112 protein-coding genes, 4 tRNA genes and 1 riboswitch (1 of these 117 running past the window's edge) are annotated in these 111,653 nt (G+C 66.6%); of the genes, 62 read left to right on the forward strand and 54 right to left on the reverse strand.

Features of this window, described 5'->3' with window-relative positions; all coding sequences use genetic code 11:
- Positions 1-90: 90 nt before the first annotated feature.
- From ruvC to WKF39_RS05750, 15 genes are all read right to left on the reverse strand, one after another.
- Complete coding sequence (ruvC, locus tag WKF39_RS05680) at positions 91-633, reverse strand: crossover junction endodeoxyribonuclease RuvC (RefSeq protein WP_340386267.1); 543 nt, start codon at positions 631-633, stop codon at positions 91-93.
- A gap of 100 nt (positions 634-733) precedes the next feature.
- Entirely contained in the window at positions 734-1,495 is a 762-nt protein-coding gene (locus WKF39_RS05685; RefSeq protein ID WP_340386268.1) for a YebC/PmpR family DNA-binding transcriptional regulator, read from the reverse strand.
- 30 nt (positions 1,496-1,525) lie between these two features.
- Positions 1,526-2,125, reverse strand: a complete 600-nt coding sequence (gene pdxT / locus WKF39_RS05690) for a pyridoxal 5'-phosphate synthase glutaminase subunit PdxT (protein WP_340386269.1) — start codon at positions 2,123-2,125, stop codon at positions 1,526-1,528.
- A 264-nt stretch (positions 2,126-2,389) separates the two neighbouring features.
- A complete protein-coding gene (locus tag WKF39_RS05695; protein ID WP_340386270.1) occupies positions 2,390-2,914 on the reverse strand; it encodes a signal peptidase I in 525 nt (174 codons plus the stop codon).
- Positions 2,915-2,955: 41 nt separating this feature from the next.
- Positions 2,956-3,936 (reverse strand): signal peptidase I, encoded by a 981-nt coding sequence (locus WKF39_RS05700; RefSeq protein ID WP_340386271.1) that lies wholly within the window; start codon positions 3,934-3,936, stop codon positions 2,956-2,958.
- The gene (locus WKF39_RS05705) at positions 3,933-4,547 is read right to left on the reverse strand and encodes a TasA family protein (protein WP_340386272.1); all 615 of its coding nucleotides are present in this window, start codon (positions 4,545-4,547) and stop codon (positions 3,933-3,935) included. The genes WKF39_RS05700 and WKF39_RS05705 overlap by 4 nt, the downstream gene beginning before the upstream one ends.
- A complete protein-coding gene (locus WKF39_RS05710) occupies positions 4,534-5,106 on the reverse strand; it encodes a signal peptidase I (protein ID WP_340386273.1) in 573 nt (190 codons plus the stop codon). The genes WKF39_RS05705 and WKF39_RS05710 overlap by 14 nt, the downstream gene beginning before the upstream one ends.
- A gap of 91 nt (positions 5,107-5,197) precedes the next feature.
- Entirely contained in the window at positions 5,198-5,731 is a 534-nt protein-coding gene (locus WKF39_RS05715; RefSeq protein WP_340386274.1) for an alternate-type signal peptide domain-containing protein, read from the reverse strand.
- A 234-nt stretch (positions 5,732-5,965) separates the two neighbouring features.
- Positions 5,966-6,862: a pyridoxal 5'-phosphate synthase lyase subunit PdxS gene (pdxS, locus tag WKF39_RS05720; RefSeq protein ID WP_340386275.1), complete on the reverse strand. Its 897-nt coding sequence runs from the start codon at positions 6,860-6,862 to the stop codon at positions 5,966-5,968.
- A 95-nt stretch (positions 6,863-6,957) separates the two neighbouring features.
- Entirely contained in the window at positions 6,958-8,628 is a 1,671-nt protein-coding gene (locus WKF39_RS05725; RefSeq protein WP_340386276.1) for an FAD-dependent oxidoreductase, read from the reverse strand.
- Between the two features lie 164 nt (positions 8,629-8,792).
- Positions 8,793-9,815, reverse strand: a complete 1,023-nt coding sequence (locus WKF39_RS05730; RefSeq protein ID WP_340386277.1) for a diiron oxygenase — start codon at positions 9,813-9,815, stop codon at positions 8,793-8,795.
- 159 nt (positions 9,816-9,974) lie between these two features.
- Positions 9,975-10,613, reverse strand: a complete 639-nt coding sequence (locus WKF39_RS05735; protein WP_340386278.1) for a CDP-alcohol phosphatidyltransferase family protein — start codon at positions 10,611-10,613, stop codon at positions 9,975-9,977.
- A gap of 6 nt (positions 10,614-10,619) precedes the next feature.
- The gene (locus tag WKF39_RS05740; RefSeq protein ID WP_340386279.1) at positions 10,620-11,174 is read right to left on the reverse strand and encodes an HIT domain-containing protein; all 555 of its coding nucleotides are present in this window, start codon (positions 11,172-11,174) and stop codon (positions 10,620-10,622) included.
- A complete protein-coding gene (thrS, locus tag WKF39_RS05745; RefSeq protein ID WP_340386280.1) occupies positions 11,171-13,156 on the reverse strand; it encodes a threonine--tRNA ligase in 1,986 nt (661 codons plus the stop codon). Before thrS ends, WKF39_RS05740 begins: the two co-directional genes overlap by 4 nt.
- A 28-nt stretch (positions 13,157-13,184) precedes the next feature.
- A complete protein-coding gene (locus WKF39_RS05750) occupies positions 13,185-14,975 on the reverse strand; it encodes a GMC family oxidoreductase (protein WP_340386281.1) in 1,791 nt (596 codons plus the stop codon).
- A gap of 57 nt (positions 14,976-15,032) precedes the next feature.
- On the opposite strand from WKF39_RS05750, the gene WKF39_RS05755 reads away from it, so the two are divergent.
- Genes WKF39_RS05755 through WKF39_RS05765 form a run of 3 tightly spaced genes read left to right on the forward strand, consistent with a single transcriptional unit; the run spans position 15,033 to position 17,670 of the window.
- Positions 15,033-15,635 (forward strand): helix-turn-helix domain-containing protein, encoded by a 603-nt coding sequence (locus WKF39_RS05755; RefSeq protein ID WP_340386282.1) that lies wholly within the window; start codon positions 15,033-15,035, stop codon positions 15,633-15,635.
- Positions 15,632-17,074, forward strand: coding sequence for an NAD(P)/FAD-dependent oxidoreductase (locus WKF39_RS05760; protein ID WP_340386283.1), 1,443 nt, complete (start codon positions 15,632-15,634; stop codon positions 17,072-17,074). Before WKF39_RS05755 ends, WKF39_RS05760 begins: the two co-directional genes overlap by 4 nt.
- Positions 17,071-17,670: an acetoacetate decarboxylase family protein gene (locus WKF39_RS05765; protein ID WP_340386284.1), complete on the forward strand. Its 600-nt coding sequence runs from the start codon at positions 17,071-17,073 to the stop codon at positions 17,668-17,670. The genes WKF39_RS05760 and WKF39_RS05765 overlap by 4 nt, the downstream gene beginning before the upstream one ends.
- A gap of 36 nt (positions 17,671-17,706) precedes the next feature.
- Here the strand turns inward: WKF39_RS05765 and WKF39_RS05770 are convergent, their stop codons facing one another.
- Positions 17,707-18,987, reverse strand: a complete 1,281-nt coding sequence (locus WKF39_RS05770) for a sigma-70 family RNA polymerase sigma factor (RefSeq protein WP_340386285.1) — start codon at positions 18,985-18,987, stop codon at positions 17,707-17,709.
- Positions 18,988-19,252: 265 nt separating this feature from the next.
- Here WKF39_RS05770 and WKF39_RS05775 point away from each other — a divergent pair, with 265 nt between their 5' ends.
- The gene (locus tag WKF39_RS05775) at positions 19,253-19,384 is read left to right on the forward strand and encodes a hypothetical protein (RefSeq protein WP_340386286.1); all 132 of its coding nucleotides are present in this window, start codon (positions 19,253-19,255) and stop codon (positions 19,382-19,384) included.
- 39 nt (positions 19,385-19,423) lie between these two features.
- Here WKF39_RS05775 and WKF39_RS05780 read toward each other — a convergent pair whose 3' ends face one another.
- Positions 19,424-20,845 carry an FAD-dependent oxidoreductase gene (locus WKF39_RS05780; RefSeq protein ID WP_340386287.1) on the reverse strand — a complete coding sequence of 474 codons (1,422 nt, stop codon included), beginning with the start codon at positions 20,843-20,845 and terminating at the stop codon, positions 19,424-19,426.
- 107 nt (positions 20,846-20,952) lie between these two features.
- A complete protein-coding gene (locus WKF39_RS05785; RefSeq protein WP_340386288.1) occupies positions 20,953-21,648 on the reverse strand; it encodes an XRE family transcriptional regulator in 696 nt (231 codons plus the stop codon).
- Positions 21,649-22,431: 783 nt separating this feature from the next.
- Between WKF39_RS05785 and WKF39_RS05790 the strand changes: the two genes are divergently transcribed.
- A complete protein-coding gene (locus WKF39_RS05790; protein WP_340386289.1) occupies positions 22,432-23,517 on the forward strand; it encodes a hypothetical protein in 1,086 nt (361 codons plus the stop codon).
- Between the two features lie 112 nt (positions 23,518-23,629).
- Here the strand turns inward: WKF39_RS05790 and WKF39_RS05795 are convergent.
- Positions 23,630-23,701, reverse strand: a tRNA-Val gene (locus tag WKF39_RS05795).
- Positions 23,702-23,755: 54 nt separating this feature from the next.
- A complete protein-coding gene (locus tag WKF39_RS05800; protein ID WP_340386290.1) occupies positions 23,756-24,589 on the reverse strand; it encodes an aminotransferase class IV in 834 nt (277 codons plus the stop codon).
- 79 nt (positions 24,590-24,668) lie between these two features.
- On the opposite strand from WKF39_RS05800, the gene WKF39_RS05805 reads away from it, so the two are divergent.
- The 3 genes from WKF39_RS05805 to WKF39_RS05815 all read left to right on the forward strand — a co-directional run bounded on the left by WKF39_RS05805 (position 24,669) and on the right by WKF39_RS05815 (position 24,936).
- Positions 24,669-24,740: transfer RNA gene (locus WKF39_RS05805), tRNA-Gly, on the forward strand.
- A gap of 27 nt (positions 24,741-24,767) precedes the next feature.
- A tRNA-Cys gene (locus WKF39_RS05810) sits at positions 24,768-24,838 on the forward strand.
- Positions 24,839-24,862: 24 nt separating this feature from the next.
- Positions 24,863-24,936, forward strand: a tRNA-Val gene (locus tag WKF39_RS05815).
- Between the two features lie 100 nt (positions 24,937-25,036).
- On the opposite strand, the gene WKF39_RS05820 is transcribed toward WKF39_RS05815, so the two are convergent.
- A complete protein-coding gene (locus WKF39_RS05820) occupies positions 25,037-26,164 on the reverse strand; it encodes a site-specific integrase (RefSeq protein ID WP_340386291.1) in 1,128 nt (375 codons plus the stop codon).
- Positions 26,165-26,286: 122 nt separating this feature from the next.
- On the opposite strand from WKF39_RS05820, the gene WKF39_RS05825 reads away from it, so the two are divergent.
- The 10 genes from WKF39_RS05825 (at position 26,287) to WKF39_RS05870 (ending at position 33,313) form a co-directional block, all read left to right on the forward strand.
- Positions 26,287-27,012: a hypothetical protein gene (locus WKF39_RS05825; RefSeq protein WP_340386292.1), complete on the forward strand. Its 726-nt coding sequence runs from the start codon at positions 26,287-26,289 to the stop codon at positions 27,010-27,012.
- A gap of 18 nt (positions 27,013-27,030) precedes the next feature.
- A complete protein-coding gene (locus WKF39_RS05830) occupies positions 27,031-27,369 on the forward strand; it encodes a hypothetical protein (RefSeq protein ID WP_340386293.1) in 339 nt (112 codons plus the stop codon).
- A 1-nt stretch (position 27,370) separates the two neighbouring features.
- Positions 27,371-27,781: a hypothetical protein gene (locus WKF39_RS05835; RefSeq protein WP_340386294.1), complete on the forward strand. Its 411-nt coding sequence runs from the start codon at positions 27,371-27,373 to the stop codon at positions 27,779-27,781.
- On the forward strand, positions 27,778-28,041 hold the full coding sequence (locus tag WKF39_RS05840; RefSeq protein ID WP_340386295.1) for a hypothetical protein: 264 nt from the start codon (positions 27,778-27,780) through the stop codon (positions 28,039-28,041). Before WKF39_RS05835 ends, WKF39_RS05840 begins: the two co-directional genes overlap by 4 nt.
- Positions 28,042-28,438: 397 nt before the next feature.
- Positions 28,439-28,801: a hypothetical protein gene (locus WKF39_RS05845; RefSeq protein WP_340386296.1), complete on the forward strand. Its 363-nt coding sequence runs from the start codon at positions 28,439-28,441 to the stop codon at positions 28,799-28,801.
- A gap of 129 nt (positions 28,802-28,930) precedes the next feature.
- Positions 28,931-30,397, forward strand: a complete 1,467-nt coding sequence (locus tag WKF39_RS05850) for a terminase large subunit (RefSeq protein WP_340386297.1) — start codon at positions 28,931-28,933, stop codon at positions 30,395-30,397.
- On the forward strand, positions 30,398-31,690 hold the full coding sequence (locus tag WKF39_RS05855) for a phage portal protein (protein WP_340386298.1): 1,293 nt from the start codon (positions 30,398-30,400) through the stop codon (positions 31,688-31,690).
- The gene (locus WKF39_RS05860) at positions 31,687-32,427 is read left to right on the forward strand and encodes a hypothetical protein (protein WP_340386299.1); all 741 of its coding nucleotides are present in this window, start codon (positions 31,687-31,689) and stop codon (positions 32,425-32,427) included. The genes WKF39_RS05855 and WKF39_RS05860 overlap by 4 nt, the downstream gene beginning before the upstream one ends.
- Positions 32,351-32,830: a hypothetical protein gene (locus WKF39_RS05865; protein ID WP_340386300.1), complete on the forward strand. Its 480-nt coding sequence runs from the start codon at positions 32,351-32,353 to the stop codon at positions 32,828-32,830. The genes WKF39_RS05860 and WKF39_RS05865 overlap by 77 nt, the downstream gene beginning before the upstream one ends.
- An 18-nt stretch (positions 32,831-32,848) precedes the next feature.
- Positions 32,849-33,313 carry a hypothetical protein gene (locus WKF39_RS05870; protein ID WP_340386301.1) on the forward strand — a complete coding sequence of 155 codons (465 nt, stop codon included), beginning with the start codon at positions 32,849-32,851 and terminating at the stop codon, positions 33,311-33,313.
- Positions 33,314-33,793: 480 nt separating this feature from the next.
- Here the strand turns inward: WKF39_RS05870 and WKF39_RS05875 are convergent, their stop codons facing one another.
- A complete protein-coding gene (locus WKF39_RS05875; protein ID WP_340386302.1) occupies positions 33,794-34,510 on the reverse strand; it encodes a DUF2510 domain-containing protein in 717 nt (238 codons plus the stop codon).
- 219 nt (positions 34,511-34,729) lie between these two features.
- Here WKF39_RS05875 and WKF39_RS05880 point away from each other — a divergent pair, with 219 nt between their 5' ends.
- Positions 34,730-35,608, forward strand: a complete 879-nt coding sequence (locus tag WKF39_RS05880; protein ID WP_340386303.1) for a phage major capsid protein — start codon at positions 34,730-34,732, stop codon at positions 35,606-35,608.
- Between the two features lie 978 nt (positions 35,609-36,586).
- On the opposite strand, the gene WKF39_RS05885 is transcribed toward WKF39_RS05880, so the two are convergent.
- The gene (locus tag WKF39_RS05885; protein WP_340386304.1) at positions 36,587-37,498 is read right to left on the reverse strand and encodes a YihY/virulence factor BrkB family protein; all 912 of its coding nucleotides are present in this window, start codon (positions 37,496-37,498) and stop codon (positions 36,587-36,589) included.
- 103 nt (positions 37,499-37,601) lie between these two features.
- Here WKF39_RS05885 and WKF39_RS05890 point away from each other — a divergent pair, with 103 nt between their 5' ends.
- From WKF39_RS05890 to WKF39_RS05900, 3 genes are all read left to right on the forward strand, one after another.
- Positions 37,602-38,225, forward strand: coding sequence for a hypothetical protein (locus WKF39_RS05890; RefSeq protein WP_340386305.1), 624 nt, complete (start codon positions 37,602-37,604; stop codon positions 38,223-38,225).
- Between the two features lie 325 nt (positions 38,226-38,550).
- Positions 38,551-40,236 carry a nitrite/sulfite reductase gene (locus WKF39_RS05895; RefSeq protein ID WP_340386306.1) on the forward strand — a complete coding sequence of 562 codons (1,686 nt, stop codon included), beginning with the start codon at positions 38,551-38,553 and terminating at the stop codon, positions 40,234-40,236.
- A 297-nt stretch (positions 40,237-40,533) separates the two neighbouring features.
- Positions 40,534-41,292, forward strand: a complete 759-nt coding sequence (locus tag WKF39_RS05900) for a sirohydrochlorin chelatase (RefSeq protein WP_340386307.1) — start codon at positions 40,534-40,536, stop codon at positions 41,290-41,292.
- 71 nt (positions 41,293-41,363) lie between these two features.
- On the opposite strand, the gene WKF39_RS05905 is transcribed toward WKF39_RS05900, so the two are convergent.
- Complete coding sequence (locus WKF39_RS05905) at positions 41,364-41,816, reverse strand: 6,7-dimethyl-8-ribityllumazine synthase (protein WP_340386308.1); 453 nt, start codon at positions 41,814-41,816, stop codon at positions 41,364-41,366.
- 71 nt (positions 41,817-41,887) lie between these two features.
- Positions 41,888-42,044, reverse strand: a riboswitch (FMN riboswitch).
- Between the two features lie 189 nt (positions 42,045-42,233).
- On the opposite strand from WKF39_RS05905, the gene WKF39_RS05910 reads away from it, so the two are divergent.
- Genes WKF39_RS05910 through WKF39_RS05935 form a run of 6 tightly spaced genes read left to right on the forward strand, consistent with a single transcriptional unit; the run spans position 42,234 to position 47,522 of the window.
- Positions 42,234-42,860: a CDP-alcohol phosphatidyltransferase family protein gene (locus WKF39_RS05910; protein ID WP_340386309.1), complete on the forward strand. Its 627-nt coding sequence runs from the start codon at positions 42,234-42,236 to the stop codon at positions 42,858-42,860.
- 54 nt (positions 42,861-42,914) lie between these two features.
- Positions 42,915-44,126, forward strand: coding sequence for an ABC transporter substrate-binding protein (locus WKF39_RS05915; protein WP_340386310.1), 1,212 nt, complete (start codon positions 42,915-42,917; stop codon positions 44,124-44,126).
- Between the two features lie 9 nt (positions 44,127-44,135).
- Positions 44,136-45,023, forward strand: a complete 888-nt coding sequence (locus tag WKF39_RS05920) for a sugar ABC transporter permease (RefSeq protein ID WP_340386311.1) — start codon at positions 44,136-44,138, stop codon at positions 45,021-45,023.
- Positions 45,020-45,805: an ABC transporter permease subunit gene (locus WKF39_RS05925; RefSeq protein ID WP_340386313.1), complete on the forward strand. Its 786-nt coding sequence runs from the start codon at positions 45,020-45,022 to the stop codon at positions 45,803-45,805. Before WKF39_RS05920 ends, WKF39_RS05925 begins: the two co-directional genes overlap by 4 nt.
- Positions 45,802-46,842, forward strand: coding sequence for an ABC transporter ATP-binding protein (locus WKF39_RS05930; RefSeq protein ID WP_340386314.1), 1,041 nt, complete (start codon positions 45,802-45,804; stop codon positions 46,840-46,842). The genes WKF39_RS05925 and WKF39_RS05930 overlap by 4 nt, the downstream gene beginning before the upstream one ends.
- Entirely contained in the window at positions 46,839-47,522 is a 684-nt protein-coding gene (locus WKF39_RS05935; protein ID WP_340386315.1) for a TVP38/TMEM64 family protein, read from the forward strand. Before WKF39_RS05930 ends, WKF39_RS05935 begins: the two co-directional genes overlap by 4 nt.
- Here WKF39_RS05935 and WKF39_RS05940 read toward each other — a convergent pair.
- Genes WKF39_RS05940 through WKF39_RS05950 form a run of 3 tightly spaced genes read right to left on the reverse strand, consistent with a single transcriptional unit; the run spans position 47,479 to position 50,442 of the window.
- The gene (locus WKF39_RS05940; RefSeq protein WP_340386316.1) at positions 47,479-48,897 is read right to left on the reverse strand and encodes an FAD-dependent oxidoreductase; all 1,419 of its coding nucleotides are present in this window, start codon (positions 48,895-48,897) and stop codon (positions 47,479-47,481) included. The genes WKF39_RS05935 and WKF39_RS05940 overlap by 44 nt on opposite strands.
- A complete protein-coding gene (locus WKF39_RS05945) occupies positions 48,897-49,547 on the reverse strand; it encodes a methyltransferase domain-containing protein (protein WP_340386317.1) in 651 nt (216 codons plus the stop codon). Before WKF39_RS05945 ends, WKF39_RS05940 begins: the two co-directional genes overlap by 1 nt.
- A gap of 55 nt (positions 49,548-49,602) precedes the next feature.
- The gene (locus tag WKF39_RS05950; protein ID WP_340386318.1) at positions 49,603-50,442 is read right to left on the reverse strand and encodes a PPK2 family polyphosphate kinase; all 840 of its coding nucleotides are present in this window, start codon (positions 50,440-50,442) and stop codon (positions 49,603-49,605) included.
- 59 nt (positions 50,443-50,501) lie between these two features.
- Here WKF39_RS05950 and WKF39_RS05955 point away from each other — a divergent pair, with 59 nt between their 5' ends.
- Positions 50,502-50,993 carry a hypothetical protein gene (locus tag WKF39_RS05955; RefSeq protein WP_340386319.1) on the forward strand — a complete coding sequence of 164 codons (492 nt, stop codon included), beginning with the start codon at positions 50,502-50,504 and terminating at the stop codon, positions 50,991-50,993.
- A 25-nt stretch (positions 50,994-51,018) separates the two neighbouring features.
- Complete coding sequence (msrB, locus tag WKF39_RS05960) at positions 51,019-51,429, forward strand: peptide-methionine (R)-S-oxide reductase MsrB (protein ID WP_340386320.1); 411 nt, start codon at positions 51,019-51,021, stop codon at positions 51,427-51,429.
- A 10-nt stretch (positions 51,430-51,439) separates the two neighbouring features.
- Here msrB and hemQ read toward each other — a convergent pair whose 3' ends face one another.
- Genes hemQ through hemE form a run of 3 tightly spaced genes read right to left on the reverse strand, consistent with a single transcriptional unit; the run spans position 51,440 to position 54,523 of the window.
- Positions 51,440-52,147, reverse strand: coding sequence for a hydrogen peroxide-dependent heme synthase (gene hemQ / locus WKF39_RS05965; protein ID WP_340386321.1), 708 nt, complete (start codon positions 52,145-52,147; stop codon positions 51,440-51,442).
- The gene (gene hemG, locus WKF39_RS05970; protein ID WP_340386322.1) at positions 52,144-53,490 is read right to left on the reverse strand and encodes a protoporphyrinogen oxidase; all 1,347 of its coding nucleotides are present in this window, start codon (positions 53,488-53,490) and stop codon (positions 52,144-52,146) included. The genes hemQ and hemG overlap by 4 nt, the downstream gene beginning before the upstream one ends.
- 4 nt (positions 53,491-53,494) lie before the next feature.
- The gene (gene hemE / locus WKF39_RS05975) at positions 53,495-54,523 is read right to left on the reverse strand and encodes a uroporphyrinogen decarboxylase (protein WP_340386543.1); all 1,029 of its coding nucleotides are present in this window, start codon (positions 54,521-54,523) and stop codon (positions 53,495-53,497) included.
- Positions 54,524-54,616: 93 nt separating this feature from the next.
- Here hemE and WKF39_RS05980 point away from each other — a divergent pair, with 93 nt between their 5' ends.
- The 5 genes from WKF39_RS05980 to WKF39_RS06000 all read left to right on the forward strand — a co-directional run bounded on the left by WKF39_RS05980 (position 54,617) and on the right by WKF39_RS06000 (position 59,279).
- Positions 54,617-55,210 (forward strand): DUF3000 domain-containing protein, encoded by a 594-nt coding sequence (locus tag WKF39_RS05980; protein WP_340386323.1) that lies wholly within the window; start codon positions 54,617-54,619, stop codon positions 55,208-55,210.
- Positions 55,207-56,478: an HRDC domain-containing protein gene (locus tag WKF39_RS05985; protein WP_340386324.1), complete on the forward strand. Its 1,272-nt coding sequence runs from the start codon at positions 55,207-55,209 to the stop codon at positions 56,476-56,478. The genes WKF39_RS05980 and WKF39_RS05985 overlap by 4 nt, the downstream gene beginning before the upstream one ends.
- 37 nt (positions 56,479-56,515) lie before the next feature.
- A complete protein-coding gene (efeU, locus tag WKF39_RS05990; RefSeq protein ID WP_340386325.1) occupies positions 56,516-57,388 on the forward strand; it encodes an iron uptake transporter permease EfeU in 873 nt (290 codons plus the stop codon).
- A 57-nt stretch (positions 57,389-57,445) separates the two neighbouring features.
- Positions 57,446-58,612, forward strand: coding sequence for a serine hydrolase domain-containing protein (locus WKF39_RS05995; protein WP_340386326.1), 1,167 nt, complete (start codon positions 57,446-57,448; stop codon positions 58,610-58,612).
- A gap of 76 nt (positions 58,613-58,688) precedes the next feature.
- Positions 58,689-59,279, forward strand: a complete 591-nt coding sequence (locus WKF39_RS06000) for a hypothetical protein (protein WP_340386327.1) — start codon at positions 58,689-58,691, stop codon at positions 59,277-59,279.
- A 197-nt stretch (positions 59,280-59,476) separates the two neighbouring features.
- Here WKF39_RS06000 and WKF39_RS06005 read toward each other — a convergent pair whose 3' ends face one another.
- Positions 59,477-60,454, reverse strand: a complete 978-nt coding sequence (locus WKF39_RS06005) for an aldo/keto reductase (RefSeq protein WP_340386328.1) — start codon at positions 60,452-60,454, stop codon at positions 59,477-59,479.
- Between the two features lie 87 nt (positions 60,455-60,541).
- On the opposite strand from WKF39_RS06005, the gene WKF39_RS06010 reads away from it, so the two are divergent.
- From WKF39_RS06010 to WKF39_RS06040, 7 genes are all read left to right on the forward strand, one after another.
- A complete protein-coding gene (locus WKF39_RS06010; RefSeq protein ID WP_340386329.1) occupies positions 60,542-60,886 on the forward strand; it encodes a hypothetical protein in 345 nt (114 codons plus the stop codon).
- 63 nt (positions 60,887-60,949) lie between these two features.
- Complete coding sequence (gene secD / locus WKF39_RS06015; RefSeq protein WP_340386330.1) at positions 60,950-63,244, forward strand: protein translocase subunit SecD; 2,295 nt, start codon at positions 60,950-60,952, stop codon at positions 63,242-63,244.
- A 130-nt stretch (positions 63,245-63,374) separates the two neighbouring features.
- Complete coding sequence (locus WKF39_RS06020; RefSeq protein ID WP_340386331.1) at positions 63,375-63,902, forward strand: TM2 domain-containing protein; 528 nt, start codon at positions 63,375-63,377, stop codon at positions 63,900-63,902.
- 883 nt (positions 63,903-64,785) lie between these two features.
- Positions 64,786-65,181 (forward strand): hypothetical protein, encoded by a 396-nt coding sequence (locus WKF39_RS06025; RefSeq protein ID WP_340386332.1) that lies wholly within the window; start codon positions 64,786-64,788, stop codon positions 65,179-65,181.
- A 44-nt stretch (positions 65,182-65,225) separates the two neighbouring features.
- Positions 65,226-66,599, forward strand: a complete 1,374-nt coding sequence (locus WKF39_RS06030) for a cystathionine beta-synthase (RefSeq protein ID WP_340386333.1) — start codon at positions 65,226-65,228, stop codon at positions 66,597-66,599.
- A complete protein-coding gene (locus WKF39_RS06035) occupies positions 66,596-67,768 on the forward strand; it encodes a cystathionine gamma-synthase (protein ID WP_340386334.1) in 1,173 nt (390 codons plus the stop codon). Before WKF39_RS06030 ends, WKF39_RS06035 begins: the two co-directional genes overlap by 4 nt.
- Positions 67,769-67,809: 41 nt before the next feature.
- Positions 67,810-68,409, forward strand: coding sequence for a DUF998 domain-containing protein (locus tag WKF39_RS06040; RefSeq protein WP_340386335.1), 600 nt, complete (start codon positions 67,810-67,812; stop codon positions 68,407-68,409).
- A 1-nt stretch (position 68,410) separates the two neighbouring features.
- Here the strand turns inward: WKF39_RS06040 and WKF39_RS06045 are convergent, their stop codons facing one another.
- The 3 genes from WKF39_RS06045 to rmuC all read right to left on the reverse strand — a co-directional run bounded on the left by WKF39_RS06045 (position 68,411) and on the right by rmuC (position 71,768).
- A complete protein-coding gene (locus WKF39_RS06045) occupies positions 68,411-68,827 on the reverse strand; it encodes a universal stress protein (RefSeq protein ID WP_340386336.1) in 417 nt (138 codons plus the stop codon).
- A 1-nt stretch (position 68,828) separates the two neighbouring features.
- Entirely contained in the window at positions 68,829-70,316 is a 1,488-nt protein-coding gene (locus WKF39_RS06050) for an APC family permease (RefSeq protein ID WP_340386338.1), read from the reverse strand.
- Positions 70,317-70,427: 111 nt separating this feature from the next.
- Positions 70,428-71,768 (reverse strand): DNA recombination protein RmuC, encoded by a 1,341-nt coding sequence (gene rmuC / locus WKF39_RS06055; RefSeq protein WP_340386340.1) that lies wholly within the window; start codon positions 71,766-71,768, stop codon positions 70,428-70,430.
- A 99-nt stretch (positions 71,769-71,867) separates the two neighbouring features.
- Between rmuC and WKF39_RS06060 the strand changes: the two genes are divergently transcribed.
- The 4 genes from WKF39_RS06060 to tgt are packed head-to-tail and all read left to right on the forward strand — an operon-like array spanning position 71,868 to position 75,022.
- Positions 71,868-72,488, forward strand: a complete 621-nt coding sequence (locus WKF39_RS06060; RefSeq protein ID WP_340386341.1) for an NAD(P)H-dependent oxidoreductase — start codon at positions 71,868-71,870, stop codon at positions 72,486-72,488.
- 10 nt (positions 72,489-72,498) lie between these two features.
- Positions 72,499-73,143 carry a hypothetical protein gene (locus WKF39_RS06065; protein WP_340386344.1) on the forward strand — a complete coding sequence of 215 codons (645 nt, stop codon included), beginning with the start codon at positions 72,499-72,501 and terminating at the stop codon, positions 73,141-73,143.
- A 5-nt stretch (positions 73,144-73,148) separates the two neighbouring features.
- Positions 73,149-73,802, forward strand: coding sequence for a M50 family metallopeptidase (locus tag WKF39_RS06070; protein WP_340386545.1), 654 nt, complete (start codon positions 73,149-73,151; stop codon positions 73,800-73,802).
- A 20-nt stretch (positions 73,803-73,822) separates the two neighbouring features.
- On the forward strand, positions 73,823-75,022 hold the full coding sequence (gene tgt / locus WKF39_RS06075; RefSeq protein ID WP_340386346.1) for a tRNA guanosine(34) transglycosylase Tgt: 1,200 nt from the start codon (positions 73,823-73,825) through the stop codon (positions 75,020-75,022).
- A gap of 122 nt (positions 75,023-75,144) precedes the next feature.
- On the opposite strand, the gene WKF39_RS06080 is transcribed toward tgt, so the two are convergent.
- The gene (locus WKF39_RS06080; RefSeq protein WP_340386347.1) at positions 75,145-76,119 is read right to left on the reverse strand and encodes an IS481 family transposase; all 975 of its coding nucleotides are present in this window, start codon (positions 76,117-76,119) and stop codon (positions 75,145-75,147) included.
- A 210-nt stretch (positions 76,120-76,329) separates the two neighbouring features.
- A complete protein-coding gene (locus WKF39_RS06085) occupies positions 76,330-77,055 on the reverse strand; it encodes a queuosine precursor transporter (protein ID WP_340386349.1) in 726 nt (241 codons plus the stop codon).
- A 44-nt stretch (positions 77,056-77,099) separates the two neighbouring features.
- Between WKF39_RS06085 and WKF39_RS06090 the strand changes: the two genes are divergently transcribed.
- Together WKF39_RS06090 and WKF39_RS06095 are read left to right on the forward strand one after the other, a co-directional pair.
- Positions 77,100-78,353 carry a geranylgeranyl reductase family protein gene (locus tag WKF39_RS06090; protein WP_340386350.1) on the forward strand — a complete coding sequence of 418 codons (1,254 nt, stop codon included), beginning with the start codon at positions 77,100-77,102 and terminating at the stop codon, positions 78,351-78,353.
- A gap of 84 nt (positions 78,354-78,437) precedes the next feature.
- Positions 78,438-79,154 carry a hypothetical protein gene (locus WKF39_RS06095; RefSeq protein WP_340386351.1) on the forward strand — a complete coding sequence of 239 codons (717 nt, stop codon included), beginning with the start codon at positions 78,438-78,440 and terminating at the stop codon, positions 79,152-79,154.
- Positions 79,155-79,215: 61 nt separating this feature from the next.
- On the opposite strand, the gene WKF39_RS06100 is transcribed toward WKF39_RS06095, so the two are convergent.
- Positions 79,216-79,719, reverse strand: coding sequence for a hypothetical protein (locus WKF39_RS06100; RefSeq protein ID WP_340386352.1), 504 nt, complete (start codon positions 79,717-79,719; stop codon positions 79,216-79,218).
- A gap of 130 nt (positions 79,720-79,849) precedes the next feature.
- Between WKF39_RS06100 and WKF39_RS06105 the strand changes: the two genes are divergently transcribed.
- The 4 genes from WKF39_RS06105 to WKF39_RS06120 are packed head-to-tail and all read left to right on the forward strand — an operon-like array spanning position 79,850 to position 84,100.
- Positions 79,850-81,502 (forward strand): FAD-binding dehydrogenase, encoded by a 1,653-nt coding sequence (locus tag WKF39_RS06105; protein ID WP_340386354.1) that lies wholly within the window; start codon positions 79,850-79,852, stop codon positions 81,500-81,502.
- A gap of 50 nt (positions 81,503-81,552) precedes the next feature.
- Positions 81,553-81,948 (forward strand): DUF1304 domain-containing protein, encoded by a 396-nt coding sequence (locus tag WKF39_RS06110; RefSeq protein WP_340386356.1) that lies wholly within the window; start codon positions 81,553-81,555, stop codon positions 81,946-81,948.
- A gap of 54 nt (positions 81,949-82,002) precedes the next feature.
- Complete coding sequence (locus WKF39_RS06115; RefSeq protein ID WP_340386358.1) at positions 82,003-82,818, forward strand: exodeoxyribonuclease III; 816 nt, start codon at positions 82,003-82,005, stop codon at positions 82,816-82,818.
- A gap of 1 nt (position 82,819) precedes the next feature.
- Positions 82,820-84,100 carry an APC family permease gene (locus WKF39_RS06120; RefSeq protein WP_340386360.1) on the forward strand — a complete coding sequence of 427 codons (1,281 nt, stop codon included), beginning with the start codon at positions 82,820-82,822 and terminating at the stop codon, positions 84,098-84,100.
- Here WKF39_RS06120 and WKF39_RS06125 read toward each other — a convergent pair.
- Positions 84,093-86,489, reverse strand: a complete 2,397-nt coding sequence (locus WKF39_RS06125; RefSeq protein ID WP_340386363.1) for an immune inhibitor A domain-containing protein — start codon at positions 86,487-86,489, stop codon at positions 84,093-84,095. The two genes, WKF39_RS06120 and WKF39_RS06125, sit on opposite strands and share 8 nt — an antisense overlap.
- A 244-nt stretch (positions 86,490-86,733) precedes the next feature.
- Between WKF39_RS06125 and WKF39_RS06130 the strand changes: the two genes are divergently transcribed.
- Positions 86,734-87,186, forward strand: coding sequence for a CAP domain-containing protein (locus WKF39_RS06130; RefSeq protein ID WP_340386365.1), 453 nt, complete (start codon positions 86,734-86,736; stop codon positions 87,184-87,186).
- A 210-nt stretch (positions 87,187-87,396) separates the two neighbouring features.
- Positions 87,397-87,600 (forward strand): cold-shock protein, encoded by a 204-nt coding sequence (locus WKF39_RS06135; RefSeq protein ID WP_340386368.1) that lies wholly within the window; start codon positions 87,397-87,399, stop codon positions 87,598-87,600.
- A gap of 218 nt (positions 87,601-87,818) precedes the next feature.
- On the opposite strand, the gene WKF39_RS06140 is transcribed toward WKF39_RS06135, so the two are convergent.
- Both WKF39_RS06140 and WKF39_RS06145 read right to left on the reverse strand, forming a co-directional pair.
- Positions 87,819-87,995, reverse strand: a complete 177-nt coding sequence (locus WKF39_RS06140; protein WP_340386370.1) for a hypothetical protein — start codon at positions 87,993-87,995, stop codon at positions 87,819-87,821.
- Between the two features lie 83 nt (positions 87,996-88,078).
- On the reverse strand, positions 88,079-89,179 hold the full coding sequence (locus WKF39_RS06145; RefSeq protein WP_340386373.1) for a PQQ-dependent sugar dehydrogenase: 1,101 nt from the start codon (positions 89,177-89,179) through the stop codon (positions 88,079-88,081).
- A 90-nt stretch (positions 89,180-89,269) separates the two neighbouring features.
- Between WKF39_RS06145 and WKF39_RS06150 the strand changes: the two genes are divergently transcribed.
- Positions 89,270-90,979, forward strand: a complete 1,710-nt coding sequence (locus WKF39_RS06150) for a protein kinase (protein ID WP_340386375.1) — start codon at positions 89,270-89,272, stop codon at positions 90,977-90,979.
- A gap of 43 nt (positions 90,980-91,022) precedes the next feature.
- Here WKF39_RS06150 and WKF39_RS06155 read toward each other — a convergent pair whose 3' ends face one another.
- On the reverse strand, positions 91,023-92,507 hold the full coding sequence (locus tag WKF39_RS06155) for a DUF6884 domain-containing protein (protein WP_340386377.1): 1,485 nt from the start codon (positions 92,505-92,507) through the stop codon (positions 91,023-91,025).
- 211 nt (positions 92,508-92,718) lie between these two features.
- On the opposite strand from WKF39_RS06155, the gene WKF39_RS06160 reads away from it, so the two are divergent.
- On the forward strand, positions 92,719-93,105 hold the full coding sequence (locus WKF39_RS06160) for a thioredoxin domain-containing protein (RefSeq protein WP_340386379.1): 387 nt from the start codon (positions 92,719-92,721) through the stop codon (positions 93,103-93,105).
- 22 nt (positions 93,106-93,127) lie between these two features.
- On the opposite strand, the gene WKF39_RS06165 is transcribed toward WKF39_RS06160, so the two are convergent.
- Both WKF39_RS06165 and WKF39_RS06170 read right to left on the reverse strand, forming a co-directional pair.
- Positions 93,128-93,601, reverse strand: coding sequence for a DUF4234 domain-containing protein (locus WKF39_RS06165; RefSeq protein ID WP_340386381.1), 474 nt, complete (start codon positions 93,599-93,601; stop codon positions 93,128-93,130).
- A 110-nt stretch (positions 93,602-93,711) separates the two neighbouring features.
- Positions 93,712-94,224 carry a hypothetical protein gene (locus WKF39_RS06170; RefSeq protein ID WP_340386383.1) on the reverse strand — a complete coding sequence of 171 codons (513 nt, stop codon included), beginning with the start codon at positions 94,222-94,224 and terminating at the stop codon, positions 93,712-93,714.
- Positions 94,225-94,327: 103 nt separating this feature from the next.
- Between WKF39_RS06170 and WKF39_RS06175 the strand changes: the two genes are divergently transcribed.
- A complete protein-coding gene (locus tag WKF39_RS06175; protein ID WP_340386385.1) occupies positions 94,328-95,605 on the forward strand; it encodes a phytase in 1,278 nt (425 codons plus the stop codon).
- 4 nt (positions 95,606-95,609) lie between these two features.
- Here WKF39_RS06175 and bluB read toward each other — a convergent pair whose 3' ends face one another.
- Both bluB and WKF39_RS06185 read right to left on the reverse strand, forming a co-directional pair.
- The gene (gene bluB, locus WKF39_RS06180) at positions 95,610-96,254 is read right to left on the reverse strand and encodes a 5,6-dimethylbenzimidazole synthase (protein ID WP_340386387.1); all 645 of its coding nucleotides are present in this window, start codon (positions 96,252-96,254) and stop codon (positions 95,610-95,612) included.
- Positions 96,255-96,317: 63 nt separating this feature from the next.
- On the reverse strand, positions 96,318-96,692 hold the full coding sequence (locus WKF39_RS06185) for a DUF2256 and DUF3253 domain-containing protein (RefSeq protein WP_340386389.1): 375 nt from the start codon (positions 96,690-96,692) through the stop codon (positions 96,318-96,320).
- A 110-nt stretch (positions 96,693-96,802) separates the two neighbouring features.
- Here WKF39_RS06185 and WKF39_RS06190 point away from each other — a divergent pair, with 110 nt between their 5' ends.
- The gene (locus WKF39_RS06190) at positions 96,803-99,391 is read left to right on the forward strand and encodes a DEAD/DEAH box helicase (protein ID WP_340386391.1); all 2,589 of its coding nucleotides are present in this window, start codon (positions 96,803-96,805) and stop codon (positions 99,389-99,391) included.
- Positions 99,392-99,400: 9 nt separating this feature from the next.
- Here the strand turns inward: WKF39_RS06190 and WKF39_RS06195 are convergent, their stop codons facing one another.
- The 5 genes from WKF39_RS06195 to WKF39_RS06215 form a co-directional block, all read right to left on the reverse strand.
- Positions 99,401-100,672, reverse strand: coding sequence for a histidine-type phosphatase (locus WKF39_RS06195; protein ID WP_340386393.1), 1,272 nt, complete (start codon positions 100,670-100,672; stop codon positions 99,401-99,403).
- Positions 100,673-100,694: 22 nt separating this feature from the next.
- Positions 100,695-101,948, reverse strand: coding sequence for a histidine-type phosphatase (locus WKF39_RS06200; protein WP_340386395.1), 1,254 nt, complete (start codon positions 101,946-101,948; stop codon positions 100,695-100,697).
- A gap of 33 nt (positions 101,949-101,981) precedes the next feature.
- A complete protein-coding gene (locus WKF39_RS06205; protein WP_340386397.1) occupies positions 101,982-102,893 on the reverse strand; it encodes an alpha/beta hydrolase in 912 nt (303 codons plus the stop codon).
- 105 nt (positions 102,894-102,998) lie between these two features.
- Positions 102,999-103,274 carry a GlsB/YeaQ/YmgE family stress response membrane protein gene (locus WKF39_RS06210; RefSeq protein WP_340386399.1) on the reverse strand — a complete coding sequence of 92 codons (276 nt, stop codon included), beginning with the start codon at positions 103,272-103,274 and terminating at the stop codon, positions 102,999-103,001.
- Positions 103,275-103,369: 95 nt separating this feature from the next.
- Positions 103,370-103,732, reverse strand: coding sequence for a hypothetical protein (locus WKF39_RS06215; protein ID WP_340386401.1), 363 nt, complete (start codon positions 103,730-103,732; stop codon positions 103,370-103,372).
- A gap of 100 nt (positions 103,733-103,832) precedes the next feature.
- Between WKF39_RS06215 and WKF39_RS06220 the strand changes: the two genes are divergently transcribed.
- The 3 genes from WKF39_RS06220 to WKF39_RS06230 all read left to right on the forward strand — a co-directional run bounded on the left by WKF39_RS06220 (position 103,833) and on the right by WKF39_RS06230 (position 106,273).
- Complete coding sequence (locus tag WKF39_RS06220; protein WP_340386402.1) at positions 103,833-105,101, forward strand: DUF222 domain-containing protein; 1,269 nt, start codon at positions 103,833-103,835, stop codon at positions 105,099-105,101.
- Between the two features lie 69 nt (positions 105,102-105,170).
- On the forward strand, positions 105,171-105,752 hold the full coding sequence (locus tag WKF39_RS06225; RefSeq protein WP_340386404.1) for a hypothetical protein: 582 nt from the start codon (positions 105,171-105,173) through the stop codon (positions 105,750-105,752).
- Positions 105,749-106,273 carry a hypothetical protein gene (locus tag WKF39_RS06230; RefSeq protein WP_340386406.1) on the forward strand — a complete coding sequence of 175 codons (525 nt, stop codon included), beginning with the start codon at positions 105,749-105,751 and terminating at the stop codon, positions 106,271-106,273. The genes WKF39_RS06225 and WKF39_RS06230 overlap by 4 nt, the downstream gene beginning before the upstream one ends.
- Positions 106,274-106,291: 18 nt before the next feature.
- Here WKF39_RS06230 and WKF39_RS06235 read toward each other — a convergent pair whose 3' ends face one another.
- The 3 genes from WKF39_RS06235 to WKF39_RS06245 all read right to left on the reverse strand — a co-directional run bounded on the left by WKF39_RS06235 (position 106,292) and on the right by WKF39_RS06245 (position 109,298).
- Entirely contained in the window at positions 106,292-106,732 is a 441-nt protein-coding gene (locus WKF39_RS06235; protein WP_340386408.1) for a hypothetical protein, read from the reverse strand.
- Positions 106,733-106,775: 43 nt separating this feature from the next.
- Positions 106,776-108,260, reverse strand: coding sequence for a serine/threonine-protein kinase (locus tag WKF39_RS06240; RefSeq protein WP_340386410.1), 1,485 nt, complete (start codon positions 108,258-108,260; stop codon positions 106,776-106,778).
- 66 nt (positions 108,261-108,326) lie between these two features.
- On the reverse strand, positions 108,327-109,298 hold the full coding sequence (locus tag WKF39_RS06245) for an FhaA domain-containing protein (protein ID WP_340386412.1): 972 nt from the start codon (positions 109,296-109,298) through the stop codon (positions 108,327-108,329).
- 70 nt (positions 109,299-109,368) lie between these two features.
- Here WKF39_RS06245 and WKF39_RS06250 point away from each other — a divergent pair, with 70 nt between their 5' ends.
- Positions 109,369-110,106, forward strand: coding sequence for a hypothetical protein (locus WKF39_RS06250; protein ID WP_340386414.1), 738 nt, complete (start codon positions 109,369-109,371; stop codon positions 110,104-110,106).
- Between the two features lie 149 nt (positions 110,107-110,255).
- Here WKF39_RS06250 and WKF39_RS06255 read toward each other — a convergent pair whose 3' ends face one another.
- A protein-coding gene (locus WKF39_RS06255; protein WP_340386416.1) for a fibronectin type III domain-containing protein crosses the window boundary here: on the reverse strand, positions 110,256-111,653 show its 3' portion. The gene runs 183 nt beyond the window's last position; the window shows 1,398 of its 1,581 coding nt (coding positions 184-1,581); the start codon falls outside the window, past its right edge — the gene reads right to left on this strand; its stop codon occupies positions 110,256-110,258.

Genomic DNA, 111,653 nt, shown 5'->3' on the forward strand with positions numbered 1-111,653 from the left:
GCGTGCACATGACCTGCATGCCCACTCCTCCGACGTCGATGACAGCCGATGTCAGGGTGACGGCAGCCACGGGGCCGCGGACGTGAGCGATCATCGAGCGGCCCCCGTGCCCGAGGCGCGCGAAAGCTGAGCGTCGATCGCGTCCTGGAGGCGGGTCTGTGCTCCCCCGCGCCAGATGTGGCAGATCGCCAACGCGAGCGCGTCGGCCGCATCGGCCGGACGAGGCGCCTCGCTGAGCCGCAGCAGCCGAGTGACCATCTGGGTGACCTGGGCCTTGTCGGCACGGCCGCTGCCGGTCACCGCCGCCTTGACCTCGCTGGGCGTGTGGAGCTGGACGGGTATGCCGTGCCGGGCCGCGACGACCATGGCGATGCCGCTGGCCTGCGCGGTGCCCATCACGGTGCGGACGTTGTGCTGGCTGAAGACTCGCTCGACTGCGACGACATCGGGGCGGTGCTCGAGGACGCTCGCCTCGATGGCCTGCTCGAGCTGGTGGAGGCGCCGCGACACATGCAGGTCCGGAGGCGTTCGGAGCACACCGACGTGCACCATCGTGAGGGGACGGCCGACGCTGCCATCCACGACGCCAACCCCGCACCTGGTCAGGCCGGGGTCGATCCCGAGGACCCTCATGCCGGGACCGCCGTGCATACCGAACGCATGTTCGACAGCCTAGATGGCGCCCGAGTCAAGAAGCCGACGACGCGCCGAGCGATCAGGGTCACCCGTCGGACTACTGCACCTGGGCCATGACCTCGTCGGAGGCGTCGAAGTTGGCGAACACGTTCTGCACGTCGTCGCTGTCCTCGAGCGCGTCGATGAGCCTCATGATCTTGGTCGCTGCGTCGACGTCTACCTCGACCGTCACGGTCGGCACGAACGATGCATCCGCCGAGTCGTAGTCGAGTCCGGCGTCCTGCAGGGCCGTGCGGACCGCCACCAGGTCAGTCGGCTCGCAGATGACCTCGAACGACCCGTCGAGGTCGTTGACGTCCTCGGCTCCCGCGTCGAGGACGGCGAGCAGGACGTCGTCCTCGTTGGTCTGACCGCCCTCCTGCTCGGCCGGGACGATGATGACGCCCTTGCGGTGGAACATGTAGGACACCGAGCCGGGGTCGGCCATCGTGCCGCCATTGCGCGTCATCGCCGTGCGCACCTCCATCGCGGCGCGGTTGCGGTTGTCGCTCAGGCACTCCACGAGCAGTGCGACACCACCGGGGGCATATCCCTCGTACATGATCGTGATGTAGTCGACCGCGTCATCGCCCAGGCCTCCGCCGCGCTTGACCGCGCGGTTGATGTTGTCGAGCGGGACCGAGGACTTCTTGGCCTTCTGGACTGCGTCATACAGCGTCGGGTTGCCGTCGAGGTCCGGGCCGCCGGCGCGTGCGGCGACCTCGATGTTCTTGACGAGCTTGGCAAACATCTTGCCGCGTCTGGCGTCGACGATGGCCTTCTTGTGCTTGGTCGTCGCCCACTTGGAGTGGCCTGACATCGGCGGTCCCCTCTTCTACGTTGAACGTTCCTACGCCTGCTTGACGAGGTCGACGAAGTAACGGTGAATGCGATCGTCGCTCCCGACTTCGGGATGGAACGAGGTCGCCATCAGGTTGCCTTGCCGAACGGCGACGATTCTACCGGCGGCCTGGCCGGTTGGGATCGTCGCGAGGCCATCCACCCCGGATCCGAGCGACTCGACCCATGGGGCGCGGATGAAGACGGCGTGGACGGGATCGGTGAATCCATCGAACTCGATGTCCCCTTCGAAGGAGTCGACCTGACGTCCGAAGGCGTTGCGCCTGACCGTGATGTCGAGGCCGCCGAGCGTCTCCTGCCCCACGATGCCATCCTCGATCCGATCGGCCAGCATGATCATGCCTGCGCACGTCCCGAAGGTTGGCATGCCGCCGCGGATGCGCTCGGCCAGTGGGTCGAACAGCTCGAACGACCGGGCCAGCTTGTACATCGTGGTCGACTCGCCGCCAGGCAGGACGAGTGCGTCACAGCGGGCCAGCTCCTCGGGGCGCCGGACCGTGAAGGCCGCGACGCCGAGGTCGCCGAGGGCCCGCAGGTGCTCGCGGACGTCACCCTGCAGGGCGAAGACGCCGATCGACGGGGAAGACACCGCGAAAGTCTACTGGTGTGAGCCGTCGTGCCGGCGGCGGCGGCGTGAGAGACGAATCTCCAGGGGATACGCCGCCGCCGCCGCTCCCTCTCGGACATCCCTCCCGATTGGGTTCGACGGAGGCGAGCAGTCCGCAGACGACGAACGTCGTGCAGGTCGTGCTCCCTCTGTCACCGCCTCGTTGTGTGAGGCACTCCCATACCTCGACGCGACGACAGGTAAATCATACGCTTCGGGCCCCGAATTCACTACGCAGAGCAGATTTCACCCCGTCCGACGCGTCCCGCCCATGTGTCGCCGCGGGAGCTTGGCTGCCAGACATGCGATGAAGACCGCGCCGGCGACCGCGCCGATCGGCGACCCGACCAGGAAGCCGACCCATGGGATCACCGCGACGACCTTGTCGACGGACGTCACCTCATAGGACTCGACATCCGGAACCCCCGAGGCGTCGGCCTTCAACGTCAGGCGGATGCTGGCGCCGTAGGGCTCGACGGTCGTGACTCGATGCGTCACCCGCGTGCCCCGCCTGTCATCCACGCTGACGATGTCCCCCACGCCGACGTCCCCTGCCGACACCTTTCTCGCCAGCACGAGATCGCCCGATGAGATCGCCGGCTCCATCGAGCCGGAGTCGAAGGCGATCGGCGTCAGTCCGGCGGCGAGCACGACGATCGTCGAGCTGATGAAGAGCAGGCCCAGAAGGGCCGCGACGACGAGCAGGGCTGAGCGCCAGAACCACGCGGTGCGTGCGCTGCTCCTGGCCCTGCGCCGTCCAGCCTCGGCCATCGCTGTTCCCCCGGGTCTCCGTGTCGGCGATGATCGTATCGTCAGGAGCAGGTGCTCACGACAGACAGGAAGACCGCATAGTTCTTGGCGTTCGACTGGACCGATGCCCAGGTGGCCGAGCCGTAGGCGATGCGCGCCTCGACGGTGAAGCGACCCGAGGTGCCAGCCGTTGTGTAGGCCTTGGACAGCGTGGTCGCGCTCACGGTCTCGGTGAGCGAGCCGCCGGTCCCGTAGTGGATGACGTAGCTGGTGGCGCCCGACACCGCGGTCCAGTTGAGTCGAACCGATCCACGGGCAACGGTTCCACAGGTCACTACCGGCGCAGGCACCTTCCGAGCTGTGAACGTGGTGCCGCTGACAGTGGCCGGATTGAGCCAGGCGGCTGTCGCGGGCGACGCCACGACGAGGGAGGCACCTGCCGCCATGACAACCGCGGCGCGTACGACTGACCGCGACGTCCTCGACTTCTCGGCACGACGTGCGCCCCTGCGCCGTTCACCCGGCCCGGACCGGCCACCACCCGGATCGCCCGGACCGGTCGAAGACCTCCGGAAGACCAGGCCGAGCATCCCGGCGACATACAGACCGAGCACGAACAGGCCGGCCGGGCTCGCCGCCGCGCTGACCACGTGTCCGGCCTTGGGCACGTGGAACAGCACCCGCTCTGCGCGCTGCACGGAGTAGGTCTCTGTGTCCGCTGCCGTGTTGGCGTCACCCTTCAACGTCAGCTGCCCGGCCGCCCCCCGGTCAGTCATGCTCACCAGCCGGTGCGTCACGCGATTGCCATTCGCATCGACCACGGACACGACGTCTCCGCGTTCCAGCGAGCCGACGTCGACCGTACGCGCAACCGCGAGATCGCCGGTATGGATGGCCGGAGACATCGACCCGGATCTGAAGACCAGCGGTTTGAACCCGAAGGCGAACGAAGCGACCGTGGCGATGATGCAGAGCACACCGAGCAGCGCCCCGACGGTCAAGAAGACCTCCCGGGCGCCGTGCGCGATGGCGTGTCGTGTCATGACAGGTCTGAAGTCCCTGTAGCTGTGAAGGTCACCGTGGCCGTCTTGCCCTGCAAGGCATTCGACGCTGCTGCGTCGAACGTGACCTGGAAGCACAAGGCCTCGGTGCCGGCGGCGGCAAGCGGTCCGCGCTTGGGGACAATCACCGTTGTCGTTGTGTTCGTGAGCACCGCCGCACTCACGATGACGGTGCCGCCCGTGCACGTGCTGGTGTTTCCAGTGCCGCTCCTGGTGCCACCGGCCACGACAGCGAGCTTGAGTGCGGCGGCGGTGGCAAAGGTGGACGCATCCGTTCCGGCGAGCCCACCCGCGACCGAGTACTTGAAGGTGGTCGAACCGTTGTTCTTGATCGTGAGCAACTCCGCCGAGCTGCTGCCCGGCGTCATGTTGGACATGCTCAATGTCGTGGTCGCGACGTCGTCGACGTTGTTGACCTTCAGGTCAAGCGTGCCCGAGGTGAACGACGTGCCACTGATGATCGAGTCATCGGTCCAGAACGCAAACGTCCCGATCGAGCCGATGCCGAGAGCGACGCCGAGGCTCAGCAGAGCGCGGACCCGGACTGACGTCACACCGCTGGCGAGACGTCTGGTGTTCCTATGAAGTGACATCGATTTCTTCCTCAATTGTTTTCTTCTGACGTCCGCGGATCGCACCCAGGAACATGGTGGCGGCACAGGTGAGCAGTCCGATCACCACGACCGTCAGTGCGAGCTGACGTTGAGTGCTCGTGACGACGTTCGTGACCCGGCCCAGGTACGGCACTGAGTACCACCGCTCCCCCTTGATCTGTTCGACTCGCACCGGCATGGCGTCGGGCGCGCTGTTGGCGTCGCCCTGCGTCCGGAACACCGGGCGTCCCTCACGGTCCGCGCCTTGGCCCACCACTCGGTGGGTGACGACCGTCGGTTCTCCGGATTCGAGCTGAAAGGTGATCACGGTGCCCACGCCTATCTCTTTGGCGTCGACCGGTCTGACCACGACCAGAGTTCCAGCGGACATGCCGGGCTCCATCGAACCGGTCAGGACGGTGTAGGGCGTGGCTCCGGCAAGCCGTGGGACAAGCACCGAGACCGCCAGCACGAGGAGCAAGGCAGACAGGACGAACCAGGCGAATACCTGGCTCAGCCACCCGGTGATGCTGAGATGTTCGGCGCGGCGCTTGGACATGTGCTCCCTGACCTGGTGGCGAATGCGCCGGGCGGCGAATGCGTCCCCTGGGACCCACCGACGCCCGGCGACCAGCGCCGAACAGATCAGATCAGTTGTGAACCTGCTCGGCGGAGACAGTGATGTCGTCCAGCACCGTCGTCAGATCCTGGGACTCATCGCCCGATGTCGGGTCGAACGTCACGGAGATCGTGGCCGTGACGGTGCTTCCGTTGCTCGTCTCGGTGATCTCACTCGGGATGGCCGTGCCCCCGATCGTGTAGGTGGCGTCTGCGGTGATGTCAGCGGACAGATCGTTGGCCGGCGTGAAGCTGGCGTCGGTCACCTCCAGCGAGGCGCGCAGGTGATTTCCGACGGCAGTGATGTCAAACGTGCACACCTTGCTGATGACATCGCCGGGAACGAGGGAGTCGCCGGCTCCGTAAGCCTCACCAGCCTCGTCCTCGAGCGCGTCGAACGTCCACCCATCACCGCAGTCCGGAGTGCTGAGGCTGATCTTGCCGCTGGCGATGTCGCCGCCATCGACATCGGTGTCCGCCGTCCAGTATGCGAGTGTGCCGGCGCCCCCGAGCAGCAGAATTCCAGCAATGGCTGCCGCGGCAGCACCCTTGGTTGACTTCTTCATTTGTTTTTCTCCCCGTGCAAATGGGCACAGCGACCTGGGTCAGCTGTGCTACTGATGTGTGCTCCCGCAGACATCCTGACGCACAAAGATCCGAGCAACATAATTTTCGCCCGAAGATGGTCATAACGAACCATGTGGTCGGGACCTAGGTCCCGACCACAGAGCGAAGCGAGACAAGAGCCCCGGGCGAAGCCCGGGGCTCTTGTAAGTCGCAGGGCGGCGAGGCCGCCGATCTCACCAGCCGCGTTCAGCGAGGCGGTGGGGCTCGGGGATGTCATCGACGTTGATGCCGACCATGGCCTCACCGAGGCCGCGGGAGACCTTGGCGATGCCGTCAGGATCGTCGAAGAACGTCGTGGCCTTGACGATCGCCTCGGCCCGCTCGGCCGGGTTGCCGGACTTGAAGATGCCCGAACCCACGAACACGCCCTCGGCGCCGAGCTGCATCATCATCGCCGCATCGGCCGGAGTCGCGATGCCACCAGCGGTGAACAGCACGACAGGCAGCTTGCCGTTCTCGGCAACTTCCTTGACCAGCTCAAAGGGAGCCTGCAGCTCCTTGGCCGCGACGAACAACTCGTCCTCGGCCAAGGTGCCCAGGCGGCGGATCTGTGCACGGATCTGCCGCATGTGCGTCGTCGCGTTGGAGACATCGCCCGTGCCGGCCTCACCCTTGGACCGGATCATCGCCGCACCCTCAGTCAGCCGGCGCAACGCCTCACCCAGATTGGTCGCACCACACACGAACGGCACGGTGTAGTTCCACTTGTCGATGTGGTTGGCGTAGTCAGCCGGAGTCAGGACCTCGGACTCATCGATGTAGTCCACACCCAGCGACTGCAGCACCTGAGCCTCGACGAAGTGGCCGATGCGGGCCTTGGCCATCACCGGGATGCTGACTGCCTCGATGATGCCGTCGATCAGGTCGGGATCGGACATCCGGGCCACACCACCCTGCGAACGGATGTCGGCCGGCACTCGCTCCAGCGCCATCACCGCGACGGCTCCCGCGTCCTCGGCGATCTTGGCCTGCTCAGCATTGACGACATCCATGATGACGCCGCCCTTGAGCATCTCTGCCATGCCGCGCTTGACCCGCGACGTACCGACCGTGGTTGCTTCGTTGCTCACTGCTGTGTCCTTCGTAGGTGGCCCAAATGATCAACTCGAGTCTACTCCGCGCGGAGTTTCTCAGAGACGGCCGGACGCACCACGGACTGCGGGAGTCAGCGCCGGGTCACATTGCGCAGCCTGCGCCGCGGAAGGGGCGCGGTGTCGGCCGCGACGAGCATGTCATCGAGCCGGGTGAGCTTGCGGCGCACGCGACCTTGGCGCGCTCCGTCCCGCCGTTCGACCCGATCGATCGCACGCCAGCCATGGACGTCGATCGCGGCCGGGGTGCGGGAGGCGACCAGCTCGCCGAGCGCGCGCTGCGATCCGACCGGATCGGTCAGCAGCCCGGCATTGAAGTCCGCGATGAGGTGCTCCACGGTCTCCTGGGAGCATGACTTGTTGGTGCCGATGAATCCGGTGGGGCCGCGCTTGATCCATCCCACCGCGTATGTGCCCGGGGTGCCCTCGACTCGCCCCCCGGCGTTGGGGATGACGCCGGCCAGCGCATCGAACGGCAGGTCCGGGACAGGAGCGCCGCGATAGCCGATCGATCGGAGGACGAGGCCCGTCGTGATGGTCTCGACCTCGTCGGTCGGGACCGGCCGCACGACCCCGTCGTCGATCACGAGCTCGTTGCGTCGCACCTGCAGCCCGGTGACGCGGTCGGCGCCGAGCAGCTCGGTCGGAGAGGTCGTGAACCGGAACACGATCCGGCGGTTCCCTTGACGGGCCGGCCGCGCCGCAGCGACGTGCAGAGCGGCGAGCTTCTGCGCGACGGTCGCATCATCGACCGGCTCGTCGGTCGGGTCAGCACCCTCGACGACGATGTCGATGTCGTCACGGCTGAGCAGACCGATCAGCTCGGGAAGAGTGAAGGCGGCCTGCGCTGCACCGCGCCGTCCGAGCAGCACGATCTCCCTGACCGAGCTCTCCCGGAGTGCCTCGAGTGCATGGTCGGCGATGTCGGTGGAAGCCAGGCGGTTGGGATCGGTCGCCAGTATTCGGGCGACATCGAGGGCGACGTTGCCGTTGCCGACAATCACGACGCGCTCGCCGCTCAGGTCGAAGACCCGATCCGCGTGATCGGGGCGCCCGTTGTACCAGGCGACGAAGGCTGTGGCGGTCCCGCTGCCGGGCAGCTCCTCCCCTGGTATGCCCAGCGATCGCTCATGTGAGGCGCCCGTCGCGTAGACGACGGCGTGGTGGTGCTCGTCCAGGTCCCGGTGGGAGAGGTCCGAGCCGATCTCGACGTTGAGGAAGTAGCCGAAGCCCTTCTGGTCCTCGATCTGTCCGAAGAGCTTTTCGATGGTCTTGGTGCTCGCGTGATCTGGCGCGACCCCGGCTCGTACCAGGCCATGAGGCGTCGGGAGCCGGTCGAACACATTGACCTCGACGCCCGGACGCTTGAGCAGCTCATCGGCCGCGTAGAGCGCAGCCGGTCCGGATCCGACAATCGCCACTCGCAGGATGCCCCTGGCCGGGTCCTTGGCCAGCACCGGCGATACCGGCGCCTGGATCGGATAGGTCCGTTCGCCGACGTGGAACAGGGCGTTGATGTCGACGAAAGGGAGCTGGGACTCCTGCAGCTTCTTGTCCGGCACGATCGCACCGACCGGACATGCCCCGACGCACGCGCCGCAATCGACGCATGAGACTGGATCGATGTAGAGCATCTCGGCCAGACCGAAGTCTGCCTCGTCAGGGGTGGGGTGGATCGCGTTGACGGGGCAGGCGAAGACGCACGAGGCGTCGCCGCAGCAGGCCTGGGTGACGACATGGGTCATGACGCCACCTCCGTCAAAGAGGCACGGTACGGAGGCGGCGTCGTGAACGCCCCACTGTTCCTTCGCTGGCGCTCAGTCACAACGCCACCTCCGTCAAAGAGGCACGGTACGGAGGCGGCGTCGTGAACGCCCTACTGTTCCTTCGCTGGCGCTCAGTCACGACGTCAGCCCTGCGAGAACGCGACCGGCGGCTCGCTGCGGTAGCGCGACGGGCGACCGTCGATCCGGCACAGCTTCCACATCCACCGGGCGATGCGGTTCCGGCGCAGCCCGGACTGCTCGGCCAGCATCCGGACGTCAGCGAAGAGCTCCTGCAGGCGCTCGCGCGACTCGGGAGCCTTCCAGTAGAGATCCTTCATGACCTTGCGCGGGATGCCGAACTCTTGGCGGAACGCCTTGGACGGCACCATGATGACGTCGCACAGGACTCGCATGATGACCGGGAACAGCAAGGCGACGACGAACTTCTCGACACGGCCGAGGCGCGGGGCGTTGCGGCGGATGTAGTGGTGGGCGAACGAGATGTGCCTGGCCTCCTCGGCCACATGGATCTCCATGATCCGCGACAGCACAGGGGGCAGGTCCTTGCCGCTGCGCAGGATGCCCTTCTGCGTGTGATCGATCGGCTCCTCACCCGCGAGCACCCCGATGAAGAATGCGAACGGAACGGCCGAGCCGGCCCACGGCAGAAGGCCCGCGATCTTGCGCATCAGCCAGGGCATGCCGACGACATCGACCCCGATGCGGTTGACCGTCTCCTGGAACATCTGGGTGTGGTGGCATTCCTCGGTGGCCTCGTGCGTCAGGTAGCGATATTCAGGCGAGCCGTTGGGGAGCGTGAAGACGTACTGCATGATGCCGCGGATCAAGATGTTCTCGAACTGCAGACCGACCTTGAGGATGTTGGCCTGGCGCCACTGGCCGATCTCGATCTGGCGAGCCAGAGACTGGGACTGGTACCACGGGTGCGCGCCGAGCGGATCGACGTCGGACGGCAGGACCCAGCGCGGATCGTCGGGAAGCACCTCGAAGTCGGGATGGTCCCACGGGACATCGATGAAGGCGTCGAAGTGCCGGTCGACCGAGGCCTGGGACAAGCCCTCCAGGATGTCGGCATACTGCTCGGCGGTCACGTCGACCGGGATCTCGGGCAGCTCGACAGCGGGGTGATCGATCGTCTGCGACATAGCGGGGCTCCTCGTGAATGGTAGTACTGCCAGCATGCGTCATACCGAGGGTATGTGTCAACGATGATGTCACATAGGGCGTGTCACATACATCTCATCTGGTGTTCATCTCACCGGTGGGAGTCGCGGGAGGGCTCAGATCTTACAAGTTTGTGCCGGTCAAGATCCGAGCCCGGGTTCAGCCACGGCCTGCCTGCGCACGATCAACATGCGCTGCGCGACCGTGATGGCGCTGGCCACGGCGAGCGCCCACAGCGTGATCTCACGCAGGAATGGTGCGTCGAGCAGGCCCGAAAAGCCCGTCATCACCAAGATCGCGACCAGCCGGTCGGATCGCTCCGCGATGCCGCCCTTGGCCGTCATGCCGAGACTCTCGGCGCGGGCACGGGCATATGACGTCAACGAACCGAGCACGAGGCACGCCAGGCTCAGATAGAGGTAGAGCCTGGGGTCGCCGAGATCTGACTCAGGGTTCTCGGTCGCGTAGTAGAGCACCAGACCACCGAAGATCGCAGCATCACCGACGCGGTCGAGCGTCGAGTCGAGGAACGCTCCCCACCTGGACGACTGGCCGGACTTGCGGGCCATGTAGCCGTCCATGAGGTCGCTGAAGACGAAGGCCGTGACCACCAGCACGCCGATCAGGAACTCACCACGCGGGAAGAAGATCAGCGCTCCGGCGGTGACTCCGATCGTGCCGACCCAGGTCACCCAGTCCGGCTTGACGCCGAGCCGCAGCAGCAGGTCTGCGGGCGGCGCGACCACGTTGGTCCAGAACTGGCGAAAACGTTCGAGCATGGCGGTCTACTCCTTGGGCCAGGCGTCCGCGAGCAGCTCGCGGGTCTCGCCCAGCAGTTGAGGCATGGTCTTGGTCCGGCCGATCACCGGCAGGAAGTTGGAGTCGCCACTCCAGCGGGGCACGATGTGCTGGTGCAGGTGTGCGGCGATGCCCGCCCCGGCGACGTTGCCCTGGTTGATTCCGAGGTTGAAGCCCTGCGGGCTGGACACCTCGCGCATCGTGATCATGGCCCGCTTGGTCAGCTCGGCGATCTCGACCGTCTCATCGGTGCTCAGCTCGGTGTAGTCCGCGACATGTCGATAGGGACACACCATGAGGTGCCCGGCGTTGTAGGGATAGAGGTTGAGCACGGCGTATGCCGACTCGCCTCGATGCACGATGAGTCCCTCCACGTCGCCCATCCGCGGGATGCGACAGAACGGGCAGTCCGACTCAGCCGATGAGGTGGGCTTGTCATCGCCCTTGATGTAGCCGATGCGGTGAGGGGTCCACAGACGCTCGAACGCATCCGGCTCCCCCACCCCGCCTTGACCCCCGGTCACATGGGGTGAGTCGGTCATACCTGGACCCGGGTCTCGACCGCCTCGACGATCCGCGCGATCGCATCGTCGATCGCGATGCCATTTTCCTGCTCTCCGCTGCGATAGCGGAACGACACCGCACCGGCATCGATGTCGTTGTCCCCGGCTATGACCATGAACGGCACCTTCTGGGTCTGCGCGTTACGAATCTTTTTCTGCATGCGCTCATCGGAGTCATCGACCTCGACGCGTATGCCCAGGGCCTTGAGCCTGGCCGCCACCGCATAGAGATGTTCGGCATGGCGCTCCGCGACGGGGATGCCGACGACCTGGACTGGCGCGAGCCACGGGGGGAACGCACCCGCGTAGTGCTCGACCAGCACCCCCATGAACCGCTCGATCGAGCCGAACTTGGCCGAGTGGATCATGACCGGCTGCTGGCGAGTCCCGTCCGCGGCGACATATTCGAGGTTGAATCGCTCGGTCGAGGGCTGGTTGAAGTCGTACTGGATCGTCGACATCTGCCAGGTGCGACCAATTGCGTCACGCGCCTGCACCGAGACCTTCGGGCCGTAGTAGGCGGCACCGCCCGGATCGGGCACGAGCTCGAGGCCACTCTCGATGCAGACGTCCTCCAGGACCTTGGTCGCGATCGCCCAGTCCTCGTCCGAGCCGATGAACTTGTCCTTGGATGCATCGCGGGTCGAGAGCTCCAGGTAGAAGTCGTCGAGGCCGAAGTCCCGGAGCAGGCTCAGCACGAAGTCGAGCAGGTGCCGAATCTCATCGGGGGCCTGCTCAGGAGTCACGTAGGAGTGCGAGTCGTCCTGGGCGAAACCCCGGACCCGGGTCAGGCCATGGACGACACCGGACTTCTCGTGGCGGTAGACGTGCCCGAACTCGAAGAGCCGCAGAGGCAGCTCGCGATAGGAGCGTCCACGTGAACGGAAGATCAGGTTGTGCATGGGGCAGTTCATGGCCTTGAGGCGATAGTCGCTGCCATCCACGTCGAGCGCCGGGAACATGCCATCCCCGTAGTAGGGCAGGTGGCCCGAGGTGTGGAACAGCCCCTCCTTGGCGATGTGCGGAGTCCCGACGTAGTCGAAGCCCTCCTCGATGTGGCGCCGGCGGACGTAGTCCTCCATCTCGCGCTTGATGACACCCCCCTTGGGGTGGAAGACCGGCAGGCCCGAGCCGATCTCGTCGGGAAAGCTGTAGAGATCGAGTTCGGTCCCGAGCCGCCGGTGATCCCGGCGCTGCGCCTCCTCGATCCGGTGGAGGTGCTCGTCGAGCGCCTCCTTGGTCTCCCACGCCGTGCCATAGATTCTCTGCAGCTGCTTGTTCTTCTCGTCGCCGCGCCAGTATGCCGCGGCGCTTCGCATGAGCTTGAACGCCGGGATCCGCTTGGTCGTGGGCAGGTGCGGCCCGCGACACAGATCGCTCCAGACCACCGAGCCATCACGTTTGAGGTTGTCGTAGATCGTCAGGCCACCGTCGCCGACCTCGACGCTCGCACCCTCGGCCGCGTCGGTGGCGTTGGACTTGAGGCCGATCAGCTCGAGCTTGTAGGGCTCGCCGGCGAGCTCGCTGCGCGCATCGTCGTCGGAGATCTCGCGGCGGTCGAACTTCTGGCCCTCCTTGATGATCTTGCGCATCCGTGACTCGATCTTGTCGAGGTCTTCGGGGACGAATGGCTCAGCGACGTCGAAGTCGTAGTAGAAGCCGTCCGTGATCGGCGGGCCGATACCGAGCTTGGCGTCGGGGAACAGCTCCTGCACCGCTTGGGCCATGACGTGCGCGGCGGAGTGCCGGAGGATGTCGCGGCCATCGGTCGAATCGATCGCGACCGGTTCGACCTCGTCACCCTCGGCGAGCGCGTGGGCGAGATCCTTGAGATCGCCCCCGACTCGGGCCGCGATGACATCCGGCGACTCGGCAAACAGCTGCCACGCCTTGGTGCCCTCTTCGACGGCTCGGGCCTCTGCCCCCGAGGGGTGGATCAGGGCGATCTGGATGTCGGACATGCGGAGCCTCTGTTCGTGATGACGCGCCCTACGGATGGCGCGTGCTGCTTGTCTTCACCTTAGAGGGCGGTGCCGGCCGGCGCGGTGGCACCTCGGGCACGGGGAGGACGAGGGCTGCGGGCGCGTGCGCCGGGACCGCCGGCGAGCGCGGAGCGACAACTGGCACCCGCACGTACGGCTCCCCCAACGTGGGTCGCGGGTCGGGCTCGCCCTTGTTGGGCCACAGAGCCATGGCTCGTTCGGACTGGGCGGTGATCGTCAGCGACGGGTTGACGCCGAGGTTGGCCGTGATGGCCGATCCATCCGACACATGCAGGCCGGCATGGCCGAACATCCGTTGATAGGGGTCGATCACCCCTGTTTCAGTGGTCTCGCCGATGACGCAGCCCCCGATGAAGTGCGCCGTCATCGGGATGCCGGCCAGATCGGCCACCGAGCTGCCTGCGTTGCCGCCGACCTCGATGGACAGGTCCCGCGCGACCCGGTTGGCAATGGGGATCCAGCTCGGGTTGGGATCACCGACGCCCTGCTTGCTCGTCATCCGCCGGCCGAAGAGGCCCCGTTTGAGATACGTCGTGATCGAGTTGTCGAGGGTCTGCATCACCAGCACCACGATCGACTGCTCGGCCCAGCGCCGCGGATTGTGGATCGCGATCGCACGCCTCAGTCCCAATGATCGATATGCCCGCCAGACCGCCTTGAGCTGGGATCCACCGTGCCCACCGTCGACGAGCGGGGCCCCGATCAGCCCGAGCGCGCTCGACCCGCGGCCATAGCGGCACACCTCGACATGCGTGTCGTCGTCAGGGTGGAACGACGAGGTGATCGCGATGCCGGGGGTGTAGTCGGCATCCTTACGCATCGAGCGTGCCGCCAGGACCGCCTCGGAGTTGGTGCGGCTCAGCTCGCCGATGCGCGCCGACAGGCTGGGCAGCGACGACTCCCGGAGTCTGTGCAACAGGCGCTGTGTGCTCAGCGCGTTTCCGGCGAACACCACCTGCTCGGCAGTGAACGTCCGACGGCGCAGCGGGTTGCCGGTGCGCCGGGTCTCCACGGCATACCCACCGCGGGAGAGTGGTCGTACGTCAACGACCGTCGTCATGGGCTGCACGACAGCGCCGGCGCCCTCGGCAAGGTGGAGGTAGTTCTTGACCAGCGTGTTCTTGGCGTTGTGCCGGCAGCCCGTCATGCAGGCTCCACAGTCGATGCAGGCGCGACGATCGGGCCCCGCGCCGCCGAAGAACGGGTCCGCGATCGCCTCGCCCGGCCCCACTCCCCGATCCGCGCCGAACAACACCCCGACGTCCGTCGGATGGAACGTGTCGGCGACGCCGTAGTCCGCGGCGAGCGCTCGGAGGTGGTCGTCCGCAGGACTGTGACCGGGATAGGTCGTGACGCCGAGCATCTTCTTGGCCTGGGCATAGTGCGGCGCGAGCTCATCCTTCCAGTCCGTGATGTGGGCCCATTGGCGATCGCGGAAGAACGCGTCGAGCGGCTCGTAGAGCGTGTTGGCATACACCAGGGATCCACCGCCGACCCCGGTTCCACTGGCGATCAGGACATCGCGGAGCAGGGTGATGCGCATGATGCCGAAGCAGCGCGCCCATGGCGCCCAGAGATAGCCGCGAGCCCGCCAGGATGTCTTGGGCAGCTGGTCGTCGCTGAACCGGCGGCCGGCCTCCATGACCCCGACGCGATAGCCCTTCTCGGTCAGCCGGAGAGCGGCGACGCTGCCTCCGAAGCCCGATCCCACGACGACGACGTCGTAGTCGTGCTGGTCGATGCCGGACTCGTGATTCGCTCGCTGTTTCCCGCTCATGCCCGGCAGCATACGATGCTTGTTGACAGTGTGCCAATAGGCCGCAAAACTGTCGGTATGACCGCGACCCGCCAACGCCTGGCACCGGCCGAGCGCCGCCAACAGATCATCGACGCGGCTCGCGAGCTCTATTCGGACCGACCCTACGACGCGGTCTCCACCAGCGAGCTGGCCGACGCCGCCGGCGTGGCGCGCGGGCTGATCAACCACTACTTCGGCGACAAGCGCGAGCTTTTCCTCGCGGTCATGCGCGAGTCCGTGCTCATGCCTGAGCGCCCGCTCACCGGCCTCGACGGCAAGTCGGTCGAGGAGCGGGCCCGGCTCACGATGGACTGGATCCTCGATGCTGCGACGACATACGGCCAGGCGTGGGTCGCAGCCAGCGGCGCGGCCAACCTGCACGGCAGCTCCGACATCCAGGCGATCGTCGACGAGGCGGACGACCGTGCCGCTCGGCTCGTCCTCGACGCGCTGGGGTTGCCCGATGACGCCAGGCTCCGCGCCCGGCTCCGCCCCACCGCTGCGCTCACCAAATCTGTGTGTCGGGAGTGGCTTCAGCGCGGTACGTTCACGCGTGTCGAGGCGCTCGACCTGCTGACCGCGTCCATCCTGCTGTTCGTCCAGAAGGACCTTTCACCTGTGAAGGAAGACCGCCCATGACATCCATCGGCATCATCGGCTCCGGCTTCGGCGCGCTCGCGGTCGCGGTCGAGCTCAAGCGCGCCGGCCACACGGATCTACGGCTCTGGGAGCGGTCGCGCGATCTCGGCGGGGTGTGGCGTGACAACACCTACCCCGGGGCCGGGTGCGACGTCCCCTCCCCGCTCTACTCGTTCTCCTACGAGCCCAATCCCCGCTGGAGCCGCCGCTACGCGCTGCAGGAGGAGATCCACGCCTACATCCGCTCCGTGGCCGACAAGCACGGCATCACCCCGCTCGTGCGGTTCGGCACCGAGGCCGTCGCGGCGACGTGGAACGAGGACTCTGCGAGCTGGACTGTCACGTTCGCAGACGGGTCCGTCGAGACGGTTGACATCTTGATCAGTGCGGTCGGGCAGCTGTCCCGCCCGGTCATCCCGCACATCGACGGCATCGACACATTTGCAGGCATGTCGTTCCACTCCGCGGAGTGGGACCACTCGTTCGACGCGACGGGCAAGACCGTCGCGGTCGTCGGCGCCGGCGCGAGCGCAGTGCAGTTCATCCCGCATCTCGCCCGCGACGCGGGCAAGCTCCTCGTGTTCCAGCGCTCCCCCAACTTCTTGATGCCCAAGCCGGACAAGCCTTACAAGCCGATCCACAAGGCGCTGTTCCGGTTTGCCCCGGTCACCCAGCGGATCGAGCGCGGTGGCATCTGGACGATCATGGAGCAGTTCGCCCGCGGGCTCGACGACGAGTCCAAGGTCGGTCGGATCAACCGGGCGATCGCGCTGAGACACCTCGATCAGCAAGTCGCCGATCCAGCTCTGCAGGCGAAGCTCACGCCGGACTATCCGATCGGCTGCAAGCGCATCCTGTTCTCCAACGAGTTCTATCCCGCACTCGCGCAGGACCATGTCGAGGTCGTCACCCACGCCGTCACCAGGGTCACTCCCGGCGGCGTGGTGGACGCTGACGGCGTCGAGCACGCGGTCGACGCCATCGTGTTCGCAACCGGCTTCGACACGCAGGACTTCCTCGAGTCGATCGACATCACCGGTACCGGGGGCCAGAAGCTCGCAACCCAGTGGGCCGACGGCGCGCACGCCTACCTTGGGATGTACGTCCCCAACTTCCCCAACCTGTTCGTCACCTACGGTCCCAACACCAACCTCGGCGGCGGTTCGATCATCTACATGCTGGAGGCGCAGGCCCGGCACATGCGACAGGCGATCGACCGCCTCGAGGCAGGCAGATACTCCTCCATCGAGGTGACCCAGGAGGCCGAGGAGGCATACGACCTCGAGATCTCCGAGAAGCTCGAGCACTCCGCTTGGGCGCACTGCGAAAACTGGTATCGCCACCGATCGGGTCGCATCACCTCCAACTGGCCAGGCGCGACGCTGCCTTTCGCCAAGGCCACCAAGGTCCTCGAGCCGGCCGCGTTCCACTGGGCATGACGACCTATCCGAAAGAGCCCTGGGACCTGCACGGGCATGCATACGTCGGTCTGTGGCTGCTGCCGCGCGTCAACACCCCTGCGCCACACTCGCCCGCGACCAGGACCGTCACGATCTTCGGCCGGGCGGTCGTCTGTGCGGCCTTCTTCGTCTATGAGCAGCCCAGCCCACTGACGTACGACGAGATCATGACAACCGTTCTCGTACGCCAGGGGTGGCGGCCTCGCGTGTCGATCACCCACATCTGGGTCAACAGCCCGGCGTCACGTGACGGCGGGCGTGAGCTCTGGGCCATCCCCAAGGATCTTGCCGAGTTCGATGTCGCCGCGCACTCCTCCTATGCCGCCCAGGACATCGGCTCGCTCGCGGTCCGAAGCACGCGCCGGCTGCCATTCGCGCTGCCGATCGGGTTCCGCACGGCCCAGGACCGCGCCGGCACCCTTCTCGTCTCCCCTGTCTCCGGACGCATGCGAACGGGGCTCACCAGGGGTCGGTGGTCGTTTGCTGCCGACGGTCCCATCGGTTTCCTCGCCGGACGCAAGCCGCTACTGACCCTGGCCGCCAGACCCTTCCACCTGATCTTCGGTCGGCGCTGACTCACGGCTCCTCGCGAGGCAGGCTTCTCGTGGAAGCTACTTTGTCAACGAAGAACCGAGACGGTCCAGTCCGTCCTTGACCGACTGGGGAGTAATCGCGAGGGGACCGGCCGTGACCCCCTCGGCGTCGATCGAGACATCGCCTTCTCCGAGATCGACCGAAGGAATCGAGGGCAGAGGCGTCTGACCGCTGGCGGAGGTCGTGGGCTTCGCCCGCGTGGGCACGTCCTTCGTTGGCAAGCTGCTTGCCGGATCGGGCGCTGGACGCTCGCTGCGTCGTTCGTCCTGCACGACCGGCCGCGAAGCCGACGTCAGGGCGCGGTCGGTGGCGACCGATGAACTGTTTTCATAGTTCGCCGATCTCGGCGTGTCCACATGTGTCGAGGCCCAGCCGGCGGTGCCAACTGTCAGTGCGACTGCGGCGGCCGGAACCGACGCAGCCACAAGGGCGCCCTTCGCGGCGACGACGAGGTGCGCGAGGACGGCGCTGCCTGCGTGCGCGGCGACCAGCATGCCGCCGCCCGCGACAGCAGCCGCGAGGGCAACCGGTGAAACGATCGAGCCGACGTCCCGGTTGACCTCGTGGAGGTCGAGGTAGACCGCCATGCAGTCCTCGCAGGACTGCAGGTGGCTGTGCACCTTCTCCTGCTCACGGTTGCCCGCGGTACGCCTGACGACCGCGGCAAGACCACGCCGCACTTCGCGGCAGGTGCGCGCACGCGGCTCGTCCCCATGGTTGACGTGCTGCTGGAGGTAGGCGTCTCGCAGCGCCGAGCGCGCCCGATAGACCAGCGCCGAGACGCTGTTGGGCTTCATGTCGAGCAGTGGCGCGATCTCGTTGGGCTTGAGACCCTCAACGTCGAGATGCCACAGCACGGTGCGCCAGCGCTCGGGCAGCGACTCGTAGGCCGCACGGATGGCCGAGCTCTCGAATTCATCGAGCTGACCGCCGCCGAACGAGACGGTCGCATCGATCTGCGATTCGTCGTCGGTCGGCATGACCCGCTTGTTCGCCTTGGCCCGGCGTCCGCTCTCATGGCGGATCGTGGTGAAGAGATAGGCACGGAAGGCGCGATCGGGACCCTTCCCGCGCTGCAGGAGGTCCAGCACCTGGGCGAAGGACTCCGAGACGACGTCATCGGCTTCCTCACGCTGACCGAGATGCCGGGCGAGTCGCCTGGCGGAGTAGACGTAGCGGTCATACAAGACCGCGTAGGCCCCTGCATTCTCCTGCCGGGTGAGGTCGAGGAGCTCGTTGTCGTCGAGCTCTTCGAGGGCCACTTCGCCCGATGGCGTGACTTCTTTCTCTGTGAACACGTTTGCCGAACTCCCCTGGATTTGTTCCCGGAACTCCACTGAGGTGACAGTTTTTATCCCGTACTGCTGGCGCAGGCCTTCAATCTAGCCACCAATTTGTTGTCCCACACCATCAATAGGAGTGAAGTAACTCACAGTTACTGGGTTTGCTCGTTGACAGACGGGGTAATTGTCGAATTCGACCGGTGGTCGAGATCCGCGCGGGCCGATCTTCTTACGCAGATTATCGGCCCGCCGATCTCGGCCCCTTCATGAGGAGAACGCCATGAGCGAGACACCCTTCGAGCCCGAGGCCAACCCGTCGGATGAACCCGAGATCCTGCCTGCGGGGGACCCTGACGGTGGTTCCACCGTCATGCCGACGGACCCGCACGCGCCTGAGCCCGACGGGCCCTGACCGCCGACCCGCCTCTCGCCTGTCGGACCAGGTGCTCGGCTAGCGGCCGGTGATCTTGTCTGCCACCCGAGCGATCGACGATGTGCGCGCCGAGCCAGAGGCTCGCTCGTGCCGGTCGGCAGCATGGTAGGTGTGATAGAGGCTGCGCACCGCGATCCAGCGAATGGGTTCCGGCTCCCACTTGCGGACCCGTCTCCCAACCCACGAGAGTGTCACCAGATCTGTCTGCCGCTTGAGCACCAGGTCTGCCAGGGTCTGACCAGCCACGTTGGTGGAGGTGACGCCGTGGCCGACGTAACCGCCGGCCCATCCCAGCCCGGTCCCCTCGTCGAGCCCGACCGTGGCGCACCAGTCTCGCGGCACACCGAGGACGCCCGCCCACGCATGATCTATGCCCGCAGAGTTCGCAGCCGGGAACAGCCTGCCCATCACCGCCTGTAGCTGCTCGATCGTGTTGCCCAACGTCTCGCCTCGCCGATCAGTCCTCGACCCATACCGGTAGGGCACAGCGCGTCCACCCAGTGCAATCCGCCCGTCTTCAGTCCGTTGCGCGTAGGCGAACCCGTGCGCCTCATCACCAACCAGCTCTGCCCCGCTCCACCCGATGCGCTCCCACGTCTGGCTCGAGAGTGGTTCGGTCACGATCATGCTGCTGCTCATCGGCAGCCATGTCCGCCGCATCCGGGTCAGATTTGCGGTGAAACCCTCCAAAGCCCGGATGACATACGGTGCCGTCACCGTGCCGAGATCGGTGAGGGCAGCACCAGGCCGGATGTCACGCACGGCAGTGCCCTCATAGATGCGCACTCCCATACGTTCCACGGCGTCGGCAAGGCCCCGAACCAGCAGTGCTGGTTGAATCCGTGCACAGTGCGGACTCCACGAAGCCCCGATTCCGCCAAGGATGCTGACTCGCGCGCGCAGCTCGTCTGCATCCAGCATCTTGAGATCGTCGGAACCCCAGCCGAAGTGGCGCAGCTCGGGCAGCTTGTGAAGCAACCTGGCGTGCTGGGCTCGGTTCGTCGCCACGTGGAGGAGGCCGGACTTTTGGATATGAGCCTCGATCCCCTCCTTGGTGGCAACGCGGATCACCTCGTCGACGGCATCGAACATCGTCCGCTGCATGCGGACTGCGGCGTCGTGGCCGTGGGTAGCGGCATAACGCGTCAGCTGACCCGGGGATTCGGCGCTGAGCCAACCTCCGTTTCGGCCCGACGCGCCAAACCCGGCGAACTCCTTCTCGATCACTGCGATGCGGAGGTCTGGCTGAGCTGACTTCAGGTAGTAAGCAGTCCAGAGGCCGGTCAGTCCCCCGCCCACGATGGCAACATCGACATCGATATTGCCCGGTAACGCGGGCCGACGTTGTGGGACGCCGATGTCTCGATACCAGAACGACACATCGCCGTCGACAAAGCCGGGTGTCCGTCCGAGGTTCTCACCGGTTGCCTGCGACGTCATCTAGACGCCCGCCGAGATCAAGTTGTCGGCTTCGACGGAGGCGCCGCCCAGCGCGGAGAGCAGAGCTCTGTGCGCGACATCGCGATGCGCCATGGCTCGTGTTGTCCTCACTGCGATCTTCCATTCGTGTGGTTGTCGATTCCGCCGCCGGACAGTTGGCGTTCGTGATCCGGCGGGCTGATGATCCACAGGACTGCGGCGTCGTCATCTCCTGTGTTGACCACCCGGTGGGGTGTCGACGACTCGTACTCGATGCTGTCGCCTTCGTGGAGGGCGAATCGTTTGTCGCCGAGCTCGAGCTCTACGTCGCCGTGCATCACGACCAGAAACTCTTGGCTGGATCCGTGACGGAGGGCGCGGGCGCCGGTCGAGGCACCCGGCACGAAGTCAGCCTGGTAGACCTCGATGTGGTGCAGCGGTGGACGGGAGAGCAAGTACTTCGTCATCCCGTCTGCTGCTTTGAGCTTCGGCCGATCGCCCTTTCGATGCACCTGCGCGTGATTTCGCTCGGTTCCCTCAAAGAGGTCAGCCACAGCGAGTCCCAAAGCACCCGCGATCCTTCGCAGGGTCGAGACGCTGGCGTTCGCCTCGCCCCGCTCCAACTGGCTGAGGAAGCCAGCGCTGACTTGGACCGTGCCACCGAGCTCGCGGAGTGACAATCGACGCATCTTCCGAAACTTCCGGATTCGTGCGCCCAGCTCAAGAGCGCCTGAGTCGACAGCCGTCTCTACGCCTTGCTCCACCGTCATCCTCCACACTTCGGTAAACATTTGTATAGCCATACAGAACAGACACTTACCCATGCTGCGCATCGTGTCAACCGATTCCGCTACATACCTCCGGGCACGACCTCGATGTGGAAAACCGGGAGCTGGCGAGGGGAACTGGTCTGAAGAGGACGCTCGCGCTAACGGCGTTGGAGCAGCCGTGCTCGCCTTCATTCTGAAGGCGCGACGCTGAGTGAAAGTCGTAGTCGCGATCGTGGCGGGGGGCGGTTCAGTCGCGACTGAAGGCGGGCGATTTCACTGGCCGAGTGCCACGCATGCTCCGTGGGAGGAACTGGACGCGAAGTACGCACTCTGGAAGAACAAGCACGCGCCAAACTCGGCCATGGTGCTCACGGGTGAGTTGTTGAAGTCGTTCACAGGCGACGGCAAGTACGCCATCGACGAACGGACTCAGGACACGTTCCGATTCGGCTCACGAGATCCCGTCGCCCGCCTGCACCAGTACGGAAGTCGCAAAGGGCAGAACCCAAAGCGCCCCTGATGCGCCTGCCGATGAAGGTTCGTCAAGAGATCATCGACGCGATCCGAGACCACACGATTGGTCGGGACTGACGTCTCTATGCCATGGATGAGCAAAGGCGGGATCTCAATCTGGGAAGGCCAGTTCGAGGAACCGTCATACGTCGAAACTCGGACGGCAGAGCACCTTGTTTCGGAGCGCAAGGAAGCTGTGAAGATGCGATCGACTGGCCTGACCTATGCGCAGATTGGTCGCGCGATGCTCCTTCCGGAAGCACAGTCGCAAACATGTTCAACCGGGCTCGCAAGTAGACCGATGAACTCGGGCAGAATCAACGCATGCCCGCGCAGATCGTCGCCAAACTTCCGGACTTCTTGACTGCAACCGACGCCCCTTGGTGGTCAGCACTCTTGGGAGTGTTGGCGGGTGGCCTCTTGACCTTCCTGACTTCCTTCGTCATCGAGAAGCGGAAGGTCGATACAGAGCAAGCGAAGTTCGACCGCGAACAAGCGGTTCGTGATCGAGACCGAATTCTCAGCCTTGTTGCGGAGTTGGACGCGAACGCGATCGCCTACGTGGACAAGATGGTCGAGGCTTGGGACTTGTGGGGAGCAGAGTATCCAGACCATCGACTTGAAGATGGGAGGGCGGAGGACTGGGAGCCGGACGCTATTCAGCGATATCGATCCATCGTCAATGAATTCAGGAAGGGCATAATTCCTCTACTCAGCGCGGCCTCACAGTTGAGTGTTCTCGGGCTGGACGAGATCGGGCCAGCGGTCAATAACGTCACCCGGAACGCGCAGAGGTTACGGCCATCCATGCCTGAGGGAGGCCATCACGCGACGATTCAAGCCGTGCAGGACGCCCTCAACATCCTGAGACGGATAACGACCGACACGATGCTCGACCGCAAGGACGAGTCGTCGGAGATGTTTGACCGATTGCTTCTTGAATCGCAGAACCTTCGAACTGTCATCGACGAGAGGCCCGGTCTTCGACGGGTTTTCATTGCCGATACGACGGACGCAACTATCCTCAACGTGCCAAGTCAGGACACGATGATGATGACTCGGGCAGCGTCTTTCATGGCCTCCCAGTACGCCGATAAGGGGATGTCGTCGGTGGCGTGGATCATGGAACTTTTCGACGGGACTTTCGACGTGTACGCGGTCGGGTTGCCGACTGAGGGGACCCCTGTGACCAACGTTCGGTACACCCATCCCTTAGAAGAGGAAGAGATCTACGGAGCCTCCCCAATGACTCAGATGACCTTCACCGAAGATGGCTCTTTCAACATCCTGAGAGTGAAGCGAACTGCCGACGGATATGAAGTGTTGGACGAGCAGAGAGTGGAAAGCGACGACTTCCAGACGATCGCAGACGCGTTCAACGAAAAGTTGCGCGACCCCGACGAGGACTAACCGAGCACCGTCGACAGAAGAAAGTCGTCTCACATGGCGGGAAGGTTCCTCATATGTTCCTCGCGCCAGAGCGGATAACAGAAAAACCCTCCAATTGGAGGGCAAATCTGGGTGGGCGATACTGGGTTCGAACCAGTGACCTCTTCGGTGTGAACGAAGCGCGCTACCACTGCGCCAATCGCCCGCGTGCGTCAGAAACCCTAACCTACCGGCCTTCCGACCAGCGAATGTGCCCCGCCTAGGGATCGACGTTCTTCGCGGCTTCACGAGCCCAGATCTCCTGGGCGCGCTGCGTCACCGGGCCCGGCGCTGCGACCTCGCGGCCATCCACGCGAGAGATCCCCTGCACGTCACGAGTCGTGCCCACCAGGATCACCTCGTCGGCCGTGTCGAGCACCTCGATCGGTGCGTCACGCTCGACGACGTCGAGCTCACCTGCACACCACTCCAGCACGAGGGCCCGCGTGACGCCGGCCAACGGCCCGGCCGACAGGGTCGGCGTGATCAGCTGCTCGCCGATCACATAGAAGATGTTGGATCCGGTGCCCTCACACAGATCGCCGGCGGTGTTCGGCATGACCGCTTCGGACCCGCCCCGGGCGATGGCGTGCTCGACCATCAGCGCATTCTCGGCATAGGACGTCGTCTTGAGCCCAGCCAAGGCGCCCCGCTCGTTGCGGGGCCACGGGACGGTCGCGATCGCGCTGACCGACGGCGGTCGGTCACACGGCTCGGTGATGACGACCTGGGTCAGGCCATCACTCCCCCGTGGTGAACCCAGCGGGCCGGGTCCAGACGTCACGGTCACCCGGATCCGACCGAAGGGCAGCTCCTGGCCCTCGATCGTCGCGGCGACTCCTTCGCGGATCGCGGCGATGTCCGGCTTGCCGATCCCGAGGCCCTCTGCGGAGCGTACGAGCCGGGCGAGGTGACGGGTCAGAGCGAATGGCTCCCCCGCCTCGATCTTGATGGTCTCGAACACCCCGTCGCCCACGATCATGCCGTGATCCAGGGCGCTGATGGACGGTTCGCCCGGCGATTGCAACAGGTGCCCGTTCAACCATGTCTTCATGTCGTCACGCTACCCACCCCGGTTTGGGTTCGCCGCTCCGAATCGGCTAAAGTCTCGTGTCGCCTCAATTTGAGGCACTGCGGACATAGCTCAGTGGTAGAGCATCACCTTGCCAAGGTGAGGGTCGCGAGTTCGAATCTCGTTGTCCGCTCGGAGCGGGTCTCCATACCCATCCAGCGGTGGGTTGGCCGAGAGGCGAGGCAACGGACTGCAAATCCGTTTACACGGGTTCAAATCCCGTACCCACCTCGAGCATCACAACTGAATATGCACGGGCGATTGGCGCAGTCTGGTAGCGCGCTTCCCTGACACGGAAGAGGTCACTGGTTCAAACCCAGTATCGCCCACCCTGATAATCCCTCCAATCGGAGGGATTTTCTGCTTCTACAGTTAGTTCAGATTCTCTGAAACTGCCGATTGACAGCCACCCTGACAGCCATCTGCAGGCTAGACGTCAAAGGCAGCAGCGAGACCGTCCATCGCAGTGCGGGCGACCTCGTCGGAGAGATGCCCGTAAACCTCCGCCGTGGTGCGGATGTCAGAGTGCCCCAGCAGGTCCGAGACGCCTCGCAGGTGAATGCCTGATTCGAGCATCGAGGTAGCAGCAGAGTGACGCAGCGCGTGCACTGTGACGTCGAGCAGACCAGCAGCCTCAGCGGCCCGCTTGATCTCCCGCAGGACGTTGCTCGGATCGACGGGCAGGCCTGTCTCTGTGGTGAAGACGTGGCCGAGATCGCGCCACTGGTCCCCCGCTCGCAGCCTGTCCTCAGCCTGCGCCTTGCGCTGGGCCTTGAGCAGAGCGACGACCGACGCGGGCAGCGGCAGCGTCCGTCGTGACTTGGCAGTCTTGGGCTGAGAAATGACCAGCGCCCCGTTAACCCGAGCAAGGGTGCCGCGCACTTTCAGCGCAGGGTGATCACCCGTCAGGGTCAGGTCATCCCAGCGGAGCGCGAGCGCCTCACCCTTGCGGAGCCCTAGCGTCGCGATCAGGGTCAGCAGCCGATGGGCTCGCCGATCCTTGGCAGCCAGCAGCAGCGCCTTGACCTCAGTCGAGGACAGGTGCCGAGCCTCGCCCTTGATCACGGTGGGTTGCTTGACCAGTCGCGAGGGATTACGGGCTAGGAGTCCATCGCGCACCGCATCGTCGAGCGCCATCCGGAGTACGTGGAAGATTCGGGCGATGGTAGAAGTCGCCTTTTTCTGGCCTTGCAGATGCACGATGAACGCGTCGACGTCGGAGGCTCGGAGCCGCTCCAGCGGGATAATGCTCAGCGGGCCGCGTTCGAGGTGTGTGCGGCTCAGCGAGCGATACAGGGCCTTGGTCGTGTCCTTGCGGTTGGAGGCCGTTAGCGTGGATTCGCGCCACTGAGCACACCAGTCCCCCAGCGTCCGACTCGCATCCTTGACGGGAGCCCCGGCCTCGATCCGTTCGCGGGCGTCTTTGACCTTGGCCCGTACCTCAGCCTGAGTCTTGCCCGTAAAGTACTTCCGATCCTTCTCGCCCGTGATCGGGTCGGTGAAGCGGATCGCGTACTGATAACGCCCATCCGCTCGCTTGGTCATTCGTGCTGCCATGGTTCTCTCTCTTCTCTCTCGGTTCGCTCAGTCTGCCGGACTTAAGAGGTCACGGCGGACTTTCGAGAGATCAGCGCGTCGAGGTCAGCCCGAGGTATGCGGGCTGCACGTCCGAGGTGGACTTGACCGAGTTCACCCGTCTTGACGAGGCGGTGCAGCGTCGTGCGGGAGATGCCGAGCAGTCGAGCGGCTTCGGCTTGCGTGAGGAGGCGCGTTTCCTCTTGTTTCTGTGGGTCCATGTTCATAGTACGGCGAAGTCGGCGAAGTGGACCGGCTCGCAGCCGGACGATACTGACGATGTGCTGCTGACTCCCGCCGACCACCGGCTGACTGAGGACGAGATCCGCGTGCAGTTTGGCGGGCTGGTGCGTGCGGGGGTCGAGGCGTTCCGCACGGACCTCGAATACACGATCGCGCTGGCTGAGGCGTGGGCAGCAAGGCACCGGGCACCGACGCCTCTAACGCGCGAGCAGCGCGAGATTCGGGCGATGGAGCGGCACCGGCAGGCCGAACTCACGCGAGAACTGAATGCGGCTCGGGACAAGATTCTGCGAGAGGCGTTCGCGGCTGGCCGGGTCAGCACCGACGTTTCGCAGGAGGTCGGGATCTCCGCTAGCAGTGTGTTGCTGAAATGGCGCGAAATGGGTCTGCAAGCAGCGCACCGGCCAAGGACGCACCACGGCAACTCGGGCCGACCGAGAAGCGCGCTGACCGATCACCGCGAGCAGGTTGTGCGGCAACACTTCGACGAAGGCCTGACTCAGGAGCAGAGCGCGTCGATCTTAGGGATCTCGCAGTCCGGCGTCAGTCTCATTAGGATTCGGCTGGGTCTGAAAACGCAGCACTGACCGGCCGATACTTTCGATGTGGCGATCTACTCGGTACTCAAGCACCGCGCGACGGTCAAGCGGTCAGCGCGGACTTTTGAGGACGGCCGAGCCGCTTACGAGTGGTTCACGGTGGCTATTGACGTGCCGTGTCTGCTCGATGCAGTCGAGCGCAGCGAAGACAGCGAGACGGAGTTTCAGAAGGCCGATCGTAGAGGCGCACTTCTGAGCGGACCGGGCTCACCGATGCAGCCCGGTGACCGGGTCGTGATGACGCGAGGGGCAGCGGGCACGTTCCTCATCAGAGACGACCCCGAGCAGCGCGCCAACTTCCACGGCATCAGCCATCGTGAGCACGGCGTAGAGCAGGTGGCCTGATATGGATCTCGTACATGCGACAGTCATCCGGCTGCAGGAGTCCGATCGTGTCAGCGTCCCGGTCTACAACCGCAAGGAGCCCGGCAAGATTGACGGGACCGGCAGCCTCTACCTCGTCATCAAGGATGGTGGCACGTGGGGCACCAGCCAGCACCACACGCGAGTCAAGCGCATCGTGCGGGTGGATCTGTACGCAGATTGCCAGAGAGATAATGACGGGCTGCCGGTCGAGGACGACGCAGCCGCACGCGCGTGGAGTGTCTGGGCTGGAGTAGATGCCGAGTTGCACGACCTCGCGCACGGATGGATGGCCGTCTGCAGCAGCCTACGCAGCGATGAGCCGTCCGAGATCGAGATCCCCGGAGCAGAGCACTCAATCCTCTTGAGCGGACGCTACGAGGTGTCAGCGTGAGCGGCAAGCAGCAGGGACTTACAGCCGCTGAGGTCGACGGAAGCCTGCTCGCGATGGCACTCATCGAGGCTGGCCTACGAGCAGACCATGAAGCCCTCACCGTGCTCTTCGCCGAAGCCGAGCGGACACCTGACGGTGTCCTTGCTGGGCTCGTGTCGAGCATGTGCCAACTCCTCCACGCCACGATGGGCGACGAGGCAATCCAGCAGGTCCAGCACTGGCGCGCCCGGATCTTGGATGAGAAGCCGGTGAACGGCTGATGTTGGGGTTCACAAAGGCGTGTCTCGACTGTGGGGCAGACACGACCAATGAGTCACGGTGTGACACCCATCAGGCTGAGAAGGACGCAGCACGCAAGGCAGCACACGAGCGCACCCGCACCCGTCCCACTGCTCATGAGCGCGGGCTAGATGGGGCGTGGAAGAGGCTCAGCCTCAAGGCCCGGCGTATGCAGCCATGGTGCAGTGACTGCGGCAGCACAGACCCCGCCACCCTGACCACTGACCACCTGCCCTCAGCGTGGGCAGCGAAGGCAGCGCGTCGCTTTATCACCATCGAGATGGTCGATGTCGTGTGCGGACCATGCAATACCCGAAGAGGAAGCAGCAGACCGGGGACACCGAGGTATGAGGCATGGCTCAATGAGCAGGTGCCTGCATGAGCAAGGCACACATGAGGTCGAGCCTCAACGTCGGACCACTCAAGAGGCAGTTGGAGCAGTTCGAGCACCTGCCCGACGAGCGCACCGTGGCAGCACTCGATGCCACGCTCGCGGCCGCGTTCGATGTGACGCAGGAGTTCGTGCACAAGGACACCGGCCAACTGGCAGCGAGTGGTCGAGTGTCCTCGTGGCACTACGGCAGCGAGTGGGGCGGAAGGATCACCTACGGCGGAGCAGCGGCGTATTACGCTCAATGGGAGTTCAGCCGCGAAGGACATCACCCGTTCGACGACGACCCGGCGCTGCATGCGTTCGAGCAGCACTTCGAAGAGGTGGTGCGCGATGCACTCGACCACTGAGCACGCTCAATGGTGGGGGGTCCAGACCACGTCTCAAGGGGTCTGCCCGTTTGGTTTTGGAGAAGTTTCTAACTCTTACTTGCGAGCGGCCTCGTGAGCGCCGTGCTGGAGGCCGCTAAGGGCCCTCTGATGAGCCATAAGCCGGGTCCTAAGGCGCAGGCGAGCATGGAGCCGCTGGATCTGACGGACCTCGGACCACGGGATCACCGACGGGTCGACAAGTTCGCGAAGAGGTACCTCGTCGTCCCCAAGGGCAAGGACGCTCTGAGCCCGTTCGTGGCTCGTCCGTGGCAGCGGGAGATCGACCGGGGCATCTTCCCGGCGAAGGGACCGCGTCCGAGGCAAGGGCTCATCAGCCTGCCAAGAGGCAACGGCAAAAGCGCCAATGGTGCACGGCTCGCGCTCTATGCGCTGCTGGCCGACGAGGTCGAGTCGCCGCAGGTGCTCGTCGTCGCGTCTGACTATCGGCAGGCCGGGATCATCTTCGGGATGGCCCGCAGGATGGTCGAGTTGAGTCCCGAACTGTCGGCACGCTGCAAGATCCTCAAGGACCGCATCGAGGTGCCGGGGACGAACGGCATCCTGATGCCGCTTCCGGCTGAGGAAGCAGCCTTGCAGGGCTGGGACCCGTCGCTGTGTCTCGTGGATGAGTTGCACGTCGTCACGCGTCCGGTTTTCGAGTCGATGGTGCTCGCGTCCGGCAAGCGGGAGCAGAGCCTTGTGCTCGCGCTCTCGACGCCTGCGGACTCCGAGGAATCGGTGATGTGGGATCTCGTGAATCTGGCGCGGACGAGCCCGGACCCAAGTTTCTACTTTCGTGAATGGACCAGCGACCCTAAGCACCCTGTCGACTGCCTGCATTGCTGGAAGTCGAGCAACCCGGCACTAGGCGACTTCCTGAGCCGGGACGCGATGCGGAGCAGTCTGCGGATCACCCGGGAGAGCGCGTTCCGTCGTCTCCGGCTGGGGCAATGGCTGGACGTCGTCGAGGACTCGTGGCTGACTCCCGATCTCCTCAAGGCGACCGCGCAGCCCGGGCCCGTAGCCGATGGGGCGAACGTCGTCTTGAGCGTTGACGGGTCGTTCTCTGGTGACGCGACGGCGATCACAGCCACAACGATCTCGACCGAGCCCCACTTCGACAAGGTGGGTCTGTGGGAGCCGACCGCTCATGCCGAGGGATGGCGGGTGCCCGTGCTGGAGGTCGAGCAGGCCGTGCGGGACGCCTGCAAGCGGTGGCGAGTCGCTGAGGTCAACTTCGACCCCGCGCGGTGGACGCGCAGCATGCAGCAGTTGCAGACCGAGGGCTATCCGGTTCGGGAGTTCCCGCAGAGCGCGCAGCGAATGACCCCCGCGACGGTCGGACTGTATGAGGCGTTCTGCAACGGGACCGTGACGCACTCAGGGGACGCGGACTTGAACCGGCACCTACTCAACGCGCGAGTGATCGAGGACTCGCGAGGCACCCGCGTGCAGAAGGAGAACAAGGACAGCGAGAAAAAAATCGACCTCGCAGTTTGCTCAATCATGGGGCACGCTCGCGCGCTGTTCCTTGCCAATCAAAAGCCGCAGCGTCGGCGTGTAGCGGGGTTCTAAATGACCGAGATCGTGGCGCGACTTTCGCGCAAACTCGACGAGCAGGCGAACGTCGTCCGGGGCTGGGAGCAGCGATACAACGGCGAAGTGCCGCTCACGTTCCTCAGCGTCAAAGATCGGCAAGCCCTAGGTGACCGGCTCAAGTACCTCAACGTGAACTTAAGCCGCCTCGCGGTCGATGCTCTAGCCGAGCGCATCCGGGTCGTGGGGTTCAAGGTCAACGGGCAACACGACGCGGATCTCTGGGAACGCTGGCAGTCGCTGGGCATGGAGGAAGGCTCCGGGCAGGCCGTGACCGATGCGCTGATGTGCGGGCGAGGGTTCGTGTCGGTGTGGGCGAACGAGGACGGGCCGATGGCAACACCTGAGGCAGCAGCGCAGTGCATCATCGAGCGCGATCCCGTGACCCGTGAAGGCATCGCAGGATTGAAGCGGTGGACCGAGGACGGCAAGGGCTGGAGCGTCCTGTACGAGCCGTGGCAGGTCACGACGTACAAGAGCCTCGCAGGCGTTCCCGAAGGCGGAATGATCCCCGCTGACGGGTGGACGCAGGTGGACTCTCGACCGTCCCCGCTGGGAGTGCTGACGCTGCATCAGGTCACGAACCGAGGTCGCGTCTCCGAGGCTTACGGGGTCTCTGACATGGCACAGATTGCAGATCTCAACGACGCGCTGGTGAAGACCCTCGTGGACGCACTCGTGACCTCCGAGGCATACGCGAGGCCCAAGCGGTGGGCGACCGGGCTCGCGATCGTCGAGGACGCCGACGGCAACCCTCAGGACCCATTCACCGAGAGCATGAAACTGTGGCAGGCCGAGCAGCCCGACACGAAGTTTGGCGATTTCGCGCAGGCCGATCTAGGCGGATACGGGACGCTCGTCGGCATCCTTCTCAACCAAATCAGCGCACTGTCTGGCCTGCCGAGCCACTACCTCTCGATGAGCAGCCAGCCCATCAGCGGTGAAGAGACGAAGGCCCGCGAGACCTCCCTTGTGTCGAGGGCTGAGGCGAAGATCCGCAGCGTCCGGCAGCCGTTCGCAGACATCGCGCGGCAGATGGTCGCGATCCGCGACGGCGTGCCCGTCCGCTCAGTGCGGGTCGAGCCGTTGTTCGCAGACCCGGCAACCCGGACGCAGGCGCAGGACGCTGACGCGGCTACGAAGTTGCACGCCGAGGGCTTGCTCTCTGTCGAGGCAACACTGCAGCGCATAGGCATGAGCCCGGACGAGATCTCCGACGACAAGACAGCAAGGCTCGCTGAGGCCGCGCTCAGGATGGCGGCGAATCTGTGACGACCGAGCAGCAGGCGAACGCGGAGAGCGCAGCGGCCAAGGTCGCGGCTCTGTCAGCCCTATACGCAGCCGGGACCATCACCCGCGAAGCGTTCACGCAAGTGTTCGCGGCGATCGTCTACGGAGCCAAGATCCGAGCCGCACGCCTCGCAGAGATCGACCTCTTCCGCTGGTCCCTGACGAACTGGCCCGAGCCGATCGAGCCGCTAGGAATCGCTCCGGGTCCCGAGGTGCTCCAGACCCTGCAGAAGGCCGCTGAGACGATCACAGCGGACGCACCCGAGCCCGTGCCCGAAGACGTGCTAGAAGGCGCTGAGGAGCCCGTGGAAGACATAGAGGACCCCGAGGCGGGAACTGCCCGTCTGTCGTTCTGGACAGGCGTAGAGACGAGCAGCAGCAGGGTCGCCCGGGATGCAGCCGAGGAGACCGGCCGGGACACCAAGCAAGCCCGCATGCGACGAGCAGAGATCCCTGCGTGGCGCTGGGTCGCGCAGCCCGACGCCTGCGAAGAGTGCCGAAGGCGAGACGGGAACGTCTACCGGATCTCGATCAAGTTCCGAGACCACCCGCAGTGCCTCTGTGACTTGGAGCCTGCAACAGACGAGGAAGTCAGGATCAGCGAACGCAAGCGCGCCGCTGCAAAACGAAAGCGAGAAGCCCATGCCGAAGAACTCTCAGATCCTGCCGGAGCCGAGCACGGAGCCGGACGAGCACGAGAAGGAGCCGGAGCAGCCTGAGGCTGACGAGGAGCACGAGGAGCAGCCTGAGACGGCCGAGGATGGCCGTACGGAGCCCGAGACGTTCACCCGGGAGTACGTCGAGCAACTGCGCGCCGAGGCCGCTGAGGGACGGATCAAGTCCAAGCGCGCTACGGACCTTGAGACCGCACTACGCGAAGCAGTCATCTCAAAGGTGGCCGGGAGCATCCTGCAGGACCCGAGTTCGCTGGAGTGGTCCGACAATCTCGCAGACGAGGATGGGATGCCGAGCCCGGATCTCATCCGCGAAGCAGCCGAAGCCCTCGCGGCCGCGAAGCCTCACCTCAGCAGAGTTAGCGGTCCGGTACTTCAAGGGCATCGAGGTGAAGATTCTGACGCTGGAACCGTCGATCTTGCTGGACTGCTGCGGGCTGGTGCCTGACGCCAATACGATCGGCGAATGACTGAAGCGAATGAGCCCGAGGTGGTGACTCCGTCTGGTGGCGGGGGTTGCCTGAAGTTGATCGGCGTCTTCGTATTGCTGTTCGCGCTGATGACAGGATGCTTTGCGCTGAAGGACTACTTCGATGAGCAAGGGGCGACGAAGGACGATGGAGCGCGGACCATCCCCGTGAGGATGGGCGTCACGGACGACACGTTCACGATCAGGCCGGAGGGGCGCATCTTCACCGACCACGGAGAGACGTACCTGACGATCTCGGCCCTGCGGAGCGAGACCGACCCGGACAACAGGACGCCACAACTCAAGGCCGAAGTGATGTACGAAGGTATCGACGTTCCGTTCACGTGCGAGATGAATCGTCCTTACATCTGGGGCAGTTTCACCGAGTACGACGAACTCCAGTTAGCGTGCGGGAAGATGGGACACGACACCGCCGAGTCAGCCGTCATCACTGGGTCCTGACCGTTGAGGATCCTGCGTTTAGTGGTGATCGGCTCGCGCGCGACAACGACTTTTCGCTGCAATCGCGGGAAGTCGACCCATTTTCGTGCACGCACTTGCCGATACTCTCTCCGCAGGGCCGAGTTTCTGCTGACAGCAACCCAGCAACATCGGGAGATGCGGGCTTGGAAACGACGCAGGAGGCTCGTCGTGTCAGTCAAGGCGTAGGAACCCTGACCGCTGGCGGCGAGTAGATGACACTGTGGCGAAACGGGGAGGGTTAAGCCCTTTCTCTGGAGCATCTTCGGATGGTCTGGCCTGACGACTTGGACTGTCAGGACAGTCACGACCTACCTCGTTCTGAGGTGAATGTGGCTGTGGGGAGGGTGACCTAGCCTGCCCTGAATCACTTCACTTCACGCTCACTCTGAAAACGTGAGAGGAGAGGCGAGAACAACAGCGGCCCCACCCGGGCGGATAGGGCCACTGCTGACTCGGCTTTTAGAGGTCGTTTTGGAAGTCGTACTTGTACGGACCTTTCACAAACTCGTCAGTCGAAATGAACTGGACTGTCACCGCTGTTCCGGGCTTAACCGTGTTCGCGCTGCCCTGTAGTGACCCGACCGCATCTTTGCCCTTGAAGAGCGTCACAGTGAAGATGTTCGTTCCACCGTCTTCGTTGTCGCCCGTGTAAGTGATGCGAGCGGTGCCGCCGAGGCTTCCGAGACCATCGTCTTTGATCTTGATCGAGTCGAGGCGCCAATCACCGTTCTGCAACGGAAACTTGCTAGATCCGAAGGCACTGGGTTCGTCCTTGGACTCTTCGCCTGAGTTGCTTCCTTCGTCAGTCTTCTTCTCAGTTGAGGCGGATGGGGCGTCCGATGTGTTGCTCGCGGAATCGTCATCGGAACTGCCGCCGCCGCTTGTGGCCGCAACTATGACGATGATCAGAAGTAAGGCGATCGCGAGTATCCAACGCTTCTTCTTGAACCACGGACGGCTGGCCTTCGCGTAGGCTTTCGCGGCTTTGGCGTCAGCCCTTGGGTTGCCCGTCATGGTGGTCCCGGCGTGTGGTGCGGCTGATTGCTGCGATGCGGTGGGAGCCTGCATCTGGTCGGTCCATCCGTTGCCGTCCCAGTAGCGAGAGTTGCCGGACTGGTCCGGGTAGTACCCCGGAGGCGGCTTGCCGCCTTCTGGCGGCTGAGGTGTTTGGGTCATTGCGATGTTTCCTCCCCTAGAGAAATGTCGTTGGCGACAGGGTATGAGCCGGAGCGACAAGTTGTGGTGATTTCTCAGGTTTGCCTCAGAAAGGTTCGAGGCCGCCTGCCGATACTTGTGGCAACACGACGTGATGGCCGGGTGCCGGATCGTCGGTAGGCGGATGGCTAGAGGCCAGAAGCAGAGAAGTTCACTCTCTACTTTCATCGGAGCACCCTCATGACCGTCACCCGCGTAACCGCACCCGAACTCTCCACGGAACAAGTGGCGAAGATCCTCACGCTGCCGCTAGAGGCACAGAGCCTCTTTCTCGCAGCAGGTCCCCGGATCTACGACACGACCGGACCGCTGAGGATTCCCGGGCTAGGTGCGCCGGTCGCTGATGTGGGGTGGACAGGCGAAGCCGAGTTGATCCCGGAGCGGGATGTCGACTTCGGCGAGGTCTCGCTTCTCCCGAGCACGATGAAGAGCGTCAAGGTCATCACGCGCTTTTCCAACGAACTCGCCCGCTCTTCTGTCATCGCTCTGGATGCAGCCCTCAAGCAGCGCCTCGTGACCGACGTCGCTGCGAAACTGGACAAGCAGTTCTTCTCAGCATCAGGTGACGGAGTCACGACCCCGCAAGGCTTGTTCGCTTGGTCCGGGATTCAGACGCTGCCCGTAGGCGGACCGCTGACCTATGACGTGCTGCTCGCAGCATGGTCAAAGGCTCTGTCGGCCAACGTCAACATGACGTCGCTCAAGTGGGTGCTGACCCCGAGGGAGTTCGTCACGCTCAAGGGCTTGAAGGACAACGATCAGCGGTACCTTGCCCAGCCGGACCCGACGCAGGATTCGGTCTACCGCGCTTTCGGGATTCCGATCGTCGTCGTCGGCCGCATCCCGGACACGACCGGCGCCACACCGACGGGCAGGGCTGCTCTGGTGGACTTCTCGCAGGTTGCCGTGGCCCGGGACCTTGCACCCTCCGTCACTGTCCTGCGCGAGCGTTACGCGGACTATGACGAGCAGGCGCTGCGAGTTGTCGCACGGTACGACGTCAAGCCGGTGAATCCGCAGGCCGTCGTGGCTCTGACCGGCATCACGATCCCGGCCTGACCATGATCCCGCTGCCCACGGGCCAAACCGTCTTGAACTATCTGGGATGGCCCTCCGATGATGCGCTAGTGGTTCAGGCCACGAAGCACGCGCAGCAGGCTGCAGTCCTCGCGAAGTCCTACGTTCGCGGCCGAGGGTTCGGGACCGGAGTTGACGCCGGGAAGTGCGAGGAAGACCTCGCAGCCGTCATCATCAGCAGCGCAGCCCGGAGCCTTAGCAATCCGAGCAGTGCACGCGAGATAGAGGCTGGCACGTTCAAAGAGGCGCCGGGATCGTTCTATGGCTGGTCGCTCGTCGAGTTGCTCGTGCTGCAAGGTCATCGGCGCATGTGTGGCTGATTCCTACTATTGATAGAGACTTCTGGCCGCGAATCGGGCGCAGCGGTCAGAGAGGCGGAGCCCCGGGCGCAGGACGCCCGGGGCATTCGCTTTTGACAGCCACTTTGACAGCCATTGAGTCGGATTTCTGCTGGTTTCACGTTGTTTCGGTTTGTGCATATTTGCTGGAATCGCAGCGATTGTGCTACCTGTGGAAACACCCTGAAACGTGCCCCAGAACTCTGACACGGAAGAGGTCACAGGTTCAAGTCCTGTATCGCCCACCACATCGAAACCGCAGTTCAGAGAACATTCTGACCTGCGGTTTCTGCGTCCCCTAGTCATTCAGGGCATCAGCCCTAGTCAACTCGAATGAGATTCGCACGGATCTCCGTATTCACGAGGCGCCCCGGGGTCTAAGTCCATCTAATGGGAACTGCGTGTCTCTGGATCCAGGGGCCAGAGACACGCCAGCACGGCTGGTCTCGATGTCGTCGCCGGACGTTCACGTCGCGTTGGTTGCCGACCGCCGCGCGCGATCGTAGGTTGGATCACGAGCCGGCCGGTGAACACCTCCCCGCCGGTGCACACAGTACGGAGCTGGGGCGCGTCACCGCCGGCGCGCCCTGCTCCGTGCGACACCCTCAACCCCCCGACACGCTCAGGGGGCAGGGCTGTCCAGCAGCGGCGGTTCCCGGTGTCCCCAGCGCGAGTCGTCGAGCCCCTGCTCCACGGCCGCGTTGATCGCTGCGCCGATCAGCACGGCGATCGACAGGACGTACAGCCACAGCAGCACCGCGATGGGTGCCGCCAACGGCCCATAGATCGATGTGCCGCCGGTGGAGAACCCGAGCGCCCCTCGGACGAAATAGCTGCCGAAGATCCACAGCAGCAGGGTGAACACGGCGCCCGGCAAGCCCACCCGCCACCGCTTCCGCACCGGCACGGCCAGGTGATAGAGCGTCGTGAGGAACCCGACCGAGAGCACCAGCACCGCGGGCCAGTAGAAGAACCGGAGGAAGGCGAACCGGTCCGACAGGAGCTCGGCCGCCACCTGGGGGCCGGCCAGGATCATCGGCACGAGGATGATGCCGACCAGCAACGCGACGATGTAGAGCCCGAACGAAAGGGCTCGGGTCTTGACGATCCCCCGGTGCCCGCCGAGGCCGTAGATGATCGAGATCGTGTCGATGAAGACGTTGAGGGCCCGCGAGCCTGACCACAACGCCAGGACGAACCCGATCGAGATCACGTCGATGCGCCCGCCACCCAGGACGTCGTTGAGTGTCGGCGCGATGACCTCGTCGACCGTGTCAGGGGTCAGCGCCTGCGAAGCGAGCTGGATGACGCGGTCCTTCAGCACGTCGACCTGGGCCACGTCATAGCGATCAGCGATGAATCCGATCGTCCCCGCGAGGCCGAAGACCAGCGGTGGCAGGGACAAGATGGCGAAGAATGCGGCCTCGGCAGCCAGACCAGTGACGCGATATCGAAAGCAGCTGCTGACCGTGCGGGCGACGACCCGCTTGCCTGCCTCGGGGACCCCCGGTCGGTCTACCGGTTCCACCACCATGGCTCTACCGTAGCGACATGGATCCCCTGCATCGCGCACCAACCAGTCGGGTGGTTCCATCGATCGAAACCTTTCCCGCGCCACCCCCTCATCTGGAGAGCGAATGCGCCGTCTGACCATGGGGGCGCTGCTGTCAGCGTTGCTCACTCTCGTCTCGGCGATGGCACTCAGGGCCGCCGACGCCACCCTCGCCGTGGCAGCCGTCGCCGCCGTGGTGGTGCTTTTCGCCTGGTATGCCCTGCTGCACTCCACCGACGAGCGCTCGACCCTGGACCTCGCCAACCCGGCTTCGGCAGTGACCCTCGCGGTCGTCGGGCGCCAGCCGTGGGGCAATCTCCTGCCTGCCATCGCAGCGCACACGGTCGGCGCCGTGATCGGCGGACTTGCCGCCCTCGCCCTGGAGGATCGGCTCGGCGACACCCTGGTCTTCGCCCAACCGGGCCTCGTGGTCACCGCCGCGGGCGCCGCGCTGGTCGGCCTGATCGGCGCCTGGGCGACCCTCAGCGTCGATGGTGATGGGCACGAATCGCTTGCTGCCATCCCGGCCGTGGTCAGTGGTGCGATCCTGCCGCTCGGCCTGCTCACGGCGTTTCATCCCGCCGCGGTGATCGGCCTGGCGACCGCCGGGCTGGTGCCGTGGGACGTCGCCCTGGTTGCCTCCGGATCGACGCTCGCCGCATCGATCGTGGGTGCCTACGCCGTGACCGTCCTCGTACCGCACGAGTGACGCGGGCCACACAGGAGCCGACTTCCCCTCTGCGCCTTGGCGACAAATCCCACCATATGGACAGGTGTCCCACATCGTGGGACCGGTGCTTGTTCTTGTGAAGACATGTCCGCAGACTGTTTCACATGCTTGCTGCACAGGCCCTCTGGCTCGTGGGACGACTCCATGTCGACCTCGGTCGTGCTCGCAACATGATGTGTCGCTGATCAACGCGCGACCTCTGCACTGATCTCGATCAACTCAGTCTCGATCAAACCAGGCGCGCGGCGACCTCATCCGTGACGAATCTGTCCTGATCGCCGTGTGCCCTTTCCAAGGGAAGTTCATGGCTTCAGCACCCGGCACCGACACACCAGCCCGTCGCCCGCGCCCCAAGCGCGGCGAGGGTCAGTGGGCCCTGGGCTACCGCGAGCCGCTGAACGCCAACGAGCAATCCAAGAAGGACGACAATCCGCTCAACGTCCGCGCCCGGATCGAGAACATCTACGCCCACCGAGGCTTCGACTCGATCGACCCCGGCGACATGCGTGGCCGCTTCCGCTGGTGGGGCCTCTACACCCAGCGCAAGCCCGGCATCGATGGCGGCAAGACCGCGACGCTCGAGCCCGAAGAGCTCGACGACGAATACTTCATGCTCCGTGTACGCATCGACGGTGGCCAGCTCAACCTCGCCCAGCTGCGTACCGTCGCGGACCTGTCGGTCGACTACGCCCGCGACTCCGCCGACCTCACCGACCGTCAGAACGTGCAGTACCACTGGATCGACATCCGCGACGTCCCGACCATCTGGGAGCGTCTCGAGGCCGTCGGCCTGTCGACGCAGGAGGCCTGCGGCGACTGCCCGCGCGTCATCCTCGGAAGTCCGGTTGCCGGTGTGTCCGAGGACGAGATCATCGACGGAACTCCCGCGATCGAGCAGATCGAGAACCAGTTCATCGGTGACAAGGAGTTCTCGAACCTCCCACGCAAGTACAAGACCGCGATCAGCGGACACCCCGGTCACGATGTCGTGCCGCAGATCAATGACATCGCCTTCGCCGGCGCAGTGCACCCTGAGCATGGGCCCGGCTTCGACCTCTGGGTCGGCGGCGGGCTGTCCACCAACCCGATGCTCGCCCAACGGGTTGGCGTGTGGGTGCCGCTCGATGAGGTCCCACAGGTATGGAAGGCCGTCACCAGCGTCTTCCGCGACTATGGCTACCGCCGCCTCCGCACCCGCGCGAGGCTCAAGTTCCTGATTGCCGACTGGGGCGTCGAAAAGTTCCGCGACGTGCTCGAGACCGAATATCTCGGACGTTCGCTGATCGATCTCGACGCACCCGAGGCGCCCGAGACCCCTGCTGACCACGTCGGAATCTTCCGCCAGAAGGACGGCAAATTCTTCGTCGGCGCCGCGCCCACGGTGGGTCGCATCTCCGGAACGCTGCTCAACCAGGTCGCCGACATCGTCGAGGCGCATGGAAGCGATCGCGTCCGCACGACCCCGATGCAAAAGCTCCTCGTGCTCGACGTCGACGAGGACAAGGTCGAGTCGCTCGTCAGCGCGCTGGCCGAGATCGGCCTTGACGCACGTCCGTCGCAGTGGCGCCGCAACACGATGGCCTGCACCGGCATCGAGTACTGCAAGCTCGCGATCGTCAACACCAAGGACCGGGCCAAGGACCTGATCGCCGAGCTCGAGCAGCGCGTCCCCGAGCTCGACACACCGATCACCGTGAACGTCAACGGCTGCCCCAACTCCTGCGCCCGCATCCAGACCGCAGACATCGGCCTCAAGGGCATGCTCGTGATGGACGAGCACGGCAACCAGGTCGAGGGTTTCCAGGTCCACCTCGGTGGGGCACTCGGGCTCGAGGCCGGCTTCGGCCGCAAGCTCCGCCAGCACAAGGTCACCGGCGACCACCTGCCCGACTATGTCGAGAAGCTCTCGCGGACCTACATCGAGCAGCGTGAGGACGCCGAGTCCTTCGCCCGCTGGGTTGCCCGCGCAGACGAGGAGGTCCTGCGATGAAGGACCCCCAGTCCAAGACCTTTCGTGCCGGCGCGCACGGCCATGTGGCGCGTTCGCCTCGGTCACGACGAGGGAGCGTTACGTCATGAGTGCACGAGCCGTCCCTTTCCACTGCCCCTACTGTGCCGACGAGGACCTGCGTCCCCACGGCGAGAAGCACGGCGAGTGGGAATGTCGATCGTGCCTGAGGGCGTTTCGCCTCGGCTTCATCGGCCAGCTCGCACCGAGCGATGTCACCACCTACTCACCCCCGTCACCATCAACCCCTGCAGCACCACCTGGAAGGAGGACAGCATCATGACCGCACCAGCACTCATTGCTCTTGCGCATGGCAGCCGCGATCCGCGCTCTGCCACGACCATCACCGCCCTTACGGAGTTGGTCGCGTGCATGCGCCCAGACCTCCGGCTGGAGCCGGCGTTCCTCGACCTCGCCGAGCCCGACTTCGACCAGGTCGTTGACCGGCTCGTCACCGAGGGGCACCAAGAGATTGTCGTCGTCCCGTTGCTGCTCACCGAGGCTTTCCACGCCAACGTCGACGTTCCACACGCGATCAAGTCAGCTCTGGCCCGTCACGAGGGCATCAAGATCCAGGCCACCAAGGTGCTCGGCATCGAGAACGCGTTCTTCCACGTGCTCGACAAACGACTCCGAGAGGCCCTGTCCAAGAACCGGGTCCGCGAGCTCGACGCGCTCGTGCTGGCTGGAGCCGGCTCGTCCGACCCGATCGCCAACGCGGCCATCTCCCGGGCGGCTCGGGCATGGGGAGCGCACCACAAGCTGCCGACGATCGCGGCGTTCGCGTCCAGCGTCCCGCCGGCGGCCGGAGAGGCCGTACGCGCTCACCGCGCAGACGGTCGCCGTCACATCGCCGTCGGTCAGCTCTTCCTCGCGCCGGGCGTCCTGCCCGACCGGGTGACCGAGCTGGCATACGAGGCAGGCGCGGTCGCCGTGGCCGAGCCACTCGGTGTCGACGTCGAGGTGGCCCGTGTCATCCTGGCCCGCTATGCCGTCGGCGCGGTCGACCTCGTTCCGCTCGAGGCGCTGTTCGCCTAGCCCGCCTGACCTGTGACGTCATCACCGCCGCGTGTGAATCAGCACGGCGGTGATGACGTCCCGCCGGGAGATCAGGCGGGAATGCGTTCCAGCCCTGACAAGGTGGAGACGACCGCATCGGCGAGTTCCTGACCCTTCACCGCGAAGTGACGCGTGAAGTAGTCATGATGCTCAGCATGCTCGTGGAACTGGTGCGGGGTGAGCACAGCGGAGAAGACCGGCACGTCAGTCTCCAGCTGCACCCGCATCAGGGCGTCGACAACCGATCCGGCGACGAAGTCATGGCGATAGATGCCGCCGTCGACGACGAGCGCACACGCGGCGATCGCGGCATACCGGCCTGACAGCGCGAGCCGCTTCACGTGCAGCGGCATCTCGAAGGCTCCCGGCACCTCATGCACCTCGACCTCGTACGAACCGGCCTCGGCGAGACCCTTGCGGATCCCCTCAACTGCCTGGTCGACGATGTCAGCGTGCCAACGCGCTGCAACGACCGCGATCCGGGGTGTGCCTGACTGCGTCATATGTCCTCCTGTTTGCGTGGTCACCCAGGGCGACGACGCATCCGAGGGCGGCTTGGGCCGTCACCAACGTGTCGCGTTCTCTCTCATCCGGACTATGACCGTCGGCCCCGGAGTCACACCGGGTCTGCTGACCCTCCCGCGAAGGAGGCGCTCGCGGGCTCATGCTGGCCCCGGGTGGGACCCGCCATCACCGCCGGTGGGGAGTTTCGCCCCGCCCTGAGAACGTACGAGATCGACGCTAGCACCAGAACCGCGTGATCGTCTGCGACAGAGGGCCGTCACATTGCGACGGCCCAGCCTTGGTGCCACGCGTGACCGCTAGGCGACCCGGTGGCGTTCGAGCGCTGTTTGACCCGGCATCGGGCTCGGGCATGCGCGAGAGTTGAGCCAGCACACAACCGACCAGGGGAAGGCACGATGCTCGACAGGGCCGCCCGAAGGATCACCGCACCGCTACTGGACCGGATCGCCCCCACCCTCGCACGCAGCGGCATTCACCCCTCGGCCATCACCGCAGTCGGCTGGGCCGCGGGCGTCGCCGCGTGCCTTGCGATCACGCAAGGGGCGTGGCAGGTCGCCCTGATCCTGTGGTTGGTCAATCGGCTGCTCGACGGCCTCGACGGAGCCGTGGCTCGCCAAGTCGGGCCAACTGATCTTGGCGGTTTCCTCGACATCACCGCTGACTTCAGCATCTACGCGGGATTCGTCTTGGCGGTCGCGATCGAGGTGCCGGAGGCGCGGGTGGCCTGCGTCGCGCTGTTGGTCGCCTACTACGTCTCCGGGACCGCATTCCTCGCGCTGTCGTCGATACTGGAACGTCGCCGCGCCAACCAGCTCCTCGATGAGCGATCTTTGCGCTTCGTCGGTGGGCTGGCCGAAGGCACCGAGACTGTCATCGTCTACGCCCTCATCACGCTCGTGCCCCAGCAAGCCGAGATCATCGCGTGGATCTTCACCGCGGCGGTCGCCTTCACCGCGCTCCAACGCATCGTCCAGGGCATCACAACCCTCAGACGAGACCCTTCACTCCGCTCGACCACCTGACCCTTCCCACCTAAGGAACCCGACATCCGTCTCCCTCTCCGCCTTCGCGCCCTCGTGCTGATCCTGGCGACTTCGACCGCCCTCGTCCTGAGCGCCTGCGGCGCCAGCGATGACCCCGGCACCAAGGTCGACAGCCAAGACTGGTCGGGCGTTCTCGCCGATGCCAAGGGCGAGACCGTCAACTGGTACATGTTCGGCGGCGACGACGCCCTCAACACCTTCGTCGAGGATGAAGTAGCACCGCGACTGGCCAGCCGAGGTGTCAAGCTCAAGCAGGTCAGGATCACCGACACCGCTGAGGCGGTCAACAAGGTTCTCGGTGAGGTTCAGGCTGGTCGTACCAGCGGCGGGAGCGTCGATGCCATCTGGATCAACGGCGAAAACTTCGCCACCGGCGTCCAGGCCGACATCTGGGCTTGCGGCTGGGCTGACGACCTTCCCAACGATTCCTACGTCGACCACACCGACCCTGCCGTCGCGAATGACTTCGGTGTGCCGGTCAAGGGGTGCGAATCGGTCTGGCAGAAGGCCAACTCCGCGCTCGTCTACGACAGCGCCAAGCTCGACCCCGCCGACGTCGCCTCAGGTGACTCGCTGTTGGCCTGGGTGAAGGCCAACCCGGGCCGATTCGCCTATCCCGCGCCACCAGACTTCACCGGATCGTTGGCCGTGCGATCGCTGCTGTATTCACGGATCGATGGACCCTCCTCGCTCTCGGGCGCCTTCGACGAGCAGGCATACACCAAGGCGACCTCGACCTTCTTCGACGACTTGAACGCTCTCGAACCGAGCCTGTGGCGCAAAGGAGAGACCTATCCCTCCAGCCAGGACGATGTCGAGAGGCTGTTCGCCGACGGTGAGATCAGTGCCTACTTCACGTACGGTCCCGGCGCGGTTGCCACCAAGGTTGACGACGGCGTCTTCCCGACATCGACCCGCGAGGCCGTCCTGTCCAGCGGCAACATCAGCAACTTCAGCTTCATCAGCATCCCGAAGAATGCCGCGCACCGCTCCGCTGCATTCGTCCTGGCCGACACGTTGCAGGCTCCCGAGGTCCAGCTGGCGATGTTCAAGGCAACCGGTGCCTACCCCGGCATCGGCGTGTCGCGCACCAGCAAGACGGCCCAGAAGGAGTTCGCCCGCGTGCCCCGCAGCGCATCGGTCCTGTCGATCGACGAGCTCTCGGCCCGCGCCCAGCCCGAGCTCTCCAGTGAATACCTGACCCGGATCGAGAAGGACTGGAAGTCTCAAGTCCTTCAGAAGTAGACATCTCCCATGACATTCGTCCACGCGGTCACCAGCTCGCCGGTCATGCGCCGCGCTGTGCTGCTCGCCCCCGCGATGCTCGTGATCGGCGTGTTCTTCATCGGTGGGCTCGCGCAGGCCCTCGCCCAGAGCCTCGGGCAGCAACCGTTGCTGGGCGACAGCCGCTGGTCCTTCGATGCCTACCGATCGGCCGCCACCGACCCCGCTGTTCGCTCGTCGATCGGTCTGACCCTGCGGATCGGGATTCTCTCGACTCTTCTGGCGACGGTGCTCGGGGTTGGCTGCGCACTCGTGGTGCGTCGACTCGGATCCGGGCGCGTCTGGATGACCCGCCTCTTCCAAGGCACACTTGCCGTGCCGCACCTCGTCGGCGCCCTGTGCATCTCCCTCCTGCTGTCCCCAACGGGCCAGGTTTCGCGGGTGGCGCACGCGATCGGTCTTGTCGACGGGAGCCAGCAGTTCCCCGCCCTGGTCCAAGATGGGTTCGGCTGGGGCATCATCGCTGAGTATGTCTGGAAGGAGACGCCGTTCATGGCAGTCATCGCGCTGGCGGCCATGACCGCGGATCTGAACCGGCTCGAGGACGTCTCCCGCACCCTCGGCGCGGCGCGGTGGCAGCGCCTCCGCCATGTCACGCTACCGATGCTCGATGCCCCGGTGGGCGCGGCTGCCATCCTCGTACTTGCCTTCACGATGGGTTCGTACGAGGTTCCCGTGCTGCTGGGACGACCCTTCCCTGCGCCGCTGTCGGTGGTGACCTATCAATCGTTCAGCGACACCGACCTGACCTCTCGACCACAGGCAATGGCGGTGGCTGTCCTCCTGGCAACCCTGACCACGATCATCGCCGGCCTCTACCTGATGCTGGTGCAGCTCTCCAGACGGAGGCGGACGTGAGGCGATTCGTCGCGATCACCATCGCAGCGATCGTGATCGCTCCGCTCGTCGGGCTGATCCTGTGGTCGGGCGCCAGGTCGTGGCCCTACCCCGATCTGCTGCCCGCCGAAGGCACGACTCGTGGTCTGGATCTGGTCACCTCCAGCGGGTCATGGGAAGCATTGGTCACATCTGTCGTGATCGCGACCTCGGTGGCGATCCTGTCGTCCATCATCGGATTGCCCGCCGGGCGAGTGATCGGTCTGCACCGATTCCGCGGAAGACGTCTGGTCCAGCTGTGCCTCATCGCTCCGGTCATCGTGCCGGGCATCGCCGTCACTTTGGGCCTGCAGGTCTTTTTCATCCGGTGGGGGCTGTCGGAGTCGATCCTCGGCGTCGTCCTCGTGCAGCTCGTCCTCACCGTTCCGTACGCCGCCACGATTCTCGGCGCCGCCTTCGAAGGATTCGACGTCGACCTCGAACGTCAGGCCCGCGTGCTCGGAGCGGGTGCGTGGCGGGCCACGACGCTGGTGACCGTGCCTGTGCTCGCACCGGCTCTGGCCGCAAGCGCCCTGCTGACATTCCTGATCTCGTGGAGCGAGTACATCCTGACGTTGCTGATCGGTGGCGGTCAGGTGCAGACCCTCCCGTTGATGTTGTTTGCCGCGATCGGGTCATCTGACTCCACGGCCGCGGCAGCCCTCGGCCTGCTCGTTGTCGCCCCTCCCGTACTTCTCGTCGTGCTGATCTCGCGTCTCCTGCGCGGCCGAGCGGGCTTGCTGATCGGCATGGTCCGCTCGTGAGGCCCGCCCTGCAGGTCAGTGGACTGACCAAACGGTTCGGTCAGACACACGCCGTTGATGCGCTCGACCTCACCTTCGCGCCGGGGTCGTTCACCTCGCTGCTGGGCCCATCGGGATGTGGCAAGAGCACAACCCTGCAGATGATCGCCGGCCTGATCCCGCCCGACCTCGGAACCGTCACGGTCGACGGCAGCGACATGACGCACGTATCACCCGAACGCCGCCCGATCTCCCTGGTGTTCCAGAAGCCACTGCTGTTCCCCCACCTCACGGTCGAGCAGAACATCGGGTTCGGTCTGCGGATGCAGCACGTGCCCCGGGCCGTCATCGCCGACTCCGTGGCTGAGATGCTCGAGCAGGTCCGACTCACTGGGCTCGGGGGGCGCCGACCGCACGAGCTGTCCGGCGGCCAGGAGCAACGCGTTGCCCTGGCCCGCGCCTTGGTGCTGCGGCCGGCCGTGCTGCTCCTGGACGAACCCTTCTCACAGCTCGACGCGACGCTGCGGATAGAGATGCGCCGCCTGGTCCGTGAGCTCCACGACTCGACCGGCGTCTCGACGGTGTTCGTGACCCACGACCAGGACGAGGCGGTCGACATCGCCGACGAGATCGTGCTGATGCTCGACGGCCGGGTCGAGGCCCAAGGGTCCCCGGAGCGACTGTTCGAAGCGCCACCGACCCTCGCGACGGCGCGGTTCCTCGGTGTCGCCAACGAGCTCTTCGGCCATGCCCATGCAGGCGGATTTCGCCTCGCCGGCACAGATCTCGCGACCGACAGCGGTGCCGTCAGGGGTGAGGCGGTTCTGACCATCCGACCCGAGGCTGTCGAGCTGCCGGCGAGGTCTGCGACGCGGCACGCCCTGATTGTCGAGTCGGTCCGATTCGCCGGGACGTTTCTGGCCGCGACCGGCCGAACTGTCGACGGTCAGTTGATGACCCTGCACCTGCCGGTCGGGGCGCCACTGGTCGTCGGCGAGGCCATCGAGGTTGGTCTGCCCGCCGATCGCTGCTCGGTGTTTGCCAGAGGCACGGCATGACCCGCCGCCAGATCATCTTGCGTGTCGCGGTGCTCGCCACCGCCATCGTGGCGTTCGTGATCCTCGAGACGCAGCTCGGGTTGCCGAGCCGGATCGAGGTCCAGGACTACTTCGACGGCCTCGGCTGGGCGGCCCTGCCCATGTTCACGATCTTCTACGCCGTGGCGACTCTGCTGCCGCTGCCCAAGGCGGTCTGCACGATCGCCGGCGGAGCCATCTTCGGATTCTGGGCCGGACTCGGCGTCGTCCTCATCGGGGCGGTGGTCGGCTCGACCGGCGCCTTTGTCGGGGCGCGCTGGCTGGGACGCGACTCGGTGCGGGGACTCACGGCCACCCGCGTGCGGCGGCTCGACGCCCAGATCGGTCGCCGCGGTTTCGTGACGGTCCTGGGTGCCCGGTTGCTTCCGGTGATCCCCTTCACGACGATCAACTACATCTTCGGGCTGACCTCGGTGAGCCTGCGGGCCTACGTCACGGCAACTGCAATCGGGATCGTCCCGGGCACTGCGGTCTACGTCGCGGTCGGGGCCTACGGGTTCTCGCCGGGCTCGTGGCCCTTTGCCATTGCTGTCACCGGGCTCGTCTTGCTCGCCGCCGTGAGTGCCGTGCACGCACGTCGCGGTCGCAAACGGGCGGTCACGGCAGCGTCATCCGACGCCGAAGGCCCAACAGCACACTGATCAGACGACGAAACCACGGCTTGGCAAGATCATCCTGAAGCTGGGCGAGAGCTGCCTTCCACACGCCGTCGCCATACGTCGGGTAGGCGTGCATCGACCCCGCCAGATCGCGCGCCCTCAGGCCGTGGCGTGCCGCCAGCACGAGCTCGGCGAGCGTTTCACCGGCGCGGGGCCCGACCAGCGTCGCACCCACGATCCGGCCACGGCGGTCGAGCACGAGACGGCTGAAACCAACCGTACGATCGTCGGTGATCGCACGGTCGACCTCGGCATGCTGGATCGTGTGTTCGTATTGACCCGAAACACCAACCCGGTCGAGTCCCACGCCGAACGCCGCGACCTCCGGTTGGGTGTACGTGACTCGTGGAATCGTGGCCAGATCCACCGCACGACGAACGCCCAGGACCGCATTTGTCGCTGCGAGGCTGCCGTGGACCCCGGCGACGTGGGTGAACTGAGGGTGTCCCGTGACGTCCCCGGCGGCCCAGATACGTCGATTGGTCGTGCGCAGCCGCGAGTCCACCCGCACGTGACCGCGCTCAGACAGCTCGACACCGGCCTGTCCAAGACCGAGATCGAGGGTGCGTGGTCGTCGACCGGCTGCCACCAGCACCGTGTCGACCTCGATCTGAGATCCGTCACTGAGCCGGGCCACGCCCGGCCCGAACGACTCAATCGAGACGCCGGTCCGAATCGTGATTCCGTCTGCCGCGAGGGAACCGGACATGACCATCGCGGCGTCCTCGTCCTCCTGGAGCAGGATCCGTTGGCCACTCTCGACGATCGAGACCTGCGAGCCCAGCCGGGCAAACGCCTGACCCAGCTCACAGCCGATGCTTCCCGCTCCGACAACCAGCAGCTGGGGTGGGCGTGCGGTCAGTGACCACACGGTGTCCGAGGTCAGCAGCTTGACGTGCTGGATGCCCTCCACCCCGGGCACCACGGGCGCCGAGCCAGTGGACACGAGCGCCCGGCGGAAGGAAACGACACTCCCATCCACCGCGACGGTCTTCGGCCCGGTGAACCGCCCCTCGCCATGCAGGACCGTGACGCCGGCGGCGCGCAGGTTCTCGGGTGAGTCGACCGGCTCGATGGTGGTGATCGCCTCGCGTGCTCGCGCCATCGCTGCGTAAAAGTCGCCGGCCGCACCGCCTTGATGGGCAATCGCGAGCAACGCCTTGCTCGGGACGCAACCCGTCCACAGGCAGTCCCCGCCCGTGCGGTGGCGCTCGACGAGCAAGACGTGGGCACCCAACCCGGAGGCCGTCTTGGCAGCCACGATGCCCGCAGTCCCACCTCCGACCACGACCAGGTCCCACGGCCGGTCGCGCACGTCTTCCCACGAGTCCGACGTCCAGTCCTCTGGAGTGACCATCAACGAATCTCCTCGCCAGCGAACGATGGACCCCGGACGGTGCCGACGGCGAGCACCACATGACCGGCTCGATGAGTCTGGTGAGTGACGTCATCCAGCCCCTCGTCCACCAGCGACCACGGCTGCCGGGTGAGGTCGACACCTCCGGTGAAGCAGGCGAATCTCGCCGCCGGCCAGAAGGCACGACCTGCACCGGTCGGCATCGCGAGATCGACGATGGCTGCCCGGGCGCCGGGCACACAGCGCTCTGTCGCCTGTTGCCACGCCCGTCTCCACGCGGGGATGATCGACATCGCGTACGTCGCGATGACGGCGTCGAACTCCCACCGGTCGAGCAGTCCCCTCATGTCCCCGGCGTCACCCTCCAGCAGGGTCACGTTGGCCCACGACCGGGACCTCTTCCGCGCCTGGCCAAGCATCGCGGCGCTCGCGTCGACTCCTACGACGTGACCGGCCGGCCCGATGTGCTCCCGCAACGACGGGAAGTTCAGCCCCGTTCCGCAACCCACATCGAGTACCCGGTCTCCCGGGGTGAGCCGCAGAAGCTCGATCGCCCGCTCGCGTCCGACCCGGTAGACCGGTCGCTCAAGAGAGAGCAGGTCGTAGAACCGAGCACCAGACCCATATCGTCCAAGCGTCGGTGCCTTCATGGGTCCAGCATCGCCCAAGCAGAAAAACCCGGTGCGCGGTGTGTCGCGATGGGGCTTACAAACCCGCGAGTCGCGCCTTCTCGACCGAGATGTCGTAGTCGGCATCCGGCCACTCCAGGTGGAGGTTGCGCAGCTCGTCCAACAGGAGTGACGCGACGGCCCAGTTGCGATACCACTTGCGGCCGCTCGGCACGACGTGCCACGGTGCGTGCTCAGGCGAGCAGCGCTCGAGCGCAACCGCATATGCGTGCTGGTAGTCCGACCAGAGCATCCGCTCGTCGAGATCGCCGGAGTTGTACTTCCAGTGCTTCGTGGGGTCGTCGAGGCGCGCGGCCAGCCGTTCCTTCTGGTCCTCCGAGGTGATGTGCAGGAAGCATTTGAGGATCACGCCGCCGGAGTCGGTGAACTCCTTCTCGAACTTGTTGATCGCGTTGTATCGGCGCTCGATCTCTTCAGGGGCCGCCAGCTGGCGGACCCGGGCGATCAGGACATCCTCGTAGTGCGAGCGGTCAAAGACGCCGATGGTTCCGGGATCGGGCAGGCCACGCCTGATCCGCCACAGGAAGTCGTGCTCGAGCTCTGCGGGAGTGGGCTGCTTGAATGAGGAGATCGCCAGTCCTTGTGGATCCACGAGACCGGCCACGTGACGGATGATGCCGCCCTTGCCGGAGGTGTCCATGCCCTGGAGCACGATCAGGATCCGGGTCTTGCTCACCCCACTGCGCCCACCGGCGAACAGCCGCTCCTGCAGGTCGCTGAGCTCGTCGCCCATCTCAGCGAGCTGCTCGGCAGCATCGGCCTTCTTGCCCTCGAAGCCGGTCGTGGCCCGTGAGTCGTATGCGGACAGGTCGATCGGAGTGGTGACGGTGAGCTGGGCGGCGAGCGACGAGGTCATGGCCGAAGTATGCCCTCCGGGTGCCGCCACGGCATCCGCACAGCCGTAGGATGGCGCACATGTATGACGTCGCACTCCTGATCGAACGCCAGCTCATCGACCTCGATGCCGACCAGATCATCGCCTTGCACGAGGGACTCGATGACACCGTCCGATATCACCTCCTGCTGCCGGTCGAGAGCTCCAATGCGATCCTCACCTCGTCAATGAGCGCGCTCGGCGCGGGGCAGATCGTGCCGATCACCGAGCCCGACGCGATCGAGGCCATCCACTCCCAGCTCGTGCAGGCCGGTCAGTCCGAGCTCGAGGCGAGCGCCGCGCTCATCCGCGACCGCGGCCAGCAGGTCACGGCCGCGCTGACAGAGGACGACCCCATCGACGCGCTGCTCGAGCTGGTGAAGAAGACCGGATCCTCTGAAGTCATCATCTTGACCGAGCCCCACGTCGTACGGGAGTTCCTGCAGCTCGACTGGACCTCGCGCGCCCAGCGCAAGCTCGACGTGCCGAGCGTCCACCTGCTCGAGCACGTTCCGTTCGACGCCCAGCGCTGATTGAGTTCCCGCGTACGCTTGAGGCATGGCGTACGACGTGGACAAGACCGACGACGAGTGGAAGGCGGAGCTCAGCCCCGCCGAGTACCAGGTGCTGCGCAAGGCCGGAACCGAGCGGCCCTTCAGTTCCTCCTACGAGACCGACCCGACGGTGGGCGTCTATGCCTGCCGCGCGTGTGGTGCCGAGCTGTTCCGCAGCGAGACCAAGTTTGACGCGCACTGCGGCTGGCCGGCGTTCTATGCCCCACTTGCCGAGGACCGCGTCGAGTACATCGAGGACCGCTCGCTTTTCGGAGGCGTGCGCACCGAGGTGCGCTGTGCGCGCTGCGGCTCGCATCTTGGACACGTCTTCAAGGGCGAGGGCTTCCCGAACCCGACCGACGAGCGCTTCTGCATCAACGGTGTGAGCCTGCAGCTCGAACCCGACGCCACCTAGCCGGGTCGGGTCAGGGCCACAGCTCGGTGAGCTCGCTGACCGAGTGGGCACGACCCGTGTAGAACGGGATCTCCTCGCGCACGTGGCGGCGGGCCCGGCTCGCGCGGAGCTCGCGCATCAGATCGACGATGCGGTGCAGCTCGTCGGCCTCGAAGGCGAGGATCCACTCGTAGTCGCCGAGCGCGAAGGACGCGACGGTGTTGGCCCGCACGTCGGGATAGTCGCGCGCCTGCATGCCGTGCTCACGGAGCATGTCGCGGCGCTCCTCATCGGGGAGGAGATACCACTCGTAGGAACGAACGAACGGATAGACGCAGACATAGGGGTGGGTGTCCTCATCTGCCATGAACGCCGGGATGTGAGAGCGGTTGAACTCGGCCGGCCGGTGCAGGGCCAGCTGCGACCACACGGGATCCATGCGGGCGCCGAGCGCCGTGCGCCGGAACGCGTTGTAGGCCGCCTGCAGCGCGTCGCTGGTCGGCGCGTGCCACCAGATCATCAGGTCTGCGTCGGCCCGCAGCCCGCTGAGGTCGTAGGTGCCGCGAACCACGACGTCATCAGTGGCGAGCTTGCCGATCAGCTCGTCGACCTCGGCGGCCAGGGCGGCACGCGGAGCGTCGCCGAGCACCGTCTCGATCCGGAACACCGACCACATCGTGTAGCGGATGGTGTCGTTGATGTCCTTGGCCAGCTTGCCTTTGTTGGGAACCGCGCTCATGGCTCCATTGTCCCAGCGTCGAGCACGCGCCGCGCGGCCGCCCGCCCGGAGGCGATGACCGCGGGTATGCCGACACCGCGATGGGCCGCGCCGCAGACCTCCAGGCCAGGCACCGTGGCGATCGACCGGTCGATCAGCTCCACTCGCTCGAGGTGTCCGACGTCGTACTGGGGCAGCGCCCCACCCCACCTCTGCACGACGGCATCGAGCGGCTCCGGCAGGGCGCCGAAGGCCGTACGCAGATCGGTCAAGGCTCGCGCCGTGATCTCTTGGTCGTCGTGCTGGAGCAACGTCGCCTCTCCGGCCCGGCCGACCGAGGCGCGGATGACTGTTCGACCGGTGTCAGCGACCCAGCCCCACTTGTTGGACGAGACCGTGGCGGCCTTGATGAAGGTCCCGTCGATCGGCGGCACCAAAAACCCCGAACCGTCGAATGTCGGCGGCTCGTCGAAGACGTAGGTCACGATCGCCATGCTCGCGTAATCGATCGCCGCCAGAGCGAACGCGGCATCAGGGGCATCCTGCGCGATGAGGCGGGCCGCGGCCGGCGCCGGAGCGGCGACGACGACGGCATCGACGTCGAGGTGCTCCACGTCGGTCGTCGGCCCGACCGAGAGGCGCCATCCGTCAGCCGTACGTGTCACAGCGCGCACCGTCGAGGCAAGCCGCACCTCGAAGCCGCCAGCTGCTGCCACGGCCGCCGGGAGCTGGCCCACTCCCCCGACCAGGCCGGCGAAGACCGGTCCGGTCGCGGTTGCCGCGGCCCGCGCCGAGGTGGCTCCGGCGAGCAGGTCGGCGCCCAGCGCGGCGATCTGCGGCGTCGTGGCCCGCAGCGACAGCGAGTCGGTATGGCCCGCGTAGACCCCGCCGAGCAGCGGCTCGACCAGTCGCTCGAGCACGTCCCGGCCCAGCCGGGCGCTGACGAACTCCGCCACCGAGATGTCGCCCTCAGGCACCGGCAGCACGTGCGCGTCGATGCCAGCGATGCCCGATGCGGCCAGTTCTGCGACGTCGGCGGGGATGCCCATGACGGTCGCCGGCATGGCCCGCAAGGCGCCGTGGGTCCAGATCGCCGCGGAGATCGTGCGAGGGTTGACCAGCCGGTCGTCCAGCCCGATGGTGTGCACGAGGTCAAGCGCCTCGGGGCGCCGAGCCAGCATCGACTCAGCGCCGAGGTCGAGCGTCAACCCGCCGACGTCGCCCAGCCTGAGCTTGCCGCCGAGCCGATCCGATCCTTCCAGCACGACGACATCGGCTCCGCCGGCCGCGAGCTCGTGGGCAGCAGCGAGTCCGGCCATCCCACCACCGACGACGGCGACCCGCATCGACGCGCTGACGGACAAGGCCTCAGGCCGGCTGGTAGTCGTGGACGAAGTCGACCAGGCGTGCGAGTGCGTCGGGGTCAGTCGCCGGCAGCACGCCATGCCCGAGGTTGAACACGTGGCCGTCGGCAGCACGCCCGGCCTCGATGACCTCCGCAGCGCGGGCGTGCACGAACTCGGTCGGAGCAAACACCGCCGTCGGGTCGAGGTTGCCCTGCACGGCCTTGCCGGGTCCGATCCGGCGGACGGCCTCATCAAGGGGCACCCGCCAGTCGACGCCGACGACGTCTGCACCGGCCTCGCCCATCGAGTGCAGCAGCTCGCCGGTGCCGACGCCGAAGTGGATTCGCGGGACGCCGAGGTCCTCGACCGCGGACAGCACTGCGGTGGAGTGTGGCTTGACGTATGTCTCGTAGTCAGCCAGCGACAGCGCGCCGGCCCAGGAGTCGAAGAGCTGGATCGCCGAGGCACCTGCCTCGACCTGCATCCGGAGGAACTGTCCGGCGATCGCCGCGATGCGACCGAGCAGTGCGTGCCACAGCTCGGGATCGGAATACATGAGCTCCTTGGTGAGCCGGTGGTCGCGCGATGGACCGCCCTCCACGAGATAGGAGGCGAGGGTGAATGGCGCGCCCGCGAAACCGATCAGCGGGGTCGAGCCGAGCTCGCCGACCAGCGCCGTGACGGCGTCGGTGATCGGCGTGACGTCATCGGGCTCGATGTCGCGGAACTGCGCGAGCTGCGCGGCCGAGCGGATCGGATCGGCCACGACCGGCCCGGTGCCCGGCACGATGTCCAGGTCGACCCCGATGGCCTTGAGCGGGACGACGATGTCGGAGAAGAAGATCGCGGCGTCGACGCCGTAGCGGCGGACGGGTTGCATCGTGATCTCGACGACCATGTCGGTGCGGAAGCACGAGTCGAGCATCGCGGTGCCCTCTCGCAGCGCGAGGTACTCAGGCAGCGAGCGGCCGGCCTGTCGCATGAACCATACGGGCGTATGGGCGGGCTGCTCGCCGCGGCACGCCTGGAGGAAGGCACTGTCGGTCATCATTGCGGTCACACCGCATTGTCTCAGGTGGGCAGCGTCTCGAGTCGTGCGGAGTGTCGAGCCCGACCCTGACCCTTGCGCGCCTACCATCACAGGGTGGGAGCCCGAAGCGAGATCGACCGCACCCCCGCGCAATTCACGGCTGCGGTCGAGCAGATACGGCACGCCGTCCTCCGACCCGAGGTCGTGGTCGACGAGATGCCCGCGCCCCAACGCATCGCCCCGCACGCCTTCGCGATCAGCGGAGATGTGCTCGTCGGCGAAGACGACTTGGCGACCGGACGATTCATCCTGTTGCACGACCCAGCCGGCAACGACGCGTGGGGCGGCACCTTCCGATGCGTGACCTTCGCGCGCGCCGACATCGAGGCCGACATGGCCGCCGACCCCGTGCTCCCGAGCGTCGGCTGGAGCTGGCTGACCGAAGCGCTCACCGCATACGGCAGCGACTACACAGCTGCGAGTGGCAGCGTGACGGTCGTACGTTCGGAGGGCTTCGGCGAGATGGCGGCCGATGGGTCGGACGCGCAGATCGAGATGCGCGCCTCCTGGACGCCACTGACCGAGCCGCCAACTCCGGGCATGGAGTCGCATGCCGCGGCGTGGTCCAACCTGTTGTGCGCGATCGCCGGACTGCCGCCACTGGCACCGGGAGTGATCCCCCTGCAGCGCAGGCGTGGTCCACGTTGACCCCTGCTGACCAGGCCGTACCCGACGAGACCCCCATCGAGGGCATCGAGACGCAGACGCCGGAACCGGTCGTCCCCCAGGCGCCGCGACTGGAGCTGCGCGATCCTTTGCCACCCGTGGTCGACACGCCCGAGCTGCTGCGCGACACCTGTGAGCGCATCGCTGCCGGCACCGGACCGATAGCCCTCGACGCCGAGCGGGCCTCCGGCTACCGCTACTCCCAGCGCGCCTATCTCGTGCAGGTGCGTCGCGAGGGATCCGGCACACACCTCATCGATCCCATCGCGTTCGACAGCCTGGTGCCACTCGACACGGCCTTTGACGGCAACGAATGGATCCTGCACGCGGCCAACCAGGACCTGATGTGCCTCGCCGAGGTCGGTCTCTATCCGGAGTCACTGTTCGACACCGAGCTGGCCGGCCGGCTGCTCAACCTGCCCCGCGTCGGTCTGGCCGCCCTGGTCGAGCACTATCTCGGCCTGAGCCTGGCCAAGGAGTTCTCCGCTGCCGACTGGTCGACCCGTCCTCTGCCGGAGCCGTGGCTCGTCTACGCGGCGCTCGATGTCGAGGTGCTCGTCGAGCTCCGCGACCTGATCGACGCGGACCTCCAGAAGGCCGGCAAGCGGGAGTGGGCCGCCGAGGAGTTCGAGGCGCTGCTGTCATTCCAAGGACCACCCGAACGCAAGGAGCCGTGGCGGCGTACGTCCGGGATCCACAAGGCCCGCGGCCGACGTGCCCTGGGCCTGGTCCGTGAGATCTGGGAGGCGCGCGACACGATCGCCGAGGCGCGCGACACGACCTCGGGCCGCATCCTGCCGGACGCCTCGATCCTGGAGATCGCGGTCAACCCTCCCCAGGACATCAACGCCCTGAAGTCCATGCGGATCATGCGGAACCGGGGCCCTCGACGCTTCGTCAGCGAGTGGTTCGATGCCGTCGAGCGCGGACTCGCACTCGACGAGACCGCGCTGCCGACCACCAATCAGCGCACCGACGGCCCGCCTCCGCCGCGAGCCTGGGCAGACAAGTTCCCGGAGGCCGCCGACCGGCTGGCACGGAGCCGAGAGGTCGTGGTCGCCCTGGCCGAGCAGCACGACCTGCCGACCGAGAACCTCATCAGCCCGCAGCTCGTACGAAATCTGGCGTGGGAGCCCCCCGCCGAGATCAGCGTGGAGTCGGTGAGTGAGGCGCTCGCGGCGCAGGGTGCCCGCGCGTGGCAGGTCGGCCTGATCGCCCCGCCGTTGACCAGCGCGCTCCGCTCAGAATGATTGCAGAGGTTAGCCAGACCTAAGTTAGGATCGACGGGTGCTTGCCAACTTCCTGATCGGCCTACGTGAGGGCCTCGAGGCCAGCCTGATCGTCAGCATCCTCATCGCCTATCTCGTCAAGACCCGTCGTCGACACGAGATCCGCTATGTCTGGGCCGGAGTCGCCGCAGCCCTCGTGCTCGTGGTCGTGGCCTTCACCGTGGTGACGATCGTCTTCGACCAGCTGTCCTTCAAGGCCCAGGAGGCGGTCGGCGGCACCCTGTCGATCCTCGCCGCGATACTCGTGACCTGGATGATCTTCTGGATGCGGCGCACCGCCCGCACCCTCAAGCGCGAGCTCGAGGGGCAGATGGCCGACGCGCTCGCGCTCGGACCGTTCGCCCTGGCGATCGTCGCGTTCCTCACCGTCGGGCGCGAGGGCCTGGAGACAGCGGCGATCATCTGGTCGACGATCATCAGCAGCACCACGGCCGAGCCCTTCGTCGGCGCGACCCTCGGCATCGTTGTGGCGGTGGTGCTGGGCGCCGGCATCTACCGAGGAGCCATCAAGGTCAACCTCGGCAAGTTCTTCACCATCACGGGCTATCTGCTGATCGTCGTCGCGGCGGGGGTGCTGGCATACGGTGTGCACGACCTGCAGGAGGCCGCGTTCCTACCTCGACTGACCGGTGAGGTCGGCGGCCTGACCAATCTGGGCAATCAGGCGTTCGACATCTCCTCGACGATCCCGCCCGACAGCTGGTACGGAACCCTGCTCAAGGGCACCATCAACTTTCAGCCCAACCCCAGCTGGCTCCAGACCCTGGCCTGGCTCGGCTACCTCGCGATTGTCCTGCCGCTCTACCTGCGCAAGCCCACGCCGAAGGCGACGCCTGTTGCTCAGCCCGCGAGCGGGACCGCACGTCGCTAGTCCGGCGACACACCGTAGGCCCGTCGTCTGGGTTGAGGTGCCGGTTACCGTTGTCGCATGACGGAGGCCTCCGGCACCTACACCGCGCCCTTCACGGCGCTGGCAGAGTTGCTGCACGCCCGCGTCGAGGATGGCACTGAGCGGGGCGCGAGTCTGTGCGTGATCCAGGACGGCGAGGTGCTCGTCGACATCTGGGATGGCTGGTTCGACCGGGATTCGACTGTTCCGTGGCAGCGCGACACCATCACGCCGGTGTGGTCGACGACCAAGGTCATGACCAATCTCGCCGCCCTCGTGCTCGTCGAACGGGGGGAGCTCGACCTCGATTCAGCTGTCGCGACCTACTGGCCCGAGTTCGCAGCGGGCGGCAAGGAGCACATCACGGTGGCTCAGATCCTGGGCCATGCCTCCGGCGTCAGCGGTTGGACGAGCCCGGTCGAGGTCGATCACCTGTATGACTGGGAGCGCTCGACCTCCCTGCTCGCCGCCCAGGAGCCGTGGTGGGAGCCCGGCACGGCCTCGGGCTATCACCTGCTCAACCAGGGCCATCTGGTCGGTGAGGTCGTCCGGCGGATCACCGGCATCACCCTCGGGCAGTTCTTCGCAAAGGAGATCGCCGGTCCGCTCGCGGCCGACTTCCACATCGGCCTCGACCCCGCCCACGACGCACGGGTGTCCCCGCTCAGCTCGCCTCGCCCCCTCACGCTCCAGACGCCCCCCGCCGAACCGTCGGACATACAGATGCGGACATTTGCCAATCCGTTCCTGCCCGCACGTGAAGCCAACTCCGAGCGCTGGCGACGGGCCGAGCTCCCGGCACTCAACGGTCACGGCAATGCGCGCTCGATGGCCCGGATCCAATCCCTCATCTCCCACGGCGGGGAGGTCGACGGCATACGCCTGTTGTCCCCCGACACGATCGATCGCATCTTCGAGGTCCAGGCCTCCGGCATCGATCTGGTGCTCGGCGTCAAGGCGACATTCGGCGTCGGGTGGGCGCTGCCCGAGCCCGAATCGATGCCATCGGTGGCGCCGGGTCGACGATGCTATTGGGGCGGACTCGGTGGTTCCGTGGTCATCAACGACCTCGAGCGACGCCTGACCATCGCCTATGCCATGAACCGCATGGTCTTCGAGGCCATTCCGGCCGGCAACGGCCAGCGCCCCTGCGGTGACTCGCGATCCGATGAGTATGTCGCGGCGATCGAGGCGGCGATCGCATGAGCGAGCGCCAGCGAGCGAACCAGATGACGGGGATCATGCCCCTGCCGTACCGTGCCTTTCTGACGGCAGCAGCGGCATGAATGAGTTCAAGCGGCCGTCACTGCCAGGGGCTGCGCTCTTCGAGGCGCAGGCCGAAGGGGCCGACCCAGCCGAGATGGCAGCCGCCGGTCACCGCATCGCCAACCTCCTCGTTCGCGGGCCGCGCTCCGACAACGACCAGGGCCTGGTCGATCGCGTGCTCCACCTGGCGGACGAGGAGGGGCTCGGCGTCATCGCCGACCTGTGGTCCCACGCCGCGGCTGACAGCCTGGCCGGAACGCTCTGGCGGCTCTATCTCCTGCGCACCTGGGTCTACCGGCAGCCGGAGCAAGCGGCACGCGAGTTCGCAGCCGGCAAGGCATACGCACCGGTGCACGAAGTGCTGGCCGGAGTCGTCGATCCGCCCGGTCCCGAGGAGGTCATCGCGCTGGTCGACACAGTCGTGCGAGGCATCGTCGGCGACGATTTCGACGTCACGCTGGATCGTGCGGCGTCGTTTGCGCACATCGTCGGCGTGGGCCGGGCGCAGCTCGAGAGCGGGGATCCCCAGAGCGCGGCCAAGCTCGTCGACACGGCGGTGCACCTACGTCGGGCCGCCGAGCTCGAGCGAGCGTCTCGACTGCACTGACACGCGGCGGACGTCCCGCACTCGTTGCCTTGTGTTGCGCCGTCGCTCGGATAGGCTTGCTGCTGCGTCGGGCTGTGGTAGCCCCGGGTCCCAAAATTAGCCGCTTCGAGCGGCCACGCGCCGTGAGGCGCTTCCCAGCCCGACGCGACCCTCACCCGATGTCGATGAGCTGGTTGACGTGGCTAGTTTTGATGAGGCTAGTTCCAGCGAGGTGCGAACGTCGTGTAGGACTGCCCGGGCCGGCCGAGCGTCGCTAGCTCGTCAAGATCCCCCGGTGCCGGTGTCCACTCAGCCGCCGCGGCATTGGCCGCGATCTGCTCGGGCCCGGTGGCGCCTGCGATGACACTCGCCACGGCAGGCTGGGCAGCCAGCCCTCCGATCGCGAGATCCAGGATCGAGATGCCGCGCGACGCCGCAAAGATCTCCAGTGCCTCGATCCGGTCCCAGTCCGCATCCGCCAGCCGCTGCGTCTGTGTGGCGAGGCGCGTACCGGCCGGGGCCGACTCGCCACGCCCGTACTTGCCGGTCAGCAGGCCGTACGCGAGCGGGAAGTAGGGCAGGATGCCGACGCCGAGCGCAAGGCAGGCCGGGACCAGCTCGACCTCCGCCGTCCGGTTGTAGAGCGAGTACTCGTTCTGCGCCGTCACGAACGACTCGAGCTCGTTGGTCCGCGAGATCCAGTCGGCGTCGACGAGCTGCCACGCCTGCAGGTTGGAGCAACCGATCACGCGGACCTTGCCCTCGACCACCAGCTCGTTCATCGCGGCAAGGGTCTCCTCAATCGGTGTCGACGGATCGGGCGTGTGCAGCTGGTAGAGGTCGATGTAGTCCGTCCCGAGTCGTTGCAGGCTCGCCTCGACAGCTGTCCTGACATATGCCGCCGAGCCACGCCGTCCGCCGTCATCGCCGTTGAGGCCCTGCATGTCCATCCCGAACTTCGTCGCGATGACCACCTCGTCCCGACGGCCACGCAACGCCTCACCGAGCAGCAGCTCGCTCTGGCCGGTGCCGTAGGTGTCTGCGGTGTCGAAGAAGTCGATGCCGCGAACGATCGCCGCATCGACGACGGCCGTGGTCTGGTCGGAGTCGATCCGGGTGCCGAAGGCGTTGCAGCCGACCCCGACGGTCGAGACGGTGATGTCACTTGATCCGAGTGCTCGTCGCGTGGTGGTCATGCGCCCAGCCTAGGCAGGCTCAACGCCGTGGCTCGCGCACCTGGCGCTCCGCGCCGAGCGCCGCTTCCGCTCCCGTAGACTCGCCGAATGCTCACGATGCCCACGGCGCGCAGGACTGCCGCCGTGCTGACGGTGGCACTCATCGCCGCCCTGCTCGTGACGCTCGGCATGGTGTCCCGCACATCGAGCCAACGAGTCAGCGTGGCCTCGAGCCAGGTCGGCGCAGCGGTCAAGGCCGGTCGTGTCCCTCAGACATTCATCGTGGCCGGCCACGATCAGCAAGCCCCGCTCCAGCTCGACCTCGCGTCGACTCCCCCGAGCACCAACCCGGACCTGCGCTCCGCTGAGGTCGTCGCGGCACCCGATCAGACGGCCGCGCTCCTCAGTCGTGATGTCGTTGCGCCGATCGGACGCGCGCCGCCGGTCAGCTAGGCCTGCGTCCACCCATCCACCCATCCGCCCGCGCCATTCGGCGTACCCCTCGAAAGTCCTGATATGTCCCGTGCTCCCATGTGGCGCGCCGTCGCTGCATTCGCCGTCATCGCCATCTCGCTCGCCCTGGCACTCACCAGCTCTGCCAAGCTCGGCCTCGATCTCAAGGGCGGGACCCAGATCGTGCTCGAGACCAAGGACTCCGAGCGGGTCAAGGCAGACGCCGAGTCCACCGATCGCGCGCTCACCGTCTTGCGCGGCCGAGTTGACGCGCTCGGTGTTGCCGAGCCGACGCTTGCCAGGTCCGGCTCCAACCGCATCATCGTCGAGCTGCCAGGTGTGCAGGACCCGCGCGAGGCGGCCAAAGTCATCGGCCAGACTGCACAGCTGTCATTTCACGAGGTGCTGAGCGTCCCGACCGCAGGGCAGAAGCCCGGCAAGGACGAGAAGATCGTCAACGACGAGTCGGGCGCACCCGTGCTCATCGGCAAGCCGCTCCTCGACGGCAACGGGGTCAAGGACGCCGCCGAGGGCACCCCCGACGGCGGTATCGGCGAGTGGGTCGTCAACGTCGAGTTCAACGGACAGGGCAGCAGCGGGTGGAAGCAGCTTGTCGCGGACGCGTGCGCCAACACCAGTGCCGGCAACCGGGTGGCGATCCTGCTCGACGACAAGGTCATCTCCTCACCCGGCGTCGTGCCCGACCTGTGCCAGGCCGGCGGCGGGAACAGCACGAGCATCAGCGGCGACTTCAGCCAGGCCTCCGCCAAGGACCTCTCCGTGCTGATCAAGGGCGGCGCGCTCCCGGTGCCGGTCGAGGTCGTGGAGCAGCGGACCGTCGGCGCGACCCTCGGCGATGTCGCGATCGACGCCTCGATCGAGGCCGCGCTCATCGGCATCATCCTCACCGGGTTGTTCATCATCTTCGTCTACCGCCTCGTCGGCCTGCTTGCCACGATCGCCCTCGGGTCATACGCCCTGATCTCCTACGGCCTGCTGGTCTGGCTGGGCGCCACACTGACGTTGCCCGGCCTCGCTGGTTTCGTCCTCGCGATCGGGCTCGCGATCGATGCCAACGTCCTCGTGTTCGAGCGAGCGCGCGAGGAGTACGCAGAACGTACGGCAGCCGGGCTCTCCCCTGCCCTCAACACGGGCTTCAACAAGGCCTGGTCGGCGATCATCGACTCGAACGTGACGACCTTGTTGGCCGCGGCGCTGCTGTTCTTCTTCGCGTCCGGGCCGGTCAAGGGCTTCGGCGTCACGCTGTCGATCGGTGTCGTCGCCTCGATGGTGTCGGCTCTGGTCATCGCGCGGGTGCTCGCCGAATGGGCCATGCGCCGCGCGATCGTGCGCAAGCGCCCGGGTCTCAGCGGCCTCGCCGGGACCGGTCGCATCCGCATGTGGCTCACCGAGAGCGGCCCCGACCTGATGAAGCGAAGCGGCACCTGGATCGCGGTGACACTGGTCGTCGCGGTGGTCTCGATCGGCGGTATCGCGCTGCGCGGGCTCAACCTCGGCGTCGAGTTCACCGGCGGACGGCTGCTGGAGTTCTCGACCTCGCAACAGGTCGACGTCGAGGAGGCTCGCGACGCGGTCGGTGACGCGGGATTTGCCAAGGCAGTCGTGCAGTCGTCCTCGGGCAACGGCGCCAACGAGAACATCACGGTCCGCCTCGACAACATCACCAACGACGAGGCGTTCGAGATCGAGCAGGCGCTCGCAGGGGTCGCCGGCGACGTCGAGAAGGAGCGGGACGAGCTGGTCGGTCCCAGCCTCGGCGACGAGCTGAGGGACAAGGCCCTGATCGCGTTCGCCATCGCCATCGCGGCGCAGATGCTCTATCTTGCCTGGCGGTTCCGCTGGACCTACGCAGCTGCAGCGGTGCTCTCGATGTCGTCGGTCGTGCTGACAGTCGTCGGCACGTTCGCCTGGTGGGGCAAGCCGATCGATGGGGTCTTCCTCGCCGCGGTGCTCTCGATCATCGGTCTGGCGGTCAACGACACGATCGTGGTGTTCGACCGCATCCGCGAACATACGGGCGAGAACCGGAAGCGACCCCTACGTGATGTCGTCAACGAGGCGATCCTGCAGACGATCCCGCGGACGATCAACACCGGGCTCGGCGCGATGTTCATCCTCGCCGCTCTCGCGCTCCTCGGCGGCGACTCGCTGACCGACTTCGCGATCGCGCTGCTGCTGGGGCTCTCGGTCGGCATCCTGTCGACGATCTTCACCGCCTCGGCTCTCGCGGTGGTGCTCGAGGAGCGGTGGCCGTTTGATCCATCGGATCCACGCAAGCGAGTCATCGATCCCTACGCGAACGTCGACGACGGCCGTTCCACCGGTGCCGTGATCTGACCCAACCCTCCCCTCCCCTCCGCCCCCGCTTTCCGCTGGGAGTGACACTTTTGATGCGACACGCCTGTCGAAATCTCCAAAGCGTCACTCCCAGCGCGGACGGTGGGACTCGGGCACCTAGGGTGTGGGCATGACGACGACCCCGCCTGAGCCCGAGGACGGCAACGAGCCGACCGTGCCACTTCCTCCGCAGAGCGGTGGGCCCTATCCCGGTCCGTCCGATCAGCCCCCGCCTCCCCCTCCCTACGGCGCCCCTCCCGGTGCCCAGGCGCCTCCGGGCTACGCACCGCCGACCCAGGGCTACGCACCGCCGACCCAGGGCTACGCACCGCCGACCCAGGGTTACGCACCGCCGACCCAGGGTTATCCGCCCCCACCCGGCCACCCTTACGGCGCCGGCCCCGGTGCGCCCTGGGGTGTGCACCCGGTGACCGGTGTCCCGTACTCAGACAAGCAGAAGCTGATCGCCGGCATCCTGCAGATCGTTCTGCCGCTTGGCATCGGACGCTTCTACATCGGCGACACCGGGGTTGGGGTGGCCCAGCTCCTCGTCACGATCTTCACCTGCGGCATCGGTGCACTGTGGCCGTTCATTGACGGCATCCTCATGCTCACCGGCGACCCCAACGACAGCCAGGGTCGCCCACTTCGGCCTTGATGGTTTTCCACAGAGAACCGGCTGGGGGCTGACAGAACCGCATCTGCTTCGGTAGTTTGTCCGCTATGCGATTCGGGGGAATTGTCTTGGTGGCCTTATTGACGCTGGGCGCGTGCTCGTCCGATCCTGCGCCCAAGGAGCCGAAACCCAGCCCCACCCCGACAAGCCCCACCCCCACCGCCACTGCGCCGTCGATGCCGCCGCAGGCAAAGCAGGACACTCCTTCCGGGGCCGCGAACTTCGTGAAGCACTACGTAGATCTGGTCAACTTCGCGGCGAACACTGGGCACGTAGGACCGATGAAGTCGGCGTCACGTAGGTGTCAGCCGTGTGACAGCTACGCAGCCGAGTTCGCGAAGCCACCTGTTGACGGTGAGCGCTTCGGAGGAGTCTTGTGGCGACTGAAGGACGCATCCGTGAGCCGCACGAGGTCGCCACTTGAGGTAGGTACCGAAGTATCCGTCCGAGAAGGGCGGTCGTCCCGCCGATACAGGTTCACCTTCGTCCTAACTTCTACGGCACCTTTTTCTGTGCGTGACATCTACATCTTGGAGGGCGAGTGAAGCGCGCAGTCGCGGCTCTCGTGTTGTTGTCGCTCTTCCCTCATTCTCCCGCTGCGGCTGACGTCGACGTCGCGCCAGAATCCTGGAAACCCACCCTCCACATTCGAGCCGATCGGAAGGAGCCGCCGACTGCTCGCTCAACGAGGCCCGTCGGAGATTCGCAAAGCGGGAAACGGGAAGAGTCGGTTGCCTGTTCCTCGGGGGGATCCGCCCTGGGATTCCGGTGCGAGGAGGGTGGGTTCACCGGGGCTCCGACTCGTGCTCGGCCGGGGCGGGAGCTCACCGAGGGTGACATCCTCACGGCGGCGCAGGAGATCGGCTTGCCGAGCCTCAACGTGCGCATCCAGCCGGGCGAAAAGACGCTGGTCAACATCGAGACGATCTTCTATACCCGGCCGCAGGCGTTCAACCGCAGCATCAACCTCTTGGGTTTCGACATCGATCTGGCGGCGAAACCCGGGCGATATCGCTGGGTCCACGACGACGGCACAGCGACAACGACGAGCCACCCCGGCAAGCCGTATCCAGCGATGGACGTGACACACCGATATCGCAAGCCGGCCGACGACGTGCATCCACGGGTGGACGTGACCTATCAGGTCCGATACCGCGTCGACGCCGGTCCGTGGCAAACCCTCGGGCAAACACTCGAGGCGTCCGGACCGGCCGCCGAGCTCGACGTCAAGGAGGCCGCACCCGTCCTCGTCAAACCCTGACGACGGGGAGGTCGAGGTGAGCCGCCGAGTGCAAGAATGGCGGCATGCCCATTGCAAATCACATCGTTGAGCTGATCGGCAACACCCCGCTGGTCCGCCTCAACTCAGTCACCTCCGCGGGATCCGCGACCGTGGCAGCCAAGATCGAGTACCTCAACCCCGGTGGCAGCGCCAAGGACCGCATCGCGGTCAAGATGGTCGACGCCGCCGAAGCATCCGGAGCGCTCAAGCCTGGTGGCACGATTGTCGAGCCGACCTCTGGAAACACCGGCATCGGTCTGGCCCTGGTCGCACAGCAGCGCGGCTACAAGTGCATCTTCGTCTGCCCTGACAAGGTCGGCGAGGAGAAGCGCAACGCGATGCGCGCCTACGGAGCCGAGGTCGTGGTCTGCCCAACATCAGTGCCCCCGGAGCACCCCGACAGCTACTACAACGTGTCCGACCGCCTCGTGACCGAGACCGAGGGCGCCTGGAAGCCCGACCAGTACTCCAACCCGGCTGGGCCCGAGAGCCACTACGAGACGACCGGGCCCGAGATCTGGGCCGACACCGATGGCAAGGTGACGCACTTCGTCGCCGGCGTCGGCACGGGCGGCACGATCACCGGCGTCGGCCGCTACCTCAAGGAGATGTCCGGCGGCAAGGTCAAGATCATCGGCGCAGACCCCGAGGGCTCGGTGTACTCCGGCGGCAGCGGTCGCCCCTACCTCGTCGAAGGTGTCGGCGAAGACTTCTGGCCCAGCGCCTACGACCCGGAAGTCCCCGACCAGATCATCGCCGTCTCGGACGCCGACTCGTTCGAGATGACCCGCCGTCTCGCCCGCGAGGAAGGCCTGCTCGTCGGCGGCTCGTGCGGCATGGCCACCGTCGCCGCACTCCAGGTCGCGGCCGAGGCCGGGCCGGACGCCGTGGTAGTCGTGCTCCTGCCTGACGGCGGACGTGGCTACCTCGCGAAGATCTTCAACGACGACTGGATGTCGTCCTACGGGTTCCTCCGCGAGCCGCTCGGCACGCCGCACCAGCTCACTGTCGGCGAGCTCCTACTGAGCAAGAGCGGCGGGATGCCAGCCCTGGTGCACACCCATCCCTCGGAGACTCTCCGAGACGCGATCGAGATCCTGCGCGAATACAACGTCTCGCAGATGCCCGTCGTCGGCGCCGAACCGCCGGTCGTCATCGGCGAGGTCGCGGGCAGCGTCAACGAGCGCGCACTCATCAGTGCCGTGTTCGAGGGCCGCGCGATGCTGACCGATGCCGTGTCGAAGCACATGGAGCCGCCGCTCCCCCTGCTCGGCTCCGGCGAGAGCATCGACGACGCCCTCAAGGCACTCACGACCAGCGACGCCGTCATGGTCATCGAGGACGGCAAGCCGCTCGGCGTCCTCACCCGCCACGACCTCCTGGGAGTTCACGTATGAGCGAGCGCAGGAGCGCCCAGGACGAGGGTGCCTGGCAGGGCTTCGCCACCCGGGCGATCCACGCCGGCTATGAACCCAACCACGACAACGGTGCGGTCAACGTGCCGATCTATGCCAGCTCGACGTTCCAGCAGGACGGCGTCGGCGGCATGCGGGGCGGCTACGAGTACGCGCGCACCGGCAACCCCACGCGTACCGCGCTGGAAGCCAATCTCGCCGCACTCGAGGGAGGTGCCCACGGACGCGCCTTCAGCTCCGGCATGGCCGCAACCGACTGCGCGATCCGCTCGCTGCTGCGGCCAGGGGACCACCTCGTCATCCCCGACGACGCCTATGGCGGCACGTTCCGGCTGATCGACAAGGTCTTCAGCCAGTGGGGCATCACCTATACCGTCGCCGCGGTCAACGACCTCGACGCGATCCGTGCGGCAGTCACCGACGCGACCAAGGCGATCTGGATCGAGACGCCGACCAATCCCCTGCTCAATGTCGGCGACATCGCCGCGATCAGCGAGATCGCACATGCGGCGGACGCCACGCTCGTCGTCGACAACACCTTTGCCTCGCCCTATCTCCAACAGCCGCTGGCCCTTGGCGCCGACGTCGTGCTGCACTCGACCACGAAATATCTCGGTGGACACTCAGATGTCGTGGGAGGTGCTCTCATCACCGACGACGAGGCTCTCGACCATGCCTTCGCCTTCCTCCAGAACGGCTCCGGTGGCGTCCCGGGACCCTTCGACGCCTACCTCACGATGCGCGGCGCCAAGACCCTCGCGGTCCGGATGGACAAGCACTGTGACAACGCCGAGGCGGTCGTGGACGTCCTCCAAGGCCATCCGGCGATCGCGACGGTGCTCTATCCGGGTCTGCCCGAGCACCCGGGACACGAGGTCGCGGCCAAGCAGATGAACCGGTTCGGCGGCATGGTGTCCGTACGTCTCGCCGGTGGGCGCCAGGCCGCGCTCGACTTCTGCGCCCGCACTGAGCTGTTCATCCTCGCGGAGAGCCTGGGTGGCATCGAGTCACTGATCGAGCACCCCGGTGCGATGACGCACGCGTCCACCGAGGGATCGCTGCTCGAGGTCCCGCAGGATTTGGTACGCCTGTCAGTCGGCATCGAGGACATCGCCGACCTGATCGGCGATCTCGAGCAGGCGCTCCGCTGACCTCCGGCGGACGCAGCCGGCTCCTCGGGGTCGCCGCGTGGATGCTGCAGCCGCTCTACATCGTCCTGGAGATCGTCGTCGGCCTGCAGGCCTCGGCCGACTATCGCTTCGCTGACAGCACGATCAGCGATCTCGGCAACACGGCCTGCCGGGTCATCCGGGGTGACACGCTGTGCTCGCCGTGGCACAGCGTGATGAACGTCGGGTTCGTCTACTTCGGCTGCTCGCTGGCCATCGGGGCCCTCCTGCTCGGCTCACGGATCCTGCCGGGCCGAGCGGGCGCAGCGGCCGTCCTGCTGTGGTGCACGTCGGGTCTCGGCTCGGTCGGCGTCGGCCTGATCCCGGTCAACGAGCAGGGCGGACTGCACGGCCTGGTGGCGCTGCCGGTGTTCCTCGCCCAGCCAGCTGCCCTGCTGATGACCGGTGTGAGCCTGCGCGCCGCACGACGGCGGTTCGCGAAGACAACCGTCGCGGTGGCGGCCATCTCGGCGGCCGGTGTCGCAGGGTTCTTTGCACTCGTGCTGGTCGACGGCTCGGCGGGTCTGGGCGGATGGGAACGCTTGGCCCTGTGGCCGGGCTACGCGTGGGTATCGGTCATCGCGATCACGAACCTGCGGACCGTCAGGGCCGCCCACCGCTGAGTCACTCGGCGGCGGGTACGCAGAGGATCGGCCGCGCCGACAGATGCAGCAGCTTGTGGGGAGTCGAGCCCAACATCGCACCCTTGATCGGGCTCTCGCCCCAGGTGCCCACGACGATCACGCGGGCGTCGTGCTTGTCTGCGACATCGAGCAGAGCCTGCGACGGCTTGGCGTCCACGAGCTCAACCGTCGTCGGCACCCCGGCATCGTGTGCGGCCTCCACTGCGCGGGTCACCGCCGTGCGTCCGAGGGCCAGCAACGCCTCGCGGTGGCTGGCATACTCCTCGCCGACGACGCCGGGCGGGCCGATCGCATAGACGATGACGAGAGGTTCACCGAATGCGGATGCCACCTCGATCGACGCACTGAGGGCGCGCTCCGCTCCCGGGGACTCGTCATAGCCGAGGACGACTGCCATGTCAGCGCTGCTTGCCATTGACGAGGGCTGGATCGGCGACACCGGGGCGCTCATCCCAGAACGCCGGTGCGGTGAACCGCCAGTAGACCATCACGAGCACACCGGTCAGCGCGATTCCGATCCCGATCACGAGAGGCGGCCCGAGCCCGAACCACGAGACACCGCTGTAGGAGTTCTCGGGGTCCGAGAGGTCGATGATGGCCTCGACCAACAGCCAGATCAGCAGCGCGGACCCGATGAGGGGGCCGACGCCGATCAGGATGAAGTTCTTGACGCTCTCGGTGAGGTGCTTGCGGTAGTAGACCGCACAGGCGATGCCGGTCAGCGCGTAGTAGAACGCGATCAGGAGCGCCAGCGCCGACAGCGAGTCGAACAACGCGTTCTCGCTGATCTGATTGACGATGAGATACCAGGCGATCGCGATGCCGGCGACGGCCCACGTGCTCACATCGGGGGTGCGGAACCTGTGGCTGACGTGGCCGAAGGCATGCGGCAGCGCCCGACGGCGAGCCATCGACAATGCCGTCCTGGATGCGGGCAGGATCGTGGTCTGCGTGGATGCAATCGCCGAGGTGGCGACCGCGAAGAAGACGATCCAGTCCCAGCTGCCCAGAACCTCGGTCGCCAGGAGGGCGAAGACGAACTCCTCCTCATCGGCGTTGTCGGTCAGGAAGGTCGTGCCCGCATAGGCGACGACCGCGAATCCGACCGAGACGTAGGTGACAAGCAGGAGGATCGTCGACCAGATGCCGGCACGCCCCGGCGCGGACGCCGAGTCCTCGACCTCCTCGGTGAGGTTGACCGCCGACTCCCAACCCCAGTACATGAACACGCCGAGCAGCAGTCCCGCCGTCAGCGCGGTGCCACCGGCCGCGAACGGGTTGAGCCAGTCCCAGGCCGGCTTGACCGAGTCGAGCGAGCTGTCGTCGGTGTAGACGCGATAGATCGCGACGACCGCAAAGACCAGCAGGAACAACACCTGGAGCAGGATCAAGACGTTCTGGAGCTTGGCAGAACCCTCGGTGCCTGCGACACAGATGGCGGTCATGACCAGGATCAGCACGACCGCGAGCGACTGGCGCACCACGGCGTTGTCCGCCAAGTCGTCGAGGCCGAAGCCCCGCAGCCCGAAGCTCACCCCGACGTCGGCCAGCGATCCGACCACCAGGATGCCGGTCATCGTGATGGCCCAACCCCCGAGCCAACCCGCCCACGGTCCCATCGCTCGGGTGACCCACGAGAAGGTCGTGCCGCAGTCCTGGTCGACTCGATTGAGATAGAAGAAGGCCGAGGCGATCAACAGCATCGGTACGAACGAGGCGATGATGATCCCCGGCGCATGCACCCCCGCCAAGGCGACGAGCGCGCCGATCACAGCGGCGATGGAGTATGCCGGGGAAGTCGAATTGAGGCCGATCACCAGTGCGTCGACGAAGCCGATGGCTCCCGCTTTCAGCCCGTCCTGGGACTCTTCCTCGACCTGCGCCATGCGATCCGCCTCATTTTGTCGTAGACACCAAACCCTGCCGGAGACCTGCCGTCCACCAAATCATGGAAGCGGGGGTCGACCCACATTGTGGGGCCACGGTGGATCACCCGGTCAACCGGCCCGCTCGTCATTGGTCTCGACCGGCAGTCCGGTCTGCTCGAAGTCGATCTCGGGTCGACCGATGCCGGTCTCCTCGAGGACGGTGAACTCACTGGCGGTCAGCCGGCGGGTGTCACCCTCGATCTGCTTGACCTCGCCAAGCATCTTGGCCTCGTCGATGCCGTCGAGCTTGCGGGCCGTGACCAGCACGCGCCCCTCCAGCGATCCGGCGAAGTCGTTGTAGGACCGGACGGTGGTCTCGATGGAGCGGCCGAGCTTGGAGACGTGGTCGGACAGCTTGCCGAGGCGCTTGTAGAGCTCGCGGCCGAGGTCGACCAGCTCTTGGGCGTTCTCGGCGAGGTCTTCCTGCTTCCAGGTCAGCGCGACGGTCTTGAGCGTGGCCCACAGGTTGACGGGCGTCGCCAGCACGATGCCGCGGCTGAAGGCGTACTCCAGCAGCGTGGGATCGGCCTCGAGCGCGGTGTTGAGGATCGCTTCGCTCGGGATGAAGGCGATCGTGTATTCGGGGCTGACCGGCAGCCCCGTCCAGTACTCCTTGCCCGCCAGGGCGTCGACGTGGCCCCGCACCTGCTTGGCGTGCTGCGTCTGCAGGGACTTGCGCTCGGTCTCGCTGATGTCGTCGCGGAAGGAGTCGATGAAGGCGCTGAACGGCACCTTGGAGTCGATCGCCACCTGCTTGCGACCGGGTAGCTTGATCACCATGTCCGGGCGGCGTGCGCCCGAGTCAGCCGAGATCGACTCCTGCACCGAGTAGTCGATGCGGTTGAGCAGGCCGGCCGACTCGACCAGGGTCTTGAGCTGGAGCTCGCCGTAGGCTCCGCGGACGGAGTTGTTGCGCAGGGCGGACGACAGCGTCTCGGCGGCCATCTTGGACTGCTCTGCACTGTGCCGCGTGGCCCGGATCTGCGCGGCGAGGTCGCCGTGCTGCTCGCTGCGCTGCTTCTCCAGATCGAGCACCTTCTGCTGCATGTCCTTCAGCTGCGCAGCGACCGGCGCGAGCTTTTGCAGGACCTTGCTCTCGACCTGCTCGGTGGCTGTGCGCTGCAGGGCCTCGGAGCGATGGCGCTCGGCGATCTCGCGGCGCTGCTCCTCACCGGCCGCCACCTGCTCGCGCAGAGCAGTGATGGTCGCCCCCGCGGTCGCGAGTCGCGTCTCGACCCCAGCACGCGCCAACGCCTCGTCATGGCGCACCTGAGCCATCGCCGCTGCGTGCTGGGCCTCCAGCACCTCGGGCGCGATCACCGTCTCGTCCGTCCGGGGCATACGCGCCAGCAACCAGCCGACCGCGACACCCAGGGCGATTCCGACCACGAGCAGCAACAACGATTCCATGCCGTCAGTCTCGCAACCGGCACCGACACATTCCGGGAGGCAGGCCGCAGGTCATGCAGATAGCACATCCAGCGCTCCGGATCCTGCCAGAATCACCCCATGGCAACCGTGATGCTCCTGCTGGCCCACCCGCGATCGACCAGCTTCTGCCACGCCATCGCGGAGCGGATCGGCGAGCGTCTCGTGTTGCTCGGCCATGAGGTGCGGTCGCACGATCTGTATGTCGAACGGTTCGACCCCCTGCTGACCGCCGACGAGTCACACACCAGCGGGGCGACGGTCGAGTCGATCCTGGCCCGGGACCCCGATGCGGTCGTCGCTCTGCACCGGGAGGAGCTTCGCCAGGCCGACGGACTGGTCGTCGTGCACCCCAACTGGTGGGGCATGCCGCCGGCGATCCTGACCGGCTGGATCGACCGGGTGGTCGTCCCCGGCGTGGCCTACCGCCTGGCTGACGCAACCGGCCATCCCGAGCCCTTGGCGCCGGTCGCCAACCTGTTCGTCGTCAACACCTCCGACACGACCGACGAGCGCGAGCGGGACCTCTACGGCGACCCCTTGGCCTCGATCTGGGGCCGATGTGTGGCCCCGTACCTCGGCGGCCCCCAGGTCACCCGTCGGGTGCTCAGGCCGGTCACCGACTCCACTCCGCAGCAGCGACAGGCCTGGCTCGACGAGCTGGACATGCTGACGACCGAGTCATTCGGGTCGGCCCCCTAGGCTGAGCGGCATGTCCAATCGGCGCGGGTTCCTCGGCGAGGTGTCCTGGTTCCAGCTTGCCGCCAGTGTCCTGGCGTCCGTGACAGCGGCATGGATCGCCTCGCGTCTCGGCGTGGCCGGCACGGTGATCGGCGCCGCACGGGGCAGCGCAGTGGTGACGGTGAGCACGGCGTTCTACGGACGTACGCTCGACAAGGGCAAGACCCTGCTCGTCACGACCGCGACCGGCACGATCATCCAGCGCCGGGTCGAGGACGGCGAGGTCGCCGAGACGTTGGAACAGGCCGCCGAGCTCGACGCCCCCGTCACGAGCGCAGAGATCATCCCTGATGAGCCCGCGTCCCGGTTGCACTGGAAGACCGTCATCGTGACGACCCTCATCGTGCTGGCCGTCGCGCTGGCCGCGATCTCGACCGTTGAGCTGATGACCGGGCGCACGCTCGACGGCTCCGGTGGCACGACGATCGGTGACACCTTTGGCGGAGAGAAGGGCGAACCGGAGCCCGCCTACCCGACCAGGAATCCGACGTCCACACCCCCGGCTACGCCCTCCACCACGACTCCGACCCCCAGCACCTCGACGCGAACGCCGACCCCGTCGGCATCCACACCGACCCCGACCGAGTCGACCGACATCGGCGAACAGACCGGCTGACGATCCTGGACACCTATTGGGCCGCCGTCGCGGCGGCTCTGGCCCTCGTCGTCATCCCACCCGTGTGGTCCGCGACCCGCCACCTGGTGACCCTGGTGCACGAGGCCGGTCACGCCGTCGCGGCGGTGTCGACCGGCCGTCGCCTCAACGCGATCCGGTTGCACACCGACACATCCGGGCTCACCGTCTCCAGCGGCAAGCCCCGCGGCCCGGGCATGATCGCCACCGCGGCAGCGGGCTATCTCGCCCCCGCGGCCCTCGGGCTCGGGTCCGTGGCGCTGGTCGACGGCGGACACACACCGTGGGCCCTGTATGCCGGGCTTGCGACCCTCGCGATGATGCTGTTGTACATACGCAACTGGTTCGGCCTGGTCGTCGTCGCCCTCAGCGGTGCCGGGGTCGGCCTGCTGATCTGGCAGGCACCCGAGCGTGTGCAGGACTTCGCCGCGCTGACCTTCGCGTGGTTCCTGCTGATCGCCGCCCCCCGGACCGTCCTCGACCTGTGGCGGCACCGGCGACGGACACGTACGAAGACGACCGACGCCGACATCCTGGCTCGCCTGACGTTCCTGCCCGCCGCGGCGTGGAACCTGCTGTTCCTGCTCCTGACTCTCGCGGCTCTGGCAGGTGCCGTACGCCTCGCGGGCCTCGCTGCCTGATCACCGGATCACCTGATTAGATGGCGGGCGTGTTCACCGTCGGCAAGGAGCTCGAAGGCGCCCTCGGGCGCAGCGGCACGATCGTGACGCCCCACGGTGACATCCGCACACCGGCGTTCATACCGGTCGGCACCCGCGCGACGGTCAAGGCGGTGCTGCCCGAGGCGATGGCCGATCTCGGGGCCCAGGCGCTGCTCGCCAATGCCTATCACCTCTACCTCCAGCCCGGCGCCGACATCATCGACGAGGCCGGCGGGCTCGGCTCGTTCATGAACTGGCCGGGTCCGACGTTCACCGACTCCGGCGGGTTCCAGGTCCTGTCGTTGGGCGCCGGCTTCAAGAAGACGCTCTCGATGACTGCGCACTCCGTGCAGGCCGACGATGTCATCGCGGAGGGCAAGGACCGGCTGGCGATCGTGGACGACGACGGAGTGACCTTCAAGAGTCACCTCGACGGGAGCAAGCACCGCTTCACCCCCGAGGTGTCGATGCAGATCCAGCACCAGCTCGGCGCGGACATCATGTTCGCGTTTGACGAGCTGACCACGCTGATGAACACCCGCGGATACCAGGTGGAGTCCCTCGCGCGTACGCAGGCGTGGGCCGAGCGGTGCGTCGTCGAGCACCAGCAGCTCTCGGCCTCACGAGCCGACCAGCCGGAGCAGGCGCTGTTCGGCGTCGTGCAGGGTGCGCAGCACGAGGACCTGCGGCGCCAGGCCGCGCGGGGTCTGGTGGGCCTGGACTTCGACGGCTATGGCGTGGGGGGCGCGATCGAGAAGGAGAGCCTCGGCGAGATCGTGCGGTGGGTGTGTGAGGAGCTCCCTCCGGACAAGCCGCGGCACCTGCTCGGCATCAGCGAGCCCGATGACCTGTTCACCGCGGTCGAGAACGGCTGCGACACGTTCGACTGTGTCTCGCCGTCCCGCGTGGCCCGGTCATCGCGGGTCTATGCCATGACCGGCCGCTACAACCTCAATGTCGCAGCGTCGCGGCGCGACTTCGGGCCGATCGATCCCGGGTGCGACTGCTACACGTGCGCGCACTACTCCAAGGCATACCTGCACCACCTGTTCAAGACCAAGGAGTATGTCGCGGCGACGCTCGCCACGATCCACAACGAGCGCTTCACCGTGCGCCTCGTCGACGACATGCGCAGCCACATCGAGGCCGGCACCTTCGCCGATTTCCGCGACGACTTCCTCGCCCGCTTCTACGGGTGACGGTTCACCTCCCCGCGCCAGCGGTTTACCACGGTCCCTAAGCAAGAGTCGTCCGCCCGAGGGAGATTTCCCGGGGGCGGACGACGTATGCCTAGGGCGGACGGTAGATCTCGACGGCTTGCCTAGGTGTTCTGTCCTGCCAGGTTGGGAACGAGGTCGGCTGGTGATGCGCCTTTGAGTGAGGTGTGTCCTCGGTGGTGATTGTAGGTGTGGAGCCAGGTGGCGAATTCAGCGACGCGTTCTGATTCGGACCGGTAGGGGCGCGCGTATGCCCATTCCTCGATCATGGTGCGGTTGAGGCGCTCGACTTTGCCGTTGGTCTGGGGCCGGTAGGGCCTGGTGCGGACGTGTTTGGCTTCGCCGAGGGTCTGGGTCCAGAGCTTGGACTTGTAACAAGAGCCGTTATCGGTCATCACGGCTCTGACCTCGATCCCGGCGTCGGCGAACCAGGCGCGGGCTCGTTCCCAGAACCCGGCGGCGGTCTCCTTGCGTTCGTTGGTGAGGATCTCGCAGTAGGCCAGCCGGGTCCGGTCATCGACAGCGTTGTGGATGAACGCGTAGCCGCGGCCACGGGTTCCGCTGTTGGCCCGGCCTGCTCGTCGACCCACAAATCGGTGGCCGCCACCGGGAGGGATCAGGCCGAGCTTCTTGATGTCGACGTGAACCAGGTCGCCGGCCTCGGCCATCTCATAGCTGCGACGCTCGCGCCGTGAGGTGCGGAGCCTGACCCCGGTGGCCGGGTCCGTCCAGCGCAGCGGCGGACACCCGTAGCGGGTCAGCACCCGGTGGACCGTAGAGACGTTCAACCCGAGCCGGTAAGCGATCCTCGCCGGTCCCCACCGGCGCGAGACCCGCAGCCCCACGATCCGGCGCTCGGTCCGCCGCGGCAGCTGGTGTGGGCACGACTTCGGACGTGAGGACCGGTCGACCATTCCGGCCTTGCCAAGTGCCCGATAGCGACTGGCCCACCGCCGCGCCGTGGTGACCGAGACATTAAAACGCTCGGCAGCACGTTCCAGCGGCCAATCGTCATCGACGACGACCTTGGCCAGACGAAGCCGACCAGTCTCTGACAAGGGGGCATTAGCGTGGGGCATGAAGACCTCCGGTGAAGGTGAGGACGCGTGGTTGCTCCACACCTCACCCGGAGGTCTTCACTCATGTCCACCCGGCACGCCGTTCCTAACGTCCGTGGACAGAACAACTAGGGCGGACGATGGATCTCGACGGCTTGCCTAGCGCGGACGGTGCGGACCCAACAGCTTGCCCCGGGCAGACGACCTTTGCTTAGGGACCGTGGTAAACCGTTAGGCCCAGTAGGTGGGTTCGCGGTCCTTCAGCATCCGGATGACGAGCATCGTCAGCGGCATGACGAGGAGCTCGACGGCGCACTTGAAGAGGAACCCCACGACGAAGTAGTTGATGAACTGGCCGGGCTCCCTGATGCCGATTGCCGAAGCGGCGATGGCGCAGAAGATGAACGTGTCGGCGGCCTCCCCCACACCGGTCGAACCCGCGAGACGGCGGAACAGTCCGGGCTCGGCGCTGTGGGCCTTCATACGCACGAGCACCCACGAGTTGAGGAACTGCCCGACCAGATAGGCGACCATCGACGCACCGACGATCTGCAGGCCCGACCACACGACGCTCTCGAATGCGTCTTGGTTTTCGTAGAAGCTCGCTCCCGGCAACGCCATGACGACCAGGAAGGTCGCAAACGTCATCAGCGCCGTCCCGAAGCCGACCAGGATCGCCCGCCGAGCCGCCTTGAAGCCGTAGACCTCGGACATCACGTCGCCGAGGATGTATGCCAGGGGGAACAGCACCGCCCCGCCGTCGGAGATGACCGGCCACACCTGGACGGGCCCGAGCGACAAGCTGCCGGAGCCGAACTCGATCGCCTTGGTTGCGGCGATGTTGGACACAACCAGCACGACGCAGAACACCGCGAGGATGACGTCGTAGTAGGACGATCCGCGTGAGGCGTAGCGGACCTCGCGGTCGGGGTGAGCGGAGGTTGTCGGCGAGCTCATGGCCCCATCCTGCCAGCCACCGCGTCTCTGGGAGAATTGGGAGCATGAGCCACGACCTGCCGACCCGCACCGACGTACTCGTCGTCGGCGCAGGTCCCGCCGGCTCCGCGGCCGCGGCCTGGGCAGCGCGCTTCGGCATGGACACCGTCCTGGCCGATGCCGCCACGTTCCCCCGGGACAAGACGTGCGGCGATGGCCTGACACCGCGCGCGATCGCCGAGCTCCAGCGACTCGGACTCGAGGACTGGGTCCGTGGCCACGGCACCAACCGTGGGCTGCGCGCAGCCGGTTTCGGCCAGGAGCTGCTGCTCCCCTGGCCCGGCGGTTCGTTGCCCGACTGGGGTTCGGCGGTCCCCCGCACCGAGCTCGACGAAAAGATCTTCCGCGTCGCCATCGAGGCCGGCGCGCACCCGCTCGAGGGCGCCCGCGCCATCGATGCCTCCCGCGACGCCTCGGGCCGGGTCACCTCCGTCACGTTCCGGGTCGGCAAGGACCGCACGCCCCACACGATCCAGTGCGACCGGCTCGTGATCGCCGACGGCGTGCGCTCGCCGCTCGGTCGCGTCCTGGGCCGTGAGTGGCACCGCGAGACCGCCTATGGTGTGGCCGGCCGCTCGTACGTGAAATCCGGCCGCAGCGACGACCCCTGGATCTCCTCGCACCTCGAGCTGCGCGGCGAGGATGATGAGCTGCTGCCGGGTTACGGCTGGATCTTCCCGCTCAGTGACGGCGAGGTCAATCTCGGAGTGGGCGCCCTCGCGACGGCCAAGCGGCCCGCCGAGCTGCAGATCCGACCACTGATGGACTACTACGCAACCCTGCGCCGTGAGGAGTGGGATCTCAGCGGAGAGCTCCGTATGCCCACCAGTGCGCTGTTGCCGATGGGCGGCGCGGTCTCGGGCGTCGCGGGCCCCAACTGGATCCTCGTCGGCGACGCGGCCGGCTGCGTCAATCCACTCAACGGCGAAGGCATCGACTACGGGCTCGAGACCGGTCGCGTCGGTGTCGAGCTGATGCGTACGACCACGGATCTCGAGGCCGCGTGGCCCACGCTGCTCACGGCTCACTACGGCGAGGCGTTCTCGATCGCCCGCCGCCTCGCCGGACTCATCACCGTTCCGGGCCTGCTGCCGACCGCTGGACCGGTCGGCATGCGGTCGCACCGCCTCATGACGTTCGCGCTCCGGGTCATGGGCAACTTCGTCACCGACGAGGACCGTGATTTCACGGCGCGCCTGTGGCGCTGGGCTGGCCGACAGTCCGTACGCCTCGACGACCGGCCGCCCTTCACCTCCTGACCCACCACCACCGGATGTGGGCACGCGACAGGCCGTCGCAGCCGCTAGCCTCGTGCCATCTGTCGTCGATCACCGAGGAACCACATGACCACGGCTCCCCCACCTCCGCCCTATTACCAACCCAGGCCCAAGCCATACGACATAGGCGAGGCTCTCGGCTGGGGGTGGCGCAAGTTCCTCGAGCACAAGACGGTGTTCATCGTCGGGATGCTGCCGATGCTCGTGGTGATCATCGGGTTCTACACCGCCTACTTCGTCTTGTACCTCGACCTCTTCCTCAACGGCGACGACATGACCGATGCCGAGGCAGGTGACCTCTTCATGTGGGTGGGAGTCGCCGCCGGGGTGCTCCTACTCCTCATGGTCCCGATCTCGGTGCTGCAGGCCAACCTGATACGAGTCGCCCTGGTGGTGGCCGACGGGGGCCGCCCGACCCTCTCGATGCTCTACAGCACGAAGCGCGTCGGCCGGATCCTCGTCACGACGATCACCCTCGGCGCCGCGACGTTCGTCGGTATGTTGCTCTGCTACCTCCCTGGTCTCGCGTTCGCGGCCTTCGCCTTCTATACGCTGCCGTTCGTCCTCGATCAGGACATGCGGCCGATCCAAGCCATCAAGGCGAGCTTTGCGCTGGTGCGCTCGCATCTGGGCATCAGCCTGCTCACGGTGCTCGTCGTCAGCATCATCGGAAGCCTCGGCACCTACGCGTGCGTCATCGGGATCGTCGCGTCGGTCCCGATCGCGTTGTTGGCGCAGGTCTACTGCTACCGCGCGCTGATACTCGGCACCGTCCGGCCCTGACCGGGGCCACCGAAACGCGAAAGGCCCGGCCGAAGCCGGGCCTTCCGTTCGTTTCAGTGGGTCATGCGGCGGGCGGAGCCTGCGGTGGGGTGTCCCTCTTGTTGACGTCAGGCATCTTCTCGCCGGACTCCTTGAACAGCAGGACCGTGAAGACCGTCAGCGCGATGCCGGCGATCCAGAGCAGGTAGCCCGACCAACCAGGGCCGATGTCGAAGCCCGGAACGTCACCGCCACCGGGGAACAGCGCCCGCAGGATCAGCAGCAATGTGCCGAGTCCGGCCGTGGCGGCAGCAACCAAGGTCCACGGGACGCCGTCAGGAAGACTGTCCCTGGCGAATGCCCTGGTCGCCACGATCGCCGTCGCGACGATGATGAGCAGCATTCCGAGCGTGGCGTAGCTCGTCCACGCGTTCGTGCCGGACGACGACTCGGGGATCGCAGAGGAGCCGGGCCCGTCATACGAGGCGGTGACGTACTTGCTGATGAACGACAGGATGATCGCGAGCGCGCCGGATATGAGCGCACCTTGTTCGTATTTGCCCAGAGACTTGAGGTCAACGGCCATGACGTTTTTCTCCCAACGGTGAATGTATAGGCCTGAATCTAGCGCGCTGAGGCTCCCTCGCGACACTCATTTCGCCGGGTGTTTGAGTGGTGTCGCGCGCAGGGCAGACCCGTACGACACAATCGCCGTCATGGATGCTGATGTCATCGTCGTCGGAGCGGGCCTCGCCGGCCTGGTCGCCACCGCTGAGCTCATCGAGTCGGGCCGCAAGGTCATCCTCGTGGACCAGGAGGGCGAGCAGGGCCTCGGCGGACAGGCCTTCTGGTCGTTCGGCGGCCTGTTCTTCGTCGACTCGCCCCAGCAACGGCGCATGGGCATCAAGGACTCGGTCGATCTCGCGATGCAGGACTGGCTGGGCAGCGCCCAGTTCGATCGCCCAGAGGACCACTGGCCGCGGCAGTGGGCCGAGGCCTACGTCAACTTCGCCGCGGGCGAGAAGCGCAGCTGGCTCAAGGAGCGCGGCCACAGCGTCTTCCCGGTCGTCGGCTGGGCCGAGCGTGGCGGCGGCCTCGCCGGCGGCCACGGCAACTCGGTGCCGCGCTTCCACATCACGTGGGGCACCGGACCCGGCATCGTCGAGCCGTTCGAGAGGTTGGTCCGAGCCGGCCACGACCAGGGCCTCGTACAGTTCGCCTTCCGGCACCAGGTCGACGAGCTGATCGTCACAGACGGAGCTGTCACGGGCGTACGTGGCCAGGTCCTCGAGCCCACCGACGCCGAGCGGGCCGCACCCACCTCGCGTACGTCTGCAGGAGAGTTCGCCCTGGAGGCGCAGGCCGTCATCGTCACGTCAGGCGGCATCGGCGGCAACCACGACCTCGTCCGCGCCAACTGGCCCGAGCGCCTCGGCACGCCCCCCGTGCACATGATCTCCGGCGTCCCCGCCCACGTGGACGGACGTATGCTCGGGATCTCCGAGAGTGCCGGAGCGAGCCACGTCAACCGAGATCGCATGTGGCACTACGTCGAAGGCATCAAGAACTGGGACCCCATCTGGCCCCAGCACGGCATCCGCATCCTGCCCGGCCCCTCGTCGATCTGGCTCGACGGCTCCGGCCAGCGCCTGCCGGTCCCCGGCCTCCCCGGCTTCGACACCCTCGGCACCCTCAAGCTCCTCCGCGAGAGCGGTCATGACCACTCGTGGTTCGTCCTCAGCCAGGCGATCATCGAGAAGGAGTTCGCCCTCTCCGGGCAGGAGCAGAACCCCGACCTCACGGGCCGAAGCGTCCGCGAGCTCCTCAGGCAGCGGCTCTCCAAGGGCGCCACGGGCCCGGTCGAGGCGTTCAAGTCCAAGGGTGAGGACTTCGTCGTGGCCGACACGATCGAGCAGCTCGTGGCCGGCATGAACGCCCTGACGCCCGACTCCCCCGTCGACGTCGCCGACGTGCGCCGCCAGGTCACCGAGCGGGACCGCGAGCTCGACAACGCCTTCACCAAGGATCTCCAGATCGCCGCACTCCGGCAGGCCCGCGCCGACCGCGGCGACCGGCTGATCCGGGTCGCGTCCCCGCACAAGATCCTCGACCCCGACAAGGGTCCGCTGATCGCCGTACGCCTGCACGTCCTCACCCGCAAGTCACTCGGCGGCCTGGAGACCGACCTCGACTCGCGCGTGCTGGGCGTCGATGGCGCCCCACTCGCGGGGCTCTTCGCCGCGGGTGAGGTCGCTGGCTTCGGCGGAGGCGGTATGCATGGCTACAACTCGCTGGAGGGGACCTTCCTCGGCGGCTGCATCTTCAGCGGTCGAGCCGCCGGGCGTGCCGCGGCCAGGCAGACCGCCTGACCGTCGTCAGGGGGCGGCGGCCGGACATCGATCAGGCGTAGGTTGCTCCCATGACCGCACTCGCACTCGTCTCCGCCGGCGTCGCCGCGCTCCTGCACCTCTTGTTCTTCAAGCTCGAGTCACTGGACTGGAAGAAGCCCAAGACCTGGAAGACCTTCGGTCTCGAGTCGCAGGCCGAGGCGGACACGACCGCAGCGCTGGCCTTCAACCAGGGCTTCTACAACCTGTTCCTCGCAGTCGAGACGATCGTCGGCATCGTGCTGGTCGCCGCGTCCGACACCCGCGACACCATCGGGTGGACGCTGATCGTCTTCGCCTGCGCCAGCATGCTCGCCGCGGCAGTGGTCCTGGTCTCCAGCGGCGGCAAGCCGTTCGCCCGCGCGGCCGCGATCCAGGGTCTGCCGGCGGTCGTCGCCGTCATCTCAGGCCTCATCGCCGCGACCTGAACCCGCCGCCGACCGAGCGCGGAACCGTCGGGTTCGCCCATTAGGGTGAGGCGCGTGCTTCGAATCGCCACCGTCAACGTCAACGGCATCCGCGCCGCCCACAACAAGACGAGGGGTCAAACACTCGGCTTCAGCGACTGGCTCGCCGATCGCGGAGCCGATGTCGTCACGTTGCAGGAGGTGCGGGCACCCGACGAGATCGTGCACCAGATCACCGCCGATGCGGGCTACCACGTCGTCCACGCCGAGGCGGCGGCCAAGGGCCGGGCCGGCGTCGCGGTGCTCAGCCGCACCAGCCCCACGACCGTGCGCGTCGGCAACGGCGACGACTACTTCGACGACTCCGGCCGGTGGATCGAGTCCGACATCCCCCTGCGCGATGGCTCGACGCTGACGGCTGTCTCTGCCTACGTCCACTCCGGCGAGGCAGGCACACCGCGCCAGGACGACAAATATCGCTTCCTCGACCGCATGGCCGTGCGCCTCGCCGAGATCCGGTCAACCGGCAACCACGGCATCGTCACCGGCGACCTCAACGTCGGCCACACCGAGCGTGACATCCGCAACTGGAAGGGCAACGTCAAGAAGGCCGGCTTCCTGCCCGAGGAACGGGCCTACTTCGACCGCTTCTTTGGTGAGCTCGGCTGGGTGGACGTGCACCGCGCGCTCGCGGGCGAGGTCGACGGCCCCTACACCTGGTGGTCGATGCGAGGCCAGGCGTTCGACACCGACACGGGTTGGCGCATCGACTACCAGATCGCCACACCGGAGCTGGCCGCTGTCGCCCGCGAGGCGACGGTCGACCGGGCGCCCAGCTGGGCCGAGCGCTGGTCGGACCACGCCCCCCTGGTCATCGACTACGACCTCTGAGATGACCGCGCCGCTCGATCGTCGGCTCGGCCTGCTCGGGTCGGTCGCGGTCGGCACGGGTGCCATGATCGGCGCGGGTCTGTTCGTCGCCTTCCCCCCTGCGGCGGCCGCGGCAGGCGACGGCTTGTTGCTCGCCCTCGGCATCGCGGCCGCCGTGGCGGCGTGCAACGCCATCTCCTCGGCGCGCCTGGCCAGGCGGCACCCCGTCGCGGGAGGCACGTATGCCTTTGGACGCGAGCGGCTGGGTCCCTTGTGGGGCTACCTCGCCGGCTGGTCGTTCGTCGCCGGCAAGACGTCGTCGTGCGCCGCCATGGCGTTCGCGCTCGGCACCTACATCTGGCCCGATCACGCCCGGCTGCTGGCACTTGGCGCCGTCGTCGTCGTCACCGCGGTCAACCTTGCCGGGGTCGAGAAGTCCGCCGCCGTCAGCATCGCGGTCGTCGCCGCGGTCGTGGGTGTGGTGCTGGTCGCGGTCGTCGCCATGCTGGGCGGTCCCGCAGCACCCGACGCCGGCGGCAGCGGCGTCACCTCCGGCGGCGTCCTGCAGGCATCCGGTCTGCTCTTCTTCGCGTTCGCGGGCTATGCCCGCCTGGCGACGCTCGGGGAGGAGGTGCGCGAGCCCGCCCGCACGATCCCGGTCGCCATGGCCGTGACCTTCGTCCTGGTCCTCGCGCTCTACACGGCCGCCGCGGCCGCACTTCTGCACTCGCTCGGCACGGTCACGCTGGCGGAGTCGCTGCGCCCGTTTGTCGCCGGAGTCGATGCGGCTGGGGCCCGGGTCCTGGTGCCATCTGTGCTCGCTGCTGCCGCCCTCGCGGCAGGGGGTGCCCTGTTGTCGCTCATGCTCGGCGTCTCCCGCACGACCCTGGCGATGGCCCGCGATGGTCATCTGCCTCGCGCCCTCGCAGGTGTGAGCCCACGCACCAGGGTTCCCCACGTGGCCGAGGTCGCGGTCGCTCTGGTGGTGGCCGGCCTGATCTGCGTCGGAGACCTCATCACGAGCGTGACCTTCTCCTCGTACTGCGTCTTGGCCTACTACGCGATCACCAACCTCGCCGCGTGGACCCTCAGCCGGTCACCGTCATGGCGCGTGGTCTGCGCGCTGGGTCTCGCCGGGTGCCTCACCCTGGCGCTGGGCCTCCCGACGTCGACCGTCATCGCCGGCACCGTGGTGATCGGTCTCGGCGCCGCCAACTACTTGTGCAAACGATCGTCCTGGCCCGCTGATGGCGGCTGGGGGCACCCACCCCTGACGGTGCCCCCGCCACGGGAGGTCAGTTGAACGCGACCTTCAGCGACGTGCCCTTCTCCTCCAGGACCCTCATCTTGACGCCAGCGGCAGGCAGCTTGACACCGTGGTTGGGCAGCTCGGCGAACCAATACTTCTTGGTGTCGTCGAACAGCGGCTTGGCCGCCTGCCCCCGGATGTAGCTCGGCTTGCCATTGGTGTGCAAGGTCATCGAGTCGGCCGTGTGCAACGAGAACGGCGCGTCATACATCTGGATCCGTGCACGCCACGGGGCACCCGTCACGATGTTCGTGATCGGTGCCGGGTTGGCGTCGATGATGAGGTTGCGTCCGGTCCCGGGGTGCTCGGTGGTGTTGTTGTCCGCCACCGAGGTGTCCCAGTACGAGATCAGCAGGCCGTGCCCGTACTTGTAGTGCTCCGCGTAGTCCGGCTTCGTGTTCATGAAGCCGAAGTTGTACGGACCCGTCTGCAGATACTTGTCGTACGAGACGTACGACCGGTGCCCGGCGATATAATAGTTGTCCGCCTTGAACGTCGAGGTCGCACCGACGACCGAGAAGCCGTCGAACGTCCACGCGGGCCCACCGGACTCAGCACCGTCGGTCAACAGCGTCTCGCTGCCGGCCAGGATCTTGACGTCGTCGACGAACAGTCCGGCCTTGGCCAGGCCACCGTCGGTCTTGTAGTAGACACGGAGCTTGATCTTCTCGCCGTCGTAGGCACCGAGCGGGACCTTGAGGTCGCCCCACGTCGCGAGCTTGCCGTCGATCGCTGGCGAGCCGGACGCGTCGTCGGGGATCGTGGTGCCGTTGATCGTGCCGTCAAGGGACTTCCACGTCGATCCACCGTCGGTCGAGGCCTGGACGTACGCGTAGTCGTAGCCCTTCTCGATGTCATAGCGGACCTTGGCCTCCAGGACCCCGCCGGTCTTGCCGGTGAGGTCGACATCGGTCGTCATGGAGTTGGCGAGGTCATCGCCTGAGCCGGAGAAGAACTGCTTCGTGCCCGACGCCGGGGCCCCGTTGTCGATGAAGACATCCTTCTTGGGCAGCACGACGACCGCGGCCTGGGCCTTCTTGGAGTTGTACTCCTGCGGGCCGAGCTTGAGGGTCTTCTTCTGCTTCGTCGCGATTGCCTCGTAGTCCAGCCAGCCGAGCTGCAACTTGTTCCACGCACCGAGGTCGCCGGCACGCGTGCCGAGCGCCTCGCCCTTGGCGTTGAGCCTGCTCTGCGCCATCAGCGTCCAGTACTCACTGCTGTTGTCTCCGCCACCGCTGGTGTCGTAGTCATCTGGCAGACCAAGGTCGTGGCCGTACTCATGGACGAAGACCGACAGGCCACCGTTCTCGGGCTGGGCGGTGTAGTCGCCGACCCAGACGCCCGTCTCGCCGACCTGGGTGCCGCCGAGGCGGTTCTGCTCCGGCCCCGTGATGCCCGCGTCGGTGCCGAAGGCGTACCAACGGTGCGACCAGATCGCATCCTCACCCTGCTGCGGATCGCCGTCGGCCTCATCACCACCGGCGTGCACGATCTGGAAGTGGTCGATGTAGCCATCGGACTCGTTGAAGTCGCCGTCACCGTCGAAGTCGTAACGGTCGTACTTGTCGTATGACGCGATGGTCGCCTTGATCTGGGCGTCGGTCCGGCCCGCGGCCTTCTGATCGGCGACCCACGCCGTCAGTGAATCCTCGATGAGGTTCCAGACCGTCTGATAGGACTCGTCACGCCCGTAGCGCGCCTCGTTGTAGGGGACCTTGACCCAGTCCGAGACTGTGCCGTCGACCGTGTAGCGACCCGAGGACTGCGTCTCGTAGTAGGTCTTGACCGACTCGTCCTGCTCGCTGAAATAGAGATCTTGGTAATGCTGGCGGTCATAGTTCGCCTGCCAGATCGTCGAGTTGTCCTTGGTGCGGTCGGGCTCAGGGATCTTGTTGCGCAACGGCCCCTCGAACGTCGTCGGACCGGGCACCGTCGGATCAGTGTCCTTGTCGGGGAAATCGGGGTGACGCTGGTTGCCGAACTCGGCGAGGATGACGAAGATCTTGTCGGCGCGCTCCTGCTTGAGCTCAACGTACTGATCCTTCTTCTTCTTGCCTCGGATTGAGTCGAGCGTCTTCTTGCTCGCCTTCTCGTTGGCAAGGGCGGCGGCATCTGCGGGGCTGTAGCCCTTGCCGACCTTGACGACCGAAGAGCCGTTCTTCTGCACGGCTTCAGCATCGCCATTGAGGACCGACGTGAGGCCGGTCTCGCGAAGCGCACGACGCTTCTGCTCGAGCGGGTTGGGCAGGTCGTCCTTGACCTTGTCGGGACGGTCGGTGCTGTTGACCGGCGGTGCGGGTGCTGCGGTGCCGGGTGAGGCGTAGGCCAGTCCGAGCGATGCTGCGAGTGTGAGGCCGACGAGGCCCGAGGTCACACGCTTCACTGTTCCCCCTTGTTGACTTCCAGATGCGCGGTCGGGCGGTCGCCTGACTCACGAGTGCGCGCACCCTCGTGAGGCGCGCGCGGCACAACAGAGTCAACGTAGAGAACATTCAGGAAGAACGGCAGTCTTGACTTTGGCCACAAATGACTATATCTATCTAGTTCCTTAGAGCTAGAAACTCGGTTCGGCCGATCGGCCTCCACAGGTCCGAGATTGTTTTAGCCTGACTGTGGGAGGGAGCCCCATGAAAAACAATCTGCGCACCCGCATCATCTCAGCGCTGGTGATGTCCACGGTGGTCATGACCGCTGCGCCGGCGTCCGCCATCACATCGCCGACCTATGAGAAGCAGGTCCTCGACCGGGTCAACGTCAAGAGGGTCGATCGCGACCGGGTCCCGTTGAAATACCAAACGTGTGTCGACCGCTACGCCGAGAGGCAAGCAGCCTGGATGGCATCGCATCGCGTGCTCAGGCACCAGAAGCTGGGTCCCGTCCTCGACGCCTGCAATCTCAGGGGGGTCGCCGAGAACATCGCCTATGGCTACACCTCTGGCAATGCGGTTGTGTCGGCCTGGATGAGGTCCACCGGCCATCGCGCCAACCTGATCAACTCCAGGATGCGCTACAGCGGCGTGGGTGCGGCACAGGACAAGAACGGCGTGTGGTGGGTCGCCCAGGTGTACGGCAGGAAGTAGTCGATGTCGAACGTGAACTTCCTCGATTTCATCCTCTGAACCACTTTCGCTCCGGGGTCCGGTTTCCCTAGGGTTGTCAGCAGTTGCACGACGTTGGCCGTACGAATGAATGAGTTCCTCTCGGGGTGTCTAGTTCTCTTCGAAGGTTGGATGTACGTCGCGACCGTCGCTCGCGAGAGTCGTGGGTGAACTCGCCAAGAGGAGTAGGACATGGCAACAGGGACCGTCAAGTGGTTCAACGCTGACAAGGGCTTTGGCTTCATCGCCCCGGACGACGGCAGCGAGGATGTGTTTGCGCACTTCAGCGCGATCCAGTCCAGCGGCTACCGCTCGCTGGATGAGAACCAGAAGGTCGAGTTCGACGTGGAGCAGGGCCAGAAGGGCCTGCAGGCCGCAAACATCCGTCCCGTCTGATTCAGATCCAGGCTCGCGAGCGCTTGGGGACGGCTTGCCGTCCCGTCTGATTCAGATCCAGGCTCGCGAGCGCTTGGGGACGGCTTGCCGTCCCCTCTGATTCAGATCCAGGCTCGCGAGAGCTTGGGGACGGCTTGCCGTCCTCGCTATGTCAGCTAATGTCGAAGGACCCCGGAGCCTCGGCTCCGGGGTCCTTCACATCCTGCGGCGTCTGGGGGTCAGAGATGCCCCGCCTCATCCCAGGCGTGACGACCGAACTCGGCGCTCGGCGCAGTGGTCAGACAGGTCATGTCGGCTACGGGCCCGGTCTCCCGCGGGCCGCGTCGGTGCGCCGGGAATCGTGCCGATGCCGCGGCGACCTGCGCCGAGTCGATCTCAAACGATGATTCGTCCATGGCTCCTCCTCGATTCGGGCGGTGACATGAGGCTATCCTCATGTTTGCCGCGAGAGAAGCCCTACCCCGCAGTAGGTTCTGCGCTACACCGTCACCCGGAAGATCCGGTCGTCATCCGGGCCCGGGTCGCCCCGGCCGTCGGTGTTGCTGGTGGTCACCCACAGGGCTCCGTCCGGCGCCGCTGTGACACTCCGTATGCGGCCATTGTCGCCTGAGAAGTAGGCCTTTGGCTTGCCGGCGTCCTCGCCGTCGAGCGGGACGGCAAACAGGCACTCGCCCTGGAGGGCTCCGAGGAAGGCGGTGGACCGGACGATCGCCAGGCCCGCCGGCGAGCACTCATCAGTCCCCCAGGTGACCTTCGGATTGATGAGGTCCCGGTTGTCCGACGTGCCCTCGACATCAGGCCAGCCGTAGTTGCCCCCGCGCTCGATCAGGTTGAGCTCATCGAAGGTCTGGTCACCGAACTCGGTGGCCCACAGCCGACCCTTGGCGTCGTAGACCAGCCCTTCGATGTTGCGATGCCCGTACGACCAGGTGCGGTTGTCGAACGGGTTGCCATCGACGGCCTTGCCGTCCTGCGTGACCCGCAGGATCTTGCCGTTCAGCGACTCCTTGTCCTGTGCGAGTGAGCCGTCACCGGCGTCGCCGGTCGACACGAAGAGGTTGCCGTCGGGATCGAACAGCAGGCGGCCACCATGGTGGCGCGACCCGACTGAGATGCCGGTGAGAATCGGTTCCTGGGAACCGATGGAGCCTCCATCCAGGGTCAGCCGCAGGATCCGATCGTCCGCGGCCGTCGTGACGTAGGCGAACAGGATGTTCTCGTCGCCAGGTGCCAGCGCGAGACCCAGGAGGCCCCCCTCTCCCCCTCCGGAAGCACCGTCGACGTCGCCGACCTTGGTGACATTGCCGGACGGCGAGATGCGTACGATCGACCCTTCGTCGCGCTGCGAGACCAGCGCGTCACCTGAAGCCAGGAATGCGATGTCCCAGGGCACGTTGAGTCCGGTGGCGACCGTGGACGCGATCTTGGGATCCACGGCGTTCGGCGCCGCGGTCTCGGACGAGTCACCGCCCGGCGCACGCGTGGGCGTCGGCTCGCGCTTGTCGTCACTGCCGCTGCATCCGAGCAGGGTCAGACTGCCCGCCGCCGCAAACCCGGTCAACAACGTTCGACGTTCCATGTGTCGATCATGCCTGCCGGGCCGAAACGGCAACAGGCAATCCGCGGCCCTCAGAATGAGAAGTCTTGTGAGACGCACTAATCTGTAGGGATGCCCACAACGCTCAGCGGTCGCTACCGCCTCGACGAACTCATCGGTGGCGGAGGCATGGGCGAGGTCTGGCGGGCGCACGATGAGGTCCTCGATCGCACCGTCGCGATCAAGATCATCCGACCTCATCTCGCGGACGATGAAAACGTGCGCGCCCGACTCCGGGTCGAGGCCCAGCTCGCCGGCTCGCTGCACCACCCGGGGATCGTCGACGTGTTCGACTATGGCGAGGACGATGAGGATGGTCGACCCGTCCCGTTCCTCGTGATGCCGCTGATCGATGGCGCCGCGCTGTCTGCCGTGCTCGCCGAGCGGAGGACGTTGTCCACCGGCGAGACCATGGCGATCGTCGCCGAGATCGCAGCGGCGCTCGCTGCCGCCCACGACGCGGGAATCGTGCATCGGGACCTCAAGCCGGGCAACATCCTGGTCACGCCTGACGGCCGGGTCATGCTGGTGGACTTCGGCATCGCGCACGCCTCGGGCGGCGAACCGCTGACACAGACCGGAGCCCTGATCGGCACGGCCGACTACCTCAGCCCCGAGCAGGCATCCGGGCGTCCGGCGACATCCGCGTCTGACCTGTACGCCCTCGGGGTCGTGGCGCACACCTGCCTGAGCGGCGCTCTGCCGTTCCACCGGGACAGCGACATCGCAACCGCATTGGCGCACCTGCAGGACGAGCCTCCTGAGCTGCCGGCGACTGTGCCGCACGACGCGGTTGCGCTCGTCAACCAGCTGCTCGCCAAGAACCCCGACGAACGGCCAACGTCAGCCACGGCAGTTGCCCAGGTCGCCGCACCACTTGCGACCTCCGTCCCGACTTCGCCCGGTCACGCGCCGTTCCTGGATGGCGAACCGACCATGCCGGACGCTGCCGCGAGGCCTGACGACAACACGTTGCCGGGCATCGTCGAGCGGCCCGTGACCGTGGGCGCCAGTGACGCCGCTGCGACAGCGACCCTGGTTGGTTCAGTGGCCCCTGGTGCGGCCGACACCGATCCGGCTGGCGCCGATCAAAGAGGTGGCAGCGAGGTCGCCGCCGAGCACGAACGAGGCGGGCACTCCTCGCGACGCATGGTGCTGCTCAGCTCGGTGGTGGTCGCCATCGTCGCCGCGGCCCTCGGCTGGATGCTGATGAGCGGCAGCGACCCGGTGATCGTGCCGGACGTGGACGGCATGACCCAGAGCAAGGCGACCACCCGGCTCGAGGCCGCTGGCCTGGAGGTCGAGGTGCGCAAGGTCAATGTTGCGGGTGGCAAGGCCGGTGAAGTCGTGGACCAGGATCCTGCCTCCGGTGAGGAGGTTGATGAGGGCGCGGTCGTGACGATCTCGGTGGCGACCGGTCGCATCAAGGTCCCGGTCGACACGCTCATCGGCTCGACATACGACGAGGCAGTCGCCGAGCTCGACAAGCTCGGGCTCCGGGCGACACCGCAGTACGAACCATCAGACGAGAGCGTCGGCACCGTGACGGCGGTCGATCCGTCCAGCACTGCCAAGAGCGGAGCCACCATCACACTGACAGTGTCCAACGGCGCGCCTGATCTGGCCGAGGAGGACGACTCCCCAGACGACTCCGACAAGAGCAACAAGGGCAAGGGCAACAAGAGCAAGAGCGGGGGCGGGGCGAAGGCGACCCCGGCCGAGCCGACTCCCTCACCGAGTCCCGATCCGTCGACAAGCCCTGACCCGGAGTCCAACCCCTAGCCGATGACGTCGTGCCACCGGTCCGGACGTGGACAAGGCAAGGTCAGGCGAGGGCGCTGCGCATCTGGGTCAGCCGAGCGCGATATTCGCTGGCAGGCAGGTGATCGACATTGAGCGGCGGGTCGAGCTCACCGATCACGGCCTGCTCGAGCTCGCGGAGCTCACCGAAGTTGTCGTGCGCCCACGTCGCGACCGAAAGATGCTCGAGCATCCATGCGGTGAGCTTGGGGTCCTCGAGCGACGTCATGTGCAGATGGTCACGCAACACGGTCGCCAGTGTCATGCGGAAGGTCGAGGCCCGCGCTCGCCCATGCAGCTGGATGCGCTCCACGTGGTCACGGAGATTGAGCACCGGGTCCGCGAGGGATTGCCAGCTGGACCCGCCGACCTGCCCGACGAAGATCAATCCAGAGCGCACCGGCAACATCAGGCTGCGGTTGAGCTCGCGGGCGCCGATCGGATCCACGAACCAGCCATAGAGGCCCGGCGAGTTGGGCAAGGAGGTGAGCTCGCTGGCAGGCACCGCATGTCGCTGGTCGGCGAGGTGGAGACCGGCCGGCGAATCCGGGTCGATCGGCACCACTGTCGCACCCTCCACCAGGCGGGCAGTCACATCGAGGACGTCCGGGTGATCGATTTCAGCACCCTTCACCTCGAAATGCGGTTGGTCGGCCGTCCGTGCGGCCGGCGGCTGGACGGTCAGGCCGACTTGGCCGGACGAGACGACCGCACCGGCGTCCTGCAGATCGGCGAACAGCGGCCCGATGAACTCGTTGGGAGCCCCCACACTGACGAACAGGCCTTCCAGGGAGCCGACGAGCGACTCGAGGCGGGCAACGACCCAACCGGCCCAGCTCACGCGATAGGCCGGGTCCATGTCTGCCAGAGTTCGCGAGTCCGGTGACATCCACTCGTTCGGAGCGAGGAGTCCGTGCTCGGCGGACAACACGAACCATTCGCTGCCGGACAGCTCGGCCTCGAGCCGGCTCAGCTGGAATGAGACCTCACGGAAGACCTCCTTGGCCGGTGCCGGCACATTGACTCGGTCGCCCACACTGCCGAGCAGGATGATGTCGGCGACGTGAGGCTCCTCGACCTCCGACGAGTCGTCAGCCAAGGCTTCGGCCTGCTTGAGCTTCTTGGCGTGCTTGGCCTTCTTGGACTTGTTCGGCTTCTTGGGTGACTTGCGCTCGAGCGGCTCTGGCCGGCCCGCCCGGTAGTCCGGCCCCATCTTGAGGTTGCTGGCCGAGGGGCCGTCGGCATCGGGGTCTTCGCCGCGCTCAGCGATCGGGATCGGGGCGTATTCGCCGCGCGCGACCCGCCTGAACACCGGCGACCGCTGGGCGAACTGGACGTGCTTGGCCCGACCATTTTCGGTGAGTCCGACCAGGTGCGCGCGGATCGTGGCCTCGCTGACATCTGGATACTTCAGCTTGAACCAGTCACTGACATCTTCGTAGCGAAAGGACTCCGCCATCGCGTCGGCACAGGCGTGCATGATCTGCCAGACCGGTTTGTCGTACTTCACGACGCATTCCCCGCATTCCCCGAGATTGTGATCAGCCAGGGAATCCCGAAGGCACTCCCAGCATCTTCTAAGGGGTGAGAGTATGTCCGCCGTCGCGTATGACGAGATTTTGGCAGGCAATTTTCGGGTAGTCGGGCACAGGGCATGGGAATGCCTCCCGCGCGGGCACCGTTGAACACATGCGCACCGAGTTTCCGAACGAAAGGTCCTCATGAGCACCGTCACCCTGACCAAGGACACCATCGACGACACCATCAGCGCCGACGGCATCACGCTCGTCGACTGGTGGGCCGAATGGTGTGGTCCCTGCAAGCAGTTCGGCCCGGTGTTCGAGGCCGCGAGCGAGCAGCACTCAGACATCGTGTTCGGCAAGATCGACACCGAGGATCAGCCGGAGCTCGCCGGAGCGGCGCAGATCAGCTCGATCCCCACGCTGATGGCCTTCCGCGACGGTGTCCTGGTGTTCTCCCAGCCCGGCGCGCTCCCCGCGGCCGGACTCGAGCAGATCATCTCGGCCGTCAGGGAGCTCGACATGGACGATGTTCGGCGTCAGATCGCCGAGCAGGACGCCGACGCGCCCGGAGCCCAGCAGACCTGATCACCGCCGTCGCCCGGAAGCCTCAGGCCGCGACCCCCTGCGACTTCCAGTAGTCGTTGAGCGCACCGTTGGTCTTGACGAACCAGATGATCGGGCCGACCAGGATGAAGATGCCCGGGAAGTACCACAGTCCCGTGATGGCCGAGACCGGTTCGGGCTTGCCCGCGCGCTTGTAGAGGCTGCCGACCTCATGGGGCGTGAGATAGGCCATCGCGATGCCGACGAAGATCGCCAGGATCAGCGCGAGGGGGCCGCCGAGGCCCTCACCGGAGTGACGCTTCATCTCCTCGTGGGTCTTGTAGTAGTAGAACCAGCCGTAGAAGCCGAAGGTCACGATGTAGAGCAGGATGCTGATCCCAGTGCCGCGGATCTGGCCGGGCTGGCCGGCTCCCGGGGGTCTCGCGACGGGGTAGCCGCCGGTGGGTGCGACCCCGGCTGGCGGGGCGTATGCCGGCGGCCTGGGCTGAGTCGGGTTGGGTTCTTCGATGTTGGACACGTTGCTCCTCTGGAGATGAAGGTCGAGGGAAGGCTAGCGTGCCGGGTGCCCGTCGCGGCGCACGTCGTGGCCGACTGCTGACCCCATCGGGGGTCGCCGCCGATCGGGACTCACCACTGCGCACCGGGCTGCTGGCGAAAACGGCGGGGCATCTCGCCCGCCCACCCATCTGGATCCCGCGCGGCGGACTTCGTGTCGAGATCGCTGCGCGCCTGCTTGACCGCGGCTTCGGCCTCCCAATAGGCACAACGAACCACCGAGAAGTCCAGCAGGCGCTTGCGACTCAGGTGGCTCAGCAGGCGGGACACCAGACTGATCTGGGTGCGCGCCTCCCCCACGCTGTCAGGCATCCACGGTTCGCGAACAAATCCCGGCAGGACGCAGACCAGCTCGTCCGGGCCGAACAGCTGCCAGAACGCGCCGCGCTCGTGGAACTCCCGCTCGGCGGACAACAGCGTGGCGGGGTGGGTCCCGAGCCAGTCGGCCATCTCTCCGGTGTCGAGGAAGTGCTGGAGCCGGTCGCGCACCCGCGCGTAGCGGCGCACCGTCGCACCGGCACGACCCGTCCCCTCCTTCGCGAAGAAGTCGTCGATCAACTGCCATCCGGGTTCGTCGAAGTCCATGCTTCGACTCAACCACTGAGGTCTGACAGTGGCTCCGCAGAGTTCGCCACGCGCACACCTTGACGTCATCTGAGGTTTCGCCCTGGTGCCTAGCGTCTGGGCCGTGACTCCTCTTGCGCCCGCTACGGCAGCCCTGCTCCTCGTCTCCGCGCTCGCCCTCCCCGCCTCGGCCGACCAGCGGCCCCCGACTCAACTCGTCGAGGTGACCGCCACGGCAGAGACACCCGGTGTCTTCGACGACGACGCGGGCGACAACGGGGATGCCGACGACCCGGCCATCTGGGTCAATCACCGCGACCGCTCGCGCAGCGTCGTCATCGGCACGGCCAAGAATGCCGGGCTCAACGTCTATGACCTCAAGGGTCGCCTGCGCCAATCGATCGCCGCTCCGCCCGCGCCTGGCGCCGACGACGAGTCAGGCCGGTTCAACAACGTCGACATCGTGCATGGGTTCCGGCTTGGCGGACGATCGGTCGACCTCGCCGTCACGAGCGACCGCGGCCGTGACCAGATCCGTTCGTACGCCATCGACTCCCGCACCGGTCGCCTGAGCGATGTCACCTCGGCGAACATCCCGCTGGCCTTCTCCGCAGATCAGGACGACGTCAACGAGCAGGCCACGGTCTACGGGCTGACGGCCTTCAAGGACGGCCGCGGAGGTGCCTTGGTGATCGGCACCCGCCGGCACACCACGGACATCGGGATGTTCAAGCTCGTCGCCGAGCGAGGGCGGGTGAGCTATCGCAAGGTCGACACCCTGACCTTCCCCGACACGTTCCGCCTGCCCGACGGTTCGACATGGTCGCCGTGCGAGGACCCGGGCGAAGGCCCACAGCTCGAGGGCGTCGTCGTGGACGAGGCTTCCCACACGCTCTATGCGGCGCAGGAGGACATCGGCCTGTGGCGTGTGCAGCTCGGTCGGGGATCATTCGCCGGCAAGCCGCGCAGCATCGAACGTACCCGTGAGTTCGGCGCGCCGGCGGCATACGACGAGCAGGCCGAGGAGTGCGCCCCGACCGGTGCCAACCCGGGCTACGGAGGTCGCATCGCGGCAGACACCGAGGGGCTCACGATCTTTCAGACCGGACCCAGGTCCGGCACCCTGCTTGTGTCGAGCCAGGGAGACAACACGTTCTACACCTACGACCGGCAGACCAATCGCCCGCTCAGGCATTTCGCCGTTGTCGACGGTCCGGCGGCCGATGGCTCGCAGGACAGCGACGGCGCCGACACCGTCAGCACGCCCTTGCCCGGATTCCCGAACGGACTCCTCGTGGTCCAGGACGGTGACAACACCCCGGTCGAGGTCGACGGAGGTGGTGAGCCGCGAGTCAACACCAACTTCAAGCTCGTCAACGCGCGGGTCCTGACCCGGCGCTGAGCCGTCAGTCCGGCCAGACGTCGACGGCCAGCAGCTCGTCGAGCCGGCGCGCCACGGTCCAGCTCTCCTGCTCCAGCATCGGTCGTGGATAGAACGCGTCGACCGGCCCGAGACACAAGATCGCCACGGCCTCGGCGCCGGCGGGAGCTCCGATCAGCCGGCCGACGACCTCGGGCTCGAACATCGACACCCAGCCCATGCCGAGCCCCTCTGCCCTGGCGGAGAGCCACAGGTTCTGGATCGCGCACGACACCGACGCCAGATCCATGTGCGGCATCGTGCGACGGCCGAAGACATGCCGCTCACGATCGGCGCCCAGTGCGACGACCAGCACCTCGGCGCAGTCGAGGATGCCCTGCACCTTGAGCCGCATGAACTCATCCGAGCGCTCCCCCATCGCCTCAGCCGTGCGCCGACGCTCCTGCTCGACATGGTCGTGGAGGGCCTGACGCAACGTGAGGTCGGCGATGCGCACGAAGCGCCATGGCTGCATCAGGCCGACGCTCGGGGCCTGATGTGCCGCTGCCAGCAGTCGGGCCAGCACCGGCTCTTCCACGACGCCACCGGCGAAGTGCCGCATGTCCCGGCGCTCGGCGATGACGCGATAGACGACGTCTCGATCTCGTGGGATGAAGGCGTGCTCGCTCATGACACGTCCGACGGGATTGCCCCGGTCGCCCTGATCTTCACTCCCCAACGATGACAGACAGTGTCAGGGAGCGCGGGGCAACCGGATCCGGATCGGCCCCTTGGCGGTTGACGGGTCCACGACCGAACCCTTCTGAGTGATCTCGACCTCTCCTCGGTCGACGAGCCTTCGAGCCGCCCGCCTGACCGGCTCCATCATCGGACGCCACTCGTCGGGTGCGACGGCCCTGGCCACGTCGGAGGGACAAATCGTCGACTCGCGGGACCTGGCGGCCAGCATCTCGACGATGCGGCGCTCGAGATCCCGTTCCTCGTCCGTGATCTTGCGCCGCTGGCAGGTCGCGCTGCAGTAGCGCACATCGTCCCAGTCGCGGGCCCACTTCTTGCGCCACTCGATCGTCCGGCCGCACGAGACGCACGTCTTGCTCGGAACAGGCACGGCACCAGCGTCTCCCGCGGCGTCCATCCCGGCACCTCGACGACTGGCGAAAGGCGAAAGTCGCTCGACCTCGATGACCGCCACTTGGAGGCGTGAGCGACAATAAAGGGATGCCCACCTCCACGGATCTGCGCAGGCTTTTGCAGTTTCCGGTGGACTTCGTGGCCGGTGATGATCCGGCCGATTCACGCTTCGTCTTTCACGCCCCGGAGGGTGACCACGCGGCCACTGCCAATCAGTCGATCGGCGCGCTGAGCCAGGGCATCCGGGTCATGTCGGCGGACCCCTCCGTACGCGCGTGGGCCACTCCCGCGATTCTCGCGCTGCGGATCATGGCCCGGGGCGCACTGGGATCACCCGATGCGACCGAGCTCAACCAGCTGCAGAACGCCGGTGCAGCGATCGGCCCCAATGCCGGCGCCGGTCAGGCCAAGATCAGCGCATTTCTCAAGGCCCTGGCCGTCGACGCCCCCGCTGCGGCATCGACCCCGCAGCGACAGCCCTATGTGTCTCCGCACGCAGCCCAGCCGCGCAAGCGCGAGACGACGTTCTCCTGGTCGCTGATGGTGTCGTTCCTCGAGCAACCGACGCCTGAGCAGGCCGCGGTCGTACGCCTGCGGATCCACCCCCGCTCGGGTTCGTGGGCGGCTTTCGACGCCGGAGACCTGTTCGGCAGTCCGTCGCACCCTCTGGCGCCAGATGCCAAGGAGCCGACAGCCGCGATGCTTCGCCGGGTCGAGCCCTGGTGGCCCGCCGCCGAGCGCATGCGCGATCCGCACTCGCGCGGCGCCGTGACGGTGAGCCCCGATGAGCTCGCCCGCCTGGGTGACCGGAGCCTCGCACCGACGCTGATGGCCAACCGCATCGAGGTCCGCTGGCCCCCCGAGCTCGTGCGCGAGCTGTCCACGTCGGCGATCGTGCGCCGCGAAGAGACACCGCGATCTGACCGCCCGTCGGCCTTCACGCAGGGTCAGCTCTTCTCCTTCGACTGGCAGGTCGCGCTCGGCGACGACATCCTGTCGGCGGCCGAGCTCGATCAGCTCGCCCAGTCGCAGACCGGACTCCTGCGGCTGCGGGATCGCTGGGTCTTCGTCGACAAGTCACGGCTGCAGCGCGTGCTCGAGCGTCGTACGCGCGAGATCTCGCCACTCGAGGCGCTGCGAGCCGCCGTGACAGGCGAGCTCGAGATCGACGGACGGATGACCGAGGTCGACACGGTCGGCTGGCTCGAGGACGTACGCCGGCGGCTCGCGGTGCAGGACCGGGACATCGCACCGGCGGTGCAGCCCGAAGGGCTCGACGGGACACTGCGCGACTATCAGCTGCAGGGCCTGCGCTGGATGACGCAGCTCGTCGACCTGCGCCTCGGCGGCATCCTCGCTGACGACATGGGGCTCGGCAAGACCGTCATGCTGATCGCGCTGCACCTCCAACGCTCGGTCGAGTCGAGCGCGCCGACCCTGGTGGTGTGTCCGGCATCCGTGCTCGGCAACTGGGAGCGGGAGATCAAGCGGTTCGCACCGGGCGTCAGCGTCCGTCGCTACCACGGGCCCAGGCGCCGGCTCGACGGAGTCAATGACGGATTCCTTGTCACGACCTATGCCACGATGCGCTCCGACGTGATCGAGCTGTCCGAGCACAGCCCGGGCTGGGGGCTGGTCGTCGCCGACGAGGCGCAGAACATCAAGAACCCGCACGCGCGCACGGCCCAGGCCATCCGGGACATCCCCGCCGTGGCCCGCCTCGCCCTGACCGGCACGCCGGTCGAGAACAACCTCTCCGAGCTGTGGGCGATCCTCGACTGGACCACGCCGGGTCTCCTCGGGACATACCAGCAGTTCCGCAACACCTGGTCTCGTGCCATCGAGTCGCGCCGCGACACGGGCAAGGCCACCGGGCTGTCCCAGCTCATCCGGCCGTTCGTGCTGCGCCGCCGCAAGTCCGACCCCGGCATCGCCCCCGAGCTGCCGCCCAAGATCGAGACCGACCACCGCATCAACCTGACGCGTGAGCAGGTCGGCCTCTACGAAGCGGTCGTACGCAGCACGATGGCGCAGATCGAGGCGGCCCAGGGCATTCAGCGCCGCGGCCTCGTCGTCAAGCTGCTGACGCAGCTCAAGCAGATCTGCAACCACCCCGCACAGTTCCTCCGAGAGCCGGCCGCACGGCTGGGCGGACGCTCCGGCAAGCTCGGCGTCTTCGACGAGCTGGTCGAGGAGATCGTGGCCGAGGACGGAGCGACGCTGGTGTTCACGCAGTATGCCGTGATGGGCCGGCTGCTGACGCGACACCTGGAGGAGAAGAAGATCGCGCACCAGTTCCTCTACGGCGCCACCACGATCCGCGCACGCGAGAAGATGGTGCACCGGTTCCAAAGTGGGCAGGTGCCGGTGTTCGTGCTGTCGCTCAAGGCTGCCGGAGTCGGTCTCAACCTCACCCGCGCCGACCACGTGATCCACTACGACCGCTGGTGGAACCCTGCCGTCGAGGACCAGGCCACCGACCGCGCCCACCGCATCGGCCAGACCAAGAACGTGCAGGTGCACCGGCTCATCAGCGAAGGGACGATCGAGGAGTCGATCGCCGAGCTGATCCGATCCAAGCGCTCCCTCGCCGATGCCGTCGTCAACGGTGGCGAAGGAGCGCTGACCGAGCTGTCGGATGCCGCGCTGGCGGACCTGGTGAGACTGCGCAGGTAGCGAACACGCTCAGCCCAGGCAGCTCTTGAGCTCGCCCAGACGGTAGAAGTACGAGGTCGCCTCCACCGGTGTGCAGGCACTCGCGAACTTGGCGGGCTGCTCGTTGTGGCGCATCGTCACGAGCACGGCCCCGCCCTTGCGGTAGGCGGCCCACTCGATGTTGCCCGCGAGGCGGCCGGCGACGAATCCACGCCACGGGTTGTTGCCCCACGTGTAGGGCGCGCTCTTCAAAGCCTGCTTGGTGCTGCCAGGCACCTTGATCAGGGCACCGAACGGCATCGTGGTCTCGCCGTGCCCGTGCCGGAACACCGCGGCCGTACGTCCCCCGGCGATCCGCTGGTCGAGTCGCGCGAAGAAGTCCGCGAGGACCGGCTTGGCCTGCGTGTAGGAACTCACCTGCCCCGCGACGCCCGGCCCGTAGCGATAGAAGTTGCCGGTGTCCTTGACCATGGCGAGGCGGCGCGCGTCGTCGATCGGCACGTAGTTGGCGAACGTGATGGTGGTGTCGCCCTTGAGCCCGGGAGCCGTGGCGTAGAGGGCGTAGACGTCCAACGCCGCGGCGACGGGATCGCTCAGCCCGTCGACGAACGACGGCCGGTAGATGCGCTCGAGCAGGTGCTTGGAGCTGGCCAGGACGCTCGATTGGCGCCTGTTGGCCGCGATTGCGGCCCTGCCTGCCCTCGTCGACCCGCTCTCGATCAGGAGCCGTTCGTCGACGACGCGGGCGGCGAAGTCGAGTCCGGGGACTTTGGCTCCGAGCGTCTCCCTCATGTAGCGCGCGCTCTGGAGTGTGCGATAGACGCCTGAGACCCTCATCTGGACCTTGTCGCCCTTGGCAGCGGCCCGGGTGAAGAAGCCCGCGTAGTTGACGGCCGTACGCCGACCGAACCCCCGCAACTCATCCTTGCCCCGGGCGCTGAGGTTGCCGTAGCCGATGCGTTGCTCGACCGCCCGGAACGCGGCCAGGTCGTTGTCGAACTGCGTGCCCAGGGTCGTGAGCTTGCCCTGCGACGACGCGCGCTGCCACAGCGCGAGTGCGCGGTCCTCGACGGTGTCGCTTGTCAGCGTGCGGGAGCCGTGGCGTCCCACCGTCTCGAGGAACAGCAGCTCATATCCCGCAGGTGGGGCCTTGACCTGGGTGCTGGCGGGGTTGCCATACGGAGTCTGGTTGGCGTAATAGTTCGCGTTGCTGACGAGGTCGGCCCGGGCGGATGTCGTCAGTCCCGCCATGACGGCGCACATGAGCAGAGCGAGCAGGACCGCCGTTCCACGGGACCTCATCGACCTACTCTACGCCGAGCGCTCAGCCGAGGCAGCGCTTCAGCTCGGCAGGACGGTAGAAGAAGGGCACGGTCGCTCGGCAGGACTTCTGCAGCTTGACCGGCCGCTCGTTGTGACGCACGGTCACAAGTGCCTTGCCGGAGCGATCCCGATAGGCCGCCCACTCGATGTTGCCGGCGAGGCGACCCGCGACATGGCCGCGCCACGGGTTGTCGGCATACGTGAAGACCTCACGCTTGGGAGCCTGCTCCCCACTGCCAGGGAGCTGCAAAAGCGCCGCGAACGGCATCGTGGTCTCGCCGTGCGCCAACCGGAAGACAGCCGCCGTGTCGCCCCCCTTGAGGCGCTTGTCGAGCTGGGCGAAGAAGTCCCGGAGCAGCGGCTTCGTCGCCTGGTAGGAGTTGGGCTCACCTTTGACCCCCGGTCCGTAGCGATAGAAGTTCTTCGCATCGATCGCGTATGCGAGCACCTTCGCGTCCTCGAGCGACACATAAGGATCGAACGTGACGCCGGAGTCCGCGCGCATGCCCGGCGCGGTGCAATAGAGCAGATAGACGTCGAGCGCCGCGGCGACGGGGTCCTCGAGGCTGTCGACAAAAGCCTTGTCATAGAGCCGGCCCAACAGCCGCTGCGAGGCAGCTGCCACCTCGGGGCTGTCAAGGATCTTCTCGACAGCGTCATTGCCGGCAAATGACGCGCCGTTGCCGATGAGCAACCGGGCGGGGTCAAACGCGTAGGGCGCGGCCTTGAGACCCGGGATGCCGGCCGCAAGACCCGACTCCATCGCCTCGGCGCTGTCGACGGTCCTCTGGACCCCCGAGGTCTTGAACTCGACCTCATCGCCGGCGGCAGTCGCTTCGGCCAGGAACGTGCGATAGCTGTCGGCCGTACGGCGGCCGATGCCCCTCCACTCCGCGGCGCCGATCGTGCTCAGGTTGCCGTAGCCAACCCGCTGCTCGGCCTGCTGGAAAACCCGGAGGTCCTTGGCGAAACGATTGCCGAGTGATGTCGTCGCATACTGGCCTGCGGCGCGCTTCCACACGCTCAACGAGCGTCGCTCGGCCCCCGAATTGGTCAGCGTTCGCGCGCCGTGGCGGCCGACGGTCTCCAGGAAGGCCAGCTGATAGCCCTTCGGCGGCGTCTTGATCGGAGCGGCCGCGGCATTGCCATACGGCGTCTGGTTGGCGTAGTGGTGGTGGTCGATCGACGGCCCGACCTGCGACTGCGCGGCGACGCCTGCGAATGCCGCGATGATCATCGCCACGAGCTTGAGCATGGTCCCCGATCCGGATGTTGGGCCGTGATCAGTCTAGGACGCCGGGGCAGCCAAGGAGCGCACGAACTCCACCTGTCCGGCGACCGACGTGTCGAACGGCGCACCGTCATAGATGTCGAAGTGTGCGACGTCGAATCGCTCGACGTGCACCGGGCCGGCGACGCGACGACCGACCCGCTCGACGGCCTTGACCGGAGCGATCGTGTCCTTGGCCGCGACGACCAGGAAGACCGGCATGTGCAGACGACCGGCCCTGGTCACCGGCCGGTTGATCAGGATCGGCAGGATGCCCCGTGCCTGCATCTCGTTGCGGAACGTGGGACCCATGATCTTGGCGTAGCCGGACTCGCCGTCGGCCGAGCTGATCGCGGCGAGAGATCCCGGCGGGCCCACGATCGGGATCATGTGGGGCTCGCGTCGCAGGATCGCGTGGCCGACGTCCCGCAGCGCGTGGCCCGTCAGCTTGAGGAGCTGAAGCGGACCGGCATATCCCCAGATCAGCATCACGGCCGCGAGCCCGTCCATCGCTGCACCCTGTGAGATGACGCCGGCGACCCGGTTGTCGTCGGCGGCCACCGCAATGACGTGTCCACCCGAATAGGAGCTGCCCCACAGGATGACCGTGTCGGGGTCGACGCCCTCGAGCGCACGGGCGTGGGCGACTGCCGCGACATAGTCCTCACGGTGTCGACGGTGGTCGACGTTCTGGCGCTGGTCTCCCGCCGACATACCGAACCCGCGATAGTCGAACACCAGCACGTCGGCGCCTGCGGCCTGGAACCGCTCGGCGAACGGCTCGAGGCCCGCATCCTTGGTCGCACCGAAGCCGTGCGCCATCACGACGCAGGGGCGGCCCCGGGGGCCGGTCAGCTCGCCGGTCTGCGCCGGGAAGTGCCACGCGGAGATGCGGGTGCCATGGCTGTGGAACGAGACGTCGTTGCGCATGTGTTGAGTGTGCTGCGCGTGCGCGGGCTCGGCCACCCGAATCACGCCCAACACAGCGAGAGGGACCCCGACCCAAGGCCGGGGTCCCTCTCGCTCATGGATGCGTCAGCGGCGCACCTTGTGACTGCTGCGCCCGGTCACCGTGGATGCGATGACCACGAGCACGGCTGCGGTCACCACGGCGACGGCCCAGCGGGCCCAGTCGACGCCGGAGGTGTCGCCGCCACTGAGTGCGGCGTAGATGTAGTTGCCCAGCAGGACGCCGCCGATGCCACACACGATGGTGAGCCAGATCGGGATGTTGTCCTTGTCGCCGGGGGCGAGGAACTTGCCGAGCAGACCGATGATGACGCCTGCGATGAGTAGACCGATGATGTCCATGAGGATTCCTCACTACTGTGTTGCTGATGATGCGGCGGGTGCGCCGCTCAGTAGGTGTACCCCTCGGCAGTCGACTGATTCACGCGGACATGCTGTCAGTTGCGGCGGTCCGCGACGATGGCCGCCGCGTTGAGTCCCGCCCACGTGAGGGTCGCCAGCAGCACCTTCGCCTTGGCCCCGGCGGTCTTGGCCTCGGTCGTGAACAGCGCCGAGTCGGTGAGGTCGAGCACGATACGACCGACCATCGCCTGTTCGCGGGCGGCCGGGGTCGGCGCGGCGAGGGCGAGACCACTCACGACGAGGTCCCGGAAGCCGAAGGTCTGGGCAACCACGTCGTACTCGGGTTGCTTCAGCGGGCTGTTGGTCAGCGCCTTGCCGAGGTGGCGCGGCTTGGCCAGCGCGAACACGGAGTAGGCGATGGTCGCGACGGACATGATCTGGCTGTAGCTGGGTCTCATGCCCTCGAGGCTAGCGCGGGCGCGTCGCGACCTCAAGAAATCCCTCAATTCACAGGGTTTTCCACTGGTTCTCGAACGGGTGTTCGACTAGGCTGAGGTCATGGATACGGAGCTGGTGATCGAAGCTATGCGCACCACCGTGCGCGTCCTTCGGACCGGCGACGCGCGGGACCGGGTGCGCGCGATCCAGACAGCGCAGGATGCGCTGGATGCAGCCAAGGCCGAGTGCCTGGCTGAGCTCGAGGTGTCCCGTGACTACGAGATCGACGGAGCCTCGACCCTGAACACGTGGGTGCGCAACGAGCTGCGACTCTCGGCCAAGGACGCCAACGCCCTGACCCGCGCTGCGGCCACGTTGGCTCAGCTGCCGGCCGTGGCCCATGCAGCCGCCGCCGGAGTCATCCGAGCCGATCACGTGGCGGTGTTCACCTATGGTCTCAAGCACATCGACGCCGACATCGTCGCTGCCGCCCAACCGTGGCTGCTGGACGTGGCCCGGTCCCATGAGCCGGTCGAGCTGCACCGGGTGATGCGTGCCCTGCGGGACGCGATCTTCCCCGACGACCTCGACCAGGCCTGGATGAACGGCATGGACAAACAAGACATCCAGGTCAACCCCGTTCCCGGCGGCTACCACCTCACCGGGTTCCTCAACATCACGACGGGGACCGCATTCAAGAAGGTCCTGGACTCCGTGTCAGCACCCCACGACAAGGACGACACGAGGCCTGGGTCCGAACGACGCGTTCAAGGCCTGGACGACCTGATGACCGACATCCTCCAGAGCGGGCTACCGGCCGACAAGGGCGTCCGACCGCACCTGTCGGTCATCGTGGACGCCGACACCCTCGACGCCGGCACCACCGGGGTTCCGGCCAAGCTCGCAGGCTACGGGTCGATCGGCCCCAAGACGTTGGCGCTGATCACCTGCGGCGCTGACCTCACCCCGATCCTGACCCGCACCGGCTCCCCCACCGGGCAGTCCCAGATCCTCAACGTCGGACGGTCCCACCGCTCGCCCACCCTCAAGCAACGCCGCGCAGTCATCGCCCGCCAGGGCGGGGTCTGCGCCGCACCCGGCTGCCAGCACACCCACCTGGAGATCCACCACACCATCTGGTGGTCCAAAGGCGGCCCCACCGACCTCGACCTCCTCATCGGACTCTGCGTCCGCTGCCACCACCTGCACCACCGCGGCATGCTCCTCATCACCGGCAACGCCGTCCGAGGCTTCACCTTCACCGACCGCGACAACCGGCCCCTCCTCGCCGCCTACCGACAACGCCGAGCACAGTTCCACGAGAACTACCTCATCCGCAGGACCGCCGCCGGCATACGACAACGCCGACAATCCAGACTCACCGCATAGCGGCGGCCAGGGGCTGGCCTCGCCGCACCCTCGAAGCCCGACCTGCAGAGTCGTGGCAGGCTGTACGCCATGCAGATCCCCAGGACCCGTGGCTTCCTCGCCGCGGTCGTCATCTTGATGCTCACGATCGTCCAGCTCGCGGTCGGCGCCTTCGCCGGACTGGAGCAGTTCGAGGGCAAGGCCTTCGGCTACCGCCTGATTGCCTATCCCCTGCTGATGCTGATCGTGCCGGCGATCTGGTGGTGGTGCAGCCGCGACCATACGACCGCGAACGCGCTGCCTTGGGCCGCATTCGCCCTGATCATGTCGCCCTTCCTGGTCGACGTCTCGGGCAACACGCTCGATCTCTACGACAAGGTCGGCTGGTGGGACAACGCCAACCACTTCGTCAACTGGCTGTTGCTGCTGTGGGGGTGCGGACTGCTGCTGAGCCTGCTGTGGACCGGCCCGAGATGGGGGCTGGTCCTCACGATCACCGGTCTCGGTGCGATCCTCGCCGTCGGTTGGGAGCTCGGCGAGTGGTACACATTCATCAGGCGCGGCACCGAGCTCGACGGCGCATACGAGGACACCCTCAGCGACGAGCTGCTGGGCACGCTCGGAGCGCTGGTCGCGGCGCTGATCGTCCGGCGACGAGGAGCCACGACATGACCGAGAACTTCACCATCGAGGACGCCCGCGCGATCGCGATTGGCGTGCATGCCAACCAGACCGACAAGGTCGGCGAGCCCTACATGAGACACGTCGAGTCAGTTGCTGCCGGACTCGCCGACTTCGGGTCAGAGCTCGAGATCGCCGGGATGCTCCACGATGTCGTCGAGGACTCTCTGGAGCAGACCGGACGGCAGATCACCATCGACGAGCTCCGCGCCCAGGGGGTGCCCGAGCGGTCGCTGCAGGCCATCGCCCTGGTCTCGAACAACCTCCACCCCGAGGGATCGAGCTATGAGGACATGATCCTGCGGATCAGTGACTCCCCCGACGCCACCCTCGTCAAGATCTCGGACAATGCTCACAACTCGCTCGCCGAACGCGTCGCCAAGCTGGGTCGCGAGGTGAACCCGAAATATGCGGCCGCCCGCCGATTGCTCTACCCGGCAGCGTCGCCAGAAGACACCGAGCGCATCCTGCGCCGGGTCAACCCTGCACTGCTCGCCGAGCTGGCGGACTGAGCCTCGACCAGCTGGGCCTCAGTGTCGCTTCGGGCGCTGCTGCTCGACGGTCTCCTCGATGTCGGGACCGGTGCTGTAGACAACCTCGTCCTCAGCATCGATGTGCGGGTCCGCGAGCAGCGGGTGAGTCTGGCCGCCGGCGTTGGTGCGGACCGTGTCGGTGGGGGTCCCGCCCGTGTTGCCGGTGGCCGTGTTGCCGGTGGCCTCGCGGACGGCCTCCTGGGCGCGTGCGGCTGCATCCTTGACGCGGGGGTCCTCGGTCACCTTGGTCGCGGTCTCGCGTACGAGATCCTCGGCACGCGCGGTCGCCTCCTTGACCCGCGGGTCCTCCTTGACCTGGCCCGCGGCCTGCAGGATCTGTTCATAGCGCTCGCGGCCGGCCTTGGCGCCAAGCACATAGCCTCCGGCGAAGATCCCGAGGATGGTCAGCTTCTTGATGGGGTGACTGAGGATAGACATGCCTCGAGGGTTACCCACCGAGCCAAACGTCAAGCGCCTGTCGTCACGATGATGCGAGCGGATAGGCGATGAACAGCACGATCGCCAGCGCCGCACCCGCGAGATAGACCGCCGACGTCAGCACTGCGCCGAATCGAGGACGCAGGCCGGTGAGGCCCCGTATGCCGAGCAGGATCGCCGCCGGTGGCATCAACAACCAGGCCACGCCCCACATCGAGAACACATCGTCGGGCCACGCGGTCCCGGCCGTTGCGGCGCACATGGCGACCAGGGCGACATACCAGGGAAACAGCATCGGCAGAGAGCCGCGCAGGGCCGATCCCGCCGCCATCTGGATGCCGCGGGTCATCTGCGCGTCGACGAGGCGAGTGGGCTGGAGTGAGCCCACCGCGGGACCGCCGATCGCCTCGAAGAAGCTGCGGCGGCGCAGGAGCAGGAGCACCGTCGCGATCGAGACCGCGATCATCCACCACGTCCCAGCCGTCGACGGGTCCATCGCGTCCGGGCGATATCGGTCGGGGGCGAACGCCGCGGCCAGCCAGACCAGGCCGGGCACCAGCGCGACCGTGAACGCGCTGAGGGCGAGTCCGACGGCGTAGGCGCGCAGCCTGGTCGAGCGGCTCACCTGTGGGCCCGCGACCGCCCGAGGTGTGTGTGGCGGTGGCGTGGCCGCATGGGGCTCTGCAGCGTGGATGGGCGCGGCGGCCAACGCGGCGAGCATGTCCTGGACCGTGGCATAGCGGTGTGCTGGGTCGATCGCCATCGCCCGCATCACCACGGCCGCCATCCCCGCCGGGACCTGCGGCGTGAGCGACCGAGGGTCGGGGCGCGGCTGCTCGCGGTGGGCCAAGAGCTGCGACGCCATCGTCCCGCGGAACGGGGGGCTGCCGGTCAGGCACTCGAACAGCAGGCAACCCACCGAATAGATGTCGCTGCGCTGGTCGGCGCGGCCCTCATACTGCTCCGGCGGCATGTAGTGCGGGGTGCCGGCGATCGTGGCGGTGGCATCCGAGGCGGCGCGGGCGATGCCGAAGTCGACGATCTTGACGCCTCCCTCGGCCGTGACCAGCACGTTGGCGGGCTTGATGTCCAGGTGCAGGATGCCTGCGTGGTGGCATGCTGCGAGTCCCTCGAGCACGCCGCGCACCACGATGACCGATCGCGGGCTCGGGCCGTGCGACGTCAACAGATCGCGCAGCGACCTGCCCTCGACGAGCTCCATGACCAGGTGCGGCGTGATCTCGCCGTCGCCGTCGGGCATCTGCACCAGGTCGTGCACCGTGACCACGTTGGGGTGCGAGACGCGCGCCAGTGTCGCCACCTCGCGGGTGATGCGACGCATCGCCCGGGGGTCGTCGGCCAGGAAGTGGGAGAACCGTTTGACCGCGACCTCACGTTGCAGCTGGCTGTCACGGGCGCGGAACACGACACCGTGGTTGCCTGCGCCGATCCGGCCTAGCAGCTCGAATCGACGCTCGACCGACATGGTGTCCGCCCGGATCAGGGACGTGGGGAGAGGATCTGCCACCACGGTGATCCTCCTGTTCCTGATCGGGATGCGCGCCGGACGGTATGCCCGGCAGGTCCATTGTCCCTAGTGAGTGGTGACGCCGCGAAGATGCACGGTTCCGGCCGTGTCGAGGGCTGCAACGACGCTCACGCCGGCGAGCTTGACGACGGATCCGGGCCGCAGGGCCTCCCAGTCGTCGATGCGCTGGCCGTCGACCGTGGTGCCGTTGGTGCTGCCGAGATCCTTGATCTGCCATTGGGCGCCCTGGCGCCGGATCGCGGCGTGCCGATAGGAGACCTCGGGCTCCTTGAACGGCACGGGACTCTCGGGCAGACGTCCGAGAACTGCGCCGTCCTTGACTGTCGCGACGTGCCCGCCGCGCTCGAGGCGCAGACCACTGGCGACGTTCATCGTCGGGGCGGTGTCGTCGAGGTCGGGCACCAGCGCCGGGAAGCCCATCGTCGCGGCCGGATCGGCGCGGACCGGCTGCGGCGCGGCGGTGGGTTTGGCTGCCGGCCTGGCTGGCGGCTTCGGTGCTGGCGTGACCACGTCCCAGCCCAGGCGATCAGGTTGCTGGTCGCGCTTCGCCGGGTCGGCGCGGCCGCTGCCCCGGGCCGGCGGGATCCAGCCCGAGCGCAGCCCCGGGTCGACCTCGACCGTCACGTTGACCTGCCGCGGCAGCGCCCAGCCGACCCGCTCGGCGTGATCGGCATACAGCCTCGCCCCGTCCTCGCCCAGTCGTTCGAGGTCTCCGTCGGGATCCAGCCGCTCGAGATCCTCCGGCGCGACGCGCACGGTCAGGTCACCGAACGCCAACCGCTCGCCACTTGGCATCACGACGTGCTGGCCGGTCAACGCGCGTACGAACCGGCGGCGCAGCACAGCCGAGGATCCGGTCGGATAGGCGACGAGCTTGGCGGCGACCTCGGTGGCTGCGGCCTTCTTCGTGCTCGTGCCGAAGATGCTCTGCGCGACCCGCAGGCCGACATAGACCACGGCGATGAAGATCAGCAGGATCAGCAGGTTGAACGTCAGCGTGGAGAGAGTTCCGGTCATGGCATCATCGTGAAGGTCATCCACGCCGCAGGTCGAGCCGCGACGGAACGCATTCCACGGAGGGGCACCGGTGCTGCACATCGCCTGGACGGCCGGTGAACGGCAGTCCGGCGAGGCCACGCTCGAGGTGGGCGCGGCATTCATCTTCGCGCGGCGGATGAACCTGCCGGAGCAGGAGTCGCTCGTCGCGGAGCGGATCGACGGGTCGGCCTATGTCTTCGTGCGACTCCCCTACGTCAGTGACCCCGCGCTGGTCATCACGGCCACCGCCGGGCAACCCGTGGTCCATCGGGGGCAGCGCGACAACGGCGCCATCGTCGAGATCATCGGCCCGTCCGGCGAATCCACGACGCCCGCACCGGGGCAGAAGATCTCGCTCACCAGCAGCGGCAGCCGCATCGAGCTGCGCTATCCCGACCTGACGCTGTCCCTCGTGGTGTCGTTCGACCTTGCGGCTCCTGCGGCCGGGTCGGGCACGGTGCAGCTCGGCGTCGAGTCGCTGCAGCACGATGACGCCTGGCTCGTCGCTGCGATCGCCGTGGCCTTGTCACCTGAGAACGGCGTGGTCGCGCACGGGGACCTCAAGCGCGCGTTCGCAGTGTGGCGCGGAGTCGAGCAGCACAGCGACGGGGCGTTCGACCGCAACCTGCTTCGGCCGGCGCTGGCTTCGCGGGGTCTGGAGATGCCGGGGCCGCGCCTCAACAAGATCGTCTACCTCGTCGAGCGATGTCGGCGTACGTCGGAGTTCCCGGCACGGCTGCTGGCGGACATACGGGCTCGGTTGCGGGTCCTGGGGTTGGACGCCTGAGGTCAGTCGGGCGCACTCTGGACTCGCACGTGCGTCGCCGTCCGCGACCTGCGAGAGTTCTGTCCTGACCGCCGACCAGGTGGTCGTACGCCGGGGTGGCCTCGTGCGACTGGGTGACGTCATTGCCGAACTGGCCGAGTTGTCGTCCCCTATTTGGGGACCGGTTTGCCCAGATGCAGGTCAAGCGCGAGCAGGTTGTGGTCTGACGGGATCACGCCAACGAACGCGCCCTTGGTGTCGAGCTTCACGACGGTGCGCCACGTGGCGACGCGGATTCCCGGCGACGTGTAGACATAGTCGACGACAGAGCCGATGGGGAACGAGGTGCGTCGCGCCTCGGGCTCGAAGCCGTTGAAGCTGTTGTACTCCACGTCAAGGGTGTGTTCAGCGCTCGCCTCGCGGCCTGCTGCCCAGCTGGCGTCCTCGTTGTCCAGCGGGTCGACATAGCCGGCTCTGGTGAAGGTCTCGTACTGCCCGTTGTTCGGCTCCGCCGTCCGGCTCGAGTTCATGTCGCCGGCAATGACGACAGGCAGGTTGCCGGCGTTGGCGTCGATGAGGGCGAGGACTTCCCTTGCCTGCTTGATCCGAGCGTCGTTGTAGGTCCCCGCGGCTGGCGCACCAGGCTCGAGGTGAGTGTTGATCACGAAGAATCGGCCGTCGGTCTGCTTGTCCTCCAGCACGGCCCACACGGCATACCGGGTGGCGGTGCCGACAGTCGTGAGCGCTCTGGTGCCCGCCTTCACGACCGACGTGCGGGTCTTGTTGTGGACCAGTTTGCTGCCGCTGGACCCGGCGCGCGTGACTAGTGCGTAGTCAGGGCCAAGCAGGCCCACCAGATCGTCGTACTGCTTCACCTCTCCATACCGCAGGGGTGAAGCCTCCTGCAGGGCGACGACGGCAGGCTTGCGCGCCAGGATGTTGGCCGCCACGGCCTTGCGCCGGGTGTCCCAGGTCGGCGTCCCCGAGGCTTTGTGCACGTTGTAGCTGACCATCGTCAGGCGTCGGCTGCTGGGCGAACCGGCCAGCGCCGCCGCGCTCGCGGCGGAGTAGTCACTGATGCCCCTGCCGGCTGAGTCGATGACGCGGGAGCGGAAGTAGTACTTCGTGCCCGCCTTCAGACCGGTGACCACCCCACCCTCGGCGTCGGTCTTGATCGACTTCCACTTCACGACGGACAGACGGGGGTTGCTGGTGTAGCGCAGCACGTAGTCGACGCCGGGTCCGCGGCTGCGCCACGAGACGTACATCGACGTGGCGCTGGCCCGGGTGGCCTTGACGCCGACAGGCTTGAGCTCGGACGCACCGGTTTTCGGCAGTGTGATCTTCAGTGTCCTGCTGTAGCTGCTCAGATCGTCCCGCGCGCTGACGTTCCGGTCGTCCGTGATCGCCTTGACCTGGAAGTAGTAGGTCTCTCCGGGTGTTAGCCGGGGAGACATCGTGTTCGGGCTCGCCTTGGTGCGGATCCACTCGTACGAGCTTCCGAGGACGTCCCACGTGTCCTGGTTGGACTCCATGGTCGAGCTGGTGGAGATGCGGACGCGGTAGGC

Origin of the sequence: Aeromicrobium sp., from assembly GCF_037719875.1 — a bacterium.
Lineage (GTDB): Bacteria > Actinomycetota > Actinomycetes > Propionibacteriales > Nocardioidaceae > Aeromicrobium.

Bases quoted from the DNA above. Each gene is read 5' to 3' on its own strand.
- ruvC (WP_340386267.1), bottom strand. From the start codon at position 633: ATGAGGGTCCTCGGGATCGACCCCGGCCTGACCAGGTGCGGGGTTGGC.
- WKF39_RS05685 (WP_340386268.1), bottom strand. From the start codon at position 1,495: ATGTCAGGCCACTCCAAGTGGGCGACGACCAAGCACAAGAAGGCCATC.
- WKF39_RS05695 (WP_340386270.1), bottom strand. From the start codon at position 2,914: ATGGCCGAGGCTGGACGGCGCAGGGCCAGGAGCAGCGCACGCACCGCG.
- WKF39_RS05700 (WP_340386271.1), bottom strand. From the start codon at position 3,936: ATGACACGACACGCCATCGCGCACGGCGCCCGGGAGGTCTTCTTGACC.
- WKF39_RS05705 (WP_340386272.1), bottom strand. From the start codon at position 4,547: ATGTCACTTCATAGGAACACCAGACGTCTCGCCAGCGGTGTGACGTCA.
- WKF39_RS05710 (WP_340386273.1), bottom strand. From the start codon at position 5,106: ATGTCCAAGCGCCGCGCCGAACATCTCAGCATCACCGGGTGGCTGAGC.
- WKF39_RS05715 (WP_340386274.1), bottom strand. From the start codon at position 5,731: ATGAAGAAGTCAACCAAGGGTGCTGCCGCGGCAGCCATTGCTGGAATT.
- WKF39_RS05725 (WP_340386276.1), bottom strand. From the start codon at position 8,628: ATGACCCATGTCGTCACCCAGGCCTGCTGCGGCGACGCCTCGTGCGTC.
- WKF39_RS05730 (WP_340386277.1), bottom strand. From the start codon at position 9,815: ATGTCGCAGACGATCGATCACCCCGCTGTCGAGCTGCCCGAGATCCCG.
- WKF39_RS05735 (WP_340386278.1), bottom strand. From the start codon at position 10,613: ATGCTCGAACGTTTTCGCCAGTTCTGGACCAACGTGGTCGCGCCGCCC.
- WKF39_RS05740 (WP_340386279.1), bottom strand. From the start codon at position 11,174: ATGACCGACTCACCCCATGTGACCGGGGGTCAAGGCGGGGTGGGGGAG.
- thrS (WP_340386280.1), bottom strand. From the start codon at position 13,156: ATGTCCGACATCCAGATCGCCCTGATCCACCCCTCGGGGGCAGAGGCC.
- WKF39_RS05750 (WP_340386281.1), bottom strand. From the start codon at position 14,975: ATGAGCGGGAAACAGCGAGCGAATCACGAGTCCGGCATCGACCAGCAC.
- WKF39_RS05755 (WP_340386282.1), top strand. From the start codon at position 15,033: ATGACCGCGACCCGCCAACGCCTGGCACCGGCCGAGCGCCGCCAACAG.
- WKF39_RS05760 (WP_340386283.1), top strand. From the start codon at position 15,632: ATGACATCCATCGGCATCATCGGCTCCGGCTTCGGCGCGCTCGCGGTC.
- WKF39_RS05765 (WP_340386284.1), top strand. From the start codon at position 17,071: ATGACGACCTATCCGAAAGAGCCCTGGGACCTGCACGGGCATGCATAC.
- WKF39_RS05775 (WP_340386286.1), top strand. From the start codon at position 19,253: ATGAGCGAGACACCCTTCGAGCCCGAGGCCAACCCGTCGGATGAACCC.
- WKF39_RS05780 (WP_340386287.1), bottom strand. From the start codon at position 20,845: ATGACGTCGCAGGCAACCGGTGAGAACCTCGGACGGACACCCGGCTTT.
- WKF39_RS05785 (WP_340386288.1), bottom strand. From the start codon at position 21,648: ATGGGTAAGTGTCTGTTCTGTATGGCTATACAAATGTTTACCGAAGTG.
- WKF39_RS05790 (WP_340386289.1), top strand. From the start codon at position 22,432: ATGCCCGCGCAGATCGTCGCCAAACTTCCGGACTTCTTGACTGCAACC.
- WKF39_RS05800 (WP_340386290.1), bottom strand. From the start codon at position 24,589: ATGAAGACATGGTTGAACGGGCACCTGTTGCAATCGCCGGGCGAACCG.
- WKF39_RS05820 (WP_340386291.1), bottom strand. From the start codon at position 26,164: ATGGCAGCACGAATGACCAAGCGAGCGGATGGGCGTTATCAGTACGCG.
- WKF39_RS05835 (WP_340386294.1), top strand. From the start codon at position 27,371: ATGGATCTCGTACATGCGACAGTCATCCGGCTGCAGGAGTCCGATCGT.
- WKF39_RS05845 (WP_340386296.1), top strand. From the start codon at position 28,439: ATGAGCAAGGCACACATGAGGTCGAGCCTCAACGTCGGACCACTCAAG.
- WKF39_RS05850 (WP_340386297.1), top strand. From the start codon at position 28,931: ATGAGCCATAAGCCGGGTCCTAAGGCGCAGGCGAGCATGGAGCCGCTG.
- WKF39_RS05855 (WP_340386298.1), top strand. From the start codon at position 30,398: ATGACCGAGATCGTGGCGCGACTTTCGCGCAAACTCGACGAGCAGGCG.
- WKF39_RS05865 (WP_340386300.1), top strand. From the start codon at position 32,351: ATGCCGAAGAACTCTCAGATCCTGCCGGAGCCGAGCACGGAGCCGGAC.
- WKF39_RS05870 (WP_340386301.1), top strand. From the start codon at position 32,849: ATGACTGAAGCGAATGAGCCCGAGGTGGTGACTCCGTCTGGTGGCGGG.
- WKF39_RS05875 (WP_340386302.1), bottom strand. From the start codon at position 34,510: ATGACCCAAACACCTCAGCCGCCAGAAGGCGGCAAGCCGCCTCCGGGG.
- WKF39_RS05880 (WP_340386303.1), top strand. From the start codon at position 34,730: ATGACCGTCACCCGCGTAACCGCACCCGAACTCTCCACGGAACAAGTG.
- WKF39_RS05885 (WP_340386304.1), bottom strand. From the start codon at position 37,498: ATGGTGGTGGAACCGGTAGACCGACCGGGGGTCCCCGAGGCAGGCAAG.
- WKF39_RS05890 (WP_340386305.1), top strand. From the start codon at position 37,602: ATGCGCCGTCTGACCATGGGGGCGCTGCTGTCAGCGTTGCTCACTCTC.
- WKF39_RS05895 (WP_340386306.1), top strand. From the start codon at position 38,551: ATGGCTTCAGCACCCGGCACCGACACACCAGCCCGTCGCCCGCGCCCC.
- WKF39_RS05900 (WP_340386307.1), top strand. From the start codon at position 40,534: ATGACCGCACCAGCACTCATTGCTCTTGCGCATGGCAGCCGCGATCCG.
- WKF39_RS05905 (WP_340386308.1), bottom strand. From the start codon at position 41,816: ATGACGCAGTCAGGCACACCCCGGATCGCGGTCGTTGCAGCGCGTTGG.
- WKF39_RS05910 (WP_340386309.1), top strand. From the start codon at position 42,234: ATGCTCGACAGGGCCGCCCGAAGGATCACCGCACCGCTACTGGACCGG.
- WKF39_RS05920 (WP_340386311.1), top strand. From the start codon at position 44,136: ATGACATTCGTCCACGCGGTCACCAGCTCGCCGGTCATGCGCCGCGCT.
- WKF39_RS05935 (WP_340386315.1), top strand. From the start codon at position 46,839: ATGACCCGCCGCCAGATCATCTTGCGTGTCGCGGTGCTCGCCACCGCC.
- WKF39_RS05940 (WP_340386316.1), bottom strand. From the start codon at position 48,897: ATGGTCACTCCAGAGGACTGGACGTCGGACTCGTGGGAAGACGTGCGC.
- WKF39_RS05945 (WP_340386317.1), bottom strand. From the start codon at position 49,547: ATGAAGGCACCGACGCTTGGACGATATGGGTCTGGTGCTCGGTTCTAC.
- WKF39_RS05950 (WP_340386318.1), bottom strand. From the start codon at position 50,442: ATGACCTCGTCGCTCGCCGCCCAGCTCACCGTCACCACTCCGATCGAC.
- WKF39_RS05955 (WP_340386319.1), top strand. From the start codon at position 50,502: ATGTATGACGTCGCACTCCTGATCGAACGCCAGCTCATCGACCTCGAT.
- msrB (WP_340386320.1), top strand. From the start codon at position 51,019: ATGGCGTACGACGTGGACAAGACCGACGACGAGTGGAAGGCGGAGCTC.
- hemQ (WP_340386321.1), bottom strand. From the start codon at position 52,147: ATGAGCGCGGTTCCCAACAAAGGCAAGCTGGCCAAGGACATCAACGAC.
- hemE (WP_340386543.1), bottom strand. From the start codon at position 54,523: ATGATGACCGACAGTGCCTTCCTCCAGGCGTGCCGCGGCGAGCAGCCC.
- WKF39_RS05995 (WP_340386326.1), top strand. From the start codon at position 57,446: ATGACGGAGGCCTCCGGCACCTACACCGCGCCCTTCACGGCGCTGGCA.
- WKF39_RS06000 (WP_340386327.1), top strand. From the start codon at position 58,689: ATGAATGAGTTCAAGCGGCCGTCACTGCCAGGGGCTGCGCTCTTCGAG.
- WKF39_RS06005 (WP_340386328.1), bottom strand. From the start codon at position 60,454: ATGACCACCACGCGACGAGCACTCGGATCAAGTGACATCACCGTCTCG.
- WKF39_RS06010 (WP_340386329.1), top strand. From the start codon at position 60,542: ATGCTCACGATGCCCACGGCGCGCAGGACTGCCGCCGTGCTGACGGTG.
- secD (WP_340386330.1), top strand. From the start codon at position 60,950: ATGTCCCGTGCTCCCATGTGGCGCGCCGTCGCTGCATTCGCCGTCATC.
- WKF39_RS06020 (WP_340386331.1), top strand. From the start codon at position 63,375: ATGACGACGACCCCGCCTGAGCCCGAGGACGGCAACGAGCCGACCGTG.
- WKF39_RS06030 (WP_340386333.1), top strand. From the start codon at position 65,226: ATGCCCATTGCAAATCACATCGTTGAGCTGATCGGCAACACCCCGCTG.
- WKF39_RS06035 (WP_340386334.1), top strand. From the start codon at position 66,596: ATGAGCGAGCGCAGGAGCGCCCAGGACGAGGGTGCCTGGCAGGGCTTC.
- WKF39_RS06040 (WP_340386335.1), top strand. From the start codon at position 67,810: ATGCTGCAGCCGCTCTACATCGTCCTGGAGATCGTCGTCGGCCTGCAG.
- WKF39_RS06045 (WP_340386336.1), bottom strand. From the start codon at position 68,827: ATGGCAGTCGTCCTCGGCTATGACGAGTCCCCGGGAGCGGAGCGCGCC.
- WKF39_RS06050 (WP_340386338.1), bottom strand. From the start codon at position 70,316: ATGGCGCAGGTCGAGGAAGAGTCCCAGGACGGGCTGAAAGCGGGAGCC.
- rmuC (WP_340386340.1), bottom strand. From the start codon at position 71,768: ATGGAATCGTTGTTGCTGCTCGTGGTCGGAATCGCCCTGGGTGTCGCG.
- WKF39_RS06060 (WP_340386341.1), top strand. From the start codon at position 71,868: ATGGCAACCGTGATGCTCCTGCTGGCCCACCCGCGATCGACCAGCTTC.
- WKF39_RS06065 (WP_340386344.1), top strand. From the start codon at position 72,499: ATGTCCAATCGGCGCGGGTTCCTCGGCGAGGTGTCCTGGTTCCAGCTT.
- tgt (WP_340386346.1), top strand. From the start codon at position 73,823: ATGGCGGGCGTGTTCACCGTCGGCAAGGAGCTCGAAGGCGCCCTCGGG.
- WKF39_RS06080 (WP_340386347.1), bottom strand. From the start codon at position 76,119: ATGCCCCACGCTAATGCCCCCTTGTCAGAGACTGGTCGGCTTCGTCTG.
- WKF39_RS06085 (WP_340386349.1), bottom strand. From the start codon at position 77,055: ATGAGCTCGCCGACAACCTCCGCTCACCCCGACCGCGAGGTCCGCTAC.
- WKF39_RS06090 (WP_340386350.1), top strand. From the start codon at position 77,100: ATGAGCCACGACCTGCCGACCCGCACCGACGTACTCGTCGTCGGCGCA.
- WKF39_RS06095 (WP_340386351.1), top strand. From the start codon at position 78,438: ATGACCACGGCTCCCCCACCTCCGCCCTATTACCAACCCAGGCCCAAG.
- WKF39_RS06100 (WP_340386352.1), bottom strand. From the start codon at position 79,719: ATGGCCGTTGACCTCAAGTCTCTGGGCAAATACGAACAAGGTGCGCTC.
- WKF39_RS06105 (WP_340386354.1), top strand. From the start codon at position 79,850: ATGGATGCTGATGTCATCGTCGTCGGAGCGGGCCTCGCCGGCCTGGTC.
- WKF39_RS06110 (WP_340386356.1), top strand. From the start codon at position 81,553: ATGACCGCACTCGCACTCGTCTCCGCCGGCGTCGCCGCGCTCCTGCAC.
- WKF39_RS06120 (WP_340386360.1), top strand. From the start codon at position 82,820: ATGACCGCGCCGCTCGATCGTCGGCTCGGCCTGCTCGGGTCGGTCGCG.
- WKF39_RS06130 (WP_340386365.1), top strand. From the start codon at position 86,734: ATGAAAAACAATCTGCGCACCCGCATCATCTCAGCGCTGGTGATGTCC.
- WKF39_RS06135 (WP_340386368.1), top strand. From the start codon at position 87,397: ATGGCAACAGGGACCGTCAAGTGGTTCAACGCTGACAAGGGCTTTGGC.
- WKF39_RS06140 (WP_340386370.1), bottom strand. From the start codon at position 87,995: ATGGACGAATCATCGTTTGAGATCGACTCGGCGCAGGTCGCCGCGGCA.
- WKF39_RS06145 (WP_340386373.1), bottom strand. From the start codon at position 89,179: ATGGAACGTCGAACGTTGTTGACCGGGTTTGCGGCGGCGGGCAGTCTG.
- WKF39_RS06150 (WP_340386375.1), top strand. From the start codon at position 89,270: ATGCCCACAACGCTCAGCGGTCGCTACCGCCTCGACGAACTCATCGGT.
- WKF39_RS06160 (WP_340386379.1), top strand. From the start codon at position 92,719: ATGAGCACCGTCACCCTGACCAAGGACACCATCGACGACACCATCAGC.
- WKF39_RS06170 (WP_340386383.1), bottom strand. From the start codon at position 94,224: ATGGACTTCGACGAACCCGGATGGCAGTTGATCGACGACTTCTTCGCG.
- bluB (WP_340386387.1), bottom strand. From the start codon at position 96,254: ATGAGCGAGCACGCCTTCATCCCACGAGATCGAGACGTCGTCTATCGC.
- WKF39_RS06190 (WP_340386391.1), top strand. From the start codon at position 96,803: ATGCCCACCTCCACGGATCTGCGCAGGCTTTTGCAGTTTCCGGTGGAC.
- WKF39_RS06195 (WP_340386393.1), bottom strand. From the start codon at position 100,672: ATGAGGTCCCGTGGAACGGCGGTCCTGCTCGCTCTGCTCATGTGCGCC.
- WKF39_RS06200 (WP_340386395.1), bottom strand. From the start codon at position 101,948: ATGCTCAAGCTCGTGGCGATGATCATCGCGGCATTCGCAGGCGTCGCC.
- WKF39_RS06205 (WP_340386397.1), bottom strand. From the start codon at position 102,893: ATGCGCAACGACGTCTCGTTCCACAGCCATGGCACCCGCATCTCCGCG.
- WKF39_RS06210 (WP_340386399.1), bottom strand. From the start codon at position 103,274: ATGGACATCATCGGTCTACTCATCGCAGGCGTCATCATCGGTCTGCTC.
- WKF39_RS06215 (WP_340386401.1), bottom strand. From the start codon at position 103,732: ATGAGACCCAGCTACAGCCAGATCATGTCCGTCGCGACCATCGCCTAC.
- WKF39_RS06220 (WP_340386402.1), top strand. From the start codon at position 103,833: ATGGATACGGAGCTGGTGATCGAAGCTATGCGCACCACCGTGCGCGTC.
- WKF39_RS06225 (WP_340386404.1), top strand. From the start codon at position 105,171: ATGCAGATCCCCAGGACCCGTGGCTTCCTCGCCGCGGTCGTCATCTTG.
- WKF39_RS06230 (WP_340386406.1), top strand. From the start codon at position 105,749: ATGACCGAGAACTTCACCATCGAGGACGCCCGCGCGATCGCGATTGGC.
- WKF39_RS06235 (WP_340386408.1), bottom strand. From the start codon at position 106,732: ATGTCTATCCTCAGTCACCCCATCAAGAAGCTGACCATCCTCGGGATC.
- WKF39_RS06245 (WP_340386412.1), bottom strand. From the start codon at position 109,298: ATGACCGGAACTCTCTCCACGCTGACGTTCAACCTGCTGATCCTGCTG.